The following is a 115,343-nucleotide window of genomic DNA, read 5'->3' as shown; positions in this document are numbered from 1 at the left end:
TCAATATCCTTCGATGGAAGGGATATTCGACTGAAAGTAGGCTTACTAGCTCCCCAGGCTGGTGGGTCGGTTTTGATAGAATCGGGGGACACATCAGTTTTAGTGACGGCTACGCGATCGCAAGCCAGAGAAGGCATTGATTTTCTTCCCCTTACAGTAGATTATGAAGAAAGGCTATATGCAGCTGGTAGGATTCCTGGAGGGATCATGCGCCGAGAAGGTCGTCCACCAGAAAAAACAATTCTCACCAGCCGTCTTATAGACCGCCCCATGCGTCCCCTATTCCCCTCATGGCTACGGGATGACCTGCAAATTATTGCCTTAACAATGTCGATGGACGAGCTAGTTCCACCCGATGTGTTAGCTGTTACAGGCGCTTCTATCGCTACCCTAATTGCCCAGATTCCTTTTAATGGGCCAATGGCAGCAGTGCGGGTTGGTTTAGTGGGAGATGATTTTATTATTAACCCCACGTATGCAGAAATTGAAGCTGGAGACTTGGATCTAGTCGTAGCAGGTTCACCACATGGCGTAATCATGGTGGAGGCGGGAGCCAATCAATTGCCAGAACGAGATATTATCGAGGCGATTGACTTTGGTTATGAAGCAGTGCGGGACTTAATCAAAGCGCAGCAAGATTTAGTCGCAGAACTGGGTCTGGTAATAGTGCAAGAAGCACCACCAGACGTAGACCAAACGCTAGAAAATTATATCCGCGATCGCGCTAGCAGCCAGATTAAGAAAATTCTGTCTCAATTTAGTTTCACCAAACCCGAACGCGATGCAGCTTTAGATGTCGTCAAGGATGAAATTGCCACGACGATTAAGGAACTTTCAGAATCAGACCCAATTCGAGTTGCCGCAACTGCAAATAGCAAGGCACTTGGTAACACTTTTAAAGATATTACCAAACACTTCATGCGGCGGCAAATCGTCGAAGATAACGTTCGTGTTGATGGTCGTAAACTTGATGAAGTGCGACCTGTTTCTTGTTTAGTTGGTGTATTACCAAAGCGAGTCCACGGTAGCGGTTTATTTAACCGAGAACTAACTCAGGTCTTATCAGCTTGTACTCTGGGTACACCTGGGGATGCTCAAAACCTCAACGATGACATGCAGTTAGATCAACACAAACGTTACCTGCATCATTACAACTTCCCGCCGTTCTCAGTCGGCGAAACCAAGCCAATGCGGGCCCCAGGAAGGCGCGAAATTGGTCACGGCGCATTAGCAGAACGAGCATTACTACCTGTGCTACCGTCGAAAGAAGAATTTCCCTACGTGATTCGCATCGTATCGGAAGTACTTTCCTCCAACGGTTCCACTTCAATGGGTTCAGTCTGCGGTTCCACCCTAGCCCTGATGGATGCTGGTGTACCAATTACCAAACCCGTTAGTGGCGCAGCAATGGGTCTGATTAAGGAAGGGGACGAAGTGCGAGTCCTCACCGATATTCAGGGCATTGAAGACTTTTTGGGCGACATGGACTTCAAAGTTGCTGGTACCGATACCGGGATTACCGCCTTGCAAATGGATATGAAAATATCCGGTTTGTCGTTGGAGGTTATTTCCCAAGCCGTTCACCAAGCCAAAGCAGCCCGGTTGCACATTCTGGAGAAAATGCTTGCTTGCATTGACACGCCACGGATTGAAACCTCACCTTATGCCCCACGTCTGTTAACAATCAAGATTGATTCAGACATGATTGGTCTGGTAATTGGGCCTGGAGGTAAGACGATTAAGGGGATTACAGAAGAAACTGGTGCGAAAATTGACATCGAAGATGATGGCACCGTGACAATTTCGGCTGTGGATGAGAACAGGGCCAAAAAAGCCAGAAACATCATCCAAGGGATGACACGCAAGCTACACGAAGGGGATGTCTACGCAGGACGGATCACGCGGATTATACCGATAGGTGCATTTGTGGAGTTTCTGCCTGGAAAAGAAGGGATGATTCACATCTCACAACTAGCTGACTACCGCGTTGGCAAAGTTGAAGATGAAGTAGCGGTGGGCGATGAAGTGATTATCAAAGTGCGCGAAATTGATAACAAAGGTCGGATTAATCTCACCCGCTTGGGTATCCACCCAGATCAAGCAACAGCAGCACGGGAAGCGGCGGCGGTGAATCGGTAACTCGATTTGGGATTTTAGATTAGATTAAATCTAAAATCCGCGATGCCTACTGTGAAGGCATCGCCGTATACTTCTCTAATTAGTTGCAATTTTAAATTGATAGCAATAAGACGGTTAATAAATGTTTTAAACTCGCCCATACTTGTTCAACAATATTAATACATTATTTATATTATTTTGACAAGGCGTAATTAGAGTAATTTTAACTACACCTTTTATCTATTTACAAATTTAGGAAATTGTCTGATCATAACGACACAAGACAAAATGTGATGAACAACACTTTTTTTTGTAAGAAGTCGTAGTTTATGTAATTTGTCTGATGAATGTTCTGTCAAAAATATCATGGCTTTAGTTCTAACCATAAATAAACTGACATCAACTCAAGTCCCCAGACTCAATGATTGCAGTTCACAAAACCTGCTAAAATACTTTGAGAATTCTTGGGAACTTGAAGAAACACTCATGAAAAGTTTGGTCGGGGAAGAAACTTTTTATCTTAACCCCGATTCTTTAAGAAACCGGATAATTTTTTATCTTGGTCACTCAGCTGTTTTTTTCATTAATAAGTTAATTGGCGTTGGTTTAATCAAAGCTGGAATTAATTCAGAATACGAAACCCTATTTGAAATCGGAGTTGATCCACAAACACCGACAGAACTCGACGCAGCGATGCAAGGGGTTAGCTGGCCTGATGTAAAAAAAGTTTGGCAATATCGAGACAAGGCGCGAGAGACAATTACAAAAGTTATTCAAAATACTTCCCTGGATCTGCCAATTCATCAACAGCATCCCTTCTGGGCCTTGCTGATGGGAATAGAACATAGTCGGATTCACTTTGAAACCTCTTCTATGCTGGTGCGTCAATTGCCTAGCGATCGCCTAAAATGTCCCCAAGGCTGGAATTACGCACCTAGTAACGGTAAAATTCCTAACAATCAAATGCGGCGGGTTCCCGGTGGTGTGGTGAAACTAGGAAAACCCAAGGATGATTTTACTTATGGTTGGGATAGCGAATATGGCGATCGCACTGTTGAAGTCAAACCGTTTTTAGCTAGTCAATATCTTATCACTAACGGCGAATATCTAAAATTTGTTCGAGCTGGTGGTTACAATAATCCAGATTACTGGAATGCTGAATCTTGGGATTGGAAGCAACTCTACAACGTCCAACATCCCAAATTCTGGATACCCTTGCAGGATGGTTATCGCTATCGAGCCATATTCGACGAAATAGACTTACCCCTAGACTGGCCTGTAGAAGTCAATTACTACGAAGCGATCGCATTTTGTCGTTCTCAAGGCTCAGAAATTCGCTTGATGACTGAAGCCGAATGGAATCAAGCCTTAGTTACCTCTGAGGATCAGCACTTATCAAGTAACTATAATCTCAACTTACAATTCATTTCCCCCAGCCCGGTGGGAATGTTCAAACCAGCTAATAGTGCTTCTTTCCTTTACGATCTTAGAGGAAACGTCTGGGAATGGTTGGGGGACACATTCAACGCCCTACCAGGATTTGAACCTCATCCACTTTACGAAGATCAAGCAGCACCATTTTTTGATGATAAACATCAGATGATGGTTGGCGGTTCTTGGGCTACTAATGGTTCAATGGCATTACCAACTTATCGCAACTGGTTTCGTCCCTACTTTTATCAACATGCTGGTTTTAGAATTGCTCAAGATATCAAATGAGATTACTGGAAATGATGGTGATTTTGGAAACATATAAATTACGTAAAAAATACGGAATAACGAACCACAGAGGCGCAGAGGACACGGAGAAATAAGAGTTTGAGAGATATTTTGCGTAAGTCCTAAAACAGAAGAAAGGCGTCAGGACTCTTCATTTGCTTGCTACCAGAATCATTCGGCGGCTATCAAGGGCGAACGGTTCACCATCGTAACCATAGCCCTCTACTTCGCTGAAACCTGTTTGCAAGAGCCAATCGCGGATTTCGGGAAAGGTAAAATTGCGAACAAAGTATTGACCGCGCCGCACTTGTCCATCACGAATGATAATCCGCTCGGTATAGATCCGATTGGTAAGCGCATCGTAACGGCTGCGTCCGAGCATATAATTTCCCTCACGCTCAGTAATTAACTCAGGCGTAAACTCTTGCAAGACGCGGCTAAAATTTTGAATATCAATTAGTAATTTGCCACCTACTTTTAGAGCGCGATACGCTTCGGTTAAGACCGATCTATTTTCATTGTCATCGAAGTAACCGAAGGCTGTGAAGCAGTTGATGATGCAGTTGAAGCGATCGCTAAAGGGTAGGGAACGCATATCGCCTTGAAGGTACTCTACCTTAACGCCGTTACTAGCCGCATCTTGACGGGCTTTTTCTAAGAAGAAAGCTGTAATATCAAGTCCAGTCACATTATAACCGCGAGCCGCTAGCCGATTAGCAATCCGCCCATGCCCACAAGCTAAGTCTAAAATAGTCATTCCTACTTGTATATCTAGCAGTCGGCAAATCAACTCAACTTGGTGTTGGCTGCGCTCTGGTGTCAACAGCATGTCATAAAAGTAAAGATAATCATCCTCGAATACGCTCTGATCGTTGAATGTAAAATTTGCAATCATTTTAAATCTGATTTATTGAGTGAATTTTGAATGTATATCGGAGAACATCTGTAAGGAGGGTTTTTGCCGCAACAACATGTTCATGACTTTATTATCCTTTGAATAAGGTACAGAGATGAGAGATGTCTAAAAAATATGGCTAGATTGAGTATAATCCGTTGGCTACCTCAGCTAGTTCTTGGTTTAAGCTGTCTGCTTCTGCTTTCAATTTGGATTGCGACTGATTCCATAGCAGCTGGCAAAACACTAACGGTTGCCACAGAACCGACGTTTCCGCCTTTCGAGTTTCAATCTGTAACTGGTGAGTTACAGGGCTTTGACATTGATTTGATGAATGCGATCGCTTCATCCTCTGGCTTTCGAGTTAAGTACCAAAATATGCCCTTCGCTGGGATGATTCCAGCATTGCAAACACAAACTGTAGATGCGGCAGTTGCGGCAATGGCAATTACTGCCGAACGGGTGAAGACAATTTCTTTCTCGCGTCCTTACTTCAAATCAGGGGTAGCGATCGCCACCCGCGCAGACAATCAAAACATTATCAATTTCGATAGTCTTAAAAACAAGACTATTGGTGTGCAAATCGGGACAACTGGCGCACAGAAGGCTAAAAGTATTCCCGGATCTGAAATTCGCACTTTTGATGATTCACCCTTAACTCTTCAAGCATTAATTAATGGTAATGTCGATGCCGTTTTGAATGATCAGGTTGTTCTCTTATATGGTATAAAGAGCGGCAACCTTAAAAAACTCAAAGTTGTCAGCAGTCTGCTAACAGAAGAATTTTATGGCATTCCTACACCTAAAGGATCGCCCAACTTGGAAGCGATTAACCAAGGTATAGAAACGGTGCTGAAAAATGGTATTTACGCCAAAATCTATCAAAAGTGGTTTGGTATCCAACCGCCACAACTACCAGAAAAATCACCCATCGAAAACCAGGCTGCCAAAAAAGGCGTATCTCAACTATTTACCTCACTAAGCATTATCTTTAAGTCGCTACCCACCCTGCTAAGTGGGGCTTTAGTAACACTTGAACTCACAGCAATCTCAGTCTTGCTGGGGATGATCGGGGGTACACTGATTGGAATTGTTCGCCTTTTCCCCACTCCGCCTTTGCCCTGGATTGCTAGGGCGTATGTAGACTTTTTCCGGGGAACGCCGTTGCTGGTGCAGATTTTTATGATTTACTTTGGGTTACCTGCTTTAGCCCAAAATTTTGGTTTTACCTTGACTTTAAATCGTTTAGTAGCAGCAGTGATTGCATTGAGTCTCAATAGCGCTGCTTACATTGCTGAAATTGTCCGCGCAGGCATTCAATCAATTGAGCCTGGACAAACAGAAGCCTCTCAATCACTGGGTTTAAGCTCAGTGCAAACGATGCGCTATATAATCTTTCCTCAAGCCCTGCGACGGATGCTGCCACCTCTGGGCAATCAGTTCATTAGCTTGCTCAAAGACACCAGCTTAGTTGCAATCATCGGGTTTGAAGAGTTGTTCCGCAAAGGACAGCTGATTGTAGCTGAGAACTATCGTTCATTTGAGATTTACGCGACTGTCGCCTTGGTTTATTTATTCCTGACTCTGCTTTCTTCTCAAGCGTTGAGTCAATTTGAGCGATCGCTCAATCCCATTAAGAAGAAAGCTAATTAGTATAAGTTATACCAATTCTGTATGAACATGCGCCATGAGGAACGAACCCCAAAGGCCGCAAAGGACACAAAGAAAGAAACAAATAAGAAGTCAAGAAAATTTAGCGCAGCCTCACAAAGAAATGGTGTTACAGCTATTTTCAGATAAATAGCTGTAAGGATAATTGTTTTTCTTTTGCTTAGGGATTACCAAGAAATAAATTATCCAATCTTGTGGGGTGGGCGTCTCGCCCGCCCTTGACTATGGACTCTCGTCTCGCCCGCCCCACAATAAATAGTTGGATATTTATTTATTTGGAAGTTCCTTAAGCTTTTTTCAACCAGCTAAACATAGCGCGTAAATCTTTACCAACTTCCTCAATTTTGTGTTCAGATTCTTTGCGACGCATGGCGGTAAATCCTGGTTTACCAGCTTGGTTTTCTAGAACAAATTCTCGTGCAAATTGCCCAGATTGAATTTCGCTGAGAATCTTCTGCATTTCAGCTTTGGTTTGTTCGGTTACAATCCGCGGTCCACGGGTATAATCGCCATATTCGGCTGTGTTAGAAATGCTGTCGCGCATTTTGGCTAAACCACCTTCTACAACCAAGTCAACAATCAACTTGACTTCATGCAGACATTCAAAATAAGCCAATTCTGGTTGATAACCAGCTTCTACCAAAGTTTCAAATCCAGCTTTGATTAAAGCACTCAAACCACCGCATAATACCGCTTGTTCGCCAAATAAATCGGTTTCAGTTTCTTCGCGGAAAGTCGTTTCGAGAACACCAGCGCGAGTCCCACCGATACCTTTAGCATAAGACATGGCGCGATCGCGTGCCTGACCACTAGCATCTTGATAAACTGCAAACAGCGCGGGTACTCCTTCACCACTTTCATAAGTCCGGCGTACCAAATGCCCCGGCCCTTTTGGTGCTACCATCACCACATCGACGTTATCCGGTGGTACAACTTGCCCAAAGTGAATATTGAAGCCGTGGGCAAAGGCTAAGACATTCCCTTCTTCAAGATTTGGTTCAATCTCGTTTTTATAAATCGTTTTTTGGACTTCATCAGGTAGCAAAATCATGATGAAATCAGCAGCATTAGCAGCATCTGCAACATTTTTCACAGTTAACCCAGCAGCTTCAGCTTTTGCTGTTGACTTACTACCCGGATATAATCCCACAATCACATTCAAACCACTATCTTTGAGATTGAGAGCGTGGGCATGACCTTGAGAACCATAGCCGATGATAGCAATAGTTTTTCCAGCCAAAAGGTCTAAATTGGCATCTTCGTCATAATACATCCGGGCCATAGAAGCATCTCCTGTCAGCAAGCATCGTCATTGATTGGCAGGCTTACGATTGTACCTCAAATTGAGTAACCACAGATGAACTGTTACCCGGATTTATCACAATACTGCTCAAAACCTTATAAAACCTAGATTCAGAAGTTTCACACTGCATTAAATAATTCGTAATTCGTAATTCGTAATTTGTAATTAAGTTTTGTAATGAAGAGTGCTGTTGTGGGGGTGGTTGAGGAGTCGTAATCTTTGTGAATGGTTTAAATTGGGTTAGTAAATTGAAGTAATCATTCATCAAGTCAGACTACCAATGCTCTCCCAAGATAAACCAAATCCAAAAGATTCACCGCAAGGATCGTGCGAAAAGCCCCGTCAAAACATTCTGCCCACTGCCCCATTACCGGAATCTATTAGTAAAAATATCGAGACTATCATCGCATTGCACAGACGTTCCGAAAAAGACGTACCACAACACCAGCGGGTTGTAGAAACGGTAACTGCTTTTTTTGGTCGTCCTATATTCCTGTATAGCATCCTGCTTGGGATTATTCTGTGGATAACACCCAATGTCTTACCACGAAGTTTGGGCATACCAAAATTTGATCCTGTTCCATTTGCTTGGTTACAATTTTCACTGGGTACGGGTTCATTGTTGGTGACAACAGGGGTATTGATTAAACAAGAGCGACAAGAAAAGTTAGCAGAGCAACGGGCGCAGCTTAGTCTTCAACTCAACCTGCTCTCTGAGCAGAAAATCGCTAAACTCATCGCTTTGGTTGAGGAATTACGCCAGGATATTCCTAATGTCAAAAATCGCTCTGACCCGGAGGCTGAACTGATGAAGTCCCCTACCGATCCGCACGCAATTATAGATGTATTAGAAGAGACTTTAGCATCCGAGTTAGCAAGTTTCTCTCAGCAAAAAGCATCAATTGAAGAATAATTGGATTTTGGACAAAACTTTATCCCTGTTACATAAATTGCAACAATGCAGCCTTTGAGTTTTACTTCAGTAATACTGGGGTTAACTTCATCTGTCTAGGGGTAGATTATGTCCGCTTCAGCTAAATTACCGCGCACATCTGTTTTATTTGTGAGTGCGCTATTAGGAGGGTTAATTTTTACCAGTTGCGCCTCTTCCAATCAGTTAGCAAATAAGCAGTTACCTCGAAGTGCAGCTGATGGTGCGGCAAATCCAGCATCTGCCCCTGCTAGTGAAAGCAGTTCTCAAAAGACGGAAGCTGCACCAATAAATCGTTCTCGTCCCCAACTGATCAAAAAGGCAGCAATGTCTTTGACTGTCAACTCTGTAGATCAGACTATTGATGCTGTTTCGCAAATTATCAATAAACAGCAAGGGGATTTGATCGGGTTGAAACAACAACAACCCAAAAACGACAATTCGCGTCACACAGCAACAATACAATTGCGGATACCAGAAAATCAGCTAGAACCTACCTTAGAAGAATTAGCTAAATTAGGCACTGTTGATAGTCGTAATATTACTGCGGAAGATGTAGGCGATCGCCTGGTGGATTTTCAAGCTAGATTAACCAACTTACAAAAAACTGAAGCCAATTTGCAAAAAATTATGGATCGGGCTGGTTCTATTAGAGATGTGCTTAGTGTTGCCCAAGAACTAAGCAATGTCCGAGAAACCATAGAACAAATTAATGCCCAACTCAAAAGCCTACAAAATCAAGTTGCTTATTCCACTATTACGCTGAACCTAGAAGCAGCAGTTTCTAGCACCAGTTCACAACCTGCCTTTGGTTTGCAAGTTCAGGAGACTTGGAATAAATCTACTCACTCTTTGAGTGTATTTTCCGTTGGCTTACTCAAGCTGGGTATTTGGTTAATTGTTTACAGTCCCTATTTGTTAATTTTTGCTGCGCTTGTCTATGGCTTTAACCGTTGGCGGCGAACTCATTCACCACGTTTAACACAAACACCAGAATCAACTAGTTCTGAGTGAGCTTGCATAAATCATACATCTACCTTTGATAAATCTACATAAAAAGAGTGATTAAAATATTGCCAAATCTTATTGTCTGAGCCTCCATCTTGAAAAGTTCTGTTTATCCTGTAGTTTTAATTACTTTAAAACTTTTTCAAATGTAAAGAGCAATACAAAAGATAGGATGACAATTTTGATACAAATTTGTTAAGAATAGTTAAAATAGTCGGCATACACGATAATATTTCTTATGGTAAATTCACTTGACAAGAATCCACCCCATCAAGTAGTGATCGTTGGCGGTGGTTTTGGTGGACTTTATGCAGCAAAAACACTCGCCAAAGCGGCCGTAAACGTTACTCTGATTGATAAACGTAACTTTCATCTCTTTCAACCCCTCCTATACCAAGTCGCCACAGGGGCGCTATCTCCTGCTGATATTTCCTCACCCTTGCGTTCTGTGCTTAGTAAGAGCAAGAATACGAAAGTGCTGCTGGGAGAGGTGAATAATATCGATCCAGAAGCAAAACAAGTAACTGTGGGCGACGAAGCAATAGCTTACGATACGTTAATTGTCGCCACAGGTGCGAAGCATTCCTACTTTGGCAAAGATAACTGGGAAGAATTCGCCCCCGGCTTGAAAACTGTAGAAGATGCCATAGAAATGCGTAGCCGGATTTTTACGGCGTTTGAAGCCGCAGAAAAAGAAACCGATCCAGAAAAACGCCGTGCTTGGTTAACTTTTGTAATTGTTGGTGGTGGCCCAACTGGTGTAGAATTAGCTGGTGCGATCGCAGAATTGGCAAATCAAACTCTCAAAGAAGATTTCCGCAACATCGACACATCAGAAGCTCAAATTTTGCTATTAGAAGGGCTGGATCGGATTTTGCCACCCTTTGCACCAGAGTTATCACAAGAAGCGGAAGCATCCCTGACGCGCTTGGGGGTGGTTGTGCAGACAAAAACACTGGTAACGAATATTGAAAATGATATTGTTACCCTCAAACAAGGCGAAGAAGTTAAAGAAATTGCCTCAAAAACGGTATTATGGGCAGCAGGTGTAAAAGCTTCAGCAATGGGAAAAGTGCTAGCAGAACGCACAAGTGCCGAATGCGATCGCGCTGGACGGATTATCGTCGAACCTGACTTGAGTATTAAGGGACATCCGAATATTTTTGTAATTGGCGACTTAGCAAATTTTTCTCATCAAAATGGTAAACCGCTACCTGGTGTTGCACCTGTAGCAAAGCAACAAGGTGAATATGTAGCAGAACTAGTCCAGCATCGGCTTGCAGGTAAGAGTTTACCACCATTTGCTTATGCGGATTATGGTAGTTTAGCAATGATTGGACACAATTCTGCTGTGGTAGATTTGGGTTTTATCAAGCTGAAAGGTTTCTTTGCATGGCTATTTTGGCTGTTGATTCACATCTACTTCTTAATTGAATTTAACAACAAATTAGTAGTAATGATTCAGTGGGCATGGAACTACTTTACCCGTAATCGCGGAGCAAGATTAATTACAGGTCAAGAATCCCTTACGCAGTTCGGAATTAGCGATCGCAATTACACATCAGCCGAGAATAAACAACCAGTAAATGTTTAGTTGGACATTGTTAAGTTAGGAGTTAGGAGTTAGGAGTTTGGAGTTTGGAGTTTGGAGTTTGGAGTTAGGAGTTAGGAGTTAGGAGTTAGGAGTTAGGAGTTTGGAGTTAGGAGTTTGGAGTTTGGAGTTTGGAGTTTGGAGTTTGGAGTTTGGAGTTTGGAGTTTAGAGTTATTTCTCTTCCTGGGAGAAGCTGAAGCTACATCTACTCCATTCTTTTTCTTCAATTTTGAATTTTGAATTTTGAATTGATTTCTCCCCGCCCTCATAAATTAGCAGTAAGCTGTTTGAGGGCGTTTTTTTATAATTTACTATGGCAAGTATTAACGACAACTACCTGAAACTGAAAGCGGGTTATCTGTTTCCAGAAATTGCTCGGCGGGTGAATGCCTTTGCAGAAGCGAATAGTAATGCTAAAATAATTCGGCTGGGCATTGGCGATGTTACCGAAGCTCTACCGGAGGCTTGCCGCACAGCTATGATTAAAGCTGTGGAAGAAATGAGCGATCGCAATACCTTCAAAGGCTACGGCCCAGAGCAAGGCTACGCTTGGTTACGAGAAAAAATTGCTACTCACGATTTTCAACCACGGGGAGCCGATATAGATGCTTCGGAAATCTTTATCTCCGACGGTTCCAAGTGTGACACCGGCAATATTCTAGAAATCTTTGGTCATGATAACATAATTGCCGTTACTGACCCCGTTTACCCCGTATATGTAGACACTAACGTTATGGTGGGAAATACGGGAGATGCCAATGATAAAGGCGAGTTTGAAGGCTTAGTTTATCTACCAATTACGGCTGATAACAACTTCACCGCCGAAATTCCCTCAAAGAAAGTCGATTTAATTTATCTCTGCTTTCCCAATAACCCCACCGGCGCAACTGCAACCAAAGAATATTTGAAGGCATGGGTAGACTATGCTAAAGCTAATGGCTCGATTATTTTCTTTGATGCAGCCTACGAAGCTTATATTACCGATCCATCGATTCCGCATTCAATTTATGAAATTGAAGGTGCAAGAGAAGTTGCGATCGAATTTCGGTCTTTTTCTAAGAATGCAGGTTTTACAGGAACTCGTTGTGCGTTAACCGTAGTACCGAAGACACTCACAGGAATTGCCGCCGATGGTTCTGATGTGGAACTATGGAAACTCTGGAATCGTCGCCAGTCTACCAAGTTTAATGGTGTTTCTTACATCGTCCAACGGGGAGCCGAAGCGGTTTACTCTGAAGAAGGACAAGCACAAATTAAGGGCTTGGTGAATTTCTATCTAGAAAACGCCAAAATTATCCGCGAAAAACTCACAGCCGCCGGATTATCAGTTTATGGTGGGGTGAATGCACCTTATGTTTGGGTGAAAACTCCTAATGGTTTATCCAGTTGGGAGTTTTTTGATAAGCTGCTGGAAAGCGTCAACGTTGTGGGGACACCTGGTTCTGGCTTTGGTGCTGCGGGTGAAGGTTACTTCCGCATTTCGGCATTTAACAGCCGGGAGAATGTCGAAGAGGCGATGAAGCGGATTACAGAGAAGTTTAAAGTGTAAGCGATCGCTTTTAGCCGCTTTTGTTAAACTCATTCTATTAATCTATCATGTTACGGTGGGCTATATTATCCACCGCAACCTGATAGATTTTGAATGCGTGAATTTTGAATTGGAGCGAAGCGAGTGACTGCTGCTATCCCCGTTTTCAAACCTGTTAGCCAAATGCAGTTAGCACCTGGTAGCACGGTGACAATTCCAGATGTTAGCTGGGAAGAATTTGAATCTATTTTACAAGAATTAGGAGAAAAAAGAACTACACGAATTGCCTACAGCCAGGATAATTTAGAAATTATGGCTCCTTTACCAGAACATGAAATACCCAAAGATTTAATTTCTGATATTGTCAAAATATTACTGAAGGCTAAAAATATCAGATATCAACCTTTTGGTTCCACTACTTTTAAACGGCAAGGTGTAGCAGGAGTTGAACCTGATGCTTGCTTTTATATTCAGAATTATCAACAAATGATTGGTCATCGCCGCTTGCAAGCTGATGATCCGCCGCCAGATTTAGCGATTGAGACTGATGTCACATCAAAAACTACTCTTGATGCTTATGAAGCCATTGGAGTCGCAGAATTATGGGTTTACGACAGTGGAAACCTTTCTATTTATTTGCTGAAAGAGGGGAAATACATAAAATCTAATACCAGTCCTAATTTTGAGGATATAGCTATTACTCAGATTATTCCCGCTGCCGTGGAACGTAGTTGGCAAGTAGGAAGTTTTCAAGCTTTGGAAGAATTGGAAGCGATGGTTTAGTAAATGATTAAACAAATTTTGGGATTTACTAAGGGAGATAAAGTGCGATCGCTTCAGCGATCGCGCTGATTGAAGCCCTAGAAAGACGCAGCCAAGCAGAGTCAGCAGGTACTCTCACGCGTGAAACTTATTTAAAAGCTGTGCGACAAGCACGAGAATTGATTGAAGGTAGGAAAGAGAAGGAACGCGATCGCTTAGAAGACTCTTGGGCGATAATTCAGGATGAAGCTGAGAGAAACTGGCACTTAATGATGAAAGACTTAGTAGACTTGAGCTTTCGCCTGCAAAAAGCGGCTATTGCTGCTTGGGAAACCTTCAATCACCCTTACCCTCGCTAGTTCGACGAATGTTACTGGAAGCATAAATTTTGCGTCACGGAAAGGCTATGCTTCCAATTTTTATACTTGACAAAAGTATCAGTCTGTCCCTCTCCGACGGGCGAGAGGGACATGTTTTACATAGTAAAACCTTCTTAGAGGTCAATACAGTTCAGTTAAGCAATTTTTCCTTCTCTTCTTTCTCTCTCTGTGTCCTCTGCGCCTCTGTGGTTCGTAAAAAAACAACTTTGATAAAAAGTGCTAGCCTTAACTGAACCGTATTGTCTTAGAGGTCTTTTTATATGATTTTCCGTGACGGATAAGATAAAGAAGTAACGTAGCTCCTCACACAAGTAGCAATGACTTCAACCCTGCGGAAACTTCCTCGTCTTAATACCCCAACCGTGCATCAGTTGCCCAATGGTTTGACAATCATAGCGGAGCAGATGCCAGTTGAAGCTGTAAACCTCAACTTATGGATTAAAGTTGGTTCAGCCGTAGAATCTGATAGCATTAACGGCATGGCTCACTTTTTAGAGCACATGATTTTTAAAGGAACAGAACGACTTGCTAGCGGCGAGTTTGAACGTCGAATTGAAGAACGGGGTGCTGTTACCAATGCCGCAACTAGCCAAGACTATACTCATTACTATATAACCACAGCCCCCAAAGATTTTGCCCACCTTGCTCCACTACAAATAGATGTAGTATCAAATGCGAGTATTCCTGATGATGCTTTTGAACGGGAGCGATTAGTAGTTTTAGAAGAAATTAGGCGTTCAGAAGATAATCCCCAACGGCGGACATTTCGGCGGGCGATGGAGACAGCTTTTGATGAACTACCCTATCGCCGTGCAGTGTTGGGGCCAGAATCGGTGATTGCCGAACTTAAACCCCAACAAATGCGAGATTTTCATAGTAGTTGGTATCAACCCCAGTCAATTACTGCTGTAGCTGTGGGCAATTTGCCCGTAGAAGAATTAATTGCAACCATTGCTGAAGGATTTACAAAACTTAGTACTTCCCACTCCCCACTCCCCACTCCCCACTCCCCACTTCCGACTGAGCCACGATTTACAGAAATTGTCCGTCGAGAATTTGTAGATGAAAGTCTCCAGCAAGCAAGACTAGTGATGCTTTGGCGGGTTCCAGGAATGGTTGAGTTAGATTGCACCTATGGACTAGATGTTTTAGCCGGAATTTTGGGACATGGACGCACATCAAGACTGGTGAGGGATTTACGAGAAGAACGGGGATTAGTTTCTTCAATTTCTGTGAGTAACATGAGCAATCAGCTGCAAGGGACATTTTATATTTCAGCTAAATGTGCAGTGGAAAATTTAGCAGAAGTAGAAGATGCGATCGCTCAACATATTCGCACAGTCCAAACCGAATTAGTCACAGAATCAGAAATTGCCCGTATGCAGCGGCGAGTAGCGAACAGATTTGTTTTTGGCAATGAAACACCAAGCGAACGCGCTAATTTGTATGGCTACTATCAGTCTTTGGTGGGAGATTTAGAACCCGCCTTTAACTACCCAGATCATATTCAGAGCCAAAATGCAACCGACTTGATGCAAGCAGCCAAAGAGTATCTTTCCCCAGACGCTTATGGTGTAGTTGTCGTCAAGCCGTAAATTACTCACACTCACTGCAAGCGGTGAGTGTGAGGTTCCCAATTCATCGACTAGCTAGGGTTACGATCGGCTCAATCAGTATTCTTGCATAAATCAAAAACCCTCTCCCTAAATCCCTCTCCCAATCTTGGGAGAGGGACTTTGAAATTGGCTCCCCTTCTCCCAATTTTGGGAGAAGGGGTTGGGGGATGAGGGCAAGTTTTACATTTGTGCAAGAGGTCTATTATATTATTTGCCATTAACAGATATTTTACGACACCATTAACTACAGCACGGCAATATGATACACGCGATCGCTTAACTCAGATGACGACGAAGAATGTCACGGGTACAATATTCTGTGACTTTAAATATATGATGCAGTAGGCAACCCCCTACTCCCCACTCCCCAATTAAATCATGTGGACTGAAATCGACACCCATATTAGCCAGGTAACTGGCGAAAAATTTCAGAGTCAGCAACGGCGATCGGTTGGTGGCGGATGCATCAATCAAGGTTATGCTATCTCCAATGGTGAGATAACCTACTTCCTTAAGATTAACCAAGCATCCCAAGTTGCGATGTTTGAGGCTGAGGCAATGGGTTTAAAGGAAATGCTAGCAACAGCTAGTATTCGCGTCCCCAAACCTCTAAGCTGGGGTGTAGCTGAGAATTCTAGCTACATCGTGCTGGAATGGTTAGAACTTGGTAGCGGTAACAGCAATTCCTGGGAAGAGATGGGGCGCAAGTTGGCGGCAATGCATAAAGCTAGCAGCAGTCAAGGTTTTGGTTGGAAAATTAACAATACTATTGGTTCCACGCCCCAAATCAATACTTGGACAGCAGACTGGACAGAATTTTATATTAAACATCGCCTGGGTTATCAATTCCAGTTAGCAAGGCGAAAGGGAGGAAATTTCCCCCAGGAAGAAAAATTACTAGCAGCAATCCCTAAACTATTGACGCATCAGGTGCAACCTTCCTTAGTACATGGCGATTTATGGGGCGGAAATGCCGGTTGTACTAAAGAAGGAGAACCAGTAATATTTGATCCAGCAACTTATTTTGGCGATCGCGAAGTTGATATAGCCATGACAGAATTATTTGGTGGATTCCCCGCAGCATTTTACAAAAGTTATAACGAAGCCTTTCCCTTAGCTCCAGGCTATGAGCAAAGAAAAACCCTCTATAACCTGTATCACATTTTGAATCACTTCAATTTATTTGGCGGCGATTATGCTTCCCAAGCGAACCGAATGATTGACCAAATTTTGCCCTAACTACAACTTTGCGTACCTCTGCGCTTCCCTTTGCGTTTAAATTCACCCCTCAATTCCCCACCATTTGACTCACCATCACCGCCAAAGCCAACATACCCAAAATCGTCATTAATCCCGCCGGCATAAATTTGCGTGTTTTAGCCAACCGAACTGCAAAGACAACTACCAAAACAGCAGTAACTATCACCGCTAAAATCGACCCCCAGCTTTGCCCTTGGAGTTGAAAGTAAGCCGCAAGTATTAGTAATAAACCGCTAATGCTACCACTTAAGAGTGAAACCTTACTTCTAGCCTGAATATAGCCAATAATACCACCAGCGATCGCTAATATACCGTAGGCATTCATCAGCAATTATACTTAAATTCATTGTTAAAACCTATGTAGACTTTGACTTTACCGCCAGGGTCAGCAGACAATTTACCATAGCTATTTAGCTATACCACACAGTTTATTGATGGATAATCAAGCGATGCCAATGGCAAATACTTCTTCATATACAAAGGTTCAATATCTCCAGCGCCAAGCAGCCTCACTTTTACTGTACCAGTCCGTTCTGCAAGGCGAAGTGGGGATGGCATTTGTGGAACTGTTGCAAGCTATCCGTTACACTGATGCCGATGCCCGGGGTTGTCTGCAAGCCTACGGTAGTTACTTCCACGCTTTAGCTGCTAAAAATCAAAATTGGGAAGACTATTTAATTACTCAAATTCTCTTCTGTGATAATCCTTTTACAAAGCTTGCTCAAGTGCGAGAATTTGAGGATTTACCCCCAGCTTTAGTAGCAGCAGTTCGGCATGATTTAGAAGTATTGCAAAGTCTTTATGAATGTAGCAGCGCTTCTTTAAGTGAGTGGATACAAGGCGTAGCTCACATGCCTATTTCGCCAGTAGTGTGGTATAAAGAGCAAGAATTGCTAGGAGGAGAGACATTCGCTACATATCTACAAGAGTTAGATAATTGGGGTGATGCTGTAGAAGAGTTAGCGGCTTATTATCGGCAATGTGGCTCTGGTTTATTTGCAGAATATCGCGCTTTACGCTGGCAAGCTGGGCAGTTTATCGGTATTCGGTATTCCGATCCAATTAAGCTGAGTGCGCTTGTAGGTTATGAGTCTCAAAAAGATGCTTTGCTGAAAAATACAGAGTTTTTATTATCAGGAGAGATGGCACTGCATGTATTACTTTACGGTAGTCGGGGTTCTGGCAAATCTTCTTTAGTGAAATCTTTGTTAAATGAATATAGCGATGTCTCCGGCAAGGACAAAGCCCAAGGCAGCCTTCGCTTATTAGAAGTGGCAAAATCTGATTTAAAAGACTTACCAGAAATTGTGGAACATTTACGAGGAGTGTCACAAAAATTTATTATATTTGTCGATGATCTTTCCTTTGAAGAAGATGATGATGCCTTTAAAGGGCTTAAGGTAGTTTTAGAAGGTAATTTAACCGCGCGATCGCAAAATGTAGTTGTGTATGCTACTTCCAATCGCCGCCACTTGATTCGGGAGTTTTTTGTGGATAGACCTACCCCCAAGGATAACGATGAAATCCATGCTTGGGATACGATGCAAGAGAAGCTTTCGTTTAGCGATCGCTTTGGTTTAACCTTGACCTTTGAACCAGCCGATCAAAAAACTTATTTAAAAATTGTACAGCATCTAACGGCACAAGCTGAAATTAATATTACCCAAGAAGATTTGGAATTTCAAGCATTACAATGGGCAACTCGCCACAACGGCCGTTCTGGACGCACAGCACGGCAGTTTGTTGATTTTATAAAAGCAGATTTAAAACTTTTTGGTGCAAATAACAATACATCCAACACTTAGCATTAAGCCTTTTCCTATGTGCATTTTAATTACGAATTACGAATTACGAATTACGAATTAGTTATGAGAGCTACTTATTCTGATAATTTAACTACGCTAAAAACCAGCAATATGCAATCAGTAATGATCAGCAATCGATTTATACTAGGGATAATTGCCTTTAGTGTGAGTTTTGGTCTTAGCCTCGTCCCGAACTGGGATTTTAATAAAGCCTTTCTCACAGGTTTAATTACTGCCGTTACTATCTATACAGCAGCATTATTTGTAGATAAGCGACGCAGAAATTATGAAATGTTTATTTTAGGTTCTATCCACAAACGAATTAAAGAGATGGAGGGATTGAAGGCTCGCGTTGTCAGAGAAATAAATCAAATTGAAGAACATCATAATTTATTATATGCAGAGTCACAACAACTGCAAAATCAAGTAACAGAAAGCCGTAACCAAAGGGATAGTTTACATCGAGAATTAAGAACATTTGCCGGACAGAAAAAGCAGTTAGAAACTGAAATCAGTAGCCTGAAAACTGAAATTAATAACTTGCAGAAAAATTTAACAGAATTGAACAATGCTTTTTCTGTTCTCACAGCAGAGAAGCGCCGGCTAGAGTCGAATTGTAATGTATCTCGTAGTGAAATTACCCATTTACAAAGTCAAATTTCCGAACTCCAGCAGGAGAAGCAAGAAATTGAAAGCAATTTAACTCTTTTAGGCAGACTCAAACCCCAATTAGAAGAAAAATTATACGAACTGCGAATTGCAATTCAAGAGTTAGAAGTTGAGACAACCCAAAAAAATCAATTCCTTGTAGCGACAAAAGCCGAAAGAGAAAATATCCAAGCTATCGTGAATTCTTCACAAACCCAATTAGCAGAACACAAAGCCGAATTACAGCAGTTGCAAGAGCAAGTTTCGTTATTGCAAGAAGAACGAGATTCATTACAAAATCAAGTTTGGGAATTACTCCAACAAGTAGAAACATTCAATCCAGAACATTTGTCTGATAATTCTAATGAAGAGGATAATGAATTGTTTCCTTTTTCTGAGATAATGGAAACTACAGCAATCATAGATACTTCGGAAGCTGATACATCAGAGAATTTACCCGAAGAATGGACTAATTTTTTAGAAAATCTTCCAATATACGAACTACAAGTATTAAAAGCTATAGTCGAACAAGATAATCCTAATGCTGCTATTAAAAAAATTGCTGAAGCAAACATTACTATGCCAAATCTATTAATAGATTCTATAAATCAACGAGCAAATGATATTATTGGTGAATTAATAATTGATTCAAGTTCGGAAATTCCAAAAGTTCATCAAGAATATATAAATGATGTCAAAAAAATGATTGCAATATATGAAGCTCGAATGGCTAGACATGCTTCGTCAAATTAAATTAACTTACGCAAAAAAACTCTCTTTCCTCTTATTTCTCCGTGGCCTCTGCGTCCTCTGTGGTTCGATTTTCCGTTCCTTGCGCGTAAGTCCTGATATATAAATTGCGGCTACACAAACTCTCGTCCGCCTGCGCGGACTCTAGGAATTTGAAACCCACGGAGGTGGGTATTTGTCTCTATAGCCGCGAATTCTATTCGCCAAGGCTAATTACTTCTGCGTTTAGAATAAAGTAAACTGTAAGACATGGCAAAGCTCAAAATATCGAAAAAAATCTCCACAGCTTTAATCAATTCCCTTGGTGCGGGGGTAGTACCAAGAGTGGGAGTTGAATATATAGCAGTAGGGCGAGAAAAAGAACTCAAAAGCCTATTACAAAATCTCGATGATATTGCAGAAGGTGTAGCAGCATTTCGTTTCATAATTGGTAACTACGGTTCCGGTAAAAGTTTTTTATTGCAACTACTTCGCAACCGCGCGATGGAGCAAGGTTTTGTAGTAGCTGATGCTGATTTATCCCCGGAACGTCGATTAGCAGGAAGTAATAATGAAGGTGTCGCTACCTATCGAGAATTAATGAGCCACCTAGCTACAAAAACTCGTCCTGATGGTGGTGCTTTAGTCTCAATTTTGGAAGGATGGATTAATAAAATTCAACAAGAAGTAGTTAAAGAAACTGAAATGCGTCCGAATGACGATGGTTTTGATAACCAAGTTGAATCGAAAATTAGGGAAGTCGTTCAGTCTATTGAAGATTTAGTTCACGGGTTTGATTTTGGTAGCGTGATTATCGCTTATTGGCGTGGCTACCGATTGGATGATGATAATTTAAAAAATGCGGCGATGCGTTGGTTGCGCGGAGAATTTACCACTAAAGTTGAGGCGAAAGCAGCTTTAGGAGTGCGCGTTATTATTGATGATGATAGTTGGTATGACTATATAAAACTGTTTGCGAAATTTGTCGCTGAAATTGGTTATAAAGGACTGTTAATTTTAGTTGATGAAGCTGTACATTTATATCAAATATCTACTACAGTCACGCGGGAAAAGAATTATAATCGACTCCTGGCAATGTTTAACGATACCATGCAGTGTAAAGCTGAACATCTTGGGATTGTCGTTGGTGGAACAACTAAATTTTTAGAAGACCCCAAACGCGGACTTTTTGCAGACCAAGCTTGGCAAAGACGCACAAAAGAAAGTCGTTTTGTTGCACAAGCTAATGTTCAGGAACATTTAGGGCCGGTGATTCGGTTAAATCCGTTGAGTGAAGCAGAAATTTTGACGCTTTTGCAACGTTTGGCTGAGATTCATGCACTCAATTTTGGGTATGAACAGACTTTAACAAATCGTGAGTTAAAGGAGTTTGTCAAAGAAATTATTAATCGCTTGGGTGCAGAAGCATTACTGACACCAGGGGAAATTGTGCGAGATTTTATGAGTGTGCTGAATATTCTTTACCAAAATCCAGGAATTGCGTTTGGTGAGTTAATTCATGGCTCTAAATTTAAACCTACTGCGATGGGTAAAGATGCAGATGTAGATGAGGATAGCGCAGTAGAATTTAGTTTGTGATATTATTAACCAAATATGTATGCCAAAACTAGCATCTTGTAAAAGATGAGTCCTTTATTAAAGCTACTCGAGTGGGTTGGAAGGTCGCTTGATGATTTGAGAGAGTTTCCAGAAGATGTTCAACAAATGATGGGTTATGCTCTGTACTTGGCTCAGTGTGGTGAGAAGCATGATTCAGCAAAACCTCTCAAAGGATTTAAAGGTGCTGGAGTGTTGGAAGTTATAGAAGATTTTGATGGTGACACTTACAGAACTGTTTATACAGTCAAACTGGAAGATGTTATTTATGTTTTACATAGTTTTCAGAAGAAATCCAAACACGGTATTACTACACCAAAGCAAGACATCGAATTAATTAAAGCAAGGCTGAAGCGGGCAAAAGAGCATCACGCACAAAACTATAGCCGGAAACAAAAGGAAGAGAAAAATGACTGAAGAAATCAGTGTAAAAGCAAGTAGCGGTAATGTGTTTGCAGATTTAGGTTTAGCGAACCCTGATGAACTACTTGTGAAAGCAGAACTTGCACGTCAAATCAGTGAAATTATCGCTAAACAGGACATTAATCAAGCTGAAGCAGCCCAACTATTGGGAGTTGATCAACCCAAGATTTCTGCTTTAGTAAGGGGAAAACTATCAGGCTTTTCAACAGAGCGACTGTTCCGATTTTTGAATGCTTTAGGTTGTGATGTGGAAATAGTGGTGAAGTTAAAACCAAAATCTCAAACACACGCTCAAACTAAAGTTTGTAGTTATGTATTAGAAAACTAAAAAACGTAACAGTATTTAAACGGATCTCTAATCAACATATTCATTTAAGATATTTGAGAGGATACAATACTTTTTTACGCGATCGCACCAACAAAATCATTCACTAGTACCTTCTGGAAATAACCGATTCAAGTCTAATAATACATCTTCAAATCCAGGAATCGCCACTGACTGATTTGATAAATAAATCTGCTTGCTGAGATAGCTAAACTGATTTTGAGCATTCTGATACGGCTGGCTGTGACGCTCAAGTTGACGAGCCGGTAAATTGACAATCCAGTAATGATAAATTCCGGCTTCTGCATACAATGAAAGCTTAGTTGTTTGATCGTAATCTATGGTTTTATCTGAAATTTCAATCACTAACAAAATATCTTCGGGATAGGGATGATGAGCAAGATAATCTTCATCTCTTCCTCGTGCAATGACAACATCCGGCTCAGGTTCACTCTGATTAGGAAGGGTGATAGGATCTTGTCCACGGATGACTGCTCGCTCGCCTAGAAGCCGATCCAATTGACGGCATAAGATAGAACTACAAACTGTATGAGGTGTTCCCTTTGCTGTCATTTGAATTAGTTCTCCTCGAATCAATTCAATATGATTGGCCTCTGTGAGAAATCCGAGTTCAATCAATTGATGGTATTCTGCGATCGTAAATCGCTTAGGTGTCACAACATTCATGAAATATCTTTCCAATAGTACTTGTACACTAGCAGAGATTAAACTAAGCTAGGACTTAGGCAAAAACTCCTCAAACTCTTATTACTTCGTGTCCTTTGCGTCCTTTGCGGTTCGTTTTTCCATAATTTTGCGTAAGTCCTATAAGCAATAAAAATTAAATAACATACAATTTATATCCGACAACTTACCTCACCCTCAATCCCTCTCCTTATAAAGGAGAGGGAAGCTAGATAGAAGATGAAGTTTTGCATTTTATTTAATTCACGTTCCTAAGTGAGTTGTTTACTGCCGCACTAATTGCAATGCCTCAAATTGCTGCCAACAAAGGTACAATGCACGCGGTACATGAAAACATCCTTTCCATTTGCCACCTTTGAGGTTCAACAATACTTCTCCACGGCGATTCAGGTAGCCAAACCATTCACCGTATTCGGAATCAGCAAAATGTGACCAGGTGTAATCGTGCATTTTTTGATACCATTCCCAACACACCTCACGCCCAGTTAGGCGATAACCCATCGCTAATGCAACCAATGATTCTAGGTGAACCCACCACAGCTTTTGATCCCATTCCAATTGTTGTAGGGGATGACCGTCTGCATCCATAAAGTAATACAATCCGCCATACTCGCTATCCCAAGCAAAATTTAGGATGTTTAGCACCACATCAACGGCTTGGTTAATTGTTTTGGTGTCGTTTTGGCGACGCGCGATATCGATGATAAACCACATAGCTTCGATACCGTGACCTGGATTAATCAGCCGTCCCTCAAAAGAATCGATGTGGGAACCATCAGGGGCAACGTTTTCGTACATTAATCCCCGTTCTTGGTCAAGAAAATCGCTCATCACTTCCCGGACAGTCTCAGCTAAGACATTCTCTAGGGTTTCCTTTGGCAGCAACCATTCCATTTCTAAAGTCAGGTTGGCTAAAATCATCGGTACAGCCAATGATTTCATTGGGCGTGTGCCGGGATAGGTTTTATTATATTTGCCCTTGGGGTTATCCTTGCGGCGTAATACGTTGTTGTAAGCTTGCATCGCTACATCCTTTGCCCATTCTTCGCCGCCAGCGAGGGCATATTTACTAAATGCCATCGCCGCAAAGCAATCAGAAAAGATATTGTAAGGCTCAACCAGTGGTTTACCTTCACGAGTCAGGGCAAAGTACCAGTTACCATCGCTATCTCTGCCGTGTTTGGCGAGAAAATTAGCGCCATTGCTGGCAATCTTCAGCCAGTTTTCGCGCTTTTCTAGCTGGTTGTAAAGCATGGAAAAAGTCCACACCTGACGGTTTTGCAGCCAGATGAATTTGTCTGTATCATAAATTTTGCCTTCGCGATCCAGACAGGTGAAATAGCCGCCTTGCTGCCAATCGAGAGAATATTTTTCCCAAAAGGGGAGTACGTCGTTAAGGAGAGCGTTTTTGTAAAGTTCAGCGTAGGCGTAGCCTTTCGGAGGCATCGCTTGAAAATTATACTCCATAAATTTCCTCCCCTTTTGTAGCAAAACCAACAGCTTAACAGTTATCATATTTTGGCTCTAACATAAAGCGACGCCGAATAGCCGGTCGTAGACATCGCGTCAGTCTTTTACTAGTAGTCTGTCGCATTAATTTTGCGGGGCTGCGAGATCCCCGACTTCTTTAGGACTTACGCAAAATGACCAAAAAACGAACCGCAGAGGACGCAGAGAACACAGAGGAATAAGAGTTTGAGAGAGTTTTTGCGTAAGTCCTGTTCTTGAAGAAGTCGGGGATCTGAACACCACGAACCTCTGAAAACTTTTGGGACAGGGTACTAGAACGTTTACTTTTGCTTAAATCCTAAAAACCTTTTACTTGACTGATAAAGATTACTGATTTGGGAACAATAAATCAGAAATCACCAGAATTAAGCAGTATGTTCAACACTCTTGTCAATATTGCCGGATATCAGATCAGTGAAGAACTCTACAATGGTTCGAGAACCCTAGTGTATCGGGGGTATCGAGAAGCTGACTTTTTAAGAGTAGTCATTAAACTGCTGAAAAATTCTTATCCCAACTTCTCTGAACTCTTGTCGTTTCGCAATCAGTACACCATTACTAAAAATCTCAACTCACCTCTAATTGTCCAACCCTACAGCCTGGAAACCTGCCAAAATGGCTATGCGTTGGTGATGGAAGACTTTGGGGGGATTTCTTTAAAGGAGTGGGGAGTAGGGGGAAGTGTAAAATCTTTGGTGGAGTTTTTAGAAATAGCGATCGCACTATGTAATACCTTAGATGTACTCTACCGGGAGCGGATTATTCATAAAGATATTAAACCTGCCAATATTTTAATTAATCCTGAAACAAAACAAGTTAAATTAATTGATTTTAGTATCGCATCTTTACTACCACGAGAAACGCAAACGTTAGTCAATCCCAATGTGTTAGAAGGGACACTAGCTTATATTTCTCCAGAACAAACAGGCAGAATGAATCGGGGAATTGACTATCGAACTGATTTTTATTCATTAGGTGTAACTTTTTACGAATTACTCACGGGAGAGTTACCATTTCAATCAAACGATGCAATGGAGTTGGTACATTCTCATATTGCAAAACTTCCAGAGCAATTGAGCAGCAAAAGGGGAAAAGAAATTCCTCAAGTTCTTTGTGATATCGTCATGAAATTGATGGCAAAAAATGCTGAAGACAGATATCAGAGTGCGTTGGGGCTGAAATTTGATTTAGAAAATTGTTTACATCAGCTACAAGTTTCTGGCATAATTAAAGATTTTGAAATTGCGAGTAGGGATGTGTGCGATCGCTTCAGCATCCCTGATAAACTTTATGGACGAGAAACCGAAGTAGAAACCCTACTCCAAGCATTTGACCGAGTTAGCCTTGGTGCAACAGAAATGATGCTGATAGCAGGTTTTTCGGGAATTGGAAAAACAGCGGTTGTTAACGAAGTTCATAAGCCCATTGTTCGCCAACACGGTTATTTTATTAAAGGGAAATACGATCAATTTCAGCGTAATATTCCCTTTTCGGCATTTGTGCAAGCTTTCCGAGATTTAATGGGGCAATTGTTAACCGAAAGTGATGCTCAAATCCAGAAATGGCAAACTAAGATATTAGATGCAGTTGGAGAAAATGGACAAGTAATTATTGAAATTGTCCCGGAATTATCAAGAATTATTGGTCAACAACCACCCGCTATAGAATTATCAGGTGCGGAGGCAGAAAATCGATTTAATTTATTATTTCAAAAATTTACCCAAGTTTTTACCAGCGCCGAACATCCCTTAGTTATGTTCCTTGATGATTTGCAATGGGCAGATTCAGCATCACTGAAGTTAATACAGCTATTAATGGCTGATACAAAGCATCTTTTCTTAATTGGTGCGTACCGTGATAACGAAGTTAATCCAGCACATCCATTAATGTTGACTTTAAGTGAAATTCAAAAAAACCTCTTCACGATTAATACGATTACTTTAGCGCCACTTAGTCAAACCACAGCGAATCAGTTAGTTGCTGATACACTGAAATGTCCTGAAAGTTTAGCATGGAATATTTCTCAATTGCTCTGCCAAAAAACTCAAGGAAATCCGTTTTTTGCAACTCAGTTTCTCAAAGCATTACATCAAGAAAATCTGATTAAATTTGATTTTGAGTTAGGCTGTTGGCAATGTGATATTGCACAAGTGACGACTCAATCGGTTACAGATGATGTTGCTGCCTTTATGGTTTTTCAATTACAAAAACTACCTTCCTCAACTCAAAATATATTGCAGTTAGCAGCTTGTATTGGCAACTCTTTTGATTTAGCAACTTTGGCAATTGTTTCAGAACAATCAGACATCGAAACGGCTGCGGATTTATGGAAAGCATTACAAGAAGGATTGATTTTTCCGATTGGTGATGTTTATAAGTTTTATCAAGATTCGTCATTAGTTATTAGTGATTTCTCATTAGAAAAGAGCGAAGAAAAAATAGTTTGTTATAATTTTTTACATGATAGAGTGCAACAAGCTGCTTATTCCCTGATTCCCGATGAGCAAAAAACAGCAACTCATCTCAAAATTGGTAGGTTACTTCAACAGAACTTATCCGAGTTAGAGCTTGAAGAAAAACTGTTCGTTCTTGTTGGGCATTTGAATTTAGGAATTGAGTTAATTAGTCAATTAAAGGAACGCCAAACCTTAGCTCAACTGAATTTGCAAGCTGGGGTGAAGGCGAGAAATTCTACAGCTTACGCCGCCGCCAGGGTTTATCTGCAAACCGGGATTAACCTACTTGAGACAAACTGTTGGCAAGATCAGTATGATTTGACTCTGAATTTGTATGTTGCATCTGCTGAAGCTGCCTATTTAAATGGTGATTTTGCGGGCATGGAACAGCAAGCCACATTGGTATTGCAGCAGGCATTGACGATTTTTGACAAAGTTAAAATCTACGAAATTCAAATCGCGGCACTAGTGGCTAGGAGCCAAATTTTAGCAGCGATCGCAGTAGGAAGAGAAGTTTTAGCCAAATTGGGGGTAGAATTACCAACGGAAGTAGACGAAGCTTTGATTGGCAAAGTCTTACAAGACCTTAAAGAGCAACTCCAAAACAGAGAGATTGCTGGGCTGATTGACTTGCCGGTAATGAGCGATCGCACCGCCCAAGCAGCGATCGAAGTGTTAGGAATGTTGTTTCCACCACTGCTGCACGGAATTCCTGGTTTACTGCCCCTCTTGAGTGCAACGATGGTGAAGTTGTCGCTCCAGTTTGGGAATGCACCCGCCTCGACGGTAGGATATGTAATTCATGGAATGGTGCTGTGTGCCTTTTTGGGCGAAGTCGAAACAGGCTACCAGTTTGGTAGATTAGCACTCTCGTTGCTTGTGAGGTTGAATGCTCTCTTAATCAAGCCCATCACTCTAAACTTGTTTGGGGCATTCATCCAACATCGTCAGCAACCATTCTTGGCAACAATACCCACGCTGAAAGATGGCTACACGGCTGGTATAGAAAGCGGCGATTTTCTCTCCGCCGGTTACAGCATAGGAGCTTACAGCTATATTGCGTTTTTCGCAGGTGTAGACTTGGATACTTTGTCACCCGAACTGGCCGCTTACAATCCTGCGCTAGCTCAGATGAAACAAAATTCGGCGCATGTTTTTTTCCAGATGGTGCAGCAAGCAATAGAGCATTTGAGAGAAACGGTAAACCAACCGGATTGCTTAATAGGCACTATCTACGATGAAACCGTAATGCTGCCAAAGCACCAGCAAGATAATGATTTTACTGCGATCGCTATTGCCTACATCTACAAACTAGTGCTTGCTTACTCTTATGGTAATTATCAGGCTGCCCTCGACTACATTACCCAACTCAAGTCATACTTAATCGCAGTATCGGGAACAGTTCATATTCCCATTTTCCATTTTTATACTGCCCTAACGCACTTAGCACTCTTGCGTAACCAGCCAGAAATTGAGCAATCTGAAATACTTGCTGTTGCCATCACTCATCAAACGATTCTGCATCAGTGGGCGCAAAATGCCCCGATGAATCACTTGCATAAATGGTATTTAGTCGAGGCTGAACGTTATCGAGTTTTGGGTGATAAAGCCCCTGCAATTGAATGTTACGATCAAGCCATTGCCCTCGCCAAAGAAAATCAATTTATCAACGAAGAAGCCTTAGCTAACGAACTCGCTGCTAAATTCTGTCTTGATTGGGGTAAAGAACAATTTGCTCAAATTTATATCACAAATGCTTACTACTGCTATGCTCGCTGGGGAGCAAAAGCTAAAGTTAATCACCTCGAAAAAACCTATCCCCAAGTCCTCGCCCCCATCCTGCAACAGCAACGACTCAACCTCAACCCAAAAGAAACTCTTGCTTTTCATGGCACTTCCTCATTCACTCGCACGCATAGCACTAACAGTACTAGTATTTCTGAGGTTTTAGATTTTACCTCTGTTTTGAAAGCAGCTCAAGCTATTTCCAGTTCTCTGGAATTAGACCAACTCATTGCCAGTCTGACTCAGATTATCCTAGAAAACTCTGGAGCAAAAAAAGTTGTATTGCTACTTCAAGAAGAAAATACTTGGCAAGTCCGAGCAATTACCTCAAGCGATCGTAAGGAAATACAAACAATTCTAATTCCACAATTACTCGACAATTGTCAAGATATTCCCATGACAATTATCAACTATGTCAAAAATACTCAAGAAACGGTTGTTATCAACAATTCTCAAACAGATATCCCTGGTGTAATTGGGAAATATATGTTGGAGAAACAACCCAAAAGTGTATTATGTACTCCAATTATTAATCAAGGGCTTATGGTGGGGATTCTTTACTTAGAAAATCAACTTACTCAAGGCGTATTTACTAGCGATCGCCTCAGCATGATTAACCTTTTCTCTTATCAAGCCGCAATATCCCTAGAAAATGCTCGACTTTATCAACAAGCTGGGCAAGCACTACAAGATTTACAACAGGCACAACTAAAAATTGTCCAAAGTGAGAAAATGTCTGCACTGGGCAATTTAGTTGCTGGGGTAGCTCACGAAATGAATAATCCCCTCGGTTTTATTTCTGCCAGTCTCAAACAAGCTAAACCTACCTTTGGCGATCTTATCGAACATTTGAAACTCTATCAAGAAAGCTTTCCCAACAAAAATCAGGAAATTATTGACCATGAGTCAGAAATCGACTTAGATTATAGCTTAGAAGACTTGCCCAAAATGATTGATTCCATGTCTATAGCGTGCGATCGCCTAAAAAATATCAGCACCAGTTTACGTACTTTCTCTCGTACCGATCGAGACTACAAAGTGCCTTTCAATATTCACCAAGGCATTGATAGCACAATTCTCATTCTCAAGCATCGTCTCAAGGCCAATGAACACCGTCCTGCTATTGAAGTTGTCACAAAGTATGGTAATTTATCTCAAGTAGAATGTTTCCCTGGTCAATTAAATCAAGTATTTATGAATCTTCTAGCAAATGCTATTGATGCCTTAGAGGAATCTAACACCGGACGCAGTTATGAAGAAATTCAAGCTAATCTTAACTACATTACAATTACAACCTCACTCGAAAATCAAAGCGTTAAAATTACGATTACTGATAATGCTAAAGGGATGAGTGAATCAGTGAAACAAAAAATATTTGAACATCTATTTACTACTAAAGCTGTTGGTAAAGGAACGGGGTTGGGGTTGGCGATCGCTCGTCAAATAGTTGAAGAAACCCACGGCGGAAAATTGAGTTTTAACTCTGTTTTAGGTGAAGGTACAGAATTTTTTGTTGAAATTCCGGTGTAAAAAACTTTGCTCTTGTTTAAAAATTACTTGATATGCATCATTCATTCTTGACTCTTAATTCAGCATAAAGTTTTATTTTATACTATTATTTATAAATTTTAAGTATAATTTCTAATTGACAAAGTAACTTTTTTTAATAATTTACGAATAGATAGAAAGCGCGTTTTCATTGTGAATTATGACTGAATTTGAGATTTTAAATTTTGGATTTTAGATGAAAGATTCAAAATCTAAAATCTAAAAAAGGTTGCGAACAAGCGAATTTATACTAGTTTCGCCAGAAGCAAGCTACGTGAAGTAAATCTAAAATCTAAAATCCAAAATTGTTTGACTCCTGAATTCTGCTGCATATTCTGGGAACACTATATCTGTAAATCATTAGGATTTAGCAGTATGGTTAGCACTTTTGCCAATATTCCCGGATATCAAGTAAACGAAGAACTCTACAATGGTTCTAGAACTTTAGTTTATCGAGGGTATCAAAAAGTTGATTCATTACCAGTAGTGATTAAACTACTGAAAAATCCTTATCCCAGCTTCTCTGAACTCTTGTCGTTTCGCAATCAGTACACTATTGCTAAAAATCTCAACTCACCGTTAATCGTCCAAACCTACAGCCTCGAAGCCTACCAAAATGGTTATGCGCTGGTGATGGAAGACTTTGGGGGGATTTCTTTAAAGGAGTGGCGAGTAAGGAGTGGGGAGTTGGGAGTGTGGGGAAGCGGAGAATTTTTGATGGAATTTTTAGAGATAGCGATCGCACTGTGCAATACCTTAGATATATTGTATCGAGAGCGGATTATTCATAAAGATATCAAACCTGCCAATATTTTAATTAATCCCGAAACCAAAGAAGTTAAATTAATTGACTTTAGTATTGCATCCTTACTACCACGGGAAACCCAAACACTTATCAATCCAAATGTGTTAGAAGGGACACTTGCTTATATTTCTCCAGAACAAACAGGTAGAATGAACCGGGGAATTGACTACCGCAGTGACTTTTATTCATTAGGTGTGACATTTTACGAATTACTCACGGGACAATTACCATTTGTCTGTGATGAACCGATGGAATTGGTGCATTGTCATCTCGCTAAAACTCCCATTGCAGTACATGAAAATAATCCCAATCTTCCCTTAGTTTTATCTGAAATCATCAGCAAATTAATGGCGAAGAATGGTGAAAAACGTTATCAGAGTGCTTTGGGAATCAAGCATGATTTAGAGATTTGCCTAAGTCAATTACAATCTACAGGAAACATTGAATCCTTCGCACTAGGAGAGCGTGATATTAGCGATCGCTTCATCATCCCTGACAAACTCTATGGACGAGAAACCGAAATTTCAACTCTATTAGAAGCATTTGAAAGAGTTAGCCTTGGTGCAACCGAAATGATGTTTGTCGCTGGGTTTTCGGGTATTGGTAAAACTGCGGTTGTTAACGAAGTTCACAAACCGATTGTTAGACAACGTGGTTACTTTATTAAAGGTAAATATGACCAATTTCAACGGAATATTCCCTTTAGTGCATTTGTAAAAGCATTTCGAGACTTAATGGGTCAATTGCTGTCAGAATCAGATGCACAACTGCAAGCCTGGAAAAGCAAAATTCTGGAAGTTGTTGGCGACAATGGACAAGTCTTGATTGACGTAATTCCAGAGCTAGAACGCATTATTGGTACTCAACCCCCGGCTATAGAACTATCAGGGGCTGCTGCCCAAAATCGTTTCAATCTGCTAATGCAGAAATTTGTGCAAATCTTCACAAGTATTGAACATCCCTTAGTGATGTTTTTAGATGATTTGCAATGGGCAGATTCCGCATCGCTGAAATTGCTGCAATTGTTGATGATAGAAACAGGACATTTATTAATCTTGGGTGCATATCGGGATAATGAAGTATCACCAGTTCACCCATTTATTCTGGCTGTAGATGAGATCGTCAAAACTGGGGCAGTGGTCAATACGATCGTGCTACAAGCATTAAGCGAACCAATTTTGAATCAGTTGGTAGCAGATACGCTCAATTGCGAATTATTACTTGCCCAACCTTTGACAAAATTGATTTATCAAAAAACTCAAGGTAATCCTTTTTTTGCTAGCCAGTTTCTCAAGGCGTTAAATGACGAAAATCTAATTATCTTTGACTTACAATCTCGCCATTGGCAGTGTGATATTGGCCAAGTCAGAGCCTTAGCAATTACTGATGATGTGGTGGAGTTTATGGCACTGCAATTGCAAAAATTGCCGCACAAAACTCAGAATGTTCTCAAACTAGCAGCTTGTATTGGGGCGCAGTTTGATTTGAATACATTGGCGATTATTTCAGAACAATCTCTAGAAGCAACGGCAGCTGATTTATGGAGAGCTTTGCAAGAAGGGCTGATTATTCCGAATACGGAAATATATAAGTTTTTTATTCAGTCTGATAGTGCATCAGTTTCTAATGGAGCAGCTAATCCGATTTATCGATTTTTACATGACCGCGTTCAACAAGCTGCTTATTTCTTAATTCCCGATCACAAAAAGCAAGCAACGCATCTCAAAATTGGACAGTTACTTCTGCAAAACTCTTCAGAAATAGAACGAGAAGAAAAACTGTTTGATATTGTTTTGCATTTGAACCAAGGACAAGGATTAATTACTCAACAGCAGGAACGAGAAGCCTTAGCGCAACTCAACTTAAAAGCTGGTGTTAAAGCCAGAAGTTCAACTGCATACACCGCCGCCAGACTGTATCTACAAACTGGAATTGAGCTACTAGAGGTCAATTGTTGGCAAAGTCAGTATGAATTGACTCTGAATCTATATGTCGCAGCAACAGAAGCCAGCTATTTGAATGGTGATCTTGAAAGCATGAAACAGCTTGCCGCAGTGGTATTACAGCAAGCACAGACGATTTTAGACAAAGTGAAAATCTACGAAATTCAAATCGCGGCACTACTTGCTGGGAGCCAAATGTTAGCAGCGATCGCAGTCGGAATCGAGGCTCTAGCGCCATTGGGGATAGAATTCCCCAATGCGCCAGATGAAGCCCAAATCGGCAAAGCGCTACAAGACCTTAACCAGCAACTCCAGGGTAGAGAGATTAGTGGGCTGATTGATTTGCCGGTAATGAATGAACCGACAGCGATGCCTACGGCGGGCTACGCCTACGCAGCGATGCAACTGTTAGGAATCTTGTTTCCCCCAGTGTTGCAAGGAATGCCAGGTTTAATGCCCCTGTTGAGCGCGACAATGGTACGGTTGTCGCTCCAGTTTGGCAATTCCCCCGCCTCAACGACAGGATATGTGATTCATGGTATAGTGCTGTGTGCTTTGCTCGGGGAAGTAAAAACAGGTTACGAATTTGGTCGATTAGCCCTTTCGTTGCTGGAAAGGTTGAATAATCGGAAAATGAAGCCCAGCACTCTAAACCTGTTTGGGTATTTCATCCAGCCTCGCCAGGAAGCACTCTTGGCAACGCTACCAACGCTGAAAGAAGCCTACACTGCTGCCATAGAAACAGGTGATTTTCTCTACACTGGCTACAGCATATTAGGTTACGCCTATAATGCGATTTTTGCAGGTGTAGACCTAGACAAGTTGGCATCCGAATTAGCCGCTTACAGTGCTGCCCTGGTTCAGTTAAAACAAGATTTAGCGTATATTCTTTTGTCTTTGATGCGGCAAATGGTGCAGCAATTCAGAGAAAGGGTAAGTCAACCCGATTGCTTAATTGGCACTGCCTACGATGAAACGGTGATGTTGCCGAAGCACCAGCAGGATAATGATCTCTCGGCGATCGAACACTACGATCGCGCCATTCAACTCGCTAAAGAAAACCAATTCGTTAACGAAGAAGCCTTAGCTAACGAACTTACCGCCAAATTCTATCTCGATTGGGGCAAAGAAAAAGTTGCCGCAAGTTATATGCAAGAAGCCTATTACTGTTACGCTCGGTGGGGAGCAAAAGCCAAAGTTGTCGAGCTAGAAACCCGCTATCCCCAGGTACTTGCAACAATTTTGCAAAAACAGCAACCATCTTTAAAACTGATGGAAACGATGATTCCTATTTCTCATAACACGATCCAAAGTTCCAGCTTAAGTAATACTAGCCTCTCAGAAGCCCTCGATCTGGCAACTATTCTCCAAGCTTCTCAATCTCTCTCTAGTGAAATTGAGTTGGATAAATTACTCTCCACTCTACTTCAGGTCATACTCAAAAATGCCGGAGCTGATAAATGTGCGTTGCTGATGCCAAAAGGCTCGCGCTGGGTAATTGAGGCATTATCCCAACTCGAAGGGCCTGCGATTATTTTGGGTTCGCTGCCTTTTGAGGATCATCAAACAGTACCTGTTGCACTGATCAATCGGGTCAAAAACACCCTTTCATTGGCTGTAATTGACAATGCAGTAGTCGAGCCAACCCTAGCGGCTGATCCATATATTCTGCGCCATTCACCCAAGAGTATTCTCTGTGCGCCACTTCTCAACCAAAGCAAGTTGATTGGCATTTTGTACCTAGAAAATAACCTGACGGTGGGAGCCTTTACCAGCGATCGCCTACAAGTTCTCAAACTCCTCACTACTCAAGTAGCTATTTCTCTAGAAAACAGTCAATTATATCACAAATTAGAAAATTATTCCCATACTTTGGAGCAAAAAGTAAAAGAACGGACCGAAGAAATAACAGAAAAAGCAACTCAGTTAGAATTAACACTGGAGAAACTTTACTCGACTCAAGCCCAACTAATTCAATCAGAAAAAATGTCTAGTTTGGGACAGCTAGTTGCTGGGATTGCTCATGAAATTAATAATCCAATTAATTTTATCTATGGCAATTTACAACCAGCGAGTGAATATGTTGCATCCTTGATTGAATTAAATAATTTATATCAACAACTTTATCCGCAACCATTGCCAGAGATTGCCCAAAAAATCGCCGATATTGAACTAGAATTTCTGGTAAATGATTTACAAAAGATCCTGTCCTCGATGAAGGCAGGAGCAGATCGCATCTGTCAAATTGTCCTCTCACTGCGAAACTTTTCCCGGTTGGATGAATCAGAAATAAAAGGAGTAGACATTCATTCTGGGATTGATAGCACGCTGTTATTTTTGCAGCATCGACTTGAGAGTAATAGTAAACACCCAGAGATTGCAGTTATTCAAAAATATGGTCAACTACCTTTAGTTAATTGTTATGCGTCTGCTCTCAATCAGGTGTTTATGAATATTCTCAACAATGCCATTGATGCCCTAGAAGCATCAGAGAAAAATTCCCAACCGACTATTATTATTCAGACTGAATTAAAAGAACCAAAAAAGGTAATTATTCGCATTGCAGACAACGGTATAGGGATAAGCGAGACTGTGCGAAATAATATATTTAATCCATTTTTTACAACTAAATCAGTAGGTAGTGGTACAGGCTTGGGATTATCAACTAGCTATTCGATTGTGGTAGAAAAACATGGAGGCCAGTTAAGCTGCATTTCCACACCAGGAGAGGGTACAGAATTTATCATTGAAATTCCGGTGTAAATTTTTGCTCTTGTTAATAAAAAACTTGATATATCTGGGAACACTATATCTGTAAATCATTAGGATTTAGCGGTATGGTTAGCAGTTTTGCCAATATTCCCGGATATCAAGTCAGCGAAGAACTCTACAATGGTTCTAGAACTTTAGTTTATCGAGGGTATCAAAAACTTAACTCATTACCAGTAGTGATTAAACTACTGAAAAATCCTTATCCCAGCTTCTCTGAACTCTTGTCGTTTCGCAATCAGTACACCATTGCTAAAAATCTCAACTCACCGTTAATCGGCCAAACCTACAGCCTCGAAGCCTACCAAAATGGTTATGCGCTGGTGATGGAAGACTTTGGGGGGATTTCTTTAAAGGAGTGGGGAGTAGGGAGTCGGGAGTAGGGATTTGTGCGATCGCTTAAAAAATATCAGCACCAGTTTACGTACTTTCTCTCGTGCTGATAGAGATTACAAAGTGCCATTTAACATCCATGAAGGTATCGACAGCACAATTCTCATTCTTAAACATCATCTTAAGGCAAATGAACACCGTCCCACGATTGAAGTTGTTACTGACTATGGTGATTTACCTCCAATTAAATGCTTCCCTGGCCAATTAAATCAGGTATTTATGAATCTTTTAGCGAATGCCATTGATGCATTAGATGAATCTAATAAAGGACGCAATTTTGAAGAAATTAAATTTAATGTAAATCGGATTACAATTAGAACCTTCGTCGAAAATAAAAGCATTAAAATTGCCATTGCTGATAATGGTAAAGGGATGAATGAAAAAGTAAAATCAAAAATATTTAACCACTTATTTACTACTAAAGCTGTTGGTAAAGGTACAGGCTTGGGGTTAGCGATCGCTCGTCAAATTCTTGTTGAAGGGCATGGGGGAAACATTGAAGATACATCTATATTAGGACAGGGAACAGAATTTTTAATTACCTTGCCTATCAGCAGTATAAATTAGTGATTTATTAGCAATTATTTCACGCTTATATACCAAACATACCAAATTTATTCAGGTTTAATTAATGTCTAACAAGACTAATATTGTTCCCGAACAATTGAAGAGACGATCGCAGATATTATTGCTCATTGTCATTACCTTGTCTATGGGCATTGGAGTAACCGCAATCACCAGTTATAACATTCTCAAAGTGATGCTCCTGGAAAACCTGAAACAGCAAGCGCTGTTCAAAGCAGAACAAGGTCGCAATGATATCGATCAATGGTTATCCATTCGTAAAACAGAAATCAATACTTTGGCAAATTCTCCAGTCGTGCGATCGCTAGATTGGCAGCTTATGAAACCTTATTTGCAATCTGAGGTAGCACGGTTACGGACATTTTTGTTGATAGCACTAGTAAAGCCTGATGGTGGCTTGATTAATACTCAAGGTGGTCAGCCAAACGTTAAGGATCGGGAATTTTTTCGACGCAGTATGGCAGGGGAAATTGCCGCAGCCGATCCAATAGTTGGAAGAACATCTCAAGCACTACAAATTCAGATCAGTTCACCAATTTCTGGCAAAATAAATACAAGTCCCAGTGGTGTATTAATGGGAGGCATTCCGATTGACAAAGTGGTTGAAGTTATTAGTAATTTGCATCAAGGTAAGAAAAGCTATGCCTTCGCCCTCAACTCTAAGGGAATTCCCATCGCTCATCCCAACAAGAGTTTAATTGGTTCACCCGAAAAACCAGCAGACAGTTTTTTAGACTCGCCCAATCTTAAGTTAGCTGAAATAACACGGCAGATGGTAGACAAACGTACCAGTATTCAATTAGTGCAATTAGATGGCAAGTGGAACTATATTGCCTACACCCCAATGAAGGAGGCAAATTGGTCTGTGGCGCTAGTTGTGCCACGAGAAAATATTGAATCACCTTTGCAAGTCTTAAACCTATTGGCTGTGGTCTTAGGGGGCTTACTAATAGTGGGGCTAGTTGGGGCATGGAGGCAAGTACAGATGTATGAACAAATTTGCGATCGCGCCCTCAGTTATAGCCAACAAACGCAGCAACTAAGTGCAACCTTAAAAGAACTACAGAATACCCAGGCGCAACTTTTGCAAACCGAAAAAATGTCTAGTCTAGGACAATTAGTGGCTGGGGTTGCCCACGAAATTAATAATCCTATTGGTTTCATTCATAGCAATCTTATCCATATCGGCGAATACAGTGACGGCATCCTTAATTTGTTAGAGTTATACCAACAAACCTATACAAATCCTACACCCCAAATTAGTTATCAACTCGAAGAACTTGATATTGAGTTTATCGCCAAAGATTTGCCCAAGCTAATAGATTCGATGAGTTCAGGAACTACTCGCATCCGTACAATTGTCCTGTCTCTTCGCAATTTTGCACGTCTTGACGAAGCAGATATAAAGCTCGTAGATATTCATGAAGGATTAGATAATACACTGATGATTTTGAATCATCGGTTGCAAGCTATATCTAATAAACCAGAAATTAAGATAATTAAAAAATATGGAACTTTGCCTCTAGTAAAATGTTATGCAGGACAAATAAATCAGGCATTTATAAATATTTTTAATAACGCAATTAGCGCTCTGCATGAGTCCGATCAATCTGCACCCTCTATCACAATTCAGACATTTATAAAAGATGAGGATTGGATTAATATCTCTATTACTGATAATGGAGTTGGTATTTCCGAAGAAAATCGCTTGCGAATCTTTGACCCTTTCTTTACAACAAGGCCCGTGGGTCAAGGAGCGGGATTGGGATTAACAAGTGCTTATCAAATTGTTGTTGAACGACACACAGGAATGATTAACGTCAATTCTACTTTGGGACAGGGAACTGAATTCTCAATTGTGCTTCCTCTGAAAGCGAAGCTCGACTAGTACCGCAAAGCGGAAGTCACGCGTGCTTTAATTTTGGGCTTTCTGGTTGTACAGGGCAGGAGGCAAAAGGAATGCTGCTCTCAGTCTCCTGCCGCGACAATGAGGGTGCATGGTTTAAGTTCCCCACCAAATCGGAGATTTTGGTGGACTGGAAAAATTTATAAAATTTATGTCTAAAGAAATAAGCACAAAAGTCATTTTATACCATTTCTTTGTGAGGCTGCGCCAAACCCTTTTAACTTCTTCTTTCTTTCTTTCTTTGTGTTCTTTGCGGACTTTGCGGTTCGCTTTTCTTTCTTGTAGTTAAATATGGTTTAGCGCATCTTCATACAGAATTGGTATTACTATGCTTATAAGTTGTATATGCACAGAAAAGTCACTCTTAACCAATCTCTCTATAGAGAGAACTAAAAAAGTTAATTTTAGGATAATTCCATCTGTAGGCTCACGCAATTTAAACAAAAAAGGCTGATACTGAAAAATAACTTTACAAACATTAAACCTGATTGTATCAAAAATTACAGTCAAGAAAAAGCAAATAGAGAAAAGAGTACAAACAATGGCAACATCTACAGACCGCGAGCAAGAGATTAGAAAGCTGCATGAACTAATTAAAAATATTGATTATGGTATGTTTACCACAGTTGATGATGATGGCAGTTTGCATAGTTACCCCATGTCAAAAAGTGGTGAGATTAACTCTGAAGCCACACTCTGGTTCTTTACTTATGCTGCTTCCCATAAGGTAACTGAGATTGAACACTATAAGCAGGTAAATATTAGTTTTTCGTCACCCGAACAGCAGCGATACGTTTCTATCTCAGGTACAGCACAACTGGTGAAAGACCGTACTAAGATGCAAGAGCTATGGAAGCCGGAACTTCAAACCTGGTTTCGTAAAGGACTGGAGGAACCCGATATTGCTTTGCTTCAGGTGAATATTAGCCAAGTTAATTATTGGGATAGTGCATCAAGTTTTCAGCCCCAAACAATTAGTTTTTCTACGCCATAACGCCTTTAAATAATTACTAATTCGTAATTCGTAATTCGTAGTTAAGAATTAAATTACTAATTATGTAATTGTTGGGCGAATTTTGCAAAATTACTAAGTATTTTAAATTATGGGAAATCAATGGTAAAAAATAATGATGAAGCTGACTAAAAGCATCTACCTTTAGAGGTAAAGCGGCGACATTTTTTAAAAGGAATAGGCTTTATCGGTGCAGGTGCAGGGGCAATCTTTGCCGACCACATTCTCAATGCGAATTCCGAAGCCCCCTTTCCCCCAAAGCAACGCGAAAAAGTGAGATCATCGTCCAATGAGCCTTCTTGAGCAGGGGAGGTAAAGAAAAAAGTTAGTAATTGTTGCTACTATAAATAGTCCATAATACACTTGATTGATTTCGCCTCCCCAGCAAGAACTGCCCCCTTTCAACGCCCAATACCCATATAAGGAGAAACTTATTTATGGCTAGAACTGCGGCGAAGTTCTGATTGATACTATTTACGACTGGGGAGTATCAAAATTCTCTCAGATCAGGTATCAGGTGCGACAACTAATTTAAGTACAAAGCTTGAATTTGTCTGGGATGGTATTAAGCAGTTTTATTAATTCTGCACAAAAAAACTTTGTTAAAAACGAAATCCTTATGAATTACCTTGTTGCAGTTTTACCAGATCGAATACAAGCAGAAGCCGCCTACTCTGCTCTAGAAAAAGCAGGCTTGCCAAGTTCACAAGTTAATATTTTGGGCGATGGTTATCTCAGTGCTGATGAATTTGGACTAATTGATCCCGACAAGCAAGCCCGCAAACAATCAAATCGGCTCCTTTGGTCGCTCGTAACCTTTGGATTTGTTGCAGGTTATGCCTTCAACCATCTCACAGAAGTTGAAATATTTCCCCAATTTGCTCGATTTGGCAATGAATTTCTTGCTGGGATCTTAGGAGGTATAGCCGGTGCTTTGGGCGCTGGTTTAATCGGTCGAACTGTCGGGTTAACAGTTAGCAGTGGCGATGCTTTACCTTATCGTAACCGTCTGAATGCTGGCAAATACTTAATTGCAGTTACCGGAAATGAGGATTTAATCCGCGAAGCTACACGCGTACTGCGTCAATTTGAACCAGAAAATATTCAAGGCTATACAGATTATTTACAAAAGAGCAAACTTGTAGGAATCGATTCCACTAAAGCGAGAATGTGATATAGCCCTTCTCGTTTATGTGAGGTACATCCGTAGGGGCTTGTCTTAGACAAGCCCCTACACCTAGTGATATAATGTTGTACCGCATCTGAAGCCGAACTTTGTTAAACCCCCAAACTTTGTTAATAAAATATTATTACTGGGATAGACTCTCAACTCAACTGAACCCAGAAGTAAATTATTACATTTTCGCATTAGTGAAATAGATTCTTAGCATATAGCCTCCTAATTTTCTTCTTGGAGGGCATTTTATTGCTTAACACACCCATTGCGATCGCTATGACTCTGCCCATAAGAGTAACTAGCAACTTGGGTTATTACCTCGTAAAGCAACCCGCCTCTGGTGAGTAGCCACAGGTACTATCAACTCAAAAGTAACTTTACTATCGTCCTGATGTTGCCCAGCCTGTCCTGAAATAACCGGTATTGGGATCGTGTCCAGCAGCAAGAAGCATCTTTAGCAAACAGACAAAAAATTTGTATAGTAATTATGTATACATGAAGACCAAATAATAAACACAATAAATTTCAAAATTAAAAGCCGCAAATAAATTAGGAGGTACTCTACATAATTACTTAGCGAGAATTAGCAGTTAACATTCAAAACATTGTTTATTTATACTCTTGTACGGAACTACCAGCGAAAGTCGGGTAAACCTTAACTAGAATTGATACTTTTCTACTTTGTTGAAAATAAATTTTCATCTAGAGTAGGACAAAGATACCTGCTGCTCATCACATAAAAAATCTACCTGAAGTCTCTGGCTCATACCTATGGGAAACCAAGGTTAATGCTTGAGAGTCTGGTTTCAAAATGGGTAACAGCAACATCCTCTATCAGCTTGATCACCTATGCTAAAAGTTATGCACTCGGCCACCAACTCAGCCACACCAAATTCCCAGTGGGAGGATTTAATCAAGCTTCCAGCCCCAAACACAGTTCAATGGGACAATATAAAAACCCAATTAGACTTGGTGCTGTTGGCGCTAGAAACCTTAACTGGGATTGGTTCAGAGGCTATGCTTTCGGCGGCAACTGATCTGAATTTAGAGTCAAGAGTGCCAGACCGCGTAGCTTTATGGCGACTGCGCCAATCAAATCCCCTACGCAAAGGTCAAGGAGGGCGAAAAAAGCTAGATATCGAAGAAGCGCGATCGCTTGTTCTGATCATCTGCTACCTAGCGAAACAGCACCAGGAATTAATTCGCCGCGCTGTCGGACTCTTAGAACAAATGGCAGAAAATAACCGGGAACCTCACCAGACTGCTTTACTTGGAGATTATATTGATGCTTTTTGCAACACTTACCAAGAGCGGATGGAAGAGGACGAGAAAATCTCAACAGATTTACTTACCAACCTGGCCCTAAAACTGCTTGTAGATTTACTTTTTTACAGTGTTCCTGGTGGGCATCGCCGTCTCTGGCTAGCACTTTTAGACCGTTCTACAAAATTTTAGATTTTAGATTTGAAATTTCTCAACCAAATTTGCTTATGAAGGTTTGCTAGACAAGGATTCCCTTTTGACGATCGTTAGTTCTTGGGTAATGCACTATCAGCTCTGCTTTCTCTTTGCACATCAGTTTGCATAACAGAAGGAACCTAACAAAATTCTCAATCGAGGAATCCGCCTTTCCAACTTTTCTTTGCAAGCAACTGGCTCAATTTTTTGCAAAATCCCAAATAGTCTTCTTCGCAGTTCCTGCCATGCCTCTATCAAATTCTGTCATTCGTTGCTACACACCCCCTACTTGCACGCTAGAAGTATTCGCGCAAAGCTCGCCTCTGTCGCGTTGGATGGGGAAAACTGTCCTCAAGCACCTGAGCTTTGAGCTTCGTTTTGATGATCCCCGACTATCAGAAGAACACAAAATTCCAATTCGGGGCGATCGCGATCAACTTGAAGCTTTATGTGATGCAGTCACAAGCTATGTACAGCAATTTCTGCAACAGTCTCCAGAAAGCTTTTGCGTTAGTTTCTCCGATACCCAGGAGTCAAGCACAGCATTAGGTGAGCCGGAATTAAAATCCTCTACAAAAACATTAAATTCCTTTAGTACCCAGATTCCTGGGGCAAATATCCACTTAGAACCAAGCAACCATTTAACTCACAACTTATTTCTCGGTTCTCTCGCCAACCAATCATCCGGCCCGGTAATTCAACTCAGTCTGCTGCAACTATTCGATTTGGCCAGTGCTTTAGATGAGTACTCAACTGATGTCATGGCACTCCCAACTCTTAAGAGTACTAGTACTTCGATGAGGTTTCCTACTTGGGCACCTGTTGCCGCAGTATTATTATTAGGTATAGGTTTTTTACCAGTTACTTGGCAATATGCTAACAACCTTAGGGAAAAGCAACAGCAAAAAGCCAAAACAGCAGATCCAGCAGCAGTAAAGACTGCTTTAGAAACTTCACCCTCACTAAACTTTCCCACGCCTCAACCTGGGCTAGCTGCTCCATCAGATAATTTGCTAGGTTCCACCCCTCCACTTTCCACATCCACCTTACCCCAAGCACCTCTAACAGCCCCTAGTTCTAGTTTCACTACACCGCCACCTCTAAATGCACTGACAATACCTCAGGGCAAGACTGCAACCCTTTCCACTAATGGAGCGATGCCAACTCTTGGAGACGCTACGCGAACGGCGAGCTTCTCTAACGCACGATCTAGCAAAATCCCAGGTCAGGAAATTGCTATATTACCAAATCTTGCACAGAACCCTACAGCCTCAAGTACCCAACCTGCTACTCTCCCTAAGCTGCGGGATTTGCCACCCAGGCTATCTTCTAACACAGGCAGCTTACAAACTAATATCTCACCAGTTGTCCCCCCATCTCTTGATACCATACCCAATAGTGGCAATACCCCTACCCAACCCTCCTCACCAACCTCACAACAGTTAGACGAAGGAATTAATTCCCTACAGCAATCTTCTCCTAGAGAGAAACCTGCTTCACAACTTTCCTCCTCTAGAACTGCGGATAATAATCCCTTTATCGATCAATTAGGCAACGAACGCCAAAGCCCCAAATCCACAGAAGTGGCTACTGGCACATTATTTGATACACCCCAAGTAGCACAAGCTAGAGAATACTTAAAAAAACGTTGGCAACCACCCACTGGACTAGGACAAACATTAGAGTACAGTTTGATAGTCAGTATTGACGGCACAATTGAACGAATTATTCCTCTCAATAAGTCAGCAAGAGACTTTATTGATAGCGCTGGGATGCCTGAAGTTGGGAAACCTTTTGTTTCCGCCAATAAACGCGGACAAAATGTCAAAATTCGAGTTGTTCTCAGTCCTGATGGCAAGGTACAGACTTTTCCTGATGAATAAGTAAATTAGTCCGTTTAAGCTGAGATATTGCACTAGTCATAACAAGCGCCTAGTAATGAATTACTAGGCTAATGGCTAAAATCGTCTAAAGACAACTAAGTAGGTAGGCAAGATAAAACCAAACTATGTAACGAAAAGTAAAATCTCTGTATTTAGCTCGTAGTTGCGCTTTAGGGCTAAAGCGCAACTACGAACCAGTGATGATTATTTGTCCCCACTTACTTAATAGACGGTTTTAGTCCACTTGAGTGGACTTGGGCTATTAGCCTTAGACTTAAGTCTGAGGCGGACTAGTAACGCAAGGCACGCATTCACGCATAATTGTATTCCAAGCTGCTTACGCCATTTAAAATGGTATATTTCAACTTGACAGACTACTAGTTAGTTTATCGAGAATGGTGCAAGATTTCAGTTTAATGCCACTTGTAAAACTGGTACAAACCTTGTGCCAGTTTGTACTTACTCCAATTGCTCTTAAACTTGTTTTTTGGAGTCCAGTTACCAAACTGGTCTTACTATTAATACCAGTAAACCTACCAATCTATACAATCACTGTTAACACCAATTCTTCAAAATCAAACTATAGATACAAGTCTGGTAATCCAGATTAAATCTGAATTTTATTAATTACGAATTGTGAATTATGAATTGGTATAAATGACTCATATCAAAGGAAGGAAATATGCAAACAATTGGTACTCAAAAAGACAGTTCAGCTTGGGTTATTCAAACTTGGGCAGCTTTTGTAATTTCTATTTCTATGACCACCTTCGGTATTGTAAACTTACCTGTAAATAGCTGGGTAAAAGGCTTTATGGGTATGGGTTTGGCTTTCTCTGTTGGCTCAACTTTTACTTTAGCGAAAACTACTAGAGATTTGCATGAAACTAGAAGATTAACCGCTAGGTTAGACGAGGCAAAAGTAGAAAAATTGCTTTCACAACACGACCCTCTAAATTTAAAATGAAGGTAGGCATAACAATTTTGGATTTTGGATTGCCGATTTTGGATTAATGGGACTTAAACAAAAATCCCTTTTAGGAATATCAAACAATACTAATTTTTACCATTTGATGTGATTTATACCAATTTGAAAAATGATTGCGACAGATGGATAGAGAAAACCCAGATATAGAGGGAGAGGGTGAAAACTACGGTTCTCAACTTAGATAAGGTTTAGTATGGCAAAAAGCAAAAGGACTGGATATACCAGTCCTTTATTATCTTGATTTAACGTTTTTATCTTAATAACGGGATTTTTTGGTTTTTAATTTTTGCTTTTTACGCCGACGTTCGCTAGCAGCAACTGCGTGTTCCACCGGATAACCCACTACAGGAATTACCTGATATTTGCGTTCTTGTTCTAATTTTTTCAGTTCAGTGTAATCAACCCAATCAATGCAATCAACCGGACAAGTGTCAATTGCTTCTTGAATAATTTCCTCAGAGTCCCCATCTTGCCGAACCACGCGCGATCGCCCGTAATCTGGTTCAATGTAAAAGGTGTTACGTGCAACATGAGCGCAATGCTTGCAACCAATACAGGTGATTTCGTCAACGTAAACACCATTTTGGCGCAGCAAACCACCCAATTCCGGTTCTAAACCAGAACGTTCTGGGGCATCCCGTAAAAAACCCCCTAATTCTGGTTCCAAACGCGAACGATCTTCTTGTTCTTCCAGCGACGGCAGAAAATCAGCCATTACGCACTCCAGCGCTGTACTACCAGGCGAATTGAACCATCTTCATTTTTTTGTTGTTCAGAGACTTCAAAACCAACACGCGCGGTTTCTTTCACAACTGTTTGATAAGCATAACGCTGTGTTACCTGGCGTAAAAATCCATCCACAGATAGGTTTTGCTGCCAATATTGCAAATCAGCCACCAGTTCATATTCTTTGCCATTCCATCTAAAACCGATGTCATAGCCATTTTCCTGCTCAATACTAACTTCCGCAGGATGGGTTTGACCGCGATAGCCACGGACTTCGCGTGGGCCAGGTTTCCAGTCTACGCCCAATTCAGTCAGAGCATCTTTCAAAGAATCAAGGTTACGGATTTGAGTCTTAATTTGGCTAAAGTGTGACATGGTGGTTGTGAATTAATTACACTAAACTACTGTGAAAACTTACCAATCGCTGTAAGTGGTGTGTGTATTCGCCACATTAGATTGCTGCACCTTGGCGGCGAAATATTCTGAGGTTGGCTCATGATCAAGTACTTGCCCCAGCTGTGCCTCTATTGCTGCTGTAACTTCAGCGCAAGAAGTACCCACAATGCCAGTGACTTTTTCTTGTACCCGACCGTCTGGATAGATTATGAACTCTAATGTCTCCATGTTCTTGGCCAACCACGATAAGTACGCTTAAATTCTACTGCTTTAGCAGAAGGCTACAAATATAGCCGTAGGAACATTTTTACTTAGATATAAACTTACCATTTGTTAAATAATGTTCCATCTCTCAACATATATATCTCAAAATCCTTACAAAAATTATTAATTTTGTAAGCAGGTACATCAGTCTTTAGTTAGTTTCTCTTAACCTCATCGATTAGTCAAGGTAACTACTGAGCTTGCCAAGTAAGCGGCAAAAGTCCTAAATATAAGCATTAGAGGTAATATAGCCAGCAAGGCAATTTACAAAAATATAAATTTTATTGAAAAAATTTATCATTACCTTGAGATTTAGCTTATTCTCTTAAGGTTTTCCAGGTAGGTTGGATGCAGCGCGGTGTCAGCGTACAGCAATATGGTGGGTATACGCAGAAGCAAGAGGAAGTAGGAGAGATAGTTTCTGATTATTTAAAGCACACTAACACCCAATCACAGTCAACAAAACTTAGAAGGTAATAGGTTTTATCTGACTTGTGCAGGTATAAAAGTCAGATAATAAACTACTTCTGGCTGTGCGAAAGTTTGAGCCAGCGGTAGTTGGGAGCAATGCTCTAACAGTGAGATGGGGAGGCCGCGAAGGCTCTTGAGGCAGGGGAAGAGAAATAAATTAAGTGTATTATGGACGATTTGTAGTAGCAATTACTATTTTTTCTTTACCCCCCTGCTCAAGAAAGCTCAAGAAAGCTCATTTCACGATGATCTAACTTTTTCGCGTTGCTTGCGGGGTAGTTCATAGTAAAGTTGGGTCAATTCCTTGTTGTTGTAATCTGGCTAAAAGTTCTTGAAGCTGCTGCTGAGTTTGTTCTAGCTGTTGTTGCTGTTGTGCGTTTACCTCTTCTGGAGTTTGGTATCTGTCACCATTTTGGTCATACCAAAACAGCCATTCTCGTGTTCTTCCTTGATAAGTACCCTGTTCTCGTCCTATACCTAAACCAATTTCCGGCATCCAAATTTTATCGCCGAGTTCTAAAAGATACTTACCTTCAACTAAGCGATAAACTTCTAAACGTTGACGCTTACGACGTAGCCGCGTTGGTGCATAAATGACGTAATATAAAATGCCTAATTGGGCATAGTCTATTTTCTTTTGTTCATATTCGCCATTGTAGGTTTGAGAAACCACTTCTAAAGCTAAAATGGGCGTAATCCCTTCTTCTTCCCAGAAAACGTAACTAGAACGTCCGTTTTCTCCAACAAAACGTTCAACACCTAAACTCAAAAACCCATCGGGGACTATAGCTGGTTGTAATGGTGTATAGTAAATTCCCATATTAATACCGAAAAACCAGTCATCACGGGTTTGCCAAATCGAGGCTAAGATGGCTAACAATAAATTAGGAATTAATATTTGTAGTTCGTTATCCACAGGGGTATCATCAGAATCTGGTAATTCCGCCGATGAAGGTAGGCAGTCTAAGGGATTGTAATTATACATAATACTTGGTGGTTGACAGTTATCAGTTAACAGTCATCAGTAAACGGTTAACCATTTTGATGAAAGCAATGCTTTTCGATATAGTTTAACCGCCTGTGTTTGATTAGTTTGACAGATCATTTGTCCCCATTGATTTAAGGGGAACTCAGGTTGCACATAATACACCTTCTCAAACCTCGGCGCGGTTGTGGTGATGACTGCCGAGAAATAGACAACTTAGCTTGATGTTGCTGTTGTCAGTAAAGGGATTTTTAGACTGCGATCGCCAGAATATAAAAAAGCTTTAACCTTTAAATATCAGCAAATTTTGGGTTTTCTTGGATCAATGCTAATTCCAGTGCTGGGTTAGCGAAGCTCTCCGAAGGAATCGCTTGCTCACGGCTAAGACTGGGAAAGTATTTTTGATACTGTAGAGGTAGCTTACATAAAAAAAACATCAGTCAGCCAAAGAACCCAGGATAATGAATCATAATTAACCTTTATAGCTTTGAGCTATCAGCCATCAGCCGCCAGTTATAAGCCGGAAGCTGAGATGCCGAATGCTAAAGGCTTTTGATTCAACTTAACCCAATTGACTATGAATTCCGAAAAAGTCAAAAATTCTCTAAATATTTCGCCAGCCATCCGCATAGGAGTACTAGGTTTTGGTGGACTCGGACAAGCCGCCGCCAAGCTACTTGCTGCTAAACAGGAAATGATTTTAGTCGCCGCAGCAGATCAAAAAGGTTACGCTTACGCTGCTGAAGGTTTAAATACTCAACAATGCATTGCAACCTACCAGTCCCAAGGTTCGGTAGGTCATTTAGAGCCAGTCGGTACGTTAACAAATCAAAGTATTCAGGATTTAATCGAAATAGCTCAATCGGTCGATGGGTATTTTCTGGCTTTACCCAACCTACCAAATGATTTTATTCCCTCTGTAGCCAAAGAGTTTATTAAATCTGGTTGGCGTGGCGTGCTAGTGGATGCGATTAAGCGCACCACTGCTGTAGAACAACTACTGGCGATGAAAGAAGAACTACTTGCAGCCGGAATTACCTACATGACAGGCTGTGGTGCTACACCCGGATTGTTAACCGCCGCAGCCGCATTAGCCGCCCAAAGCTACGCCGAAATTCATCAAGTCGAAATCACCTTCGGAGTGGGAATTGCCAACTGGGAAGCTTACCGTGCCACCGTTAGGGAAGACATTGGCCATATCCCTGGTTACACAGTGGAAACCGCTAGGGCAATGACTGACGCAGAAGTAGAAGCACTACTAGATAAAACTAATGGTGTGCTTACCTTGACAAATATGGAACACGCTGATGATGTGATGCTAGAGGTAGCGGGAATAGTGGGGCGCGATCGCGTTACTGTTGGTGGTGTAGTCGATACTCGTAATTCTAAAAAGCCCATCAGCACCAACGTTAAGGTAACAGGGCGCACCTTTGAAGGTAAGATTTCCACCCATACCTTTACTCTAGGAGATGAAACCAGCATGGCAGCTAATGTATGCGGCCCTGCCTTTGGCTATCTCAAAGCTGGTAGACAATTGCACCAACGCGGCATTTATGGAATATTCACTGCTGCCGAAATTATGCCCCAATTTGTTAGGTAATAGTTAGGAGTTGGGAGTTGGGAGTTAGGAGTTGGGAGTTGGGAGTTAGGAGTTGGGAGTTAGGAGTTGGGAGTTAGGAGTTGGGAGTTAGGAGTTGGGAGTTAGGAGTTAGGAGTTAAAAATATAAAATCACAAATTTAGAGCTTTTGAATATGCACCAAATTTGCGATTTATAAATTAAAAATCTTCAGTGTTAACTTCTAACTTTTTCTAAGCTGGTGGAGTTTCTGGAGAAAAAATATCTGTGAAATTCTCCTCAAGCAGCCAATCTGCTGTTTGTAGAATAAATGGGAGTTCGGCTCCTATGAGTCCTCTTTGGATGCGTTCTAAAGTCTCACTAAAAACGACAAATAGAGGATATATAGTATTAGCTCCTTCACTCAAAATATGACTGTAACGGAGAGGCATTAACCACTCATAATCATTGTCTAGCCAAACTTGAGTTTGTCGCCAACGTCCTAACAAATCAGAAAAGTCTTCATCAGGACGATGAATAAAGACTAAAATTTCTGCTCCAGTTTTGATTTTCCACTCAGGATCGCACATCAAAATTGCCACATCACAAGGTAAGCAAATCGTTTGTGAGACTGTTGTAGCAGTATTGCGAAGACGGACAATTGGTAAGGGGATAGTGATGACACTTTCATCTGGACGGCGCAAACTAGGAATCATCTCCAAGTATGGCCGATATTGCTTTAGTAAGGCGATCGCAGCTAGATGATTGCTGTACTCTGCCAAACTCGCTTCGTAGTGAGATTTTTGCACAATCATACTTTATTAAATAGTGATAAGTTAAGAGTTAGTAGTTAGGAGTTAGGAGTTAGGAGTTAGGAGTTAAAAGTTTTAATTCCTAACTCGTAACTTATAACTCTTAACTCTTAACTTTTAACTAGTTCCGTAGGTTTAAGTCCCCCGGTTCTAAAACCGGGAAGTAATGCGATTGGGGTTAAATGCCCATTACAAAACAAAATTGACGTACAGCCCTTTAGCCCATGAAAACCGCGCAGCGTGCCGGAGGCTCTATTACGAATTACGAATTACGAATTATTTTAATTCTCTATCCCATCTTTTCAAATACCTTAAACATCGGTAAATACATTGCTAGCAAAATGGTTCCAACCATTCCCCCTACAAATACAATCATAACTGGTTCCAAAATACTGGTCATTCCTTTTACTGCTTGCTCGACTTCATCTTCATAGAAATCGGCAACTTTCATCAACATTCCATCTAATTCTCCAGTTTCTTCTCCAATACTAATCATCTGAATTGCCATAGCTGGAAAAACGCTATCTTTTTGTAAAGCAAGGCTAATCATACCTCCTTGTTGAATCTCTATGCGGGCTGCGTCTATGGCATTGGCAATTACTACGTTTCCTGATGTATCTCGGACAATTTCTAAGCAAGTTAAAATTGGTACACCTGAACGAGTCAAAGAACCAAAAGTCCGGCTGAAACGGGCAACCGCAGATTTTTGAATTAAATCACCAAACAATGGCAACTTCAGGGAAAGACGATCAATTGTTAAGCGACCGATAGGAGTTTTACTGTATTGTGAATAAGCAATTTTCGCTCCTACAAGAAAAGCGATAAGTATGAAAACCTTCGGACTTCTCAAAAATAGACTAGCATCCATCAAAAATTGCGTGAGAGGTGGTAATGTAGTTCCGATTTCTGTAAAAATCTTTGCAAAAACTGGAATCAGAAAAATGGTCATACCCAGAAAGATCGCAAGTGCGATAAAACCTACAACACTTGGATAAGACAATGCTGATTTAATTTGGTTTTGTAAGCGGGCAACATCTTCTAACAACTTGGCTAAACGATTCAATACTTCGTCTAGAACACCACCAACTTCGCCAGCTTGAATCATACTCACATATAATCCATCAAAGCAGTCAGGATGCTTCCGCATTGACTCTGAAAGATTCATTCCGCTTTGCACATCGTTGCTAATCTCAATTAGGGCTTGTTTGAGTTTAGTATTACTACACTGCTCAGAAAGTACCCCCAGACTTCTAACGATCGCAACTCCCGCATTCATCAAAACGGCAAATTGACGAGAAAAAACGGCTTTGTCTTTCACAGAAACCTTAACAAAGGAATTCTGGATTTTTTTTATGTCAAAACTTGGCAGAAATCCTTGAAATTGTTTGAGTTCTTGGACTACAAAACCTTGCTCTCTAAGATTAGTACGAGCTTGCACCAAGGATTTAGCAGTAATTTTTTCTGTTCGGGATTTTCCTTGAGAATCCCGAACACGGGCAACGTAGGTTGGCATAAATCAATTCAAAATAGTTGTTATTTATTGGGTATTAGGCATCCGAACTCTTGGAGACGCTACGCGTAGCAAGATCCCCGGAGGGGTACGGCTCCGCTCAGGGCAAGTGGGCATTGGTAAGAGGCAGAGGGGAAAATTCTTCTCCCCTGCTCCCTTGCTTCTTCCCCTGCTCCCTCATCTCCCTCATCCCCCCAATTCCTTTAATGCGCTTTAGCAGCCGCACCAGGTTTCGCACCTGCTGCCTGCGGTGGTACAGAAGTACCGATGAGACGTTGGATTTCATCTGGCTTAGAAGTTTTAGACATCGCCGCTTCAAAAGAAATGGTTCCTGCTTTGTAAAAATCGGCTAAAACTTTCTCCAGAGTTTGCATTCCCAATTTGCCGCCAGTTTGAATAGCCGAGTAAATTTGAGATGTTTTGCCTTCTCTAATCAAGTTGGAAATAGCAGGAGTAACAATCAGAATTTCTTGAGCCATCACCCGACCATATTCACCGGGTTTAGGGTTTTTCTTGGATACCAAAGTCTGACTAAATACCGCTACTAATGAGTTAGATAATTGCACCCGCACCTGGGTTTGTCTTTCATGGGGGAAAACGTCGATAATCCGGTCAACTGTCTGTGCAGCAGAACTAGTGTGGAGAGTACCAAATACCAAGTGTCCTGTTTCTGCTGCCGAAATCGCCAAAGAAATCGTTTCCAAATCGCGCATTTCCCCCACCAGAACAATATCTGGATCTTCCCGCAAAGCTGCTTTCAAAGCATTAGCAAAACTCTTAGTATCTTCACCCAGTTGTCGTTGGTGAACCAAGCTTTTAATTGGTTCGTAGACAAATTCAATTGGATCTTCCACCGTTAAAATATGCTCTGCCTTGGTGCGGTTAATCAAATCAATCATTGCCGCTAGGGTAGTAGTCTTGCCCGAACCTGTAGGGCCTGTCACCAGAATTAGCCCTCTGGGCTTATCTGTCATTTCCCGCACGATATCTGGCAAACCTAATTTTTCAAAGTTAGGAATCTTAGAACTTAATGCCCGTAAGCAAGCAGCATAAGAACCACGTTCTTTATAGACATTGACCCGAAAGCGAGCCAAACCCTTAACACCATAAGAACAATCCAATTCCCAGTTCTGCTCTAAGGTTTTACGCTGGGTGTTGTTGAGCATACTAAAAATCAGCCTTTGACATTGATCGGCTGTCAATACATGCTCACCTATGGGGGTAAGTTTGCCACTGATGCGGAAGTAGGGAGGTAAACCTGCGGATAAATGCATATCGGAGCCACCCAATTCAATCAACTGCTCCATCAGGTCTTCAATCATCATTTCCATAGTTCTGCTTCCTTTTAATGTTTTATTTGTCCTTTGTCATTTGTCCTTTGTCATTTGTTTAAAGTTACTAACCATCGACCAATGACTAATGACCAATGACTATTAGCCTTAAAACCGAGATGTCATACAATAAGGACAATCGAGCCATTCTGGTTTCAATGTGGCATCGCAAGTTCGGCAGGTAAGACCAGTCTTGCGTTTGGCTTTTAACTCGGCTTCCAAACCAGTATCAGTAAAGGTCACTCGTTCTACTTCTTCTAGAGTGGTGGAACCTTGGCGCACTAAGTCCAAACTGTAAGCCAGCAAGGTTTTCATGCCCTCTTCTATTGCCACTTCCTTGATGCGTTCCGTGGGTGCATCTTCGTTGATGAGAGTTTGGAGGTTTTCGGTGACTCGCATGACTTCATAAACACCACAACGCCCTTTGTAGCCGATCCCGTTACATTTTGAGCAAAGCTGATTTTTGGTTTTGGCGTCAGCGATCGCATCTAATGTCAAGGTGTTAGCCTTATAGAAGGTAACTTCAACATCTGAGGAAGCTGATAGACCATAACGACCCAATTCTTCGGTTGTAGGAGTGTAGGCAATACGACATTCAGAACATACACGCCGCACCAAACGTTGAGCTAAAACGCCAATTAGGGAACTAGAAACCATGAAAGGCTCAATCCCCATTTCTCCCAAACGAGCGATCGCACCTGGGGCATCATTGGTATGTAAGGTAGTTAATACCAAGTGACCGGTTAAGGCAGCTTCAATTGCTGTTTTTGCCGTTTCCTTATCCCGCGTTTCACCCACCAGCAGCACATCTGGATCTTGTCGCAAGAAAGCCCGTAGAGCGGTAGCAAAATCCAGCCCTTTTTCTCGAATTACTTGTACTTGAGTAATCCCTGGAAGACTATACTCAATGGGGTCTTCTACAGTACTGATATTAATTCCGGGATCATTTTTTTCTGATAATGCAGAATATAGCGACGTTGTTTTCCCCGAACCAGTTGGCCCAGTTACCAAAATTAGACCAAAAGGACGGCTGACCATATCCTTGACAATATTCAAAGTCTCTGGATCGGTAATTAACTTATCTAATCCCAATTGGGTGGAGGAGTTATCCAAAATCCGCAGCACCACCTTTTCCCCGTAGCGACTAGGCAAGGTATTCACCCGAAAGTCCACCTTACGTCCCTCAAACAGCCGCCGGATGCGTCCATCTTGGGGTAGACGGCGTTCAGCAATGTCTAGATTGGAGATGATTTTAAATCGGGCTGTCACCGCCGGGATGATTTTTTTCGGCATTGAGGGGAAAGCTTCACGCAGTACGCCATCTTTCCGAAAGCGAATGCGTAAATTTTCTTCTTGCGGTTCGATATGAATGTCAGAAACGCCCTCATGCAAGGCTTTAGCCAGGATTCTATTGACTAGGTTGATAACTGGGGCATCTTCTGCACCCTTCATCGCTGCCCCTAGATCAGCCTCCATTTCTTCAGGAGCATCCTCAATATCGAGATTTCCGAGATTTTCTAAATCCTGACTAATATCTGTAGCGTTTTCTCGTTCTAGGTGCTTTTGCTTAACAGCCATTTCATCCAAATATTGGTTGATTAGCTGTTGGTAGTCTTCTTGTGTAATCACCATGCGCTGCAACGCCAAGCCTTGGGGGCGCAAGATGCGATTTAGATCATCAGAAGCCTCTAGATTATCTGGAGTGACCATCGCCACTAAAACTGAGGGCGGGGTTTGGTCTTCGTGTTTCGATAGTGGTACTAAACGGTGGCGACGACAAATATCCACTGGGATGAGGGTTTCAATCAGGTTCGCCATCTCCGTGTTGCCAAAAGAATTGACTTCCGGATCGAGGAATTCAACACCGTATAGTATTTTTAGTTCAAATAGCTGTTGTTTTTTATATTGCCTGAGCAACTCAGGTGATAGTTGTTGCCCAGTGATTGACTCTAGTACTTCGGTTAAGGGTCTGCCAGATTTGCGGCTTTCAATTAGTGCCTGCCTCATCTGTTCGGTATTGACATAGCCAGATTGCACTAGCTTGTTGCCAAAGGGCGAAAACTCTGTTCTGGTAGTTAGAGCGGTACTGCGCCGTTGTGGTGACGAGTTCATAAATGAGCAATTGATTTGGGGAAACCTCTGGTTAAAGTATTCCCAGGCTGTGAGACAGAATTCTCATTTCTCAAAAAAGTCCTGAGTCACGTCGCTTTACTTTGAATTAAAAATTAAAGATATTTTCAAATAAGATCAGGGGCGAGTCACATTCAGCGCTACCTTGTAAATTACTCGTTCGGGTTCCCGCCTTAGTGGGGTCTGGGCTAAGGTGTTCACCATTTGTCACAATAAGAAAACGGTTACATCATTTTCAGAAACTTGTCGGCAACAAAATCAGCCTCACTGGCAAGTCGTGGATGACGACGGTTGCAAGCTGGGGAGATACACTGCCATAAAAAGCATCTGGAATGAGTAGACAATAATGGATGAAAATAAACAGATAAACAATACAAGCCAGCAATTGGGTGAACCAACAGAGGTAAAGTAAGCAATGAAGAGTGACTCCCCAGCCCAAATTAATTTCAATGAATCTGGTAACGAGGTGACAGAGCAAGTGGCAGCCCAAACCAATATATCGGGGGATACGGCTAATCTCAATCCAGAAAATAGCGTCGCTGCAAGTGAGAAAACTGGAATGGAAACAGCAGCTTTGGCAGAACTGACTCAACAAATCGACTCTCTCAAAACGCAACTAGAAGAACGTAGTACTCAATATATGCGGATTGCTGCTGATTTTGAGAATTACCGGAAACGTACCAGCAAAGAAAAAGAAGAGTTAGAGACGCTGATGAAGCGGAACACGATTCTGGAATTGCTGCCAGTGGTCGATAATTTTGAGCGGGCGCGATCGCACCTCAAACCCCAATCTGAAGGCGAAATGACCATGCACAAAAGTTACCAAGGCGTTTACAAACAATTGGTAGATAGCCTGAAGCGCTTGGGTGTATCACCAATGCGTCCTGAAGGTCAAGAATTTGATCCGAACCTCCATGAAGCAGTAATGCGCGAACCTACGGATGAACATCCTGAAGGAACAGTGTTAGAAGAGTTAGTGCGCGGATATTACTTGGGCGATCGCGTGCTACGCCATGCAATGGTCAAAGTAGCTGCTCCCAAGGAAGATAGCCCTTCTGCACCAGAAGATCAGTCGAGTCAAGCCTTCAGTTAAGCTGTAATCGCTCGCCTCGCTGACCGAAAGTGCCTGGGTTCTAGCAAGGACGAGCATCATTATTGAGGGATGGAGAGGATGAGGGAGATGAGGAGGATGAGGGGGATAAGGAGGAATTTACTCCCTTATCTCCCTCATCTCCCCCTGCTCCCCTACTTTCCCCATTTCTATATGCTGAAGTTTTGAGCTAGTCCGCGACATACTACAGCAAAAAACTCGGTAAAAATACTGATAATTATGGGAAAAGTTATTGGGATCGACTTAGGCACTACTAACAGTTGCGTCGCAGTTTTGGAAGGCGGTCAACCACTGGTGATCTCCAATTCTGAAGGTGGACGAACTACTCCAAGTATTGTGGGATTTGGCAAGAGTGGCGATCGCTTGATTGGTCAATTGGCAAAGCGCCAAGCCGTAACCAATGCCGAAAACACAATTTACAGTATTAAACGATTTATCGGGCGGCGTTGGGACGACACTGAAATAGAACGCGATCGCGTCCCCTACAACTGTGTCAAAGGTCGAGACGATACCGTTGATGTCCAAATTCGCTCAAAAAACTACACGCCACAAGAATTGTCCGCGATGATCCTGCAAAAGCTTAAGCAGGATGCAGAAAGCTTCTTGGGTGAAGAAGTGACTCAGGCAGTAATTACCGTACCAGCATATTTTACAGATGCCCAAAGACAAGCAACTAAAGATGCTGGCACAATTGCAGGATTAGAAGTCTTGCGAATCATCAATGAACCAACAGCTGCGGCTTTAGCTTTCGGATTGGACAAGCAAGACCAAGAACAGCTAATTTTAGTATTTGACTTGGGAGGCGGAACCTTCGACGTATCGATCCTGCAACTTGGGGATGGCGTTTTTGAAGTTAAGGCGACTAGTGGTAACAATCAACTGGGTGGAGACGACTTTGATAATGCGATCGTCCGTTGGATGATGGAACGCTTCCAGCAACAAGAGAAAATCGACCTTTCCCAAGATAAAATGGCACTGCAACGCTTGCGGGAAGCAGCAGAAAAGGCAAAAATTGAACTCTCCAGCATGATGAATACCTCCGTCAACTTGCCGTTTATCACGGCTGATGACACCGGGCCAAAGCATCTGGAGATGGAACTGAGCCGCTCTAAATTTGAAGAACTGGCACTTAATTTAATTGAAAGTACCATCGAACCAATGATCCAAGCGCTCAAAGATGCGGATCTCAAACCACAAAATATAGATCGGATTATTTTGGTAGGTGGTTCTACCCGTATTCCCGCAGTCCAAAACGCGCTAATTAAGTTTTTCAATGGCAAAGCCCCCGATCGCTCCATCAACCCTGACGAAGCGGTAGCATTGGGAGCGGCTATCCAAGCAGGTGTGTTGGGCGGCGAAGTTGATAATCTCTTACTATTGGATGTCACTCCTCTGTCGTTGGGAATTGAAACTTTGGGTGAAGTGTTCACGAAAATTATTGAACGCAACACCACAATTCCCACTAGTAAGTCACAAATTTTTTCCACAGCAGTTGATGGACAAACCTCGGTAGAAATTCACATTCTCCAAGGTGAACGGGCAATGTCACGAGATAACAAGAGTCTCGGCAAGTTTCTTCTAGCAGGAATTCCCCCATCGCCCCGTGGGGTACCGCAAATTGAAGTATCCTTTGAAATTGATGTCAACGGCATCTTGAAGGTTTCTGCCCAAGATAAAGGTACAGGTAGAGAACAAAGTATCAGGATTACCAATACAGGTGGTTTGAGTACCAACGAAGTCGAACGGATGCGCCAAGAGGCCGAAATGTTTTCCGACGAAGATAGAAGACGTAAAGAACTGGTTGAACTCAAAAACCAAGCAGATAATCTGTTATTCAGTTACGAATCCACGATGAAGGATAATAGCAACTTTATCGGCGAGCAAATGAAAACTTTGGCCAGTGAAAAAGTTTCACAACTCCAAGCTGCAATGATTGATTCTAGTATTTCCACTGTGGAATTTAAGCAGCGCTTAGACGACTTCCAACAAACCCTGTTTGCAATTGGTGCTGATGTCTACAATCGAGCTAACAGCCAAAATGAGGAGACTGAAGAGGCTTCAGCGAATCTCTTTACCCCAGAAGTAGACTCACCAATGAATGGCACACTAATACCACAATTCAACTTTGATTTTGACGAAGAAAGTACTGCCCAAGTTGATTATGAGGCGATAGATTAGGGATAGGACTTACGCATCAAGTACGAAATGTAGGGGCAATTCATGAATTGCCCCTACGAGAAATCAAGGCTTTCAGTGCCTTGAAAGCGTAAGTCCTAAGGGATTGGGCATTGGGCATTAGTCATTAGTTATTTCTTTCCTACCTCCCCTGCCTCCCCTGTTCTAAACTATATCTATATATTTAGATTATAAATTTAGTGAAGTTTCACAAGACCCCAGCAGTTTGCTAGATTGTAGAAGCAAATTACTGTGGGCTAGGCAATGTGCCAGTTCAGATGCACTTCCATTGCATAAGGGTGGTTTTCCACACCATTAGGTGCGGCTAGCCCCTCTGTTGATGGGCGGGGTTTTCCTCTCCTACGTAGCACAATTGAAAAAGAGACAGCCGACTCGGCAGTGGAAAGTCTTAGCATAGGCTTCACCTGCTGCTAACTTTTATCGCTTTTGTCGTCTCCCACGAGAAAAGCAACTGTTGCTCAAGATTTGTCGGTGATTTTTGTAAAAGGTAAAGGGTAAAATCAGTTATTAACAAAAATTAATTTTATCTTCTGCCAAACCTTCGGCAAGCCGCTCTCTAAAAAATACTGTGTTGCTTCATCTGTAGGCAAAACACTTTCACTTTCCGTAGGGTAGCAAGTGACCGTGACGTTCTACTGCCCTCCGGGTTCGCCAGTCGCTTATGGGGGGAACCCCCAAGACCGCGCAGGCTCACCTTCTGCTTTCTTCCTTCTAACTTTTACCTTTGCTATATGGCCCGCGACTATTATGAAATCCTGGGTGTCTCTCGTGACACCGACAAAGAAGAAATCAAACAAGCCTATCGCCGTTTAGCCCGGAAGTATCACCCAGATGTGAACAAAGAACCCGGGGCGGAGGATCGCTTTAAAGAAATTAACCGCGCTTATGAGGTACTCTCAGAGCCAGAAACCCGCGCTCGTTACGATCGCTTTGGCCCAGAGGGTGTATCAGGTGCTGGCTCAGGTTTCCAAGATGTCGGCGATATGGGTGGTTTTGCCGATATCTTTGAAAGCATTTTTAGTGGCTTTGCTGGCGGTATGGGTAATCCTACGCAACAAAGACGGCGCAGTGGGCCTGCTAGGGGTGATGACCTACGGCTAGACCTGAAGTTAGACTTTCGGGAAGCGGTATTTGGCGGGGAAAAAGAAATTCGCATTTCCCATCTAGAAAATTGTGAAGTCTGTACCGGTTCTGGTGCTAAACCTGGAACCCGCCCCCGGACTTGTTCGACTTGTAGCGGATCTGGTCAAGTCCGCCGTGTCACCAGAACACCTTTTGGCAGTTTCACTCAAGTTTCGACTTGTCCCACCTGCAATGGGACAGGGATGGTAATTGAAGATAAGTGTGATGCCTGTGATGGTAAGGGCGCAAATCAAGTCACAAAGAAACTCAAAATTACCATTCCGGCTGGGGTGGATAATGGCACACGCTTGCGGATTTCTAGTGAAGGAGATGCCGGCCAACGCAGTGGTCCCCCTGGGGATTTATACGTTTACTTGTTCGTAAATGAGGACGAGGAATTCCAACGGGATGGCATTAATATTCTCTCTGAAATCAAACTTAGCTACCTGCAAGCGATTTTAGGTTGTCGGTTAGAGGTAGATACGGTAGATGGCCCTGTGGAACTGATTATTCCGGCTGGAACCCAACCGAATACGGTGATGAAGTTGGAAAATCGCGGCGTACCCCGTTTGGGTAATCCCGTTAGTAGAGGGGATCACATGCTGACAGTATTAATTGATATTCCCACCAAGGTCACCCCTGAGGAGAGGGAACTGTTGGAGAAGCTGGCTAAAATTAAGGGAGATCGCACTGGAAAAGGTGGTCTAGAAGGATTCTTGGGAAATTTATTTAAGTAATGAAGCCCTCTTCTCTTTTAACTCCTGATGCTCAACTTGATTTACGCGGCACTCCTTGCCCAATTAATTTTGTGCGGACAAAATTACGTCTGGAGAAAATGCCATTGGGAGGTTTACTAGAAGTCTGGCTAGACCCTGGTGAGCCGATTGAGCAGGTTCCCGATAGTCTGACAATGGCAGGTTATCAGGTGGAACAAATTACAGACTGTAATAGTTATTTTTCTCTGTTAGTCCGCCGTCCAGTTGCTAGCCAATGACAGAGGATTTTGCTGCAACTGGACAGTTATTGGGTACAGTGGTGGCTGTACAGGCTAATTTTTACCGAGTACAGCTGGATGAGGATGGGGAGATGAGGGAGATGAGGGAGATGAGGGAGATGAGGGAGATGAGGGAGCAAGATCCTCCTCATCTTCCCCATCCCCCTGATCTCCTGCTTCTCTGTACTCGCCGAACACGCCTGAAAAAAATCGGACAACAGGTGATGGTGGGCGATCGCGTTGTGGTAGAAGAACCAGATTGGGCTGGGGGACGGGGAGCGATCGCTGATGTTTTACCCCGCCAAAGCGAATTAGATCGTCCAGCGATCGCCAATGTCAACCAAATCTTATTGGTATTTGCCGTTGCCGATCCGCCTTTGGAACCTTATCAACTAAGTCGGTTTCTGATTAAAGCTGAGTCTACTGGTTTGGATGTGCTTTTATGTTTGAATAAAAGTGATTTAATTTCACAGCAGGAACAGCAACAAGTTAGCGATCGCCTTCTTGGTTGGGGCTATCAACCAATATTTATCAGCGTCAAAGATGGTATAAATACTGAGCAAGCAGCCAGATATTTGAGCAATAAAATTACTGTAATTGCTGGCCCTTCCGGCGTGGGTAAATCTAGCCTGATTAATTCGCTGATTAATTCTCTTGAACTGCGAGTAGGAGAAGTTTCTGGCAAACTAGCTCGTGGTCGTCATACGACTCGCCATATAGAATTATTTGAGTTGCCTAGCGGTGGTTTGTTGGCAGATACCCCCGGCTTTAATCAGCCGGATATGGATTGTATCCCAGAAGAATTAATCCATTATTTCCCAGAAGCCCGAAAGCGGTTAGCAGTTGCTAGCTGTCGGTTTAGCGATTGTCTGCATCGAGACGAGCCGGAGTGTGCGGTACGGGGAGACTGGGAACGATATGAACATTATTTAGAATTTTTGGATGCTGCGATCGCTCATGAAAATCAGCTGCACCAACAAGCCGATCCTGAATCTACCATGAAGTTAAAAAGCAAAAGCAAAGGCAAAGGGCAGAGTCAATACGAACCCAAGCTAGAAAGTAAAAAATATCGCCGAATTTCCCGCAAGACTCAGTTACAGGACTTGCAGGATTTATATCGGGATGAGGAATAAGCAGTGCGATGTCTACGACGGGCTGCGCTACGCGCTTCTATGCAAAGGTCGGTCACGGTAGCATGAATATAAATAGAAAAAGTATCTTGTATGTCTCAGCCGCTTGCTGCCACCGCTAGTGTAAAAGATGTCAATGAGAGTATAATTTTCCCACCAGGCGACATCTATAGTGACGAACCCCCTTTGGAATCTGATTTACACCGCGAACAAATCGATTTACTCATCCGCCTGATTAAATGGTGGTGGCGCGATCGTCAAGATTTTTATGCTACCGGCAACCTGACCATTTATTTCAGTCCTAACCAGAAAAAATCAGAAGAATTTCGAGGGCCTGATTTCTTTCTGGTTTTAGATACAGAAAAAAAAGACCGCAAAAGCTGGGTTGTCTGGCAAGAAGACGGTAAATATCCCAATGTGATTATTGAGATGTTATCTGATTCCACTGCCTCGGTTGATAAAGGTTTGAAAAAACAAATATACCAGAATACATTTCGCACTCCAGATTACTTCTGGTTTGACCCAAATAACCTAGAATTGCAGGGATTTCACATAGTTGATGGGCAATATCAAGACATTGTACCCACTGAGTCAGGTTGGTTGTGGAGTCAGCAGCTAGATTTATATTTAGGAGTTGAGTCTGGGAAATTACGCTTTTTTACACCAGATGGACAGCTGGTGATGTTACCAGAGGAAGAAGCAAATCAACAGTTACAGCAAACAAATCAACAGTTACAGCAAACAAATCAAGAGTTACAGCAAACAAATCAACAACTAGAACAAGAACGTCATCGGGCTGCAATATTGGCAGAACGCTTACGAGCCGCAGGTATTGATCCTGAACAAATATTCTAAAAAGAAAACTTTATCTGCTTTGAGTGCGATATTTCTTTGTGTTGAAAACGATCGCTCAGTCACAATAGGATAAAGACAAAAAGGGCGATCGCTATGTCTCAACCTTTAGCCACTGCTTCTCAAGCTGATGTCAATGAGAGTATAATTTTCCCACCAGGCGACATCTATAGTGACGAACCCCCTTTGGAATCTGATTTACACCGCGAACAAATCGATTTACTCATCCGCCTGATTAAATGGTGGTGGCGCGATCGTCAAGATTTTTATGCTACCGGCAACCTGACCATTTATTTCAGTCCTAACCAGAAAAAATCAGAAGAATTTCGAGGGCCTGATTTCTTTCTGGTTTTAGATACAGAAAAAAAAGACCGCAAAAGCTGGGTTGTCTGGCAAGAAGACGGTAAATATCCCAATGTGATTATTGAGATGTTATCTGATTCCACTGCCTCGGTTGATAAAGGTTTGAAAAAACAAATTTACCAGAATACATTTCGCACTCCAGATTACTTCTGGTTTGACCCAAATAACCTAGAATTACAGGGATTTCACTTAGTTGATGGGCAATATCAAGACATTGTACCCACTGAGTCAGGTTGGTTGTGGAGTCAGCAGTTAGGGCTGTATTTGGCAGTATCTTTGGGCAAATTACGGTTTTTTACACCAGATAGACAGCTGGTGATGTTACCAGAGGAAGAAGCAAATCAACAGTTACAGCAAGCAAATCAACAACTAGAACAAGAACGTCAACGGGCTGCAATATTGGCAGAACGCTTGCGAACCGCAGGTATTGATCCTGAGCAAATATTCTGAGAAATAGAAGGCTTTTAAATTAATTGAAAACTGCTATAAATCTACCTTACAATCCCCATAAAGTCTTAAAATATTGTTAATTTCAGCCAAACCTCTCGACCTTCAACTTACAAGTATCACCCCAAAATCACTATGGCTATCGGCTACGTCGCGCTTGTACTTCACGCACATTTGCCCTTCGTTCGTCACCCGGAAAGTGACTACGTGCTGGAGGAAGAATGGCTCTATGAAGCCATCACAGAAACCTACATCCCTTTATTAAAAGTATTTGAAGGCTTAAAGCGAGACGGTATCGACTTTAAAATCACGATGAGTATGACACCACCTCTAGTGTCGATGCTTCGTGACCCTCTGCTGCAAGAACGCTATGACGCACACTTGACCCAGCTAGAAGAACTTATAGCACTAGAAGCAGAACATAATGTCAACAACGGACATCTTCGTTATTTAGCCGAACATTACATTACTGAGTTTAAAGAAGCGCGTCAAATATGGGAACGCAATCAAGGTGACTTGGTAACAGCTTTTAAGCAGTTCCAAGACAGTAACAACCTGGAAATCATCACTTGCGGCGCTACTCACGGTTATTTACCGTTGATGAAAATGTATCCAGAGGCGGTGTGGGCGCAAATTCGGGTAGCTTGCGAACATTACGAACAAACCTTTGGACAACCGCCCAGAGGCATTTGGTTGCCGGAATGCGCCTACTATGAAGGTTTAGAGCGGATGCTAGCCGATGCTGGGTTACGTTACTTCCTCACTGATGGGCATGGCATCCTTTACGCCCGTCCCCGTCCGCGCTTTGGCACTTATGCCCCAATTTATACGGAAACTGGTGTTGCTGTCTTTGGACGAGATCATGAATCTTCCCAACAGGTATGGTCTTCTGAAGTAGGCTATCCTGGGGCGGCAGAATATCGAGAATTTTACAAAGATTTGGGCTGGGAAGCAGAATATGAGTACATCAAACCCTACATCATGCCCAATGGTCAACGAAAAAATACGGGTATTAAGTATCATAAGATTACTGGGCGTGGCTTAGGACTTTCAGATAAGGCACTTTACGATCCCTATTGGGCTAGGGAAAAGGCCGCAGAACACGCTGATAACTTTATGTATAACCGAGAGCGGCAATCTGAGCATCTCTATGGTATAATGCAGCGCCCGCCAATTATCGTTTCGCCTTATGACGCAGAGTTATTTGGACATTGGTGGTATGAAGGCCCCTGGTTTATCGATTACCTATTCCGCAAGTCGTGGTATGACCAAAAAACATATCAAATGACCCATTTAGCAGACTATTTGCGGGAACAGCCAACGCAGCAAGTTTGTCGTCCTTCGCAGTCGAGTTGGGGTTTCAAGGGTTTCCACGAATATTGGTTGAATGAAACGAACGCGTGGGTTTATCCGCATTTGCACAAAGCTGCTGAACGGATGATTGAAATATCGTATTTGGAACCAGAGGATGAATTGCAGTTGAAAGCGCTTAACCAAGCGGCCCGGGAATTGTTATTAGCACAATCTTCTGACTGGGCATTTATTATGCGGACGGGAACAATGGTACCCTATGCAATTAGACGGACGCGATCGCACCTAATGCGGTTTAATAAGCTCTATGAAGACGTGAAAATCGGCAAAGTTGACAGTGGCTGGCTAGAAAAAGTCGAGTTAATTGATAATATCTTCCCCGAAATCAACTATCGCGTCTATCGTCCGCTATAGTCTCACGAAAAATAATCAACAGTAGTAAGGTGGGCAATGCCCACCTTATATTAGTAGTGAGGAGCGTTTATTTTACCAACAACAGAGCAAGCCTTAGCCTGTATACGGGTTTGTCAAATGCTGTCAAATCTGTATAAAGACATCCGCTTATTTCGATTTGACGACAAAACAGGGCAAGTTTACATCCTAGCTGGAGATGAACTCCAAGTCATTGTACTAAGTAATGGAATCTGGGATTTTGTCAATGAACCAGAATTATGAGCAAATGAGTTTTACAGAATTGAGAGCTTACGTCGTGGAAAACCGCGAAGACATTGAGGCTCTACGTTTTTTAATGAGCAAACGTGACCCTAATTCTAAAGGCTATCCTATGCCTGTGACAGAAGCTGATATGCAAGCTCAGATGGAAATCATCAGGCGTAAGATTAATGGAGAACTTTGAGATTATTGTCTAATTCAGTAAGCATAATTAGGGTGGGTAAATCATACTCACCCGATTATTTTATTAACACTACCGGATTTAGCTAAAGGCTATCTGGATCGATATTTAATTCTCGAAGTTTAGCAGCTAATCTTTGCGTTTTCTCTTCTGCGGTTTGTCGTGCTGTTACTTCCTCTTCATGAGTTAGCAGTATTTGACCCGTAGCTGGATTGTAAAAACGTAGTTTTCCTGCTTCCAGGCGTAACTCTAGCCCTAAAACTTCAGTGGGTAGAGATACTATACCATCTGCCAGGGTATTGGCTGCTACTGGAAAATAATTCCCATCGACCAAGTGTAAACCCTGGAGTTGGGGATTGAGATAATCGCCCGTGGGGTCATATTGGAAATATTCACGCACTCCTAGAAAGGCATAAATTCCTTTCTTTGCACCTTGGTCTTTGCTGCGGGTGCTTTTTGAGGTAATCTCTAGGATAAAATCTGGAGTTTGATTATTTTCTTCCCAGGTTTTGTAAGAGCGTCTGTCACGGTTTTCCACTCCAAACACCACAAATACATCTGGGGCTACGACTGATTCTGGATAACCTTTTTCGTAGTAAATAAATAGATTACCAGCCACATATACATCTGGGTGATTTTGAAAATAAATCCGTAGCGCATTTATTGCATAAGCCAAGTAACTGAACTGGATATCTCCTTCAGCCATCGGCTTACCATCCTCATCTGGGTACTCAATCGGCGTAATGGGGATATACTCTACTGAGGCTGTCATGGTCGGATACCTCAACTCAACCAGGGCTAGATTTAATTTAACCTTGTTTTAAGTTGTAGGTACTGCACATCAAAAAGAGGGTGTATTGCTCACCCTCTGGAACTAAAGTATATATCGCATTAATCAATTTAGGGATTTGGCTTGAATATAAAGCGAACTTTTGCGGGATGACCAACCTTCCCGAAAACCGCCTCTATCGAGAGGGACTTTTCCTTTTCCTGTGGTCGATAGCCTTCAGGAACAGAAATTACAGCCTCTAGTCGGTCAAAACGCAGTAACTGGCTTTGTTGTAATAGAAATTGCTGTAGTGCAGGTTGAGCGTTTTGCAAAACCCTCAACCAAATCTTCAGTCTCTTATTTTCTTCCAGTACTTTTGGAATTTTCAGGATGGCTTTTTCAATTTGGGCATGATTCTCTTTTTGCTGCAATCGTGTAGCAAAAGGTTGGGGGTATTGTATCATGGTTTTATCTATTATTTAATGGCTTCTGGACTGCTTGGAATACCAACACCAGGAGCATTTTTTTGCTTTATTTTTTATCAGAAATAATAAACCTGGGATATCCCACTTTATAAAATATGCTTGGTGCTTGCAAATTGAGGATAAACCAAGGAAGTAAATATGGCTTTATATGCAGACTACCTTAATAGGTTTAGCTGCCATAACCATATACTTAATGGTTGAAAATCAATTAGCCAAAAAATATTTACTCAAACAGTCCACTGATGCTAATTAGTCTAGCAGCAATAGGCTCTAAAAGCAAGTAAAATAAACCATTATTATCAATATAAAATATTAATTAAAAACGGTTTTTTTGTGTTATAATATAACGCTATTTATTCATTTGTCTTTTATCGGTTTTTCTGTAACTTAGTTACAAACCAATATATTTTATATAGTACTTTTTATAAAAGATATTTGTCAATAAATTCTGGATGTTCACAAAATTAGTAACTAAATTATCAAAATCTTTTTAAGAACTCCGCATGGTATTGATGAGGAAGGTAAATAGCCAAAACATAGAATAGTAGGTTGGGTAGAACGTAAGCGTTACACAACAAAGTCTTGCTCATGTTGGGTTTCGTTCCTCAACCCAACCTCGGCCTAGATTCAATAATATTGCTCAAAATCCGATCGCTATGACTGGGAGGCTAAGGAATTACGATAAGTTCCAAATCGCGTAGGCGTAGCCAGTCGTAGACATCGTTTTTATTGAGCATCTGATGAGAAATATTGGGCGCTTCATTTGGGAATTAAATTACAGCTTGAGTTAGATTTTTGGTAATTAAATTACAGCTTGAGCTAGATATAAGCTGGAAGACTTGATTTACGGTAGCAAGTCATTTAGAGGCTCTTGTTGACAAGATGCGTTTGCCCTGCTTACAGAATTGTTAGATTACCTCATCTAATGAATTGATAAAAAAGGCATTAATCTATAATTATATCAGCTAGTAAATCATCCATTTCATCGCTCATTTCTTGAGTATAAGGAATTAGCTTATAAGGGTTTTGCATAGCATCCTTGATCAAAAAGTCAAGGAAAAGTTTCATCATAATGCCGTCATCTTCATCAAGATTATGGTTTTATTTTCGCTTTGAATTGAGCGTAAAATTCTTTAGGAGCCTCATCGAAATACTTAAATAGAGCAGGGCAAAGCCATCCTTCCCGATCTAAATCTGGACTGTAATACCAGTTACCTCCATATTCTTCACGCTGCCAGTCAAACTTGAGTTGATAGCCAGGAAAGGGAGACGCAGAAAATACCAAACTGAACCCTGACTTTGCATCTGGAATCTGTGCCACCATTCTTTCAATAATTTCGTCCGCACCTGCCACGAAAGGCTCTCGATCTAGACCTACATTGTCATCGTCAAACACCCACATCTCGCCGAACTTATAGGGATGAATAACCATGATTGAGTTCATAAAGTTTACTAGCAGTTAATACCGTTTCATTTTAATAATGATACAAATACGCTGGTAGGGGCATGGCAATGCCCATTGGTGTCAACTAAAGAGAAGAAATAGCTTCACTGTTGGCTGACTCACCCGCCTGGAACTAAAGTTCTTTGGCTTTTAGCTAAAGTCTACTCAAGTAGACTAAAGATTTTTGGGTATATATTTAGTCATCTTCAGATGACTTTTGCTATTAGCAAGGAACTTCAGTTCCTTGCTGGACATGACGTTTACGTTAAGTTGACACCAATGGGCAATGCCTGACCTCTACGATAAATCTATATATATCAGGATTTTCGTGAATTGGTATAACATTAAAAAAGACAGGCAAGATGCCTGTCCTACAAGTAATAATTTAGCAGAGAATTTAGAAATTCATCTCAGCAGCTTGAACTTTTTCAACCTGCTTCTTCTTCAGCACAAGCATAACTTGAGCTAACATTACAAGAGCGATGAATGCAATCATCCATTGAACTCTAGAAGCGTCTTGCAATACGATTTCTGCATCTTGTTGACCGAAGCCGCCGACATTCGGGTTGCCGGTCAAAGCATCACCAGTCTTAACTGCTTGCCCTTCAGAAACGAGCAATTCTGGCCCTAAAGGAATCGTATCAACGACAACATCACCAGATTCAGGTTGGATGTTGACTAGATATTTAACGTTACCGTCTCCATCTTCCTCTTTGGCAATCTTGGTAATTGTGCCAGTAGCGGAAGCATTGTAAACAGTGTTGTTGCTCTTTTCGCCAGTGGGATAAACTTGTCCGCGTCCCCGGTTAGCACCTAAGTGAACTGAATATTTACCGAAGTGGATGTTTTTATCGGTTGCGGGGTTTGGAGAAAGAACAGGGAAGACGATTTCCTGATACTGTTCACCTGGTAAAGGCCCAACGATGACGACGTTTTCTTTGTCTTCGCTGTAGGATTGGAAGGGAGTGTCGCCAACTTCTTTTTTAAGTTCTTCAGAAAGACGATCTTCGGGAGCAATCTTAAAGCCTTCAGGTAGCATCAGTACAGCGCCGACATTCAAGCCAACCTTAGAACCATCGGCACCAACTTGCTGGGCGGCGAGATCGTAGGGAATTTTCACCACAGCTTTGAATACAGTGTCAGGTAGCACCGATTGGGGAACTTCCACTTCTGCCGGTTTGGCTGCTAGGTGACAGTTGGCACAAACAATCCGCCCGGTTGGTTCGCGGGGGGTTTCGGGATAGGTTTGCTGTGCCCAAAAGGGATAGGCGGCAGCTGATTGGGGAAGGGCTAGATCGCTGGTGAAGTAAAATGTCACAGTAGCGATCGCTATGAGCAATGTTTTGACGATCGCTCTAGCGCTGCGAGTTAACCTCGCTCTGAAGAAAACATTTCTCATCTCTAATAAGGGCAACGATTGAATTAGTCATTGGTCATTGGTCATTATGAGTTAGGAGTTATGAGTTAGGAGTTATGAGTTTGGAGTTAGGAGTTAGGAGTTAGGAGTTTGGAGTTACTATTATCTCCTCTGCTCTTTTGCCCCTCTGATCCTCTGCTTCCTTACTCCCTGACTCAGAACTTAGCACTCATAACTCAGCACTGATTTAAGCCCACCAAGCTCGATCACCGGTGCGGAAGTCGGTTTCAGTCCAAGGAGTCAAAACGATTTTGTCGTCTTTTACATTGGTATGGGCTAAAGGTAAAGACAGCGGTGCTGGGCCCCGAATAACTTTACCAGTTTCGTCATACTGGGAACCATGACAAGGACACTTAAACTTGTTTTCTGCAATGTTCCAGGGGACTACACAACCTAAGTGGGTGCAGATGGCGTTAATGCCATAATCTTTGATCGCTTCTTTGCTGTCTACCACAATATAGGTAGGATCTCCCTTTAGCCCTTGGACTAGGTTGCGATCGCCTGCATTCCGGTTTTCTAGAAATTTAGCGACGCTAACATCGTTACCTAGCTCGTCTTTTGCCGTTACACCGCCACCAGCACCACCGGTTGCGGGTGGAATAAAGTACTTGACAACGGGATACAATACACCGAGAGCCACTCCGGTGACAGTTCCAAAAGTAAGCAGATTCATGAACTGACGACGCCCCATATCGGGTACGTCTGCTGATTCAGAAAATTGAGCCATAGTCTACGCGCTCTTTGTGTATTTTGTTAAGCATTTTGACAAAAGTACTAATACTTGAGGAACTCTTGTCTAAGTCGAAATGCTAGCGCTCACAACGATGCCATACTTCTTTGTTCCAAGATATAAAAAGCATCTTTTCTGTTAGCATTACATTTCTTTATATCCTTATCATACTGGAGTCACGGAACTTAACATCATAACTAAATGTAAAATCTGATTGAGAAAAGCTATGACAGGACAGGAATTACGTCAGATGTTGCTTGATAAGTGGGGATATTCTTATGATGTCCAGTTTCGACGGACACAAGGAAAGATATTTTTGCAAGTCATGTGGAAATACCTCGAGCAAGCTTCTTTTCCCTTGAGCGAGGCGGAGTACCAAGACCATCTGGACACCATTGCTAATTATCTTCATGCCTTGGGTGGGTCAACACAGGTACAAACTTTTATTTTCCAAACACGCGATCGCCCCCGCCTCGGCAAAGCTGTTAGCATTCCTTTAGATTTGGGTGAACGTTCTTCGGAATGGATATTATGACCCACTATTGCATTAGCATTAATAATTTACTCAGTAATTATAGTGTTTTTTATACAAAAATACCTTCCTAAAAGATATTGACAATTTGGAGAAAACTCAAATGAGCCGCCAACCATTGCTAGACCCAAATCGCTCGTATACTTTTAGTAATTACTTTGAGTTAGGGTTTGCGGTTGACGATTTAGTTGCTGAATTTGGCTATTCCTTCGAGCGGCAATTTCTTGATTTACCACAATATTCTGGCGCATTAGACCGACTTAGTGACCTCAAACAGAAATATTAGGAGCGGTAACAACAGGTAATGTTTGGCAATTTGGCCGATTGTATCGACAGACACGCCATATTGAGCAAGCAATCAACATTTATCGTGTTACCGAAGAGTTGGAAATAGTGGTTAGGATCTTACTAAATGCACTCCTCAACTAAGTTGAAATTTTTTGGAATATCCTTATTTACCTGTAAGTTTAACCAGTCCAACACCACCAAAATAAAGCCCTAAAACTGCTCCCGCTAAAAGACTTTGAGTTAAAGGGTCAGTAGAAGGTGTAAGCACGGCTCCTAAAACTACTGCTCCCATAATTACGTAACGCCAACCAGAAACCATTCGTTGAGACGAGACAATGTTCAAATTACCGAGCAACAGTTGGATGATCGGAATTTGAAATGCTAAACCAGTGCTGAATAACAGTAGCAGCACAAATTCAAAATATTTATCAATTGACCAAAGTTGTTCAACAACATCTGCTCCGTAGCTGATGAAAAATTTCAAGGCTGCGGGGATAAGGAGTAAATAGGCAAATGCTAACCCCGCTCCAAACAGCACACTCGAACCCAAAACCACAGGCCCCAGTATCCGGCGTTCCCGGCGAGTTAGTCCTGGAAGCACAAACTGGATAATTTGGTAAAGAATGAAAGGACTAGTAAGTATGATGCCAGTGTAGGCTGCAACTTTGACGGAGACAAAGAAATATTCTCCGGGGGCAAGTTGGAGAAATTTGACTCCTTGTGCGGGAACCTCAAGTAGCTGGACAATCGGCTTAACGGCAAAGAAACAGCCAATAATACCCACCGCTACAGCAATCAGCGAATAGAAAATGCGCTGCCGCAACTCTTCTAGGTGGTCGAAAAGGGACATTTCAACTTCACCTGGCAACTCATCGAGAGGATTGGTGTCTGAGTTGCCATATTCTTCCGAGTCGATGTTGGGAACGTTTACAGTATCTACGTCTTGTGAAGGCGTCACGTCGCTTCGCTCCGAATTCAAAATTCACTCATTCAAAATTCAAAATTAACAATCCCCTAAATTTATTTATGGGCTTGTATCTTTTTTTTGTCGGTCATCGAGCATTTCGGTGACTTGGCACTCTTCATTATTTTATCTGGCGAATGCAGCTAGCAAGATATGTTTTTGAATGCTGTGAGTTTTTTGTCCTGTTTTTTCGGGTTGCATCTGCATAAATTAGTAGTAAGCCATCTTGTAGGCAATGTTTAACTTAAAAAAAGAGTGGAACCGATAATTTAGAAATTACGTCTCTGCGGCTAGTAGCGCTGAGTAAATTGACACAACATCATACAATACTCAGTTTTGGAAATCCGGTTGATTAAGATGGTATCTATACATACATAGCGTAATCGGAAATTTTTAGCTGAGGTGTTATGAATCGCACAATTTGCATTGGACTGATGGCATTGCCTGTGTATTTATACAATCCTCAACTAGGCAATACTTATAGTAGCGACGTGTCAATTGTCGAAAACCAGCCTGCGATAATAACTGCTCAAGTCGTTTACAGCCCAAATTCTCACTTAGACAAATTCTTGTGGCAAATATCGGCTAGAGACGACCAAACCGAAGATTGTCTTCGCGCTGGTACTTGCAGAGATTGATACTAATTCGTAATGCGTAATTCGTAATTCGTAATTCGTAATTCGTAATGACGCTTGTGGACTTGCTAACGCTACCGTTTCCCTAATGCTACCGCTACGCTAACGTAATTGGTAATTTCAGTAATTTCATCATAATACGGAGAGAGTTAATGGTTGCAGGAAATCAGCGCACAGTAGTGGTTACAGGAGCATCAACAGGAATTGGTCAGGCGTGTGCTTTGCTTTTAGACCAGTTGGGCTTCTCTGTTTTTGCTGGCGTGCGTCAAGAGATTGATGCTCAAACACTTAAACAAAAAGGGTCACAAAGGCTGATTCCGATTTTTCTAGATGTTACTGAGGCTGAATCGATCGCAGCTGCGGTTGATCAGGTAACAAAGGCAGTCGGTGGTGCGGGGATTTTAGGGTTAGTGAATAATGCCGGAATTGCTGTCCCAGGCCCGTTGGAATTATTAGCGATCGCAGAATTTCAGCACCAGATGCACGTTAATGTTACCGGACAATTAGCAGTGACACAAGCATTTCTTGGTCTATTACGCCAAGATCGGGGTCGAATTGTCAATATGGGTTCCATTTCTGGTAGAAGCCCTGCGCCGTTCCTGGGCGCTTACAATGCTTCTAAATTTGCGCTCGTTGCACTCACCGATGTAATGCGGATGGAGTTACGCCCCTGGGGAATCTCGGTTTCGATTATTGAGCCTGGTTCCATCGCTACCCCAATCTGGGAAAAGTCCCTAAGTCAATCTGAAATAGCACAGCAGGATCTATCCCAAACGGCACACAATCTCTACGGACAGGCGATGAATATTGTCCGTGAGAAAATGCAGATTATCGCATCTAGGGGAATTTCTGCGGATATTGTTGCTCAGGCTGTTGTCCATGCGCTGACTGCAAAGCAACCCAAGACACGCTATCTTGTTGGACTAGATGCCAAAATTGGATCTGTGCTGAAGCATATTTTGCCCGACAAGCTGCACGATCGCGTTATTTTATACTCAATGGGTTTGTAAATTACTTCCCGTTTTTCAGAGGTCTTTACCCTGAATTCAAAAGCTGTTGTTACTAAAATCATGGTTTTCATCAACAAAATCATGATTTTCATCAACAAAAGGATCTGTTTCATCAACAAAAGGATCTGTTTCATCAACAAAATCATGATTTTCATCAACAAAAGGATCTGTTTCATCAACAAAATCATGATTTAGCAAGGAGATTAAGCTCAAAATTGCTGTAACAAAGCTCTATATTCAAAAACACTAGAAAATTGTACTTAACAGTACCTTTTTTTGTGTTGGATATTTTTAATATTCATAAGAGTACCTTATTTAAGGTTGGGTATTTTTGCTATTTGTACTTATAGTAGTATTTCTGCTTACTTTAAATCAAATATCAGCATTGCAATGTGCTACACATAACTTATATATGAAAAATTATCCTGAATGCTGCTAGTTTAGTTAGTAGTTTGAGTGAGATGTACTTAAATTAAGAAATCAATTCCCTAAAACCAATATATTTAGCTAGTAAATTTTGTCATCCCTATTCTTAAGTGAACTCGATTAGTTATGCTCCTAGATTTAGAAAGATTTTATCAGGCTTGCAATCCGAGCAGACCTCTAGTCATAGGAAATGCCAGCGATCGCAGGTACTATATCGATTTTGCTGCGGTGCGGGGTGGTAAAATCATTGAAGCTTTGCAGCGTACCATCGCTAGAATATCGCCAGATGCCCCAACCTGTCAACTATTTACAGGACATCTCGGTTGTGGAAAATCAACGGAGTTGTTGCGGCTGAAAGCTGAATTAGAAGTAGAGCAATTTCATGTAGTTTACTTTGAGTCTACCCATGTCTTAGAAATGGCAGATGTGGATGTGACTGATATTTTGTTGGCGATCGCAGGCCAAGTGAGTCAAAGCCTAGAAGCAATGAAAATTAGGCTCAAACCTACCTACTTTACCAAATTATTTGGTGAAATTGTCGATTTCTTGCAGACCCCAATTGACCTTGGGGTAGAAGCAGAATTGTCTGTAGGGATTGCCAAAATTACCGCTAAAACTAAAGAAAGTCCCCAATTGCGGCGGCGGTTAAGAGATTATCTAGAACCGCGAACAGCAAATATTTTACAGTCAATTAATCAAGAATTGTTAGAACGTGCCAACAAAGAACTGAAAACCAGGGGTAAAAAAGGACTGGTGGTGATTGTTGATAACTTGGATAGAGTCGCAATTCGACCCTTACCATCGGGGCGATCTTTACCAGAATACTTATTTATTGAGCGGGGTGAACAGTTACGCAAACTAAATTGTCATGTAGTCTACACTATTCCCTTAGCCCTGACTTTTTCCAACGATAGCGCCGAACTTCAGCATCGTTTAGGGGGAGGAGTCGCACCAAAAGTTTTACCGATGATACCTGTACGTTTGCGCTCTGGGGAGATTTTCAGCCAAGGGCTAGCAATGATGCAGCAAATGGTGTTAGCTAGAGCCTTTCCAGACATTCTGCCTAGCGATCGGTTAGGCTTAATTACAGAGGTGTTTGATAGTTTGAAAACCTTAGATCGATTGTGCCTGATTAGTGGTGGTCATGTACGCGACTTGCTAGGGTTGCTGTTTGACTGTCTGCGAGAACAAGATCCACCCTTTGATCGAGATTGTGTAGAGTTGGTGATTCAAAGACAACGGGATTACCGAGCCAACGCCATCGATCCTCATGAGTGGGAATTAATCTTTCAGGTGGTGCAACAACAGAGAGTTAGAGGTGATATAGAATACCACGCTCTCTTGCGAAGTCTATTTGTATTTGAATACCGCGATCATCAAGGAGCTTGGTTTGCCGTCAACCCAGTTTTAGCAGAGACGGACAAATTTAAATCATGGAAGGACACGCACAAGTAGATATAAGAGCCGCTAATGAGCGTGCTCTACGGAGTTTGGGGAGAGCAATTGCCCTTTCTAGCGGACAATTCTCCCTGGTTTTGGTGTGCTGTAATTATCGAGTTTTGCAAGAGCAAATGCTGCAACGACTCGAAGAACTCTCTTCAGGAGTACACCGAATTCAAAAGGTAGTTCTGTCGCATAATGCTAGAAGTCTTTACACAAGTATTCATTTACAACTGCTAACCGAAAAAAATCCGCCATCGGCGTTGATGATTTTGGGTTTAGAGTCAGTAGATGGACTTGAGGATCTACTTAGCTCGATCAATCATATTCGTGATGAATTTCGCAAACGCCACCCATTTCCCATGATTGTGTGGATGAATGAGGAAGTGTTGCAAAAGGTAGTCCGTTTAGCCCCAGATTTCGCTAGTTGGGCGGCGACACCGATTCGGTTTGAGATGACAACTGAATCATTGCTGCAATTTTTGCAACAGGAAACTGACTCTTTATTTGCGACGGTGTTACCAACCGATACTGCACAAAATCAACCTCCTCAAGTTGCAAAGCATTATTTCACTGTGGAGCAAGTCTGGGAACATAGCTATGAACTCCACTTTGCCATTAAAGAGTTGCACAATCGTGGTATTACCTTAGAGCCAGAATTACACGCTAGTTTAGAATTTGTTTTTGGTCTAGATGATTATATTAGCGATCGCATTCATCCAGCTTTAAACCATTTTCAGCAAAGCTTGCTAGTTTGGCAGCAGTTGGCGAAGACGGGGGATGAAGCAGCAGGGGAAGCAGGGGAAGCATTTTCTTCGCCTACGCCTCCTAATCGCCCATCTCGACTACTTCTGCGACAGGGAGTTTTGCTGTTTTATATTGGGCTGTGTTATTGCCGGGGAGCAGAGCAAAATCAAACAGAAAATCGCCGTCATTGGTACACAGCTAAATCTTATTTTCAGCAGTGCTTGATTATTTTACAAGTGGCTGGTCGTCCAGATATAGTTGCTGGATTTATTAGTCAACTCGCTGAAGTTTTGCAATATCTGCAAGAATGGCAAGAATTGCAGACGGTTGCTCAAAAGTCTCTGGAGTTGCATCAAACTTATGGTAGTCAAATCCAATTAGCTTGTGACTACGGTTTTCTGGCCCAAGTGGCTGTGCAGCAGTCGCGGTGGGTACAGGCGAGTATATTAGCACACGTATCACTGCTGAAATTAGGTGAGGCGCAAAAGCACAATGACCCTTATAACTGTTTATTTCCATTACTGTTAGGGCAAATTTACTATTTAGTTTTAGCGAAAGCACAGCGAAATTTAGGTGAGCAGGAAGTAGCTCGTGAATACTTAGACAAGGCGACAAAAGAACTACCCGCAGCCTTAGAAAGCAGCGCCCATCAATACGATGCCCATCGTTATATTCGCTTATTGCGGACACTGCGATCGCTCTATTTTGAAGAAGGGCGATATCTGGAAGCCTATTACATTCGCCAGAAACGGCGTTCTGTTGAGCAGCAGTATGGCTTTCGGGCTTTTATCGGTGCGGGACGCTTGCAACCGCAAAGACAGGCGACAAACCCAGCATTGATGACACCTTCTGGGAGTAGCAGCGTTGCTTTAGAAATTGCCGCTTCTGGGCGAGAGCGTGATATTAATAACTTAATTGGCAGAATTAGCCGCGCCGATCGAAAATTGACGGTGATTCACGGTCAATCAGGGGTGGGTAAAAGTTCTATTGTAACTGCGGGGTTAGTTCCAGCGCTGCAAAATCGAGCTATTGGCGATCAAATAGCTGTACCTGTAGTACTGCAAGTTTACACCGAATGGGCCCGGGAATTAGAAAAATCTTTAAGTGAGGCGATGTCTAATGACGCATCTCTTGCCATCTACGCTGATATCATGCCAGAAGCAGCCATTGAACCGGAATTACCCTATGCCACACCTATTACCATCCTGAGAATTTTACAACAACTAAAAGAAAATGCCGATCGCCATCTGATCACAGTTTTAATTTTTGACCAGTTTGAAGAATTTTTCTTTGGTTATAGCGATCGCAATCAAAAGCAAGAATTTGATAAATTTATTAGCGACTGCCTGAATATACCCTTTGTCAAAGTTATTCTTTCTTTGCGAGAAGATTATTTACATCGTTTATTAGACTTTAAACATGTTTCAGCACTAGAAGCGATTAATAATAATATTCTTGACAAACATATTCGCTACCAGTTAAATAATTTTTCACCAGAATATGCTAAAGCAATTATCCGAAAATTAACAGAGCGATCGCAGTTTAATTTAGAGCCGGCTTTAATTGATGCCTTAGTCGAAGATTTATCCACAGGATTTGGAGAAGTCCGCCCCATTGAATTGCAAGTTGTGGGAGCGCAAATTCAAGATGAGCGAATTACTACACTAGAAGAATATCAGCCATATAGACCGAACAAACTCATCGAGCGATATCTGAAGGAATTAATTAAAGACTGCGGCCCAGAAAATGAACGAGCCGCCTTACTCGTCTTATATTTATTAACAGATGAAAGTAACAATCGACCTTTTAAAACTCGGGCTGAGTTAGCGGTACAACTAGCAGAATTAGAAGATGCTAGTAAATTAGAGTTAGTATTAGAAATTTTAGTCCGCTCCGGTTTAGTGGTACTATTCCCTGATGTACCAGAACGCTATCAACTGATTCACGATTATTTAGTAGACTTGATTCGCTATTTGCAACAACAAGAATCGAGCTTACAGGTACAACTTAACCAGCTGCGCTACAAAGTAGAACAGAGCCAAGCTGAGATTGAACGACTTAAGAGTGAACTTAGCCAAAATGAACAGCGATCGCAATTGGTAGATCCTCATCCGCAACAGGGTTTGGATTTATTAACAGAATTACGCGAATTACACAAGCGCGAAGAATTGAGTCAGTTAGAAATTGAGCAATTACGAGCTGAACTTAAAGAAAAAGAATTAACAGCGAAACTCGCAGAAAGTCAAAAGAAACAAAGGCTCAGTCAAGCTCAATTAAATCGCTCATTAAAAATTGCACTTACTGCTTCTGTTCTCGCCATATTAGGATTAAGTGTTTCCATCGTCACAGCAGTAGATAGCGAAATTAAAACCCTCAGTGCATCTAGTGAAGCTTTATTTGCATCCCAAAAAGGTATTGATGCTTTAAAAGAAGCTTTAAAAGCAGGGCGAAAATTACAACAAATAATCTGGGTAGATTCCAATACCAGAGAGGAAGTACAGACGGCGCTATATCAAGCCGTTTCTGGGTTAAAAGAATATAACCGCTTAGAAGGGCATATATCTGGGGTAAATAGTGTTACATTTAGCCTTGATCGCTCTTTAATTGCCTCAGCCAGTGCGGATACTACAGTCAAACTTTGGCATCCTGATGGTAGCTTAGTTAAAACGTTATCGGGACATGGAGATGTAGTTAATAGCGTCAGTTTCAGCCCAGATAGTCAAATCGTTGCTTCCGCCAGTCAAGATAAGACGGTAAAACTTTGGAGTCGAGACGGTCAACTGCTTGCTACTCTATTAGGGCATCAGGGTGTCGTGAATAGTGCCAGTTTTAGCCCAGATGGTCAGATTATTGCTTCGGCGAGTAGCGACAAGACGGTGAAACTGTGGAGCCGGGATGGTAAACTCCTCAAAACCTTACAGGGACATGATGGTGCAGTTTTAAGTGTCGCTTGGTCGCCTGATGGACAAACCATTGCTTCCGGGAGTGCTGACAAGACGGTGAAATTGTGGAATCGGGATGGTAAGCTGCTTAAAACCTTGCTCTTACATGATGATGCAGTCTTAAGTGTAGCTTGGTCGCCCGATGGTAAAACTATCGCTTCTGCTAGTTTAGACCAGACAATCAAACTGTGGAATTTGGAAGGTAAGCTACTGCGAACCTTATCAGGGCATAGTGGTGGAGTTACCAGCGTCACTTTTAGGCGCGATGGGAAAGCGGTAAGCGAAGCCATGCCCTACGGGCTTATGGCTTCCGCAAGTACCGATGAGACAATCAAACTTTGGAGTTCTGAGGGTGTGTTGCTGGGAACCCTGAAGGGACATAATAATTGGGTTAATAGCGTTAGCTTCAGCCCAGACGGTCGCACCTTGGCTTCTGCGAGTCGAGACAAAACTATTAAACTCTGGCATTTGGACGATGTGTTACAGCGAAAGCCCAAAGCTAATAACGATGACTGGATAACTAGCATCAGTTTTAGCCCAGGCGATCGCACCTTAGCAGCAGCAAGTCGAGACAAAACTATAAAACTTTTCAGTCGAGACGGTAAACTACTCCGTACATTCACGGGGCATAAGGGTGAAGTTTGGGGCGTTAGTTTCAGCCACGATGGACAAGTAATTGCTTCAGCTAGTAAAGATAAAACAGTGAAGCTTTGGAGTCGAGACGGTAAACTGCTCAACACATTACAGGGTCATAAAGATACCGTCTTGAGTGTAGCTTGGTCGCCTAATGGTCAAGTAATTGCTTCGGCTAGTAAAGATAAAACAGTGAAGCTTTGGAGTCGAGACGGTAAACTGCTCAACACCTTGCAAGGACATGAAGATGCGGTGAATTGGGTAAGTTTTAGCCCAGATGGTAAGTTGCTAGCCTCAGCCAGCGATGATAAAACAGTAAAAATTTGGAATTTAGATGGTAAATTGCTATACAACTTAACTGGTCATAGTCGCCGAGTAAATGGGGTTGCTTGGACACCTGATAGTCAGGCGATCGCTTCAGCTAGTATTGATAACACGGTGAAGATTTGGAGCCGCGACGGCCATTTGCTAAATAATCTTACAGGCGATGGCGATAGTTTCATCAGTGTGAGTTTTAGCCCGGATGGTAAAACTTTGGCAGCTAGCAGTGATGACAAAGTAAGAATTTGGAACCGAGAAGGGACGTTACTGATTGCTTTGAAAGGTGATAAAGAAGAGTTAACCAGCGTTAGTTTTAGTAATGATGGCAAGACTCTGGCTGTCGGTAGTGGTAATGGTACAGTAATTTTCCAGAATTTGGCAGATATCCAACTGGAAAAATTGCTTACGCAGGGTTGCAATTTGCTACATGATTATTTACAGACTAATCAGAAGGTAATGAAAAGCGATGGCTCCGCCAACGCCAGAGGCGAACGCGCCTTGTGTTCTAGTAGGTGATAGCCTATTTGATTATCGATTTTACTTTTGCCTTGTTGTACTAATGTGTTTGCTGGTTCAATTTAATGGCTATTCAGGTGAAATGAGCCTAACGTTGGGAAAGTAGGTGCGGTAGCGATTGACATCGCGGGTAATGAGAGGCAAATTAGCAGTGCTAGCATGGGCACCAATGTAGAAATCAGGCAATGGGGAGGTTCTTGCGCCACCACGACGACGGTAGTTAAGAAAACTTTGACCTGCTAGGAATGCCGCATCCCAAGGTAAAGGCAGACGTTGAAATATATCTTCCGGCAATGCAGTGATGAGTTCCTGTTCTCTAGGAAAGCCGATGGCAATCTCAGCGTAGATGATGGGATTAATGGCAAGTTGGTCTTGACGGGCATAGGTTGTCAGTTGAAGGGCTGACCAATCAAACCAGTTGCGATCGTTGGTAAGAATGTCGAGGATAACGTTGCTGTCTACCAAGACGGTCATCGATTATCGTCGATGCGGGTGAGGGTCATGATTTGGTCAGTGGTGAGGTTTCCAGCAGCGCAACCTCGCATGGTGTCAATCCAGGTTGAGATTTTATCAGTAGGTTGTATTTTCTTGAGGTAGAGGCGATCGCCTTCGATTTCAAACGCTAATTCTACATCAGGAGAAATGTTTAGTACTTCTCGGATTTCAAGAGGGATGCTAATCTGACCATCAGGTGTAATTCGCATAGTGTGTTTGTTGTTCAAGCGTTCTTATGTCCTCATATTAATGTTGAAGTGTTTGGCTAATAGCTTTTTTGCATTTCTATTTTCCATATTTTGCACTATTTTAGCTGTACATCTTGGTAGCATTGAGTGAAGTACCCGTCAGCAAGGGAGCGAGGGCGATGTATGCAACCGTCACACAACCACTGACTTTTGAAGAGTTTCTTGCCTGGGATGATGGTTCAGGCAGAGAGTTTGAGCTATTAAATGGGATTCCCATGCCATTATCAGAACCAAATGCAAATCATGAGGATTTGATCGAGCGACTGTGTACCTACTTAGAAAATCACTGCCAAGAAAATGACCTGCCTTACGTGTCGCGTCAGTCCAAGCAAGTTCGGCTCAAAATAGCACCACCAGAAAAGGAAAAAAGCCGGAAAGCAGATATTGTCATATTTGCAAAAGTTGAATGGCAAAGGATGAAAACTAACTCTAGTTCTGCTGCTGCATATATTCCACCACCTGGAATCATTGAGGTTGTTAGCAACAACTGGAAGGACGACTATCTGACAAAACTTGCTGAATATGTTCGCGTAGCGTCTCGAAGAGAAGACTTGGGCGTGTTTGAGTACATCATTGTGGACTATGCTGCTTTTGGTGGCATTCGGTTCATTGGTTCTCCCAAGCAGCCAACCATTACAATATACCAACTTGAAGGTGCAGAGTATTTACCCCCGAAGGTGTTTCGAGGCGAGGATCGAATTGATTCTAGATTGTTTCCGAACATTCCCTTAACGGCTGAACAGATTTTTGCAATGAGTCGCTAATTAGCAATGAAGAAATTTCTTCTAGTTGTCTTCTTGCCACATTTGATGCGCGATGCCTGCGGCGGGCTGCGCCTACGCTAAACTACCCACCGCCAACCATTTGTTCGGAGCGGTGCTAAGATAAATAAGCCGATTCACTCGCGCCAAAGTTCAATGACTATTGCCAAACTGTCCGAACTAGGCATTACTCACCTTCCCGACCATACTGAGTTACCAGAGTCAGACGGGACTTTTAGAAAAAATTTTCAAGAACACCCACAAAGCATACTTCTAACTGACTCCGTTCAAAGTGTATTACAGCAAATTCACCCAGATAAACAGTATTGTATTGGTCAAGATTGTGGCATTTACTGGCGTTTGACCGAACCACCTGAGCGCGGTGCCGAAGCACCCGATTGGTTTTACGTCCCGAATGTTGCACCTATGTTAAATGGTCAGTTTCGACGTTCGTATGTGTTGTGGCAAGAATATGTCGCTCCCCTAATTGTACTGGAATTTGCTTCTCTTAATGGTTCAGAAGAAAGAGATAATACTCCAATGACTGGTAAATTCTGGGTATACGAGCAAGCAATCCGCGTACCTTTTTATGGCATTTACGAATTTAGCAAAGCTGCGATCGAGGTTTATCACTTAGTTGATGGTAGGTATCAGCAACTCACAGCTAACGAACGTGGACACTATGAGATTTCTTTGATGGGTGTCGAATTGGGTATTTGGCAAGGACAGTATGGAAATACTACAGCGCCTTGGTTGCGTTGGTGGGATACACAAGGAAATTTATTACTAACTGGTGAGGAAAAATCGCAGTTATTAACATCTCAATTAGAACAAGAACAGCAAAAAAACCAGCGTTTAGCAGAACGTTTGAGACAGCTTGGAATAAATGCTGATGAAGTTTAATACAGCAGAATTCATAATTTAGAAGTCAAACACGCTTTATTTAGTTAACGTGTAGCTCGATTTGAGTATTTTCCCTATTTATTTATCATCTGAAAAATACTCAGTAGCTTACGTTATTTTACTGAATTAAATGTTAAATTGTTTAAAATTTTTATGCTTGTACGTGTGTTAATAAGCTAAAAAACATCTAAATTGCATAATCAGATTAAATCAAACTCTTGTGGGGTAGTCCGAAAAGCCCGCCCTAGTTATGCAAGTTTATTTGTGGAACAGCTTATCAACACGATTGATTTATTGCTTGCCACTAGTTTAATGCGCGATCGCCCCAACAATGCCAAGAGCGATCGCTCAACTCAATAGACTTTTTGCATGAGAAAGTCTCTGTGTTTGAAATAGAGTTACTTGCAAGCTGCTTTTTAATAAATCTTGGTTTGCTCTCAACTCATACCCAACATGGCTTCCATCCTGTGCTATAGCGATATAACGGCTTCAAAACTAGTAACTCTTTCTAGTAAAGTAAATTACTACCAGCAATTTAATTAATCGGAACTGTGTGTAAATACCGATTTTTTTTGATAAGTTATTGTGAAGCGATTTTGAAGAATCAGTAATTGCCGCAAGAATATGCATTGGCTCATGTAAGATGGGTGTATCTAACAATACCTTCACAAAAAAGGAGTATAAACACCCAGGCTAAATACATTTGTGAGGTTTTAAGCAATAGCGCTTTTTGTCAATAAGTAGAAATGCTCATTCTGAATAAGAATGATAATCGTGTTTGGTGAGAAGGAGGCGATAGTCGCTCGCCTCCTTCTCTCCTATAAGCAATAAATCGATTTTTCCCAGCTATTAACTAAGGTAATAAAAATAACAGAGACAGATTATGCAGCACATAACCGAAACGCCATTACAAAAACAAGCCCAAAACATTTCTCTTGAGTCCGAACTATTTAGCATTCCTATGCAGGACTGCCAAAAGTTTTACTGTCAGCGATTCCTAGAGGCGACAAAACTTGACTACACGATGGCGGGCCATCCATCGAGTGCTAGTTGGGTTATTAATTCTATCAAAGTTAATCAGAGTGAAAAAGACACGCACTTTCTATTTGTTTCAGAGGGCGAAGTTACCCTCAACAGCAGTAACGGAGAGTTCTTATTGCGAAAAAACTGCTTTGCGGCAATTCCAGGGAACTTTTCTTTAGATGGTTCAGCCCAAGTCTTGGTGGCAACGCGACTCAACTACACTGGACTTTTCACAATTGGGGGGCCTATTGAACCATTAGGGCGATTGAATTATATTGATGGCTGTTCTTCAACGGTTCTGATTAATCCTTTAAGACGTGGAGAGCCCTGCTTGAATTTCCTCTACGTTCCTCCAGGTGTATCGCAAACTCCCCATACTCATCCCTCATTACGGATTGGGCTTGTCGCTGAGGGTAGTGGAACTTGTCAGGTGGACGAAGGAACGTTCAAAATGGAGGCGGGAACGGTCTTCTGTTTTCCAGAAAACAAGTTACATAGCTTCAGTGCGATTGATAATTATTTAAAAATCATTATTTATCATCCTGATTCTGATGTAGGCCCAACTGATGATTCCCATACGATGCTGAATAATACTTTTGTTGGAGAAAAGTCAGCCAAAGTTTTGGATGCGATTAGAACCAAATAACCACGCTCATCAGGCTTGCCTTTTCATTCTAGTATTGTAAAGGCAATCTGAGTGTTATTGATAGCAGTTTTCACATCAGTAGAATACAACTTTTATAATGAACGCAAACTTGACTAAATGAGCATTAAATAAACTATTATATACCTGCTCTAGGAGTGCTGATGATTCTGCTGACAAGCGATACTGAAACAAAGCCGACACAGGCGATGCGACAAGCGATCGCCACTGCTGAAGTTGGAGATGAGCAAAAAGGAGAAGATCCGACCGTTAACCAACTACTAGAACGGGTTGCAGATTTACTAGGCAAAGAAGCCGCTCTTTTTTTTGCTTGTGGAACCATTTGCAACTTTGTGGCAATCAAGACTCATACTCGTCCTGCTGATGTGGTGCTAGTAGAACAGATGGCACACATTATTCGGGCTGAATCGGGGGGGGCAGCGATGACTTCTGGTGTACTGATGGAACCGATTGCAAGCGAGCGAGGAATTTTTACAGTCGATGCTCTGGCTCAATCACTTGAAAGAGTCGCAACTGCTCCTTACCTTTACTCTGCAATTCCCCGCTTATTGTGTGTAGAGCAAACCCACAATTTTGGAGGGGGTTCGGTTTGGCGGCTTAATGAACTACAAGACGTTTGCGAGTTCTCCCGTCAAAAAGGTTTAGCTACCCACATGGACGGGGCAAGACTTTTAAATGCAGTTGTTGCATCTCAAACTTCAGCCAAGGATTTTGCTGGCTGTGTTGATTCTGTCTGGATTGACTTTACTAAAGGACTGGGCGCACCAATCGGTGCTGTTCTTGCGGGTACATGCGAGTTCATCTCTGAAGCACGTCGATATAAACACATTTTTGGTGGTGCAATGCGTCAAGCTGGCATTGTTGCAGCAGGTTGTCTCTATGCACTTGACCATCATGTTGAACGTCTACAAGAAGACCACGACAACGCAACTTATCTGGCTCAACGACTGAGTGAAATCGAAGGAATTACAGTTCGAGATCCAAAACCTGAGACAAACATTGTTTTCTTTGATGTTTCAAGACTAGGACTCGACAAAGCCATGTTTCTCACTCTGTTACAGCAGGGTGGTGTGAAAATGGGAGCCGTTGGTCATTCTATTCGGGCAGTCACTCATTTAGATGTTTCGCGGGCTGATATCGATTTTGCGGTTGATGCTATTTCCAAACTTGCGAAATCTCCGTGGCACTAAGAGAAGGGAGAGCGGGGAGTTTCATAGACAATTAAATAATTCGTAATTCGTAATTCGTAATTCGTAATTCGTAATTACGTTTTGTGACGAACGCACAAAGCCTCTCGTAGAGTTGAGTGCTGTTGTGGGGGCGGTTTGGGACTCGCATTACAACGTGGGATTTAGCTGAGGCGTTCAATTCGCGCTGCCCTTCTTAGACTCTTGACTTAAACTGAACATAGTTCATTAAAACAACTACTCGTGGCGGTTTTTGGATACATGACTGAGCAAGATTGTTATGCAGTAATTTTTCCAGCTAGTACGGTAGAAAAAAATCCCTATAACCTGCTAATTAGTCAAGGGCTTAGGGATTTTTTGCTTACGGGACTGGTGCGGCTCGAACGCACGACCTGACGCTTAGGAGGCGTCCGCTCTATCCAACTGAGCTACAACCCCAACTATGAAGCATATATAATTATAGCAGTACTTTTACCGAGACTGCCAACAATCATCCCAACTGCCGCCGCCTACTTCTAAACCACAAAGAAAACTTTCTGCTTTCAAGATTATTTGAGATTTTCTCCCACTTACTTCTCGTAACTCTAAATTTAACTTTCCTTGCATGGTGTCTCGGCAACAGTATCTTAAACCATCCTCTGTAGGCGCACGCAAAGGTGTACCAGCTAAATCTGTGGTTCCTGTCAATTCAATTTCATAATTAGAGTTGGTAGCTTTCATTTGCCATCTACCCCAAGGCTGAATTTCCCAATCTACTTGTGAATTCCAGGGAACGAATTCATAAAACTTGCCTTGATAGTGCAACCCAATCATCGCTACAGATTCCATCCACCACAGCACACCCCGCCGCCCACCGCCAGCAGTTAATGCTAAGTCGGGTTCGCCCTCAAAGCAATTACAATTTAGCCAAAACCATTTTTGCGGAAAAGCACCACCCCAATTTTTCTCGCCGTAAGCTGGGGCGTTGGTGAATTCGTAAATTTTGCCATTCCAGTCAATCTTCCCACTGGCTAAACCGTGAGCCATCAAAATTTGCCATCCAGGTTCAAAAATCTGCAAAAATGACACCCAGCCTGCGGTTGATTGCTGAATGCTATTTTGATTACCCCAACCGTATACAGGTTGAATTTCATACTGCCAACGGCAATAATTATTGGTGGCGCGATCGCAAATAATTCCCTGATTCAAAATGGCTGTAGCTTGATAACCCTCTTGAACATGATGCTCAAACTCTTCTGGAAGCAAGTATAGAGGAGAAATTTGCAAATCTGTTTTACCCCAATGACCTAAACCCAGGACATCTCGACTACCCCAAAATTTATTCACATCAGGAAAAGTACGGCATAAATACTGATCATCCGGGCCGAGGATTTGGGCTGCACCGCCACTATGGGGTTTACCGCCGATGGGATCTTCTATGGAGTACATAAAGGCGAACGTTTGCCCAATTTCTGGTAAAGTGACACGGTAATACCAGCCTTCAAAGAAGCGACGACTACTACTATCCCAGTGATAACCAGAATGGGGCGTTTGTGTTGATTGAAGGAGATTTAGGGGAATAGTTAACATATATCTATATAGTTATAGTTGCCGATTTTTTCAGTATGCGCGATGACCTCGATCTCAATTATGCTTATGAAATTCTTGGGTTGGAACCGGGTGCATCACAAGCACAAGTAAAGCGAGCTTATCGTCAACTGGTGAAAATTTGGCATCCCGATCGCTTTCTTGAGCAAAAGCAAAAACAGGAAGCTGAGGAAAAAATCAAATCAATCAACTCAGCTTACAACAAGCTCAAATCAGAAAGTCCATCTGAGCCTCCCATTCCTGAAAACCCACCTTCATCTTCGCCTAAAAATCCTACAAAAATATCTGTCAATCGTTGGGATGCTGAAACTTTCTATACTTTAGGAGTAGAAAATGCTACACAAGGAAGGTATGAAGATGCGATCGCAGATTTTACCCACGCCATTCGTCTAAATCCTCACTATGTTGAGGCGTATAAATATCGTGGGCTAGTTTGCTCACAACTGGGATACGAATATAGAGCCGCTTCCGATTTAGATAAAGCTGCACAAATAGAACAAGAGTTAAGAAATCCGGGTGCTGTGCGTAATGTACGTGCAGGTAGAGCTGTATCCAAACCTAGACCTCTTGTAAAAAGATTTTGTGAGAGGATAAAAAGTTTACTACGGCTAAATCGGCGTGGGAGATAAGAAGCGAATATACTTTAAGACGCTTCAGACGGCGACACCATACCTTGAGTTAGTTAATACTTATGCTTGGGAATACTAAGTATATTAATATTTGTTGCTGATTTTCTAGTATGTGCGATCGCTTCGATATAAATCATGTTTACAATATCCTGGGGTTAAAACCAGGTGCATCTGTTTTAGATAACCATTCGGATTGGGTTAACTCCGTCGCTTTCAGTCCCGATGGCAAAACTTTGGTTAGTGGTAGTCGAGACATGACAATCAAGCTTTGGCAATGCGATGACTAACGACAAACCGAAAGACGCTTTAGACGGCGACACATACTTAGAGTTAAAGAATCTTGTACTTGGGAATAACTAAATCAAGTTAGATTTGCTGCTGATTTATTAAAAATTTAGATAACTGTAGGACTTACCCATTAAGAAATGTCGGGGCGCAGCATTGCTTATTGGGACGCAGCATTGCTTATTAATGTCAACTTAACGTGAAAACCATGTCCCGCAAGGAACTAAAGTTCCTTCTCTTATAGCAAAAGTCATCTCTTGATGACTAAAATATAGCCAAAAATATGAAGTCTACTTCACTAAACTTGAGCTAAAAGCCAAAGAACTTTAGTTCCAGGCGGGTGAAAAAGCTAACAGTTAAGTTACTTTTTGCGGAAGTCCTAAACTGAAGCAAATTCTGAAACTTTTAATAAACGCATCACCTAACAGTTTAATAACATCTATCTTTGGGATAATCTTTCTTTTGATTAAGTATTAACTCCCTGGAGATAGAGCCACTTGTCTAATCTCAGAGGTTATCCTGATAATTACCAAGAGATGAGTAACAAATAAAACTCAATATTTATCAGCAACATAAATTTTTAAGCTCATTAAAACCTCTTGTTCTTACAAAACTTTAGTTTGTCAAAATCATATTCAGGAGTGAAATCAACAGCTATGTCTATTCCCAATGAACGCGAAAGCAAAAACAGTGAAGTTAAGCAAGAATCTTACACCGATACTAATGGTAAGATTCACACAGACTTAACGCGAACAACTGAAACAGTCAAGAACAGCACAGCTAATCCTAACTCTTACAGTAACGGTTACGTACAAGGTCGAAATACTGAGCGTAACTACCAGCAAGCTGATTTAGCCGAGCGTGACAATAACAATGCTAGTCGTGGTTTGCTGTTGGGTATTATCCTTACTTCCCTACTTGGCTTGATTGTAGGTGGAGTTTGGTACTTCAACCAACGCAATGATGCAGCCGTTGATAATACTGCGCCGGTCGCGGTTCCTGTACCAAGTAGTAGTCCAACTGCTAGTGCTTCTCCTCAAACAAAAACGACAATAATCGAAAGAACCAGGGAAGTGCCTGTACCTGTTGCTGTTCCTGTTCCACAACAGCAGGTTACACCTCCATCTGCACCTCGCCAACCGAATATTAACATTACTATTCCACCCCAACAGCCTGCCGCAGAAAAAGCGCCTTCTGCAATCCAGCCAACCCCTAAAGCGACACAAAGTCCGACGACGAGTCCAACTACTAATACTGTTGCACCAGGTACGAAAAGTGACACCTCTAAAACCACTCCATCTAAAGGAGTAGACCAGTCAAACAGTACATCTAATAGCGGTTCTTCTACCGCAGATGATACTACTACAGGCGGTTCTGCTCAATAACGGCTTTTTAATCAGCCCACTTGATAATGCTGACCTCACCCCGTATTTACTCACGCAAACACTCCCCTCTCCAAAGCATCGGAGAGGGGTTGGGGGGTGAGGTTTAAAAATGTACTTCATGCACAGTACTTACACACAGGCATCGGTGAGAGGTTAAGATAAAATGCCTTTTGTCAATCAGTTAAAATACCCAAAACAGCCTTAATAAGAATGATAATCGGGTGTGGGGAGAGAGGGAGAAGGCGAGCGGCGCTCGCCTTCTCTATTTGATTATCATTATCTTTAAAGTCTTTAATAATTAGACAAATTTTTGCAAATCCAAAACCCAGGTGTTACAAGCTAAAAATGAATTTTATTCTCCATTTAATAAATCTTAATTATTTTAATGAAAAACAAATGATTCATAAAGAGTTATTGGTATATACCTCACTCCTTTTGGGCGAAAAAACCAACCTCTAAAGAGTGGGCGTGCTTTCTCTTAGACTAATGACAAATGACTAATGACTCTCGCCTTGCGGTTTGATTTTTTCCTCAAGTAATGCCGACAAGCAAGAATACACAACTATGATGTTATAAGTGCAAAATCTAAATTTGTAGGAACTGCAATCAAAATTAGCTTAGTAAATCAGGATTTTCAAGTAAATATTATGGAGCAAAGTCAGCCACAACAGCGCCGCGTCGCCGATCAAGTATTTCAAGAATCCCTCGATCAATTGGAGGATATCTTACAAGAAAGTTCAACTGAGGATGAAGAAATCCCGCAAGCACAACTGCATAGTAGTAGTCTCAGTGAAGTCGAACTCGATCAAGACTTGACAGATATTGATTTAGCGGCTCTTGAGGACGCAGTTGCTGATATTGAACAATATCTTGAAGAAATAACAAAAACTAAAGAAAAGTTATGAGTTTTAACTCCTAACTCGTAACTATTGACTCATTTGACGCTGAGCTTCGTACAACATTAAAGCAGCTGCGATCGCTACATTCAATGATTCCACCCCAGGACTCAAAGGAATCCTTACTTGTTTGTCTGCGATCGCTGCTAAATCTGCCGACAATCCAGCACCCTCATTTCCCAGTAAAATCAGACTGGGTTGGCGCCAGTCCACCTCCCAATAAGTTAAAGTCGCACTGGGTAAGGTTGCTACTACCTGCATTCCTGCCTGCTGACTTTGTTGTACTGTCGCTTTTAAATCTTCGGTTACGGCTGTTGCTAGGCGAAACCATTGCCCTGCTGAAGCCCGAAGAACTTTCGGGCTGTCTAAATCTACACTGTCTCCACTTACCCACAACCCGGATGCTCCAGCAGCAGCAGCAGTGCGAATCATTGTACCCAGGTTTCCGGGATCTTGCACCGTTTCTAAAGCTAGCATTATACCAGTAAATGGTAGTTGAGTTTGCCCTTTGCTTCGTTTTGCCGTTGCAACCACACCATCCGGTTGGACTGTGGTAGCGATCGCATCCAACACTTCTTTACTGACAATTTCGGCGCGATCGCATCGGCTATAAGCTTCTTCCCAGAGTGAGGAGTGGGCTACTTGCCAATCTGGAGTACAACACACTGTTTCTAGTGGGTAATTTACCGCACAAGCTTCCTCTAACAGGTGCGTCCCTTCTAATAAAAATAACTCCTGCTTGTGCCGCTCCTTGGTGGAGTGCAGTTTGCGGATTTGCTTGACTAGGGAATTTTGTAAACTCGTCAACATCAAAAAGTTAGGATTTAGGAATTAGGAGTTAATTTAGTTTTCTTTCAACTCAAAACTCTTAACTCCTAACTTGATAATATGCGGAACCCGGGACTTGAACCCGGAAGCCTTGCGGCACTAGAACCTGAATCTAGCGCGTCTGCCAATTCCGCCAGTTCCGCTCGCATTCGTCTTTATCGACAATTTTCCTATTATTGCGTTATGTTTTACCTTTGTCAAGTAAAAGCATAACGTCTCGTTTAAGACTCTCAAACTGGAAAGGACTTTTTCAGGAAATTAGGTCAAATCAAAATATTAACTCAACAGTACAGTACAGCATTGATTTTTAGAGATCACTTAAGTTATTTTACTGAGTATTTAATTTAGCTTAAAACTACTACTTGTTCGTTCATTTTTGTTAAATTTTTTAAAAGCTCAAAATGCTTACTGTTGATGGTTTTTAACCATTATTATTCACCAAAAAATAATTTTTTTATGCAATCTGCTGCTCTAAAACGTGGACAATTTGAATCTTTACTGTAGAATCAAAACCAACTTCAAACATATAAAATACGTATTACTTTTGGAGGTAGGCTTATCAATCCTTCTACCAGCTTACCAGATGCCAAAATTGCTCCAGAAGCAGACTCCTCAGTCTTGCAAATTTGGGGTGGGCATCCTTTGCGGGGTCATGTGAAAATTAGCGGGGCAAAAAATGCAGCACTGGTAATCATGGCTGGAGCCTTGCTGTGTCCGGGCGATTGTCGTATCCGCAATGTCCCCTTATTGGCGGATGTAGACCGGATGGGTCAGGTGTTATTGGCTTTGGGTGTAAGCTTAACGCGGCAAGGCGATATTTTAGACATTAACGCCAGCGAAATTAAAACATCTAAAGCTCCCTACGAACTAGTTACCCAACTGAGGGCGAGTTTCTTCGCCATTGGCGCCATTCTGGCAAGATTGGGAGTAGCGCAGATGCCGTTACCAGGCGGTTGTGCTATTGGGGCAAGACCAGTTGACTTGCATGTTCGAGGACTGCAAGCAATGGGGGCTGAGGTGCAGATTGAGCATGGCATTTGTAATGCCTACGTCCCTGGCAGCAGCCGGAGATTAAAAGGTGCGAAGATTTACTTAGATATTGCCAGTGTCGGAGCGACAGAAAACTTGATGATGGCGGCTACCCTAGCAGAGGGCGAAACGATCATCGAAAATGCTGCCAGAGAACCGGAAGTAGTTGATTTAGCTAACTTCTGTAACGCGATGGGAGCGAAGATTAAGGGGGCGGGGACAAGCAGGATTATTATCGAAGGAGTCCCCAAGTTGCATTCTGTTGACTACAGTATCATACCCGATCGCATTGAGGCTGGGACGTTTTTACTAGCAGCAGCAATTACTCGTTCCGAACTTCTTCTCTCGCCAGTAGCTCCAGAACATCTTATACCAGTGATTGCCAAGCTGCGGGATATTGGGGTAACGATAATTGAGGACAAGCCAGAACACTTACGCATTCTGCCTGCGGAAACTTTCAAGGCAACGGATATTGAAACTCAATACCATCCAGGTTTTCCCACAGATATGCAAGCGCCGTTCATGGCTTTGCTGACATTGGCCGAAGGCGACAGCGTGATTAACGAATCTGTCTTTGAAAATCGTTTGCGTCATGCCTCAGAGTTGAATCGCTTGGGGGCAGACATTCGTGTTAAAGGCAACGCTGCTTTCGTTCGGGGAGTACCGAAATTGTCTGGCGCACCAGTATTAGGTACAGACTTACGAGCATCAGCAGCGCTAGTCATAGCAGGACTGGCGGCAGAAGGAAAAACCACAATTCAAGGATTACAGCACCTCGATCGCGGCTATGATCGACTCGATGTGAAGTTGCAGCAATTGGGCGCTAAAATCCTCCGCGTGGGCGAAGCATCAGCAGATTCAGAAATCGCTGCCAGCATCAGTAGCCTGTCAACTTGATCGGTTGAAACTAACATCTGGACAAGGGGGATGAGGTGGATGAGGCGGATGAGGTAATTTCTCCCCCATCTCCCTCATCTCCCCCTGCCCAGCCTAGTTAAATCGTTATACTAACTGTGGGAGGCTGTTTATTTAATCAGCCAGATTCCATAGTTGTGTTTTTTTATAGCTTGCTGTACTATGTCCCTCTTTAAAACCCCGCTAATTGGTTTAAAAGCTGACTCATTTCGTCATCCATTAGACCTGGAAGCTACCAAAACGCTCAAGCAAATACCAGGCATAGATATGTTGGTGCGAAATTGGCTAGGGCCAATGGCAGAGCAGGTTTTTTATGTAGAAAATATTGCCTCCAGCATTCTGGTAGGTGAAAAGCAACTGCCCGATTTATACAAGCTGTTGTTAGATGCCTGTAAAATCCTGGATATAGAGCCTCCCCAGTTATACGTCCGGCAACATCCGGCTCCCAACGCCTATACTTTTGCTGTGCGGGGTAAGCAGCCGTTTGTTGTGTTACACACATCCCTGATTGATATCCTCACACCAGAGGAAATACAGGCAGTAATTGCCCACGAGTTGGGGCATCTCAAGTGTGACCATAGCGTTTATTTGACGCCTGTAAATTTATTAATATTAGCTGCGGCGATTGTTCCCAATGTTGGAACCTTCGTTGCTCAAGCGATACAAGCACAGCTTTTAGAATGGGTACGCTGTGCTGAGTTTACCTGCGATCGCGCCGCATTACTAGCAACCCAAGACCCCAAAGTTGTTATGTCAGTATTGATGAAACTGGCAGGTGGTTCCCCCACCTTAGCGCCACAACTGAATCTCGATGCCTTTGTTGCCCAAGCCCGCGCTTACGATGATATTAGCAAGACCGAACTAGGCGAAATGGTCAAAGCTGCCCGCACAGCCCAATTAACCCATCCAGTGCCAGTACTGCGGGCGCGAGAAATCGACCGTTGGGCAAGCAGTACAGAATATCAAACTCTGTTACAAAGTCATGGATTGAAGTCTACAAGTAGTGAAGTTGCACCCAAAGGCGGATGGCGAAACTGGTAAAGCTACTAATGAAATTTGGTTATCTAAATTAGATGTGTTTTAGCTGACAATACTCCAGATTATTCGCTCATGCGATCGCACAGCCCGTCGTAGACATCGCACTTAATCAAGTTCTTCAAGCAAACTATGGACGATTGCACTGTGATGTAAAATCCTGATACAGCCATAAAATCAGCTAATGACCAGGTTTCCTTACGACCAGTTCGCCAAAGACTATCTTAAAGAATTGTTACAACCATTAGGAGAAGTAGAAACAAGTCGGAAAGTTCCAGCCCAAATCCGAGAGATTGATGTTTATTTTTTACCTTCGTCCCAATCGATAAATACAATAGAATTAGGGTTGTTAGGAAAATTTGCGGCTGAACCTGCATTAGTTGAACCATTTAGAAATGCAGCTACAATTGCGGAGATCCGCAGTTGCATAAATAAATTGTTTGATATCTTTGCTGAATTAAAACGCCAAGCTAAAGGTGATAAAACTCGGCTTGCAGAATCAGAATTACCACGTTTGTGGATTTTATCACCCACGGCTTCCGAATCTATATTGGATGGTTTTAGAACTAACTTAGATGAAGAAAATTGGGGAAGAGGAGTACATTTTTTAGGCGATTATTTCAGAACAGCAATTGTGGTAATTCACCAATTACCGTGTACAGAAGAAACACTATGGTTGAGAATTTTAGGTAAGGGAAGAGTCCAGCAACAAGCAATAGACGAACTAGAAGCACTTCCCCAAAATAATCCCTTACGTTCCAAAGCAATTGATTTATTATTGAGTTTAAAGACTACCTTAGAATTCAATCAAAATATAGACGAGGAGGATAGAGATTTAATTATGCGCTTATCACCTATTTACGAGCAAAAATTAGCAGAAGTTAAACAAGAAGGAATTCAAGAAGGAATTCAAGAAGGAATTCAAGAAGGAATTCAAGAAGGCATTCAAGAAGGCATTCAAGAAGGCATTCAAGCAGAACGTCGTAACGTTATAGAAAATTTGTTGCGAGTTCGCTTTGGTTCTTTAGATGCAGAACTAAGATTAATTACTGAAGTTTTATTGGCATTATCTCCAGAGGAATTTACTCCTTTATTGCTGCAACTATCCAGGGAAGAATTATTAAATAGGTTCCTTTAGAAGAACTCAGTCTGAGATACTGGTTTTCCACCTTTACTAAGAAATCAATGATTACTTAGGAACGTGCATTAAAAAAAATGCAAAACTTCATCAATTATCTAGCTTCCCTCTCCAATATATCGGAGAGGGATTGAGGGTGAGGTAAGCGAAGGACATAAATTGTATGTTATTTAATTCTTATTCCTTAAGCTTCTTCAATCGGACAATCCGATTAAAAAACATCCCATTGCTTAACCTACAGCCTCTACCATGACAGTTGTACCCAACGACCATCGTTTTCAACCAATAAATCTGTTTGAGTACGAAAAGCTAGCAAAAGAACATCTCTGTCAAATGACGCTTGATTACTATAGCAGTGGTGCTTGGGATGAAGTTACATTACAGGATAATCGTGCTGCCTTTAAGCGAGTCAAGTTGCGACCTCGTGTATTAGTCGATGTAAGCGATCGCAATCTCACTACCTCCATTTTAGGACAACCCCTCCAACTACCTTTATTAATTGCGCCGATGGCTTTTCAATGTCTAGCCCATCCAGAAGGAGAAGTTGCTACGGCTCTAGCTGCGGCATCAGCTGGTGTGGGCATGATATTAAGTACAATGGCCACAAAGAGCATCGAAGAAGTGGCGACTGCATCTGATAAATTTCCAGATTCTCTGCGATGGTTCCAGCTTTACATCCATAAAGATCGAGGATTAACTCGTGCTTTAGTAGAAAAAGCCTATAAAGCAGGCTACAAAGCACTTTGTCTAACTGTAGATGCACCTGTTCTCGGACAGCGAGAAAGAGATAGACGTAACGAGTTTGCCCTACCCCCAGACTTACATCTAGCTAATCTCGCCATCATCTCAGGGCTAGATATTTCCCACGAAAAAGGTGAATCTGGATTATTTACCTATTTTGCCCAACAGCTAAACCCAGCAGTAACTTGGGACGATTTGGAATGGTTACAGTCTTTATCTCCACTACCTTTAGTCATCAAAGGAATTTTACGGGGAGATGATGCTGTTCGGGCTGTAGAATATGGAGCTAAAGCAATTGTTGTTTCCAATCATGGTGGCAGACAACTTGATGGTGCGATCGCTTCTTTAGACGCTCTAGCTGAAATAGTAGCAGCAGTGGATGGTAAAGTAGAAGTACTATTAGATGGAGGTATTCGTAGGGGTACAGACATTCTCAAAGCTCTGGCATTAGGAGCAAAAGCCGTACTAATCGGACGACCTATTTTGTGGGGACTAGCAGTAGCAGGGCAAGTTGGTGTATCTCATGTCATCTCACTACTACAAGATGAGTTAAATCTAGGAATGGCACTTAGCGGCTGCGCCAAACTACAGGATATTGACCCTAGTTTATTGGCCCTACCACGCCTCTAAGCCAGAAAGTTCTTAAAGCTAATTATTTCAGCAAAACTTTGAAAATTAATTTTCAGACTTGTTACAAAATCACTTAATTAGAGTATACTAATTAAGGTTGGATATATGGGCGGGTGGCGGAATTGGTAGACGCACCACACTCAAAATGTGGCGGCCTTGCGGTCATAGGAGTTCGATTCTCCTCCTGCCCACTACCAAGCAAGTACTAGAGAGGTTAAAAAATTATGCGACTGAAAAGATGGGAGTCTCCCCGTAAAGAAGGCAGGAATGACAAAGGTAGAGGCGGTTCTGCAAGAAAGAGGCAACTGAAAAAACAAAGGCAAATGTTACGACAAAGACTCAAAGAAGCTAACAAAGCAGACAACAACAAAAACAAGAGAGCAGGGGAAGATAAGTTTATCTTCCCTTTATTTTTTGGGATTTTATTTGAGAAAAAAATAAAATTTAGGGATTTTTCAATATATAGACTAAGGGAACTCCAGTAAATAAATTATCCAATCTTGTAAAATGGTTCCAAAAGCCCACCCAGTTTATATAGTGCTCGTGTGGCCTACCTCACAATCAGGGCTATTTAATTCTAAAAATAGGAGCTATGTGGTATAATCTAGCGCGAATCCAAGCGCGTGCATCTACCTGCATGAGCCAACCAGCAATTATAGAAGCTTTTGCAGAGCTTAAAGACCCTCGTCGAAAAGCAGGACAACGGCATAACCTGACTTTATGTCTTGCATTATTTACTTTAGCGATCGCAGCCGGGAATAAAGTATTTTTAGCAATTGGAGATTGGATTTCAAGCTACAACGAACAGTTGATTAATCTTTTTAACCCTCCAAAAAATAGGCTGCCTTCTTATAGCACCGTGCGTCGGGCTTTATTGCATATTGATTATCAAGGATATTCCACATGTCTTGCTAAGTTCTTTAACGTACAACCATCTGTCGGAGAGACTATTGGCTTGGATGGTAAGGTTCTCAAAGGTTCATACCAAATTGAAAATGATAATCTCAATTCGGACTCTCACCCAGCAATTATGTTAGTCAGTGCGAACAAAAGTCGAGCGAGGATTGATTCTAGAGCCATGTCAAGTAGATGCCAAAACTAATGATCTTATTGCTTTACCTGAACTGATTGAAAAACTAGCTCTTCAAGGCGTTGTTTTTGCATTTGATGCTATTAATACTCAAAAAAAACTTGTGAACTAATAATTAATAGTGGGAATGATTACATTGCTGCTTTAAAAGGTAATCAACTAGGTTTGTTCAAAGAGGTCAAAACAAATTTTATACCAGAATCAACTTATGAACAGATAAATAAAGGGCACGGTAGAGTCGAAAAGCGTCATGTCAGTATTTGTAAAACCTTGGATGGGATTCGTTCTTGGCCTGGACTTACTACTTTGATTCAAGTTAAATCAGAGCGCCAAGTATTTACGCATCAGATGATTGAAGTCACAACAGAGACTCGTTATTACATTTCCTCTTTAAGTGAAACTGAAACAAGCATTTGCCTCACGGATCAGAGGATACTGGGGTGTTGAAAATAAGGTTCATTACGTTCGAGACGTTACCCAGGGTGAAGATGTCTCTAGAATTCGTACCACCCCCCTTCCTCAAATTTTTGCGTTCGCGTAGCGTGCCGGAGGCACTCGCTCGAAATTTCGCACTTAATTTATTCCGTGACAATATGTTTGAAAATATGGCACAACCTCAACGGCTATGTTCCTTTGGGTTAAACACACTTCAGCAAATTTTTAGAATGTAAATAGCCCTGTGAACAATAAATAATTGAATATTTTTTTATTTGGAAGTTCCTAAATTAAATTTGTAATAAATTTGGATAGTCACAAGAAAAAACTATTAGCCATTCTTTAAAATATACTAATTTGATTTAGACCTTTTAAGCGCATACTTACGTATCAAAATCGGCAAGCTGAATGTCTGATATTTCGCCTTCCTATGTAGTCAATTAAGTATAAAATGCTACGTATGTGTAGAGGAGCTAATCGCAATTATAATGCTTGGATGAACAAATGAAAAATTAAATATGAAGGAAGTATGAATTTTGCCATCCAGGATCTGAAATCCCTAGCTTAAAACAGTAAACTAGGACACAGCAGGGAATAATTCTAATATTAACGGTTAAGTCAAAAGTATACTAAAAAGGCAATTGTATCTCCATGTGTTAACTTCCAACGATGACACAAGGCTACAACAAGTCAGGAATCATCTAATCTGAATTCTTGAATATTCGGAATTGTCTAGGTAATCTATGGATTTTTTTCTTGGACACAGGAGTTATTGATGGTGGCAAGAGTGCTTCTACCTACTAAAAAAGTACTGGATTTTCCCATTACTGCTTTACGCTTTGATGATCAAGTACAAACAATACTCAAGTGGGCGAGGAGGCGTGAAAGTAAAACTGTATATGTAGCTAATGTACACATGCTCATTGAAGCTCATTGGAATCCGGAGTTTGCCAGCGTATTACGAAATGCAGACATAGTTACCCCTGATGGTATGCCTCTGGTATGGATGATGCGAAAGATGGGAGCGCTTTATCAAGACCGTGTGGCAGGAATGGATATTTTCCTAGCATTGTGTCAGCTTACTCAAACACAAAATCTTAGCATTTTCTTTCTAGGTTCCCAAACAGAAGTTCTTTCTAGGATGCGAAAAAGGTTAGAGCGAGAATTTCCGCAAATGAAGATTGCGGCAATGGAACCTCTACCCTTTCGCCCCTTGACTGAAAGTGAAGACGAAGCTTTGGTTCAAAAGATTAACTCTAGTGGTGCTAGTACCGTCTTAGTATCTCTGGGATGTCCTAAGCAAGAAAACTGGATAGCTCAACATAAGGGTAAGATACAAGCTGTAATGATTGGACTGGGTGGAGTATTCCCAGTTTATGCAGGAATTCACAAACGGGCACCCCGCGTAGTTCGAGACTTAGGGCTTGAATGGTTGTATCGATGGATTCAAGAACCACGCCGGCTTTGCGGTCGCTATGCTAAAACTATTCCACTATTTATATGGCTAGCTACGAAGCAACTACTATCATCAAGTCGTATTGCAGCAGTATTCCTTCACGAGACTGGGGATTAAGAAAAAGCAAAGCGAATATATATTCTGTGAAACACAACATTATTGAGATAAGAGTTACGCAATAACGAACCGCAACTTGTTCGCTCTTAGCGTTCCCACAGAGTAGCAACTGGCGCTACACGCAAAAACCAGAGTTTGAGAGATATTTTGCGTAAGTTCTGTGAGATACATATAAACAGTAAACCAAAAAATAAAAAACTTTATGTTGTCTTAACAACTGATTAGAAAACTTATATACCACTCTAAACCATAAATTATAACTAACAGGGCGTTTTATATGAAAATTCAATAGGCTGGCTCCTCAGTAAAATTTATGCTAATAGTTTCTTGAATTGCTGCAAATTTACAAGAAGATTGTGGTAAACTCTTCTAATAACAATTACTTAAACTAAAAAATACTTTCTTCACAGTAATGATTGCCTTACGTAGTTTTGATGTTACTTTCGGAGTAAAAATTTTGGATTATCACTAAAATCTAAATAAAATAAGGTGTAATTGATCCGTCTGAAAAAAATAATCCAGATGCTCATAGCCAGCAATATCAAAGCTATATACTGTAGGTTCTTTCATCGGTAAACTATGTAATGGAATCACCTAAAGATTCATCAACTTTACGGCAAAAAGCTGTTAAAAGCGTAATTTGGACTGTTATAGAAAGTTGGGGACGTCAAGCAGTCTCTTTAATTGTTTTTTTTATTCTAGCTCGTTTACTTACTCCACAAACTTTTGGTTTAATTGCTTTAGCATCTATATTTATTGAATTTGTACAAATTTTTGTCGATCAAGGATTCTCTGTAGCAATTATCCAACGTCAACAGATAGATTCAGAGCATTTAGACACTGCATTCTGGACAACATTAGGAATCAGTATAGTTTTAACTGTATTAAGTATTGCTGGGGCTGGATTAACATCTGATTTCTTTAAACAGCCACACTTAGTACCAATCATTCAATGCTTATCTATAAGCTTTGTATGTAATGGATTGAGCAGCGTGCAGCAAGCGGTTGTTGAACGTCAGTTTGCCTTCAAAAGTTTAGCAATCCGCTCACTATTGGCAGTGATAATAGGTGGAATAGTTGGCATTTGGATGGCTTTTTTAGGCTTTGGCGTTTGGAGCCTCGTAGGTCAACAACTATCAGGTAGTTTTATACAGGTTATAGTCTTGTGGCGAGTTAGCGATTGGCGACCAGGATTCCAATTTTCGAGGATACATGTTAAAGAACTTTTTAACTTTGGAATTAATATATCTGCGTTTAACATAATTAACTTTTTCAATCGTCGAGCCGATGACTTACTTATTGGCTACTATCTAGGACTAGTTGCATTAGGTTATTACTCGGTAGCTTATAAATTATTGCTAGTAATGATGCAAGTTTTAATCAGTACTACAACTAAAGTTGCACTACCAATATTTTCTAGGTTACAGGCAGAACCAGAACGATTGCTAAACGCTTTCTACGCTGCTACTCAGTTCACAAGTCTCATTGCTTTCCCAATATTTCTTAGTGTACCAGTATTAGCAACTGAGTTTATAAAAGTATTTTTTGGTGATCAGTGGATTCAGAGCATTCCAGTATTGCAAATACTATCTTTTATTGGCCCTGTTCATCTAATTTTCTTTTATAACAATTCTGTAATTCTGGCGCTAGGCAAACCTTCCTGGAGGTTATGGATACAAGTAATCAATACAGTTACTAATGTTATCGGTTTTGCTCTGGTAGTTAGATTAGGTATTGTAGCTGTTGCTTCTGCTTATGTAATTCGTGGTTACGTCTTATTACCTATTTCGTTATTAGCTATTAATAAACTTGTTAAGATAAATTTAAATAACTATCTGCGTTTATACATAGTACCTTTAGTAGCTTCTGGAACAATGGTTGGAACTATATTAGCTACTAAATATTTCTTAGGAAATTTTCTGGAAACATGGATGTTACTAGTTATTTCAGGGATATTCGGAATCTCTATTTATATTTTTACTATCTCAGTAATATCACCCAAGCTTTTCATACAACTACTTGAATTAGGAGAAAGTCTGAATATCAAAATCAAGACAAAAGTATAACTTTTTTATGTATAAATAATAGTGAATATTACTATATATTTATGAATTCATTCATTTAATATACTTCTATCTATGATAGCTTAACAAAAAAAAATAAATCTATCTAATCTCATAAAACTAATTAGTCAAAAAATCTGGCTATTAAATTAAGATTAAATTAAAAATTTATTAAAGAGAGCAAAGATGAAAATTGGAATTCTAACTTTTCACCATGTAGACAATTACGGAGCAACACTCCAGGCTTGTGCTCTATGGAGTTTTCTTAACAGTCAAGGCTATGATGTTGAAATAATAGACTATCGCCCTCTTAAAATAGCATGGATGTATTTCAGAGCTTTACTTCCAATCAAAAGAGTAAAGTCTAGCACTAGTGAAAGTAAGAAAATTCGGATTAACGAAAAATGTTTGATTTATATTTCAAGATATTGTAAAACTAGACGCTTCCTGCTTTCTCATGTTAAATTAAGCGATAAAAAATTTTATTATAAAAAAGCCTTAAAATACTACCATGACAAGTATGATGTAGTAATATGTGGTAGTGATCAAATATGGTGTATAGATTCCTTTAGAGGGTATAATTCTTCTTTTTTTTTAGATTTTGTTAGCAATAAAACTACTCGTAAGATAAGTTATGCAGCAAGTTTTGGTAATACAACAAAATTATGGACTTATCAAAAAGAAATATATAAATTGATTAATCAGTTTCAAACCATTTTAGTTCGTGATTCTAATAGTCTAAACATTGTTGCTAATGAATGCAATAAAAAAGCCATAAAAGTTTTAGATCCTACTTTCCTAATTAAGTATGATGCACTGAAAAATCCTCCAAAAATAAAAAATAAATATCTTCTATTGTACGTTCAAGCTGAGATGGAAGCAGAGGAAAAAGATTTTATAAAATTACTGGCAGAGCAGCAAAATCTAACTATAGTTTCAGTCGGTAGATATGAACAGTTAGCACAAATAAATTTAGAAACTGCTAGTCCAAAAGACTGGATTGGATTACATAGTGAAGCATCTTATATCGTGACTAATACTTTTCACGGCACTGTATTTTCTATTATTTTTCATAAACCTTTTACAGTATTTATTCCTAGTGATAAATCAAACAAAGTGAAAGATTTGCTTAATGATTTTGGCTTGACAAACCGGATTTTTACGGAAAAATTAAAAGATAAATTATTCAAAAAGCAAATTTTTGATATTGATTACGAATCAGTATCTATGATTTTAGAATCAAAAATTATTGAATCAAAAAAACATTTAATTGAAGCCATTTTACAACGAACAATCGATAGTAAAAGTCATCATGGATGAAATCAGGAATAAAGAATAACGAATACTTTAAAAATAGGTCATTTTCTGACTGTATTGTGTTTGACAAATGATAGGCAAACTGTTTATCTTTATTAAAAGCCCAAACCCAAAAGGAGTAGAAAGAGTTAAGATGCCTAATTTAAAGATTGAGTCTTTAACATCAAACAGTCTTTCGCACTATAGAACACGACATTACTTTGAGCGAGTAGGAGAGATCAATAGTGTAGATGACCTTCAGGAGTACTGTAATTGGGCTAAAGAAAACAAAGTAAAGATTTATATAATTGGAAATGGGTCTAACACCCTGTTTGTTCAAAAAAATATCCAATCATTGATACTGAAAAATAAACTACCTAAGTACACAAATCCTTTAGCTAATAACAGACTTGAAGTATCTTCTTCTGCTTCAGTGATGGAAGTATTAAAATATTGTTATCAAAACTCCATGAATTCTTTTTATTATCTTGCATCTGTACCCGCAACTATTGGTGGTGCATTAGCAATGAATGCTGGTAGAGGAAGACAACATGGATCTACAATATACGACTTTGTTGAAAGTGTAACTTTCTTTGAAGATGGATGTATAAAAACACTTGAAAATAGTCAAATTGTCCGAGATTATCGAGAAACTATGTTTACTGGTATACACTCAAAACTGATATTGAGTGCAATTTTCAAGTTTAAACCAACAGAATTCACCGAAAATCCTCTAATTTCAAGGCAAAATTGGGCAAAAGAACATCAAGATAATACAGCACCTAACTGTGGCTCGGTATTCAAAGCTGCTAACTATGCAATACTTGAAAAGCTCAAAGGTCTATCTATAGGTAAAGCTATGTTTTCAGCTAAAACTAGTAACTGGATACTCGCTAAATCACAAAGTAGCTATTCAATAATTATACTGATTAAAATAGCTAAGATTTTGCATTTTATAACTAGACAAAAAATTGCTCTCGAACTAATTCTAATTGATTAATTAGTTATTGCCAAAAATACTACATAATGCCTAAATTTTGAGTTTTTTGCAAAAATAGTTACAAATAAGTAAGTCCGCGTAAATAATCATCACTGCTTTGGAGTTGCGTTTTAGTACTAAAGCGCAACTCCAAGCCAAATCCAGAGACTTTACTTTTCGTTACATAGTTTGGTTTTTCTCGCCGACCTACTTATAACTTTAATTGCTAAAGCTTTTGCCTGTGGTCTAGCTATAAGCTAAAACACATTTAATTTGCAGATGGAAATTTTCTCAATATCTTGTGGGGTGGGCAACATGAGCGCCCTGATTATGCAACTTGAATGCTGATTAGCTTACTGATGTCCAGATTAGATAACATCGTAGAAATTGTATAGGATGGAGTAACTGCTTTACATTTTGAAACAAGCCTAGATATGCTTCTGAAGGTAATATATTAGCAGTTGATGGCACTTTAGCAACAAGCCCTTAATAAGATAAGGCAAGTCCAAAAATTAAATTACTCAATTCCTGCATCCAAGACGACTATCAGATATCTTCTTCCGCTATTTCCCCTGCTCACTCCGCGATTGATTATTTTTTTAGTATAATAATATACTGTGATTACCTTTCCAAAGCCATTCATACTCAAACAAACCAGATTTAGATGCGAAGGCATCACAGGTATCATCGTCTTTGCCTGTTTGTGTAAACTTAACTTGAACTGTAGGAATTCAAACCAATCAATCTTCTGCTATAAAAACCCCTTGTCTGAAATTAACTATAAAAGTACTTGACAGGAACCCAGGGGTAACTGCTATATTAACTAGAGTGAAGTTGTTGGGGCGTAGCCAAGTGGTAAGGCAGCGGGTTTTGGTCCCGCCATCCCTAGGTTCGAATCCTAGCGCCCCAGTAATAAAGACAGGCTCAACTAGCCTGTCTTTTAAATTTTTTAATTACTTTCCTTAAAGTCTGTAAATGTTACTTATCAGGCGATTTTAGAGCTTGATCCAGAGTCTGGCGAGCCTGTTCTGCTTTAGATCGTGCTTCTTGATAACGCACATTAGCTTGGGCAAAATTTTTGAGAACTTTAAAACCTTCCTTGAGTCGAGTAATTTCCTCTTCTGTTACTGATTCGTCGGTGAACAGAACATCAACCGCTTTGCGAATTTCTAACGCTTCATCTCGTGATTCTTGAACTTTCAGCTTGAGTGTGGCCAGGTTACTTAGAACCTGGACAGCTTGTGTAATGCTATCCTCACCGCTAGTAGTATCAATAGTTGACTCTTTAACTTCAATTAATTGTTGAGGACCAAATCCTTCTTCCAGTTCCGTGGGTAGCTTTCCTGCATCCATCAGTTCCATCAACTGATCCATTGCTTTATCACGGGCTTTTGCTGAATCTTTTCCAGAAACAGTAAGGATAATTTCTGGGCTTTGAGCGAGAGTATACTGAACCATATTTGAGCAGAAAATTTCCTGGTTAACCAAGCTGAGGCAAATAATTATAACATACTGTGTGTCCGTTTATTTATTGATAAATATACTTCAGTGTCCGTTTATTAAATTTATGTAATTTCTATACTTAATAATTTCATGCTTCATTCCTACCCCTGCCAAGTCGCTCAAAATAAAACTTTATACTTAAGAAAAGCCAATTAAGTTTCAACAGGAGGGGAGAGCAATGGCTCCTAGTCCCACCATCATGCAAGCTGTAGAAAAACTGGGCTACCGTGTCACCGTTGGTGATGTGGCAACCCAGGCAGGATTAAACGTCGCTGAAGCTAATCAAAGCTTATTAGCCCTAGCATCTGATGCCGGGGGACATTTGCAAGTAGCGGATTCAGGTGATATTATTTACCTTTTTCCACAAAATTTTCGAGCAATTTTGCGTAATAAATACTTCCGGTTACGATTGCAAGAATCGTGGAAAAAGGTCTGGAGTGTTCTGTTTTATCTGATTCGGATTTCTTTTGGAATTTTGTTAACTGTTTCCATTATCCTGATAACTGTTACCATCTACATTATCATTACCTCTACCAATTCCGATCGCAACGGCAACAATCGGGGCAGTAGTTTCGGCGGTGGGGGGTTCTTTTATTTTCCAAATTTATTTTGGTATCTTAGCCCAAATTATGACATCCACAACCAGGAACGGCGACGTGAAAGGCGGCAAGAAAGCAATCTCAATTTCTTTGAAGCTGTGTTTTCCTTTTTGTTTGGCGATGGGAATCCTAACGCCAACTTAGAAGAACGTCGCTGGCAAGAAATTGCTACAGTGATTCGCAGTAACCGTGGTGCAGTGGTAGCAGAACAAATTTCCCCATATTTGGATGACATTGGCGAGGGATATACAAGAGAGTACGAAGATTATATGCTGCCCGTTCTGACGCGATTTAATGGGCAACCGACGGTAAGTCCAGAAGGGCAAATTGTTTATTACTTCCCAGAGTTGCAGGTGAGTGCAGTTAAAAAGCGCCGTCATGCAATATCAGATCACTTGGAGGAATTTCCCTGGCGTTTTAGTGCTGCAAGTTCAGGGCAAATTATGCTGAGTGCTGGGTTGGGGGTGCTAAATTTTGTTGGTGCTTTAGTATTAAAAAGTTTGTTGAGAGATGGCACTGTTGTCGCCCGATTAGGTGAACTGGCAGCTTTTGTCGGTTTTGTGCAAGGAATTTATTGGCTGCTATTGGCTTATGGAGCAGGTTTTTTAGCCATACCGTTATTGCGTTATTTCTGGATTCAGTGGCGTAATGGTAAAATAGGCGATCGCAACCGCGATCGCCTTTCCAGAGCAAGGATATTGGCAAGTCTTGATCCACCTTTACAGCAAAAAATCAACTACGCCCAACAATTTGCAGCAGAAAAAGTCATTGGCAATGAAGATTTAGTGTATTCTAGCGAAACTGACTTACTCGACCAAGAAGTAGAGCGTTCCGCAAAAATGGACGCTGAATGGAAAAAACGCTTGGAACGCGGGAGTAGCGAATAGAGTTAACAGTGAAGAGTTGAGAGTGAGGAGTGAATAATTAAGATTTATTTAGAACTCCAAACTCCAAACTCCAAACTCCAAACTCCTAACTCCAAACTCCAAACTCCAAACTCCTAACTCCTAACTCCTAACCCCTAACTCCTAACTTTTTCCTTACTTTGCCTGAATTGGTGTTAAGGCTACACCTTGATAATAATGTCCCAAAATTTGCAGGTGGTTCACTCCTTGCCGAGCCAGATTGTATGCCCCCCACTGACTCATGCCCAAAGCATGACCGAAGCCAAACCCTTGAAGTACAAAACTACCATCGCCTCCCTTAGTAACTTTAAAACGGGTACTTTTTAACCTGAGGGCTGTCCGCACTTCCTCGCCCTGTAGCATCTTTGTACCCCTGTTGCCGACAATTTTCAAGACTTTAACACTACCGAAAGGCGAGAATGTTTCTGGAATCATCGCCGTCACACTGCCAACTTCAGGGAATTTAGCGCTAATCTCACTGGGGGAGAAAGTTTTTATCCAATTACACTCGCGGATATTTTGATCGTAGTCTTGAACAGCACGTAGGTAAGGTTCGCTGCTTCCCCAAACGTCTTCAACATTTTCGGTATGTCCCCCAGAACAAGCGTGGAAAACGGAGAGAATAATCCGGTTTTTGTAAGTTAGTACCTGTCCTGCTGTTTCATCAACTGCTTTGTAAGTTGCAGGAGCTTCACTGATGACGCCTTTGTAAATTTGCCAGCGATCGGGGGTATTGCCTAAATCGTAAACGGGATTACTCCGTTGTTTTTCTCGCTCGTAGAGGGCGTAGGTGCGAGCTGCGATCGCTTGGGCTTTTAGTGCTTCTTGGGGCCAGCTAGCATCCATTTCGCCACCGAGAACGCTGTAAAGATACTCTTGGTCATCAACCCAGTTAACAGCCGTTAAGCCTTTGTCTGTGGGAACAACCAGAGTTCTACCTCGATACCAGCGTGAGCCAATATAAACGAATCCTTTACCTGTTGGCTCAATCCAAAATAAACCAGACTGCCACTTATCTAAAGCAACTCCGCCAGGAATAGCTTGGGCATAATATGCACTCATCGCTGGTAACTGTCCGAGAGTCCGGCCGGTACTATCCTTGACAATTCCAGTGGTGGAACTGCCCACTTTTACCTGATTAACCCCCCTTTCAATTGCCACGCGCAGAATTACAGACGCTTGAGCTGGGGCAACCAAAACAATCCACAAGAGGACACTTACCCACCAATGACGTACTTTAATCTGGGAAAGTAAAAAGCCTAAGTAAAGTTGGAATTTCATGCTGGTCATCTAATCACATTAGTATCTAATTGACGCTTTTGATTATGGCGTCTACTACTTTAAGATGAGACACTTCTCCAACACAGGAGGTTGCCACCTCCTACTAATTATGCATTTTGTTTTAGCTATAAGGTAGAAATCAGTTGAAGAAGGCAGAAGATAGCAGGCAGGAAAAGAATTCCTCTCCTCTACATCTTTCCAATTTCCCATGCCCCATGCTTCTTTAGTCTACGATGCCAATACATTTTGAGAATTGCTCACTTCATTAGCGATAATTCCAATTAAATTCAACTTACTCAAAATTTCTGTTGCTTGAGTCAGTTCAGTTCGGGTCACTTTCCCCATGCGTTCTACCATTACGATCCCATTGCAAAAAGCTGCCACAATTCTGGCATCAACTGTACCTAAAATAGGTGGAGCATCTATCAGTACTAGGTCATAACTTTGCTCAAACAGTTCTATTAGCTCTTTCATTCGTTGAGAACTGAGCAATTTTACCGTATCGTCTGCTTCAGGACCAGCAGTCAAAATATCAATGCAGGGGTGAATAGGCTGAATATAATCTTGAAAATGAGTTGTCGTCTCATCAACTAATAACAGAGATAGTCCCCAGTCATTGGATAGTTCCAGGATTTTGTGCAGGCTAGGATTATGTAAATTAGCATCAATAACTAATACCCGTCGATGCATTCGGGTAGCACTAGCTACAAGCCCTAATACTAAAGTTGTCTTCCCTTCCCCTGGTAGTGCTGAAGTCAACATCAACGATTTGAAGGGTAAGGGATATTTTAATATTTGAATATTTTGGTAGATCATGTCCAGGGTTTCATGGACGGGTAAGCTAGTACTAGCTTCTACTATAGAGGAATCTGAGCTTCGCCGCCTATTCCAAGGCAAGACCAGCCGCCGCTTTTTGACACCACGCGACGGTAGTTTTGGTACTGACCCTAGTACACGTAGGTTAGTCAGTTTCTTTAAATCTCCGACACAATAAATAGCGTCATTAAACTTTTCCAAAATCAGGGCTGCTAAGATACCTAAAATCGGCCCAATTACCGCCCCTCCAACCAAAAATAATAATCTGTTGCTCCCCATATAAGTACCCAGAGCAGGTTCTGCTAAAAGTTGCCAGTTATATCCTTCCTGAGTAATTTTCAGTCCCAAAGACTGTTGCGCTTGGAGTAATTGTTCAAGGCTTTTACGACTAGTTTCTACCTTTGGCAACAGACGGTTATACTCTGCTATTAAGCTTGGGTATTTGTTTAGCTCAGAGCGAAGTCGCTGTTCTGAATCGGCTAGATTCTTTTCATTAGCAGTTAGTCCTAAGACATTTGTCTGAACCAGAATTAACTCGTCTAGTAGCTTTGGCTCAAACCCTACAATTTGTTCTTTTAAGAGCGGTTCTCCCTTACTGCTAGTAGTAATAGCCTTCACCTCTTCTCGTAATAGCAACAATTGACTTTGGCGTTGTTGCTTTAGTTTTTGTACCGATGGGTAATCGTCTGTATAGCGTAGTCGCTCCTTAGCCAAAGCTAGTTCAGTTTTTTGAATTTCACTCAATAGTGTTTGGTAACGACTTGACTGATTTAAACGAGAAGAAAATAGTTCATTTTGTTGAGACGATGAAGCTATTTGTTGCTCTAGATTATCGTAGCGAGCGTTTACATCTTGAAGGTGAGCACGAGTAGTCTGTAGCTGTTTTTGAATATCAGCTAGAGACTCTAACAGCATTTTACTTTGGACTTCGGGATCGAGTAACTTATGTTTATTGCGAAACTGTTCCAAATTTTTCTCAGCTTTACTCACGTCTTTTTTTATTTCAGGTAGTCGAGTATTTACAAAAGCCAGCCCTTGATTGAGACGTTCTTTTTGTTGCTCTTTATTGTAGTTTTGATAAACTTTTTGTAGAGCTTGAAGTACTCTTTGCGTTTTGACTGGATCGTTATCATTGAAAGAAACTTTAAATAATTGGCTAAAAACTTTATTAGCTCCTATCCCTCCCTCTTCTGGAGTCACTTCTAGAAATGCTTTTTTGTTCTGTTCTGTTTGACCATTGATATACTCTAAGGTAATATCAGGATAATCAGAATGAAGTAAATTTACGGCTTTCTTAAGCAACTTAGAACTCAGCATGAGTTTCATCTGAGTAGTGGAATCAACAACTTGAGAATTGGGTTCAGTAACCTTAGTGTCTGTGCTTTCTGGAATATTATTTGACTGTGTGCCTTCAGATAAATTGGAATTTACCAATATCTGCATATTGCTCTGGTAAGTAGGCTTGGCAATGAAAGCTAGGAGGCTAGCAGCTGACATAACTACACAGGAAACCCCTAAGATCAGCAAACGTCGCCGAAGCAAAATAGCAGATAGTTGTCTGATTTCAACTGCGCCTTGTGCTGAAGTAGTAATCTGTTGCTCTTGATTCAGACTAGTCTTAGCCACTATCAAACTCCTCTAATATGGAAACACTATATTTATTTGGAAGATTTATGAGAAATATGAAATCTTTTTTATACTGCTAGCTGCAATAGCATACTTAGCTTTTCTTCCAACAATGAGAAGCTCACTTCGCACAATATTATGCCAACTGGCGCTTTCATGTTCATCAATTCATGCATATAAATTCTTAATCAGTGTTGTAAGAATAAATTTTTAATAATTTTATTTAAGAAAGAAGAATCTTGACAAAAAAATAATTATTTTTCCTAATTTCTAAGTATTTAAGTATAAACTTCTCTGATTTACATTATTACTATACTATTAAAGTTACTTTAATAACTTCTAATATAAACAACAAATTTAAAATAATATCTAAACCATAGTATTAGTAAATTATTAATACACTTAGTGAACCGGAAATTATTGAATAACTAGTTTACTTACTCCTCAAGCTAAAGTGCTGTTTATTTCCTGGACATTATGATGTTATGAGTTAGACTACTAAAGTCCAAGAATAGAGCCTGGTTAATTTTCGATTACAAGGGTTTAATAGAAAATCTAAAATCCAAAATTTAAACGCCTACCTTGCTTAACTCTACTTCCCGCCGCCTGGGGACTTCATGAATCATAAAATCATAAGCCATGTCAGTACGGGGAAAAATAGCACGGGCTTCCTGAAGAAGATCCTTTAATTCCAAGGTATTGCCAGGAGCATAGCGGGGACTGAAATGACTCATAATCAGTCGATGTGCCCCAGCAGCTAAAGCTGTTTGCGCTGCCATTGTGGTTGTGGAATGCAACCGTTGAAAAGCCATGTCTGCATCTTGATGAGCAAAGGTTGCTTCGTGAATTAATACATCTGCATCATGAGCCAATTCCACTGCCCCATCACAATAAATTGTGTCTGTACAATAGGCAATTTTTCGACCAATTTCTGTAGGCCCGCATAATTGACTGCCATCAATCACCCGTCCGTCCGCAAGCGTCACTGTTTCACCACGCTTAAGTTGACCATAAACCCGACCAGGAGGAATTTGCAACGCCTTCGCTTTTTCCACATCAAAGCGTCCCGATCGGTCTTTTTCGGCTACGCGGTAGCCGAAAGCTGTAATCCGATGATGTAAATTACCGCAGCTAACGGTGAAGTCATCGTCTTCATAAATTACTCCTGGACGGATGGCATGGACTTTAATGGGGTAGGAAAAGTGTGTGTAGGAGTAACGGGAGGCGGCTTGAATGTAATCATTTAATCCAGGTGGGCCATATATATCAATTCGTTCCACATTGCCTGCCAAGCCGCAAGTAGCAAGAAGTCCCATTAAGCCAAAGATGTGGTCGCCGTGCATATGAGTGATAAAAATTCGTGAGAGTTGGCTGATTTTCAGTTCACTCCGGATAATTTGATGCTGGGTGCCTTCGCCACAGTCGAATAACCACAGCTCTGCCCTTTGGGGTAATCTCAGAGCGACACTGGAAACATTGCGCGATCGCGTGGGTACACCGGAACTCGTGCCTAAGAATGTTATCTGCACAGCGTTATTTAATCTTCCTATTGCTCTATTTTCTGCTGCTCTATTTTCTATAGTGACACGCTTAATAAGCAAAATACTTTTGAGAGGAAGTATTAAACTCAACGAAGTTGTCACCAACCCCGTTGGTCTTCAAAACCGGACGTGATACTTTCGCATCATCCGGCTCCTCAATGATTTGGTGCTTGTCACGCATACCTCATTACCAATTTCTCCGCGACTTTTTCAAGTTTTCTGGTGGGCTTAGGCTCGGCACTATTACAGCCAGATTTTGTGCCAGGACTACCATCGCTGGCAGTCTTTATGTCGTGGCAATGCCTGTGTAGGAATTGCCAGTTATCGTAAATATCCTTACCACCTTGCGATTTTGGGATTTTATGGTCAACTTCTAGAAGATCGTCTTCGCGGAAGAACAAACCGCAGTGGGTGCATTTCCCTTTTTGCTTTTTCAAAAGTGTTGTCACTCTTTTTGGCATTTCAGGATTTTTACCCATTTTTGTACTCCAGTAAACCAGGTTCCCGTCGTATGGTCACGATTCGCCTTTAACTTTCACATGACGTACTATTGGAGTGTCGGCATGAGCTAGTAACCGAAGGTTAGGATTGCCATCCTTTTTGGTTGCGAATACCCAGTTATAGTCGAAAATTTTGCTTCTTCACGCCAAAACTTTGTGTTTGGAAGACCAGGCATTGGTGTGTTTAACGTACTGGCGCAAAGCCGGAGACGCGGAACCTGCGGTGAATATCGAACTTATTTCCATATCGCCAGTGATTGGCAGGTGTCAGAAGCAACGGTTTGTCGTACTGTTCATTGGGTAGAAAATATTTTAGTCAATTCCGGGAGGTTTCGGTTAGGAGGAAAAAAGTCATTGTTGACACCATCACAAAAACCGAAAACAGTAGCAATGGATGTGACTGAAAGTCCCATAGAACGTCCTAAATATGGTCAGAAACGTTTTTTTAGTGGGAAACAAAAACGACATACACTTAAGTCACAATTTGTGATTGACCTGAAAACGTTACAAGTAATTTGTGTTGTCAATGATTCAGGTCGTAGACATGATTTCAAACTGTTTATTCACAGTAAAGTTCGTTTTCATTCTGATACCGAAAGTCTCGAAGATAGCGGCTACCAAGGAATTGCTAAATTTCATGCCAATAGCCGTATACCAAGAAAGAAACCGAGAACAGGTAAGTTGACGAATGTTGATAAGCAGTTTAATCGTGATTTAGCGCGTCGCCGAGTTGCTGTGGAAGACGTCAACCGTAGATTAAAAATTTTTCGGATTTTCAGCCAGCGATACCGCAATCGCAGAAAACGTTTTGCATTGCGTTCTCACTTAATTGCTGGCGTTTATAACTATGATATTCAAAATGCTTGTTAACTTTCTGACAATTTGTTTAACCCTCTAATATACCACAAAACTTTTTTGAAAGAGGTCTATTACTATAATGACTCAACCTGCATCAGATCCCATTTAGAGACAACAAACCTGCATTCTTCATACAGTCAGGTTTAGCCACGTTGTTTTCGCCTCCCTTCCGTTGCTTATATCATTCACCTGAAAGTAATGCCAGTCAAGGAATTTGCCCTTTTAGTAGAAAAAAGAAATTTACTGCTTGACAAACTAGAGGATGACTAGTTATTCTAGTTAAGTGGAAAAGCGAAAGATGCCAACCACCGCTGAACCTGAAAAACATAATACTTTGAAAGCTTAAGAAAAAACCAATCCTCGTCAAAAGATAATCGAAATTTTAACTAGGATTGCGAAAAAAAATATTTTTCGGAGCCACAAACTCCATCCATTTAAAACGGAGAGTTTGATCCTGGCTCAGGATGAACGCTGGCGGTATGCTTAACACATGCAAGTCGAACGGTGTTTTCGGACACAGTGGCGGACGGGTGAGTAACGCGTGAGAATCTAGCTTTAGGTCTGGGACAACCACTGGAAACGGTGGCTAATACCGGATGTGCCGAAAGGTGAAAGGTTAACTGCCTGAAGATGAGCTCGCGTCTGATTAGCTAGTTGGAAGTGTAAAGGAGTCCCAAGGCGACGATCACTAGCCGTTAAGTATCCCGCCTGGGGAGTACGCCGGCAACGGTGAAACTCAAAGGAATTGACGGGGGCCCGCACAAGCGGTGGAGTATGTGGTTTAATTC

General features: G+C 41.4%; 87 protein-coding genes, 4 tRNA genes, 1 rRNA gene and 8 pseudogenes (1 of these 100 running past the window's edge). 66 read left to right on the top strand and 34 right to left on the bottom strand.

Annotated elements, in window-relative coordinates; genetic code table 11:
• Positions 1 to 2,139, top strand: partial view of a polyribonucleotide nucleotidyltransferase gene (locus V7K73_RS11650; RefSeq protein ID WP_334880038.1) — the 3' portion only. 18 nt of this gene lie to the left of the window's left edge; the window shows 2,139 of its 2,157 coding nt (coding positions 19–2,157); its start codon lies off the left edge, out of view; the stop codon is at positions 2,137 to 2,139.
• A gap of 345 nt (positions 2,140 to 2,484) precedes the next feature.
• Positions 2,485 to 3,837 carry a 5-histidylcysteine sulfoxide synthase gene (ovoA, locus tag V7K73_RS11645; protein ID WP_334880036.1) on the top strand — a complete coding sequence of 451 codons (1,353 nt, stop codon included), beginning with the start codon at positions 2,485 to 2,487 and terminating at the stop codon, positions 3,835 to 3,837.
• 151 nt (positions 3,838 to 3,988) lie between these two features.
• Here the strand turns inward: ovoA and V7K73_RS11640 are convergent, their stop codons facing one another.
• Positions 3,989 to 4,732: a class I SAM-dependent methyltransferase gene (locus V7K73_RS11640; RefSeq protein WP_334880034.1), complete on the bottom strand. Its 744-nt coding sequence runs from the start codon at positions 4,730 to 4,732 to the stop codon at positions 3,989 to 3,991.
• Between the two features lie 135 nt (positions 4,733 to 4,867).
• Between V7K73_RS11640 and V7K73_RS11635 the strand changes: the two genes are divergently transcribed.
• Complete coding sequence (locus V7K73_RS11635) at positions 4,868 to 6,385, top strand: ABC transporter permease subunit (protein ID WP_334880032.1); 1,518 nt, start codon at positions 4,868 to 4,870, stop codon at positions 6,383 to 6,385.
• A gap of 304 nt (positions 6,386 to 6,689) precedes the next feature.
• On the opposite strand, the gene ilvC is transcribed toward V7K73_RS11635, so the two are convergent.
• Positions 6,690 to 7,685 (bottom strand): ketol-acid reductoisomerase, encoded by a 996-nt coding sequence (gene ilvC, locus V7K73_RS11630; RefSeq protein WP_334880030.1) that lies wholly within the window; start codon positions 7,683 to 7,685, stop codon positions 6,690 to 6,692.
• Between the two features lie 301 nt (positions 7,686 to 7,986).
• Between ilvC and V7K73_RS11625 the strand changes: the two genes are divergently transcribed.
• The 8 genes and pseudogenes from V7K73_RS11625 to V7K73_RS11590 all read left to right on the top strand — a co-directional run bounded on the left by V7K73_RS11625 (position 7,987) and on the right by V7K73_RS11590 (position 16,762).
• Entirely contained in the window at positions 7,987 to 8,619 is a 633-nt protein-coding gene (locus V7K73_RS11625; protein ID WP_334880028.1) for a DUF1003 domain-containing protein, read from the top strand.
• A 108-nt stretch (positions 8,620 to 8,727) separates the two neighbouring features.
• Entirely contained in the window at positions 8,728 to 9,651 is a 924-nt protein-coding gene (locus V7K73_RS11620) for a DUF4349 domain-containing protein (RefSeq protein ID WP_334880026.1), read from the top strand.
• A 232-nt stretch (positions 9,652 to 9,883) separates the two neighbouring features.
• On the top strand, positions 9,884 to 11,239 hold the full coding sequence (locus V7K73_RS11615) for an NAD(P)/FAD-dependent oxidoreductase (protein WP_334880025.1): 1,356 nt from the start codon (positions 9,884 to 9,886) through the stop codon (positions 11,237 to 11,239).
• Between the two features lie 311 nt (positions 11,240 to 11,550).
• The gene (locus tag V7K73_RS11610; protein WP_334880023.1) at positions 11,551 to 12,786 is read left to right on the top strand and encodes an LL-diaminopimelate aminotransferase; all 1,236 of its coding nucleotides are present in this window, start codon (positions 11,551 to 11,553) and stop codon (positions 12,784 to 12,786) included.
• Between the two features lie 123 nt (positions 12,787 to 12,909).
• The gene (locus tag V7K73_RS11605; protein WP_334880021.1) at positions 12,910 to 13,548 is read left to right on the top strand and encodes a Uma2 family endonuclease; all 639 of its coding nucleotides are present in this window, start codon (positions 12,910 to 12,912) and stop codon (positions 13,546 to 13,548) included.
• Between the two features lie 62 nt (positions 13,549 to 13,610).
• Positions 13,611 to 13,886 (top strand): annotated as a pseudogene (locus tag V7K73_RS11600) (hypothetical protein); the annotation flags it as partial.
• Positions 13,887 to 14,224: 338 nt separating this feature from the next.
• Positions 14,225 to 15,502, top strand: coding sequence for a M16 family metallopeptidase (locus V7K73_RS11595; protein ID WP_334880019.1), 1,278 nt, complete (start codon positions 14,225 to 14,227; stop codon positions 15,500 to 15,502).
• Positions 15,503 to 15,901: 399 nt separating this feature from the next.
• Positions 15,902 to 16,762 (top strand): fructosamine kinase family protein, encoded by an 861-nt coding sequence (locus tag V7K73_RS11590; protein ID WP_334880017.1) that lies wholly within the window; start codon positions 15,902 to 15,904, stop codon positions 16,760 to 16,762.
• Positions 16,763 to 16,811: 49 nt separating this feature from the next.
• On the opposite strand, the pseudogene V7K73_RS11585 reads toward V7K73_RS11590, so the two are convergent.
• A pseudogene (locus tag V7K73_RS11585) lies at positions 16,812 to 17,130 on the bottom strand (TMEM14 family protein).
• An 87-nt stretch (positions 17,131 to 17,217) separates the two neighbouring features.
• Between V7K73_RS11585 and V7K73_RS11580 the strand changes: the two are divergent.
• From V7K73_RS11580 to V7K73_RS11560, 5 genes are all read left to right on the top strand, one after another.
• The gene (locus tag V7K73_RS11580) at positions 17,218 to 18,588 is read left to right on the top strand and encodes an ATP-binding protein (protein WP_334880013.1); all 1,371 of its coding nucleotides are present in this window, start codon (positions 17,218 to 17,220) and stop codon (positions 18,586 to 18,588) included.
• A 63-nt stretch (positions 18,589 to 18,651) separates the two neighbouring features.
• On the top strand, positions 18,652 to 19,989 hold the full coding sequence (locus V7K73_RS11575; RefSeq protein ID WP_334880011.1) for a tellurite resistance TerB C-terminal domain-containing protein: 1,338 nt from the start codon (positions 18,652 to 18,654) through the stop codon (positions 19,987 to 19,989).
• 246 nt (positions 19,990 to 20,235) lie between these two features.
• On the top strand, positions 20,236 to 21,564 hold the full coding sequence (locus V7K73_RS11570; RefSeq protein ID WP_334880009.1) for an ATP-binding protein: 1,329 nt from the start codon (positions 20,236 to 20,238) through the stop codon (positions 21,562 to 21,564).
• A gap of 45 nt (positions 21,565 to 21,609) precedes the next feature.
• Complete coding sequence (locus V7K73_RS11565) at positions 21,610 to 21,999, top strand: type II toxin-antitoxin system RelE/ParE family toxin (RefSeq protein WP_334880007.1); 390 nt, start codon at positions 21,610 to 21,612, stop codon at positions 21,997 to 21,999.
• Complete coding sequence (locus tag V7K73_RS11560; RefSeq protein WP_334880006.1) at positions 21,992 to 22,333, top strand: helix-turn-helix domain-containing protein; 342 nt, start codon at positions 21,992 to 21,994, stop codon at positions 22,331 to 22,333. Before V7K73_RS11565 ends, V7K73_RS11560 begins: the two co-directional genes overlap by 8 nt.
• 96 nt (positions 22,334 to 22,429) lie before the next feature.
• On the opposite strand, the gene V7K73_RS11555 is transcribed toward V7K73_RS11560, so the two are convergent.
• Positions 22,430 to 23,017, bottom strand: coding sequence for a Uma2 family endonuclease (locus V7K73_RS11555; RefSeq protein WP_334880004.1), 588 nt, complete (start codon positions 23,015 to 23,017; stop codon positions 22,430 to 22,432).
• 282 nt (positions 23,018 to 23,299) lie between these two features.
• Positions 23,300 to 24,502: an AGE family epimerase/isomerase gene (locus tag V7K73_RS11550; RefSeq protein ID WP_334880002.1), complete on the bottom strand. Its 1,203-nt coding sequence runs from the start codon at positions 24,500 to 24,502 to the stop codon at positions 23,300 to 23,302.
• 416 nt (positions 24,503 to 24,918) lie between these two features.
• On the opposite strand from V7K73_RS11550, the gene V7K73_RS11545 reads away from it, so the two are divergent.
• From V7K73_RS11545 to V7K73_RS11500, 10 genes and pseudogenes are all read left to right on the top strand, one after another.
• The gene (locus V7K73_RS11545) at positions 24,919 to 30,315 is read left to right on the top strand and encodes an ATP-binding sensor histidine kinase (RefSeq protein ID WP_334880000.1); all 5,397 of its coding nucleotides are present in this window, start codon (positions 24,919 to 24,921) and stop codon (positions 30,313 to 30,315) included.
• A gap of 393 nt (positions 30,316 to 30,708) precedes the next feature.
• On the top strand, positions 30,709 to 35,844 hold the full coding sequence (locus V7K73_RS11540) for a trifunctional serine/threonine-protein kinase/ATP-binding protein/sensor histidine kinase (RefSeq protein WP_334879998.1): 5,136 nt from the start codon (positions 30,709 to 30,711) through the stop codon (positions 35,842 to 35,844).
• 74 nt (positions 35,845 to 35,918) lie between these two features.
• Positions 35,919 to 36,212, top strand: a pseudogene (locus V7K73_RS11535) (hypothetical protein); the annotation flags it as partial.
• Positions 36,213 to 36,240: 28 nt separating this feature from the next.
• Positions 36,241 to 36,810 (top strand): annotated as a pseudogene (locus V7K73_RS11530) (sensor histidine kinase); the annotation flags it as partial.
• Positions 36,811 to 36,874: 64 nt separating this feature from the next.
• Positions 36,875 to 38,716, top strand: coding sequence for a sensor histidine kinase (locus tag V7K73_RS11525; protein ID WP_334879994.1), 1,842 nt, complete (start codon positions 36,875 to 36,877; stop codon positions 38,714 to 38,716).
• Between the two features lie 559 nt (positions 38,717 to 39,275).
• Positions 39,276 to 39,728 carry a pyridoxamine 5'-phosphate oxidase family protein gene (locus V7K73_RS11520; RefSeq protein ID WP_334879992.1) on the top strand — a complete coding sequence of 151 codons (453 nt, stop codon included), beginning with the start codon at positions 39,276 to 39,278 and terminating at the stop codon, positions 39,726 to 39,728.
• A gap of 637 nt (positions 39,729 to 40,365) precedes the next feature.
• Positions 40,366 to 40,920 (top strand): hypothetical protein, encoded by a 555-nt coding sequence (locus tag V7K73_RS11515; RefSeq protein WP_334879990.1) that lies wholly within the window; start codon positions 40,366 to 40,368, stop codon positions 40,918 to 40,920.
• Between the two features lie 852 nt (positions 40,921 to 41,772).
• Positions 41,773 to 42,378 (top strand): DUF3038 domain-containing protein, encoded by a 606-nt coding sequence (locus V7K73_RS11510; RefSeq protein ID WP_334879988.1) that lies wholly within the window; start codon positions 41,773 to 41,775, stop codon positions 42,376 to 42,378.
• A 248-nt stretch (positions 42,379 to 42,626) separates the two neighbouring features.
• Positions 42,627 to 44,264 (top strand): DUF4335 domain-containing protein, encoded by a 1,638-nt coding sequence (locus V7K73_RS11505; RefSeq protein WP_334879986.1) that lies wholly within the window; start codon positions 42,627 to 42,629, stop codon positions 44,262 to 44,264.
• Between the two features lie 682 nt (positions 44,265 to 44,946).
• Positions 44,947 to 45,231 carry a YiaA/YiaB family inner membrane protein gene (locus V7K73_RS11500; protein WP_190727886.1) on the top strand — a complete coding sequence of 95 codons (285 nt, stop codon included), beginning with the start codon at positions 44,947 to 44,949 and terminating at the stop codon, positions 45,229 to 45,231.
• Positions 45,232 to 45,508: 277 nt separating this feature from the next.
• Here V7K73_RS11500 and V7K73_RS11495 read toward each other — a convergent pair whose 3' ends face one another.
• From V7K73_RS11495 to V7K73_RS11475, 5 genes are all read right to left on the bottom strand, one after another.
• Positions 45,509 to 45,967 (bottom strand): ferredoxin, encoded by a 459-nt coding sequence (locus tag V7K73_RS11495; protein WP_334879983.1) that lies wholly within the window; start codon positions 45,965 to 45,967, stop codon positions 45,509 to 45,511.
• The gene (locus V7K73_RS11490; protein WP_334879981.1) at positions 45,967 to 46,353 is read right to left on the bottom strand and encodes a DUF1257 domain-containing protein; all 387 of its coding nucleotides are present in this window, start codon (positions 46,351 to 46,353) and stop codon (positions 45,967 to 45,969) included. The genes V7K73_RS11495 and V7K73_RS11490 overlap by 1 nt, the downstream gene beginning before the upstream one ends.
• 39 nt (positions 46,354 to 46,392) lie before the next feature.
• Complete coding sequence (locus V7K73_RS11485) at positions 46,393 to 46,602, bottom strand: DUF2997 domain-containing protein (protein WP_334879979.1); 210 nt, start codon at positions 46,600 to 46,602, stop codon at positions 46,393 to 46,395.
• A gap of 787 nt (positions 46,603 to 47,389) precedes the next feature.
• The gene (locus tag V7K73_RS11480; protein WP_334879978.1) at positions 47,390 to 48,094 is read right to left on the bottom strand and encodes a Uma2 family endonuclease; all 705 of its coding nucleotides are present in this window, start codon (positions 48,092 to 48,094) and stop codon (positions 47,390 to 47,392) included.
• Between the two features lie 290 nt (positions 48,095 to 48,384).
• Positions 48,385 to 48,531: a hypothetical protein gene (locus tag V7K73_RS11475; RefSeq protein ID WP_334879976.1), complete on the bottom strand. Its 147-nt coding sequence runs from the start codon at positions 48,529 to 48,531 to the stop codon at positions 48,385 to 48,387.
• A 140-nt stretch (positions 48,532 to 48,671) separates the two neighbouring features.
• On the opposite strand from V7K73_RS11475, the gene bioU reads away from it, so the two are divergent.
• A complete protein-coding gene (bioU, locus tag V7K73_RS11470; protein ID WP_334879974.1) occupies positions 48,672 to 49,694 on the top strand; it encodes a (S)-8-amino-7-oxononanoate synthase BioU in 1,023 nt (340 codons plus the stop codon).
• Between the two features lie 210 nt (positions 49,695 to 49,904).
• On the opposite strand, the gene V7K73_RS11465 is transcribed toward bioU, so the two are convergent.
• The 4 genes and pseudogenes from V7K73_RS11465 to V7K73_RS11450 all read right to left on the bottom strand — a co-directional run bounded on the left by V7K73_RS11465 (position 49,905) and on the right by V7K73_RS11450 (position 55,415).
• On the bottom strand, positions 49,905 to 50,465 hold the full coding sequence (locus tag V7K73_RS11465) for a hypothetical protein (protein WP_334879972.1): 561 nt from the start codon (positions 50,463 to 50,465) through the stop codon (positions 49,905 to 49,907).
• Between the two features lie 286 nt (positions 50,466 to 50,751).
• Positions 50,752 to 51,975 carry a type II secretion system F family protein gene (locus tag V7K73_RS11460; protein WP_334879970.1) on the bottom strand — a complete coding sequence of 408 codons (1,224 nt, stop codon included), beginning with the start codon at positions 51,973 to 51,975 and terminating at the stop codon, positions 50,752 to 50,754.
• A 200-nt stretch (positions 51,976 to 52,175) separates the two neighbouring features.
• Positions 52,176 to 53,306, bottom strand: a pseudogene (locus V7K73_RS11455) (type IV pilus twitching motility protein PilT); the annotation flags it as partial.
• 105 nt (positions 53,307 to 53,411) lie between these two features.
• Positions 53,412 to 55,415 carry a GspE/PulE family protein gene (locus V7K73_RS11450; protein ID WP_334879966.1) on the bottom strand — a complete coding sequence of 668 codons (2,004 nt, stop codon included), beginning with the start codon at positions 55,413 to 55,415 and terminating at the stop codon, positions 53,412 to 53,414.
• A 361-nt stretch (positions 55,416 to 55,776) separates the two neighbouring features.
• On the opposite strand from V7K73_RS11450, the pseudogene grpE reads away from it, so the two are divergent.
• Together grpE and dnaK are read left to right on the top strand one after the other, a co-directional pair.
• Positions 55,777 to 56,526, top strand: a pseudogene (gene grpE, locus V7K73_RS11445) (nucleotide exchange factor GrpE).
• A 237-nt stretch (positions 56,527 to 56,763) separates the two neighbouring features.
• Positions 56,764 to 58,722 carry a molecular chaperone DnaK gene (gene dnaK, locus V7K73_RS11440; protein WP_334879964.1) on the top strand — a complete coding sequence of 653 codons (1,959 nt, stop codon included), beginning with the start codon at positions 56,764 to 56,766 and terminating at the stop codon, positions 58,720 to 58,722.
• A 254-nt stretch (positions 58,723 to 58,976) separates the two neighbouring features.
• Here dnaK and V7K73_RS11435 read toward each other — a convergent pair whose 3' ends face one another.
• Positions 58,977 to 59,135, bottom strand: a complete 159-nt coding sequence (locus V7K73_RS11435) for a hypothetical protein (RefSeq protein ID WP_334879962.1) — start codon at positions 59,133 to 59,135, stop codon at positions 58,977 to 58,979.
• Between the two features lie 336 nt (positions 59,136 to 59,471).
• Between V7K73_RS11435 and dnaJ the strand changes: the two genes are divergently transcribed.
• The 8 genes from dnaJ (at position 59,472) to V7K73_RS11395 (ending at position 65,815) form a co-directional block, all read left to right on the top strand.
• Positions 59,472 to 60,599 (top strand): molecular chaperone DnaJ, encoded by a 1,128-nt coding sequence (dnaJ, locus tag V7K73_RS11430; RefSeq protein ID WP_334879960.1) that lies wholly within the window; start codon positions 59,472 to 59,474, stop codon positions 60,597 to 60,599.
• Positions 60,599 to 60,856, top strand: a complete 258-nt coding sequence (locus V7K73_RS11425) for a sulfurtransferase TusA family protein (RefSeq protein ID WP_334879958.1) — start codon at positions 60,599 to 60,601, stop codon at positions 60,854 to 60,856. The genes dnaJ and V7K73_RS11425 overlap by 1 nt, the downstream gene beginning before the upstream one ends.
• Positions 60,853 to 61,989 carry a small ribosomal subunit biogenesis GTPase RsgA gene (rsgA, locus tag V7K73_RS11420; RefSeq protein ID WP_334879956.1) on the top strand — a complete coding sequence of 379 codons (1,137 nt, stop codon included), beginning with the start codon at positions 60,853 to 60,855 and terminating at the stop codon, positions 61,987 to 61,989. The genes V7K73_RS11425 and rsgA overlap by 4 nt, the downstream gene beginning before the upstream one ends.
• A 90-nt stretch (positions 61,990 to 62,079) precedes the next feature.
• Positions 62,080 to 62,841 carry a Uma2 family endonuclease gene (locus V7K73_RS11415; RefSeq protein WP_334879954.1) on the top strand — a complete coding sequence of 254 codons (762 nt, stop codon included), beginning with the start codon at positions 62,080 to 62,082 and terminating at the stop codon, positions 62,839 to 62,841.
• Positions 62,842 to 62,934: 93 nt separating this feature from the next.
• Positions 62,935 to 63,651, top strand: coding sequence for a Uma2 family endonuclease (locus V7K73_RS11410; protein WP_334879952.1), 717 nt, complete (start codon positions 62,935 to 62,937; stop codon positions 63,649 to 63,651).
• Between the two features lie 132 nt (positions 63,652 to 63,783).
• A complete protein-coding gene (locus V7K73_RS11405; protein WP_334879950.1) occupies positions 63,784 to 65,373 on the top strand; it encodes a glycoside hydrolase family 57 protein in 1,590 nt (529 codons plus the stop codon).
• A gap of 69 nt (positions 65,374 to 65,442) precedes the next feature.
• Positions 65,443 to 65,634 (top strand): DUF6888 family protein, encoded by a 192-nt coding sequence (locus tag V7K73_RS11400; RefSeq protein ID WP_442936755.1) that lies wholly within the window; start codon positions 65,443 to 65,445, stop codon positions 65,632 to 65,634.
• Positions 65,618 to 65,815: a DUF6887 family protein gene (locus V7K73_RS11395; RefSeq protein ID WP_069070282.1), complete on the top strand. Its 198-nt coding sequence runs from the start codon at positions 65,618 to 65,620 to the stop codon at positions 65,813 to 65,815. Before V7K73_RS11400 ends, V7K73_RS11395 begins: the two co-directional genes overlap by 17 nt.
• Before the next feature lie 82 nt (positions 65,816 to 65,897).
• Here V7K73_RS11395 and V7K73_RS11390 read toward each other — a convergent pair whose 3' ends face one another.
• From V7K73_RS11390 to petC, 5 genes are all read right to left on the bottom strand, one after another.
• Positions 65,898 to 66,584 (bottom strand): Uma2 family endonuclease, encoded by a 687-nt coding sequence (locus V7K73_RS11390; RefSeq protein WP_334879948.1) that lies wholly within the window; start codon positions 66,582 to 66,584, stop codon positions 65,898 to 65,900.
• A gap of 128 nt (positions 66,585 to 66,712) precedes the next feature.
• Positions 66,713 to 67,045 (bottom strand): hypothetical protein, encoded by a 333-nt coding sequence (locus V7K73_RS11385; RefSeq protein WP_334879946.1) that lies wholly within the window; start codon positions 67,043 to 67,045, stop codon positions 66,713 to 66,715.
• Positions 67,046 to 68,159: 1,114 nt separating this feature from the next.
• Positions 68,160 to 68,510, bottom strand: coding sequence for a DUF6717 family protein (locus V7K73_RS11380; RefSeq protein ID WP_334879945.1), 351 nt, complete (start codon positions 68,508 to 68,510; stop codon positions 68,160 to 68,162).
• Between the two features lie 397 nt (positions 68,511 to 68,907).
• Positions 68,908 to 69,909: a cytochrome f gene (petA, locus tag V7K73_RS11375; protein ID WP_334879943.1), complete on the bottom strand. Its 1,002-nt coding sequence runs from the start codon at positions 69,907 to 69,909 to the stop codon at positions 68,908 to 68,910.
• A gap of 205 nt (positions 69,910 to 70,114) precedes the next feature.
• Entirely contained in the window at positions 70,115 to 70,654 is a 540-nt protein-coding gene (petC, locus tag V7K73_RS11370; protein ID WP_334879941.1) for a cytochrome b6-f complex iron-sulfur subunit, read from the bottom strand.
• A 229-nt stretch (positions 70,655 to 70,883) separates the two neighbouring features.
• On the opposite strand from petC, the gene V7K73_RS11365 reads away from it, so the two are divergent.
• Positions 70,884 to 71,192 carry a DUF3067 family protein gene (locus V7K73_RS11365; protein WP_334879939.1) on the top strand — a complete coding sequence of 103 codons (309 nt, stop codon included), beginning with the start codon at positions 70,884 to 70,886 and terminating at the stop codon, positions 71,190 to 71,192.
• Positions 71,193 to 71,292: 100 nt separating this feature from the next.
• A pseudogene (locus V7K73_RS11360) lies at positions 71,293 to 71,618 on the top strand (hypothetical protein).
• A gap of 22 nt (positions 71,619 to 71,640) precedes the next feature.
• On the opposite strand, the gene tatC reads toward V7K73_RS11360, so the two are convergent.
• A complete protein-coding gene (tatC, locus tag V7K73_RS11355) occupies positions 71,641 to 72,435 on the bottom strand; it encodes a twin-arginine translocase subunit TatC (protein ID WP_334879937.1) in 795 nt (264 codons plus the stop codon).
• A 413-nt stretch (positions 72,436 to 72,848) separates the two neighbouring features.
• Between tatC and V7K73_RS11350 the strand changes: the two genes are divergently transcribed.
• Both V7K73_RS11350 and V7K73_RS11345 read left to right on the top strand, forming a co-directional pair.
• Entirely contained in the window at positions 72,849 to 73,079 is a 231-nt protein-coding gene (locus tag V7K73_RS11350; RefSeq protein ID WP_334879935.1) for a hypothetical protein, read from the top strand.
• Positions 73,080 to 73,228: 149 nt separating this feature from the next.
• Positions 73,229 to 74,086 (top strand): SDR family NAD(P)-dependent oxidoreductase, encoded by an 858-nt coding sequence (locus V7K73_RS11345; protein ID WP_334879933.1) that lies wholly within the window; start codon positions 73,229 to 73,231, stop codon positions 74,084 to 74,086.
• 36 nt (positions 74,087 to 74,122) lie between these two features.
• On the opposite strand, the gene V7K73_RS11340 is transcribed toward V7K73_RS11345, so the two are convergent.
• A complete protein-coding gene (locus tag V7K73_RS11340; protein ID WP_334879931.1) occupies positions 74,123 to 74,284 on the bottom strand; it encodes a hypothetical protein in 162 nt (53 codons plus the stop codon).
• A gap of 354 nt (positions 74,285 to 74,638) precedes the next feature.
• On the opposite strand from V7K73_RS11340, the gene V7K73_RS11335 reads away from it, so the two are divergent.
• Positions 74,639 to 75,967, top strand: a complete 1,329-nt coding sequence (locus V7K73_RS11335) for a P-loop NTPase fold protein (protein WP_334879929.1) — start codon at positions 74,639 to 74,641, stop codon at positions 75,965 to 75,967.
• A complete protein-coding gene (locus V7K73_RS11330; protein ID WP_442936754.1) occupies positions 75,946 to 81,111 on the top strand; it encodes an nSTAND1 domain-containing NTPase in 5,166 nt (1,721 codons plus the stop codon). The genes V7K73_RS11335 and V7K73_RS11330 overlap by 22 nt, the downstream gene beginning before the upstream one ends.
• A gap of 69 nt (positions 81,112 to 81,180) precedes the next feature.
• Here the strand turns inward: V7K73_RS11330 and V7K73_RS11325 are convergent, their stop codons facing one another.
• Positions 81,181 to 81,585, bottom strand: a complete 405-nt coding sequence (locus V7K73_RS11325; RefSeq protein ID WP_229470417.1) for a type II toxin-antitoxin system VapC family toxin — start codon at positions 81,583 to 81,585, stop codon at positions 81,181 to 81,183.
• Entirely contained in the window at positions 81,582 to 81,815 is a 234-nt protein-coding gene (locus V7K73_RS11320; protein WP_334879925.1) for an AbrB/MazE/SpoVT family DNA-binding domain-containing protein, read from the bottom strand. Before V7K73_RS11320 ends, V7K73_RS11325 begins: the two co-directional genes overlap by 4 nt.
• Positions 81,816 to 81,928: 113 nt before the next feature.
• Between V7K73_RS11320 and V7K73_RS11315 the strand changes: the two genes are divergently transcribed.
• From V7K73_RS11315 to V7K73_RS11300, 4 genes are all read left to right on the top strand, one after another.
• Positions 81,929 to 82,618, top strand: coding sequence for a Uma2 family endonuclease (locus V7K73_RS11315; RefSeq protein ID WP_334879923.1), 690 nt, complete (start codon positions 81,929 to 81,931; stop codon positions 82,616 to 82,618).
• Between the two features lie 153 nt (positions 82,619 to 82,771).
• Complete coding sequence (locus tag V7K73_RS11310) at positions 82,772 to 83,518, top strand: Uma2 family endonuclease (protein WP_334879921.1); 747 nt, start codon at positions 82,772 to 82,774, stop codon at positions 83,516 to 83,518.
• Between the two features lie 883 nt (positions 83,519 to 84,401).
• On the top strand, positions 84,402 to 85,187 hold the full coding sequence (locus V7K73_RS11305) for a cupin domain-containing protein (protein ID WP_334879919.1): 786 nt from the start codon (positions 84,402 to 84,404) through the stop codon (positions 85,185 to 85,187).
• A gap of 161 nt (positions 85,188 to 85,348) precedes the next feature.
• Complete coding sequence (locus V7K73_RS11300) at positions 85,349 to 86,395, top strand: threonine aldolase family protein (protein ID WP_334879918.1); 1,047 nt, start codon at positions 85,349 to 85,351, stop codon at positions 86,393 to 86,395.
• A gap of 361 nt (positions 86,396 to 86,756) precedes the next feature.
• Here V7K73_RS11300 and V7K73_RS11295 read toward each other — a convergent pair.
• Positions 86,757 to 86,830 (bottom strand) — tRNA-Arg (locus V7K73_RS11295).
• Positions 86,831 to 86,863: 33 nt separating this feature from the next.
• Positions 86,864 to 87,961: a tocopherol cyclase family protein gene (locus V7K73_RS11290; protein WP_334879916.1), complete on the bottom strand. Its 1,098-nt coding sequence runs from the start codon at positions 87,959 to 87,961 to the stop codon at positions 86,864 to 86,866.
• Positions 87,962 to 87,996: 35 nt separating this feature from the next.
• Here V7K73_RS11290 and V7K73_RS11285 point away from each other — a divergent pair, with 35 nt between their 5' ends.
• The 4 genes and pseudogenes from V7K73_RS11285 to V7K73_RS11270 all read left to right on the top strand — a co-directional run bounded on the left by V7K73_RS11285 (position 87,997) and on the right by V7K73_RS11270 (position 91,183).
• A complete protein-coding gene (locus V7K73_RS11285) occupies positions 87,997 to 88,608 on the top strand; it encodes a J domain-containing protein (protein WP_334879915.1) in 612 nt (203 codons plus the stop codon).
• A gap of 176 nt (positions 88,609 to 88,784) precedes the next feature.
• Positions 88,785 to 88,883, top strand: a pseudogene (locus tag V7K73_RS29825) (WD40 repeat domain-containing protein); the annotation flags it as partial.
• Positions 88,884 to 89,549: 666 nt separating this feature from the next.
• Entirely contained in the window at positions 89,550 to 90,278 is a 729-nt protein-coding gene (locus V7K73_RS11275) for a hypothetical protein (protein WP_334879911.1), read from the top strand.
• 647 nt (positions 90,279 to 90,925) lie between these two features.
• The gene (locus tag V7K73_RS11270) at positions 90,926 to 91,183 is read left to right on the top strand and encodes a hypothetical protein (RefSeq protein WP_334879909.1); all 258 of its coding nucleotides are present in this window, start codon (positions 90,926 to 90,928) and stop codon (positions 91,181 to 91,183) included.
• Positions 91,184 to 91,204: 21 nt separating this feature from the next.
• Here V7K73_RS11270 and V7K73_RS11265 read toward each other — a convergent pair whose 3' ends face one another.
• Together V7K73_RS11265 and V7K73_RS11260 are read right to left on the bottom strand one after the other, a co-directional pair.
• Positions 91,205 to 91,984, bottom strand: a complete 780-nt coding sequence (locus tag V7K73_RS11265) for a TrmH family RNA methyltransferase (RefSeq protein ID WP_334879907.1) — start codon at positions 91,982 to 91,984, stop codon at positions 91,205 to 91,207.
• A 79-nt stretch (positions 91,985 to 92,063) separates the two neighbouring features.
• Positions 92,064 to 92,145 (bottom strand) — tRNA-Leu (locus tag V7K73_RS11260).
• A 415-nt stretch (positions 92,146 to 92,560) separates the two neighbouring features.
• On the opposite strand from V7K73_RS11260, the gene murA reads away from it, so the two are divergent.
• The 12 genes from murA to V7K73_RS11200 all read left to right on the top strand — a co-directional run bounded on the left by murA (position 92,561) and on the right by V7K73_RS11200 (position 105,836).
• Positions 92,561 to 93,928, top strand: a complete 1,368-nt coding sequence (murA, locus tag V7K73_RS11255; protein ID WP_334880059.1) for a UDP-N-acetylglucosamine 1-carboxyvinyltransferase — start codon at positions 92,561 to 92,563, stop codon at positions 93,926 to 93,928.
• Positions 93,929 to 94,108: 180 nt separating this feature from the next.
• Positions 94,109 to 94,987, top strand: a complete 879-nt coding sequence (locus V7K73_RS11250) for a M48 family metallopeptidase (protein ID WP_334879905.1) — start codon at positions 94,109 to 94,111, stop codon at positions 94,985 to 94,987.
• A gap of 178 nt (positions 94,988 to 95,165) precedes the next feature.
• Positions 95,166 to 96,119 carry a hypothetical protein gene (locus tag V7K73_RS11245; protein ID WP_334879903.1) on the top strand — a complete coding sequence of 318 codons (954 nt, stop codon included), beginning with the start codon at positions 95,166 to 95,168 and terminating at the stop codon, positions 96,117 to 96,119.
• A gap of 249 nt (positions 96,120 to 96,368) precedes the next feature.
• Positions 96,369 to 97,490: an alpha-hydroxy acid oxidase gene (locus V7K73_RS11240; RefSeq protein WP_334879901.1), complete on the top strand. Its 1,122-nt coding sequence runs from the start codon at positions 96,369 to 96,371 to the stop codon at positions 97,488 to 97,490.
• Between the two features lie 107 nt (positions 97,491 to 97,597).
• Positions 97,598 to 97,681: transfer RNA gene (locus V7K73_RS11235), tRNA-Leu, on the top strand.
• Positions 97,682 to 97,714: 33 nt separating this feature from the next.
• Positions 97,715 to 97,975, top strand: coding sequence for a hypothetical protein (locus V7K73_RS11230; protein WP_334879899.1), 261 nt, complete (start codon positions 97,715 to 97,717; stop codon positions 97,973 to 97,975).
• A 107-nt stretch (positions 97,976 to 98,082) separates the two neighbouring features.
• Entirely contained in the window at positions 98,083 to 98,592 is a 510-nt protein-coding gene (locus V7K73_RS11225; RefSeq protein ID WP_334879897.1) for a transposase family protein, read from the top strand.
• 1,198 nt (positions 98,593 to 99,790) lie between these two features.
• Positions 99,791 to 100,588 (top strand): WecB/TagA/CpsF family glycosyltransferase, encoded by a 798-nt coding sequence (locus tag V7K73_RS11220; RefSeq protein ID WP_334879895.1) that lies wholly within the window; start codon positions 99,791 to 99,793, stop codon positions 100,586 to 100,588.
• A gap of 584 nt (positions 100,589 to 101,172) precedes the next feature.
• The gene (locus tag V7K73_RS11215; protein WP_334879893.1) at positions 101,173 to 102,654 is read left to right on the top strand and encodes a lipopolysaccharide biosynthesis protein; all 1,482 of its coding nucleotides are present in this window, start codon (positions 101,173 to 101,175) and stop codon (positions 102,652 to 102,654) included.
• 183 nt (positions 102,655 to 102,837) lie between these two features.
• Complete coding sequence (locus V7K73_RS11210; protein ID WP_334879891.1) at positions 102,838 to 103,971, top strand: polysaccharide pyruvyl transferase family protein; 1,134 nt, start codon at positions 102,838 to 102,840, stop codon at positions 103,969 to 103,971.
• A 67-nt stretch (positions 103,972 to 104,038) separates the two neighbouring features.
• A complete protein-coding gene (locus tag V7K73_RS11205; protein ID WP_334879890.1) occupies positions 104,039 to 104,947 on the top strand; it encodes an FAD-binding protein in 909 nt (302 codons plus the stop codon).
• An 817-nt stretch (positions 104,948 to 105,764) separates the two neighbouring features.
• Positions 105,765 to 105,836 (top strand) — tRNA-Gln (locus tag V7K73_RS11200).
• 68 nt (positions 105,837 to 105,904) lie between these two features.
• Here V7K73_RS11200 and V7K73_RS11195 read toward each other — a convergent pair.
• Complete coding sequence (locus tag V7K73_RS11195) at positions 105,905 to 106,384, bottom strand: hypothetical protein (RefSeq protein ID WP_334879889.1); 480 nt, start codon at positions 106,382 to 106,384, stop codon at positions 105,905 to 105,907.
• 223 nt (positions 106,385 to 106,607) lie between these two features.
• Here V7K73_RS11195 and V7K73_RS11190 point away from each other — a divergent pair, with 223 nt between their 5' ends.
• Positions 106,608 to 107,915, top strand: a complete 1,308-nt coding sequence (locus V7K73_RS11190) for a hypothetical protein (protein ID WP_334879887.1) — start codon at positions 106,608 to 106,610, stop codon at positions 107,913 to 107,915.
• A gap of 153 nt (positions 107,916 to 108,068) precedes the next feature.
• On the opposite strand, the gene V7K73_RS11185 is transcribed toward V7K73_RS11190, so the two are convergent.
• The 5 genes from V7K73_RS11185 to V7K73_RS11165 form a co-directional block, all read right to left on the bottom strand.
• Positions 108,069 to 109,214, bottom strand: coding sequence for a SpoIID/LytB domain-containing protein (locus tag V7K73_RS11185; protein ID WP_334880057.1), 1,146 nt, complete (start codon positions 109,212 to 109,214; stop codon positions 108,069 to 108,071).
• Between the two features lie 228 nt (positions 109,215 to 109,442).
• Positions 109,443 to 111,656 (bottom strand): GumC family protein, encoded by a 2,214-nt coding sequence (locus V7K73_RS11180; RefSeq protein ID WP_334879885.1) that lies wholly within the window; start codon positions 111,654 to 111,656, stop codon positions 109,443 to 109,445.
• Positions 111,657 to 112,225: 569 nt separating this feature from the next.
• Positions 112,226 to 113,185, bottom strand: a complete 960-nt coding sequence (locus tag V7K73_RS11175) for a ribonuclease Z (protein WP_334880055.1) — start codon at positions 113,183 to 113,185, stop codon at positions 112,226 to 112,228.
• A 61-nt stretch (positions 113,186 to 113,246) separates the two neighbouring features.
• Positions 113,247 to 113,378 carry a hypothetical protein gene (locus V7K73_RS11170; protein ID WP_334879883.1) on the bottom strand — a complete coding sequence of 44 codons (132 nt, stop codon included), beginning with the start codon at positions 113,376 to 113,378 and terminating at the stop codon, positions 113,247 to 113,249.
• Positions 113,371 to 113,676, bottom strand: a complete 306-nt coding sequence (locus V7K73_RS11165; RefSeq protein WP_334879881.1) for an HNH endonuclease — start codon at positions 113,674 to 113,676, stop codon at positions 113,371 to 113,373. Before V7K73_RS11165 ends, V7K73_RS11170 begins: the two co-directional genes overlap by 8 nt.
• 177 nt (positions 113,677 to 113,853) lie before the next feature.
• On the opposite strand from V7K73_RS11165, the gene V7K73_RS11160 reads away from it, so the two are divergent.
• Both V7K73_RS11160 and V7K73_RS11155 read left to right on the top strand, forming a co-directional pair.
• Positions 113,854 to 114,567, top strand: coding sequence for a transposase family protein (locus V7K73_RS11160; RefSeq protein ID WP_334879879.1), 714 nt, complete (start codon positions 113,854 to 113,856; stop codon positions 114,565 to 114,567).
• A 424-nt stretch (positions 114,568 to 114,991) separates the two neighbouring features.
• Positions 114,992 to 115,343: ribosomal RNA gene (locus V7K73_RS11155) — 16S ribosomal RNA — on the top strand; the annotation flags it as partial.

It is taken from the genome of Nostoc sp., from assembly GCF_036916975.1.
Taxonomy (GTDB): domain Bacteria; phylum Cyanobacteriota; class Cyanobacteriia; order Cyanobacteriales; family Nostocaceae; genus Nostoc.
The sequence above is the reverse complement of the archived record's forward strand: the minus strand, read 5'-3'. Positions and strand labels throughout refer to the sequence as shown.

Bases quoted from the DNA above. Each gene is read 5' to 3' on its own strand.
- ovoA (WP_334880036.1), top strand. From the start codon at position 2,485: ATGGCTTTAGTTCTAACCATAAATAAACTGACATCAACTCAAGTCCCC.
- V7K73_RS11640 (WP_334880034.1), bottom strand. From the start codon at position 4,732: ATGATTGCAAATTTTACATTCAACGATCAGAGCGTATTCGAGGATGAT.
- V7K73_RS11635 (WP_334880032.1), top strand. From the start codon at position 4,868: ATGGCTAGATTGAGTATAATCCGTTGGCTACCTCAGCTAGTTCTTGGT.
- ilvC (WP_334880030.1), bottom strand. From the start codon at position 7,685: ATGGCCCGGATGTATTATGACGAAGATGCCAATTTAGACCTTTTGGCT.
- V7K73_RS11625 (WP_334880028.1), top strand. From the start codon at position 7,987: ATGCTCTCCCAAGATAAACCAAATCCAAAAGATTCACCGCAAGGATCG.
- V7K73_RS11620 (WP_334880026.1), top strand. From the start codon at position 8,728: ATGTCCGCTTCAGCTAAATTACCGCGCACATCTGTTTTATTTGTGAGT.
- V7K73_RS11615 (WP_334880025.1), top strand. From the start codon at position 9,884: ATGGTAAATTCACTTGACAAGAATCCACCCCATCAAGTAGTGATCGTT.
- V7K73_RS11610 (WP_334880023.1), top strand. From the start codon at position 11,551: ATGGCAAGTATTAACGACAACTACCTGAAACTGAAAGCGGGTTATCTG.
- V7K73_RS11595 (WP_334880019.1), top strand. From the start codon at position 14,225: ATGACTTCAACCCTGCGGAAACTTCCTCGTCTTAATACCCCAACCGTG.
- V7K73_RS11590 (WP_334880017.1), top strand. From the start codon at position 15,902: ATGTGGACTGAAATCGACACCCATATTAGCCAGGTAACTGGCGAAAAA.
- V7K73_RS11580 (WP_334880013.1), top strand. From the start codon at position 17,218: ATGGATAATCAAGCGATGCCAATGGCAAATACTTCTTCATATACAAAG.
- V7K73_RS11575 (WP_334880011.1), top strand. From the start codon at position 18,652: ATGAGAGCTACTTATTCTGATAATTTAACTACGCTAAAAACCAGCAAT.
- V7K73_RS11570 (WP_334880009.1), top strand. From the start codon at position 20,236: ATGGCAAAGCTCAAAATATCGAAAAAAATCTCCACAGCTTTAATCAAT.
- V7K73_RS11565 (WP_334880007.1), top strand. From the start codon at position 21,610: ATGAGTCCTTTATTAAAGCTACTCGAGTGGGTTGGAAGGTCGCTTGAT.
- V7K73_RS11560 (WP_334880006.1), top strand. From the start codon at position 21,992: ATGACTGAAGAAATCAGTGTAAAAGCAAGTAGCGGTAATGTGTTTGCA.
- V7K73_RS11555 (WP_334880004.1), bottom strand. From the start codon at position 23,017: ATGAATGTTGTGACACCTAAGCGATTTACGATCGCAGAATACCATCAA.
- V7K73_RS11550 (WP_334880002.1), bottom strand. From the start codon at position 24,502: ATGGAGTATAATTTTCAAGCGATGCCTCCGAAAGGCTACGCCTACGCT.
- V7K73_RS11545 (WP_334880000.1), top strand. From the start codon at position 24,919: ATGTTCAACACTCTTGTCAATATTGCCGGATATCAGATCAGTGAAGAA.
- V7K73_RS11540 (WP_334879998.1), top strand. From the start codon at position 30,709: ATGGTTAGCACTTTTGCCAATATTCCCGGATATCAAGTAAACGAAGAA.
- V7K73_RS11525 (WP_334879994.1), top strand. From the start codon at position 36,875: ATGTCTAACAAGACTAATATTGTTCCCGAACAATTGAAGAGACGATCG.
- V7K73_RS11520 (WP_334879992.1), top strand. From the start codon at position 39,276: ATGGCAACATCTACAGACCGCGAGCAAGAGATTAGAAAGCTGCATGAA.
- V7K73_RS11515 (WP_334879990.1), top strand. From the start codon at position 40,366: ATGAATTACCTTGTTGCAGTTTTACCAGATCGAATACAAGCAGAAGCC.
- V7K73_RS11510 (WP_334879988.1), top strand. From the start codon at position 41,773: ATGCTAAAAGTTATGCACTCGGCCACCAACTCAGCCACACCAAATTCC.
- V7K73_RS11505 (WP_334879986.1), top strand. From the start codon at position 42,627: ATGCCTCTATCAAATTCTGTCATTCGTTGCTACACACCCCCTACTTGC.
- V7K73_RS11500 (WP_190727886.1), top strand. From the start codon at position 44,947: ATGCAAACAATTGGTACTCAAAAAGACAGTTCAGCTTGGGTTATTCAA.
- V7K73_RS11495 (WP_334879983.1), bottom strand. From the start codon at position 45,967: ATGGCTGATTTTCTGCCGTCGCTGGAAGAACAAGAAGATCGTTCGCGT.
- V7K73_RS11490 (WP_334879981.1), bottom strand. From the start codon at position 46,353: ATGTCACACTTTAGCCAAATTAAGACTCAAATCCGTAACCTTGATTCT.
- V7K73_RS11485 (WP_334879979.1), bottom strand. From the start codon at position 46,602: ATGGAGACATTAGAGTTCATAATCTATCCAGACGGTCGGGTACAAGAA.
- V7K73_RS11480 (WP_334879978.1), bottom strand. From the start codon at position 48,094: ATGTATAATTACAATCCCTTAGACTGCCTACCTTCATCGGCGGAATTA.
- V7K73_RS11475 (WP_334879976.1), bottom strand. From the start codon at position 48,531: ATGTTTTTTTTATGTAAGCTACCTCTACAGTATCAAAAATACTTTCCC.
- bioU (WP_334879974.1), top strand. From the start codon at position 48,672: ATGAATTCCGAAAAAGTCAAAAATTCTCTAAATATTTCGCCAGCCATC.
- V7K73_RS11465 (WP_334879972.1), bottom strand. From the start codon at position 50,465: ATGATTGTGCAAAAATCTCACTACGAAGCGAGTTTGGCAGAGTACAGC.
- V7K73_RS11460 (WP_334879970.1), bottom strand. From the start codon at position 51,975: ATGCCAACCTACGTTGCCCGTGTTCGGGATTCTCAAGGAAAATCCCGA.
- V7K73_RS11450 (WP_334879966.1), bottom strand. From the start codon at position 55,415: ATGAACTCGTCACCACAACGGCGCAGTACCGCTCTAACTACCAGAACA.
- dnaK (WP_334879964.1), top strand. From the start codon at position 56,764: ATGGGAAAAGTTATTGGGATCGACTTAGGCACTACTAACAGTTGCGTC.
- V7K73_RS11435 (WP_334879962.1), bottom strand. From the start codon at position 59,135: ATGCTAAGACTTTCCACTGCCGAGTCGGCTGTCTCTTTTTCAATTGTG.
- dnaJ (WP_334879960.1), top strand. From the start codon at position 59,472: ATGGCCCGCGACTATTATGAAATCCTGGGTGTCTCTCGTGACACCGAC.
- V7K73_RS11425 (WP_334879958.1), top strand. From the start codon at position 60,599: ATGAAGCCCTCTTCTCTTTTAACTCCTGATGCTCAACTTGATTTACGC.
- rsgA (WP_334879956.1), top strand. From the start codon at position 60,853: ATGACAGAGGATTTTGCTGCAACTGGACAGTTATTGGGTACAGTGGTG.
- V7K73_RS11415 (WP_334879954.1), top strand. From the start codon at position 62,080: ATGTCTCAGCCGCTTGCTGCCACCGCTAGTGTAAAAGATGTCAATGAG.
- V7K73_RS11410 (WP_334879952.1), top strand. From the start codon at position 62,935: ATGTCTCAACCTTTAGCCACTGCTTCTCAAGCTGATGTCAATGAGAGT.
- V7K73_RS11405 (WP_334879950.1), top strand. From the start codon at position 63,784: ATGGCTATCGGCTACGTCGCGCTTGTACTTCACGCACATTTGCCCTTC.
- V7K73_RS11395 (WP_069070282.1), top strand. From the start codon at position 65,618: ATGAACCAGAATTATGAGCAAATGAGTTTTACAGAATTGAGAGCTTAC.
- V7K73_RS11390 (WP_334879948.1), bottom strand. From the start codon at position 66,584: ATGACAGCCTCAGTAGAGTATATCCCCATTACGCCGATTGAGTACCCA.
- V7K73_RS11385 (WP_334879946.1), bottom strand. From the start codon at position 67,045: ATGATACAATACCCCCAACCTTTTGCTACACGATTGCAGCAAAAAGAG.
- V7K73_RS11380 (WP_334879945.1), bottom strand. From the start codon at position 68,510: ATGAACTCAATCATGGTTATTCATCCCTATAAGTTCGGCGAGATGTGG.
- petA (WP_334879943.1), bottom strand. From the start codon at position 69,909: ATGAGAAATGTTTTCTTCAGAGCGAGGTTAACTCGCAGCGCTAGAGCG.
- petC (WP_334879941.1), bottom strand. From the start codon at position 70,654: ATGGCTCAATTTTCTGAATCAGCAGACGTACCCGATATGGGGCGTCGT.
- V7K73_RS11365 (WP_334879939.1), top strand. From the start codon at position 70,884: ATGACAGGACAGGAATTACGTCAGATGTTGCTTGATAAGTGGGGATAT.
- V7K73_RS11350 (WP_334879935.1), top strand. From the start codon at position 72,849: ATGAATCGCACAATTTGCATTGGACTGATGGCATTGCCTGTGTATTTA.
- V7K73_RS11345 (WP_334879933.1), top strand. From the start codon at position 73,229: ATGGTTGCAGGAAATCAGCGCACAGTAGTGGTTACAGGAGCATCAACA.
- V7K73_RS11335 (WP_334879929.1), top strand. From the start codon at position 74,639: ATGCTCCTAGATTTAGAAAGATTTTATCAGGCTTGCAATCCGAGCAGA.
- V7K73_RS11330 (WP_442936754.1), top strand. From the start codon at position 75,946: ATGGAAGGACACGCACAAGTAGATATAAGAGCCGCTAATGAGCGTGCT.
- V7K73_RS11325 (WP_229470417.1), bottom strand. From the start codon at position 81,585: ATGACCGTCTTGGTAGACAGCAACGTTATCCTCGACATTCTTACCAAC.
- V7K73_RS11320 (WP_334879925.1), bottom strand. From the start codon at position 81,815: ATGCGAATTACACCTGATGGTCAGATTAGCATCCCTCTTGAAATCCGA.
- V7K73_RS11310 (WP_334879921.1), top strand. From the start codon at position 82,772: ATGACTATTGCCAAACTGTCCGAACTAGGCATTACTCACCTTCCCGAC.
- V7K73_RS11305 (WP_334879919.1), top strand. From the start codon at position 84,402: ATGCAGCACATAACCGAAACGCCATTACAAAAACAAGCCCAAAACATT.
- V7K73_RS11300 (WP_334879918.1), top strand. From the start codon at position 85,349: ATGATTCTGCTGACAAGCGATACTGAAACAAAGCCGACACAGGCGATG.
- V7K73_RS11290 (WP_334879916.1), bottom strand. From the start codon at position 87,961: ATGTTAACTATTCCCCTAAATCTCCTTCAATCAACACAAACGCCCCAT.
- V7K73_RS11285 (WP_334879915.1), top strand. From the start codon at position 87,997: ATGCGCGATGACCTCGATCTCAATTATGCTTATGAAATTCTTGGGTTG.
- V7K73_RS11275 (WP_334879911.1), top strand. From the start codon at position 89,550: ATGTCTATTCCCAATGAACGCGAAAGCAAAAACAGTGAAGTTAAGCAA.
- V7K73_RS11270 (WP_334879909.1), top strand. From the start codon at position 90,926: ATGGAGCAAAGTCAGCCACAACAGCGCCGCGTCGCCGATCAAGTATTT.
- V7K73_RS11265 (WP_334879907.1), bottom strand. From the start codon at position 91,984: ATGTTGACGAGTTTACAAAATTCCCTAGTCAAGCAAATCCGCAAACTG.
- V7K73_RS11250 (WP_334879905.1), top strand. From the start codon at position 94,109: ATGTCCCTCTTTAAAACCCCGCTAATTGGTTTAAAAGCTGACTCATTT.
- V7K73_RS11245 (WP_334879903.1), top strand. From the start codon at position 95,166: ATGACCAGGTTTCCTTACGACCAGTTCGCCAAAGACTATCTTAAAGAA.
- V7K73_RS11240 (WP_334879901.1), top strand. From the start codon at position 96,369: ATGACAGTTGTACCCAACGACCATCGTTTTCAACCAATAAATCTGTTT.
- V7K73_RS11230 (WP_334879899.1), top strand. From the start codon at position 97,715: ATGCGACTGAAAAGATGGGAGTCTCCCCGTAAAGAAGGCAGGAATGAC.
- V7K73_RS11225 (WP_334879897.1), top strand. From the start codon at position 98,083: ATGTGGTATAATCTAGCGCGAATCCAAGCGCGTGCATCTACCTGCATG.
- V7K73_RS11220 (WP_334879895.1), top strand. From the start codon at position 99,791: ATGGTGGCAAGAGTGCTTCTACCTACTAAAAAAGTACTGGATTTTCCC.
- V7K73_RS11215 (WP_334879893.1), top strand. From the start codon at position 101,173: ATGGAATCACCTAAAGATTCATCAACTTTACGGCAAAAAGCTGTTAAA.
- V7K73_RS11210 (WP_334879891.1), top strand. From the start codon at position 102,838: ATGAAAATTGGAATTCTAACTTTTCACCATGTAGACAATTACGGAGCA.
- V7K73_RS11205 (WP_334879890.1), top strand. From the start codon at position 104,039: ATGATAGGCAAACTGTTTATCTTTATTAAAAGCCCAAACCCAAAAGGA.
- V7K73_RS11195 (WP_334879889.1), bottom strand. From the start codon at position 106,384: ATGGTTCAGTATACTCTCGCTCAAAGCCCAGAAATTATCCTTACTGTT.
- V7K73_RS11190 (WP_334879887.1), top strand. From the start codon at position 106,608: ATGGCTCCTAGTCCCACCATCATGCAAGCTGTAGAAAAACTGGGCTAC.
- V7K73_RS11185 (WP_334880057.1), bottom strand. From the start codon at position 109,214: ATGAAATTCCAACTTTACTTAGGCTTTTTACTTTCCCAGATTAAAGTA.
- V7K73_RS11170 (WP_334879883.1), bottom strand. From the start codon at position 113,378: ATGCGTGACAAGCACCAAATCATTGAGGAGCCGGATGATGCGAAAGTA.
- V7K73_RS11165 (WP_334879881.1), bottom strand. From the start codon at position 113,676: ATGGGTAAAAATCCTGAAATGCCAAAAAGAGTGACAACACTTTTGAAA.